The organism is Mesorhizobium amorphae CCNWGS0123 (assembly GCF_001686985.1).
GTDB lineage: Bacteria > Pseudomonadota > Alphaproteobacteria > Rhizobiales > Rhizobiaceae > Mesorhizobium > Mesorhizobium amorphae.
The window spans coordinates 1,803,594-1,915,323 of sequence record NZ_CP015318.1; the positions used below are offsets into that span (position 1 = coordinate 1,803,594).

Here is a 111,730-nt window from a genome sequence, read left to right on the forward strand (position 1 = left end):
ACGGGGCTTGGCTCGCCACTTGCTGCAGCAAGCGCGGTGGTCGAACTCACCAGGGAAGGCAAGATAGGCCAAAAACCGGTCCTGGCCTGCTGGCTCGGGGAGCATACGGCGCGCGCCGGACGGCTAATCCTGCAGGACGCTGGCATTGCCAGTTTCGAGACGCCCGCTGATGCGGCAAAGGCAGTCTCCTACCTGAGCGTATGGTCGCGAGCCCAACGCGCGCTGATGCGCACGCCCTCGAGCAGCAGCGAGGATATCATCAGCGACCGTGAAGCCGTGCTTGCCATATTCAGGCAGGTCGTGAAGGAAGGCCGGCGAATGCTGACCGAGCCGGAAGCCAAGGCGGCGATTTCCGCCTACGGTATTCCGGTGCCCGAGACGATCGTCGCAAAATCTCCTGCCGAAGCGGAGATTGCGGCCGACCGGCTCCTCAAGACGTCCGAGCACGTCGTGGTCAAGCTGCTGTCCAAGGCGATCTCGCACAAGTCGGACATTGGTGCGGTGGTACTCAACATTGCCACCGCCGCGGCCGTCGGGGAGGCCGCACGCTCGATCGAGGCGCGGGTGCGCAAGAGTGCGCCGGAAGCCGACATTGAAGGCTACGCCGTTCAGCCGATGGTGGTGCGAAAACAGGCGCTGGAACTCATCCTCGGCATGAACCGAGATCCGATCTTCGGCCCCACAATCATGTTCGGCGCCGGCGGCGTTGCGGTCGAGGTGATGGACGATACGGCGATCGCGTTGCCGCCTCTCGACGACGTTCTCGCCGGTGACCTGATCGGGCAAACGCGGATCGGCCGCCTGCTCGCCGGGTTCCGCGACCGCCAGCCGGCCGATCGTGGGGCAATCACTGCTGCGCTCAACGGCCTGTCGCAGCTGATCGTCGACTTTCCCTGCCTCGTCTCCATGGACATCAATCCACTGCTCGCCAACACCGATGGCGTGATCGCGCTCGATGCCCGCATCGAGATCGAGCCGGAACGCGTGGAAGAGCCGGGGCCGAATCCGGCGCTCGCCATCAGGCCCTACCCCTCGGGCTGGGACAGGGACTTTGCAGCGGGCGGCACGCGCTATCACATCCGGCCGATCAAGCCAGCCGACATCGCGCTCTATCCGGAATTTCTCGCCGTGATTTCGCCGGACGATCTGCGCCTGCGGTTTCTGTCGCCGCGCAAAAGCTTCTCCGACCAGATGCTGAAGCGGCTCACCCAGCTCGACTACGACCGCAACATGGCTTTTGTCGCTTTGGGGACAAGCACTGGCGCGCTGGCGGGCATCAGCCGGCTTTCCTGCGATCCGGACCGCTTCGCTGCCGAATACGCCTTGCTGGTGCGCACGGATCTGCAGGGTCATGGTCTCGGTTGGGAATTGCTCAGACAGATCGTCGATTATGCAAAGGCCGATGGGATCGGTCGGATCGAAGGCATCGTGCTCAGCGAGAACAGCAAGATGCTGACCATGTGCCGCGAATTTGGCTTCAAGGTAGTGCATCATCCGAGCGAACCCGGCCTCCTCCAGGCAAGGCTCGACCTCCGTTGAGGTCGATCACCCTGCCGCCGTCACGAGGCTGAGCGAAGGGGGTAGCCCCGGTTCCGAAGCATCTCCTTCGGAGAACCCTCGCAATTCCGCGACGATGTCGGCGAGCTTCCGATCGGCGGTGATCTTGCGCCAGCTGGACTGCGTGGCATTTCGCTGCAATTGCTGCGAAAGGATATCGATGGTGGCATCCGAGGGACCGCCCTTGCGCTCGCTGACGCGTTGCCAAAGGACAAGCGGATCCGCCTGCAACCAGAACCCGGAGAATGCGACGCCCCTGTCACTTGCCGCCGTCTCCATCCGGCTTCGATCGGCTGGCCTGTCGAACACGGCATCGGCGACCACCGACCCGCCTTCGGAAAGGATCAAACCGGCCCGCCATGCCATTTGACGATAGACGCGTTCCGATACTCCCGGTCGATAGGCCTTGTCGGGAAGCCTCGTTTCTGCAGGCACGCCATACATCGCTTTGCGAATGCGGTCGCTTTCGACAATGCGCGCGCCGGGCGGCGCACCGATGCGGGGGGCGAGTGCCTCCGCAACGGTCGTCTTGCCGGAACCACTCAGGCCACCGATGGCAATCAGGCAAGGGGGCTTTTCACGGAGAAGCTCTTGGGCGAGCTCGAAATACGATCTGGCCTCTGCAATCAACTTGTCGGTATAGGCACTACCCTCTTCGACCTGCGTTGCGGTGACATGAGCGCGCACAGCTGCCCGGATCCCCATGAAAAAGGGCAGAAGGACAAAGCCATCCTCATCGTCGGCTTCGTCGAGATAGCGATTCATCACGAGATTGGCGAGTTCCGGAAAACCGCGATGCCAGAGGTCCATCAACAGGAAGGCAAGGTCGTAGAGCACGTCCACGGTCGCGATCTGGTCGTTGAATTCGATGCAGTCGAAAAGCCGGGGCTCGCCGTCAAAGAGACAGATATTGCGCAGATGCAGATCGCCATGGCACCGGCGGATCTTGCCAGCGGCTCCGCGACGATCGAGCAATCCGGAATGCCGGGCAAGCGCGACACGGAAGGCCTCGGCAAAGGTCTCGACCTCGGCCTTGCCGAAGACATGGCTGGTGGCAAAGCCGGCCTCGTTGATGTCGAGCACGCCAGCAAGGTTAGAGGCGCCACTGCCATCGCGGATTTCCGGTACGCCGCGATGATAGTGCACGATCATGCGCGCGGTCGACGTCATTAGCGCAGGCGTCAGTTCTCTGCCGACTGCCATCCGATCGAGGAGCTTCGATTGATCGAAGCGAACCATCTCGATCACTGCATCGACCAGCGCCCCTGATCCGTCCAGGGTAAGCCTGCCTGCGGCCTCTCGTGTGATGCGCCGTACGCCCAGATAAAGGCCAGGTGCGGTCTTCGAGTTGAGTTCAACCTCCTTCTCACAAGCGGCGAGCCTGAGTGCCGGTGTCGAGAAATCGACATAGGGCAACTTGACCGCTCGCTTCATCTTGTAGGCGTGTTCGCCAACCAGGTAGATACGCGAAATATGGGTCTCGATCGCCTCTACCGGTCCACTCTCGCCATGCGTGGCGGGATCGAGCAGTAGCGCGACCACGGCTTCCTGGTTTTCAACGATCATGGTTCGGCCTCCTTGAAGCCCGCGATGCGAAAATCTTGCCGCGCCCGATGCCTACCGCTGCAGTGTCTGGACATAACCAGCCAGGTTGTGGATCCGCTCCGTCGTGACGATTTCTCCGGCATTCGGACCATAGTTCTTGACGTCATCGGGGAGAAATTGGCGGCCCCAGACCGGCATGTCGCGTTCGCCATGCTCCGGCACCATGGTGCGACCGTCGATCATGGCAAAGACACGCCAATACGGAAATTGGCCACCATTGTTTTTCGAGAGACGCGTCAGGTCGGCCGGACGCTTCACCAACTCGTCACCCAAAGGCCCGTCGCCTTTGCCGTCGAGGCCATGGCAGACCGCGCAGGAGTTCAGGTATTCCGCCTGACCGTAGGTCATTTCCTGCGCCGTTGACGCATTGAAGGCCAGGCTTGTGAAAACTGTCGCGACTAGGAGCTTCATCTTCGTGTCCAGCGATTGATCGGCTGAAGCTTACTGCCTCCGCGCGCACCGCAGTTGATCCGGATCAATTGGGGCGTCGCAGATGATCTTTGATTCAGCGCAATGATCGCAGCGACCCGTCTCGTTACGGTGCTTGCACGATCGAAGCCAAACTCAAGAGTCAGGAGTAGCTGGGATGTCATTCAAGACGATACTCACGGTCACAGAACCAGGCATGAGTGACGATGATCTGCAACTCGCCGCCGGCCTGTGCGAGGAGGTCAGCGCGCACCTCGCAGTTCTCGTGGTGGCGCTCGCCGCGCCGCCACCTGTTGGAGAGTTTGCCGCGATCGTCTCAGAAGATTGGCTGAAGGAGCGCCAGGCAGACGAGAAGCTCCTGAAGAAAAGAACAGCGGTCGTGTCGGCCTTCTTTGCTGGCCGAGCGCTTTCCGCCGATACTGTCAGCGCATATCCGGAAGCCGACTGGGCCGACGAAACCATCGGTCGCCGCGCCCGGTATGCCGATATCACAATTGTGGGACCGGAAGTGCTTGCCGGCGAGACGCTGAAAAGCAAAGTGGTTGAAGGCGCGCTATTTTCATCCGGAAAGCCTTTGCTGCTCATCCCCAAGGGTTCGCGGCCGACGCTGAAGCCGAAATGCGTGCTGGTTGGATGGGATACCCGTCTGGAGTCATCGCGCGCCGTTCGCGAGTCGCTCGACATGCTGATCGGCGCCGACGAGGTGCATCTAGCCCTGGTCGATCCAATCGAGGGGGAAACCCATCACGGGGCGGAACCTGGTGCCGATGCCGCAGCCTATCTTGCCCGGCACGGCGTCAAAGTCACGGTCGACCGTCTGCCGAGTGCGAACCACTCCGTCGCTGACGTTCTTCGCCAGCACGCGGTCGATTGTGGTGCCGAGCTATTGGTGATGGGCGCCTATGGTCATTCGCGGTTGCGTGAACGCATCTTCGGCGGCGTCACCAAATCGATGCTCGAAGGCCCGTCACTGCCAACCCTTCTGGCGCGCTGATCAACGAAAACAACTTGGGCCGGCGCTTTCCGCGGCCGGCCGGAGTCATTGACGCCTCTCCACCGGGCCACTATCGACAAGGGTGTCGGACGGGTGAACAACAACGGCAGCGCCGGGCTTCAGACCAGTCAGCACCTCGGCGACATCGTCATTCATGTGCCCGACCTGCACTTCCACTTGCCTGGCGCGACCACCGTCAGCAACAAAGACGTTCCACCGGTCGCTGTTTCTGAACAGCGCGCCGATCGGCACCTGCAAGCATTGGGAGCACTCCCAGACAGTCATTTCGACAAAGACCCGATAGCCATGGCCGAGTCGGACGTCGGTGTCTTCCAGATCCAGAACGACCGTAACCCTCTGTTCCTCGATGCCGAGTGCGGAAACCTTGGTGAATGCCGCTGGATCGACGCGTCTCACCGTCGCACGCAACCCATGATCGCCGCCCCAGTCGCTGATTTTGGCCTTTGTTCCAGGGGCAATGCGAACGGCATCACTTGAAAGCAGGTCGACAGCGATTTCCAGATCGCGGACGTTGCCGATCTCGGCGATCTTGGCGCCGGCCGCTACGGCCTGTTCGCTCCTTGCCATGACGGCAAGAACCGTTCCGTCAATGGGAGCCAGAAGATTGACGCAGCAGCTGTCACCGGTCGGGTCTGATGGATCGGGCTGCAGCAGGCGGGCCTCGGCGTTCGCAAGTTCCGCGTTTCTGAGCCGGATGACTGCTTTCGCCGCATCGACCGCGGCCTTCTGCAGGTCGACTTCGTTGGTGAGCTTCTGCAAAGCGCTCTCCGAGACAAAGCCGGATCCGAACAGTTTGAGTGCGCGTACCAATTCGTCCTCGGCAAGCTTCAAGGCCGATTGCGCGCGCTGCGATTCGACCTCGGCAACGCCGACACCAGCGCGCGCCGCATCGCGGTTGGCAAGCAATTCGGCTTCCGCGCGCCGGTCGATCAGTGGCGGGTCGAGCGGATGGATGGCAGCGACAACCGTACTGTTCACCTTCACCACATCACCCTCGTTCACCACGGTGCGCGTCAGATGACCCGCAATAGGCGCCGATACCGTGTAGACGTCGCGCACCCGCGTCATTCCTTCCTCTCGGACAGTGACTCGCATCGGCGCTGCGGTGACTTCAGCCAAATCCACCAGCGCCGGCTGCTCGCGCAAAGCCCAGCCGAAACCTGCAACCAGCGCAAGTGCGAGAAGCACGAGTCCGACGCGTTTCATCCAGATCGACCTCATCGGACTAATCCCTTGTCTTGAGGACACGCACGAGATCCAGTCGGTCGATGCGACGCCGCACAACCAGTGCCGAAAGCGTGGCCACTGCAAGCACGACCAGGCTGGCAAGCGCGAAAGTGGAACGATTGACCACGAACGGTATGCGGAAGAGATCGCTTTCGAAGCCCCTGACGACGGACCACGAGAAAAGATAGCCGAGCGTCCAGCCAAGAGGCTGCGCCAGCGCCACGATGGTGGCCAGTTCGATGAGCAGGACGCTCGAAACCTCGCTCCTGGTGAAGCCGAGCACGCGCAAGCCGGCGAGTTCTCGGGCGCGCTCGGAAAGCTGAATGCGGGCCGAGTTGTAGACAACGCCGAAGGCAATGATGACGGCAAGCGCCGTGTAGACGCTGGTCATGATTGTGATGTTCTCTCCAATCGTCTCACGGAAGCGCTGACGCGATATGCCCTGCAGCGCGATCGAGGCGATAGCCGGCGTCTGTTTGATGGCGCCGTAGAGGTCGCCGAGGCGGGCTGGATCGACAGCTACCCTGACCCCGGAAACGCGTGGTCCGCCGCCAACCAGCCGGTCGAGCGCCTCGGTCCGCATGTAGACGGCGAGCCCGACATAGCTCTGGACAATGCTGGTCACGGGGACGCGGACCATTTTATGCGCCTTTTCGAGCTGTTCGACCTCTGCCAAATCTCCGATACGCAGGTCGAGTAGCGAAGCGACCCTTTCGGATAGCATGAGGCCGGCCGGTGGCGGATCGATCGGAGCGAGATCGAGATCGAGAACCCGGGCGAGGTCGGCCTTTTGCGGAACACTCGAGATCACCAGCCGGCGCTCGCGATGGCCGTGGCGCAGGACCACAGCTGTTGCCCGGAACGCCTCGGCGCGCAGCACGCCTCGTATGGCGGCAACCGACTGCAGGGCGCGTGGTGATTGCTCGACCCCGAATGACAAGGTCGCATCCTGCCGCTCGGCACGGAAGAAAACCGTGTCGACCATGAACGCTATGGAATCGAAGGAGAACAGCGCAGTGACAAGCAGAGCGACGGCGAGGGAGGTCCCCAACGCCGTCAACAAAGAGCGCAAAGGCCAGCGCAGCAGATGTCTGAACGCCATGATGGTCAATTGCGAAAACGCTGAAAGGAGACGGCGATCGCCCGTGAGGAAGCTCCGGTATCGAGCCGGTGCCGGTGGTTGCATGGCAACCGCCGGCGGAAGCGTGACAACGCTCCAGATCGCCCGCGCCGCACCCAACAGCGCCGCCAGTGCGCTTATGGCGGCGGCAATGGCATAGAGGTCGAGACTTTGCTGGAAGATGAGGAAGGGAAAGGAGAAGAACCTCGCATAGAGGGTGGTGAGGCCGCGGCCTAGCCAGTTGCCGGCACCAGCGCCGACGGCGATGCCGATCAATGCGATCACCAGTGTCAGTTTGGCATAATGCCAGCCAATTGCCCCCGATCCGTACCCAACGGCCTTCATCAACCCGATCTGTTCGCGCTCGAGCACGATCAACCGTGACAGGATCATGTTGACCAGGAAGGCAGACACAAAGAGGAACACCGGGGGGATGACGGTGGCCATTGCACGGAGCTGGATCAGCTCATTGTCGAGAAATGCATGGGATACCTGGTCGGTACGCCCATGCGTCCCGGTTCCTCCGTACGGCCTCAGGATACGATCAACTGCGTCCTCGATCGCCTTGATGTCGGCACTGCGCTGGGTGCGCATGGCGACATCGTTGAATGCGCCATCCATGTCGAAGATACCGGCAAGCACGGTTCGGGGCATGAAGAAGACGCCGAAGCGCCGCGGGTCTGGCACCATGTCGCCAGGGCCGAGCGCGTAGATGTATTCGGGCGTAAGTGCGATGCCCGTGACGGTAAGCGTCCGCTTGCGACCATTCAGGACGGCATCGAACGTGCTTCCGGGCGCCATGCGGTGCGCTGTCGCGAAACGTTCGGTCACCGCTACCTCACCGGGCCGTCCGGATTCAGGCAGCCGGCCGATGCGTAAGTAAAGTCTGTTGACAGCAGGCTCGCTGCGATCGGGGATCGAGACGGCAATGGCGGTTGCCGGCTCGGCCATGCCAGGCATGTCCAGCAAAACCGGCTCGACGATACGCAATTCGATGCCGCTTATCCCCGCGATCGATGCCATGCGCTCGCGAAGTTGCAGCGGCGCGCGCGTCAGCCCGGAGAAGACGGTGGCAAACCTGTAGCGATCGTAGAATGCGGTGCGCGTTTGCTCCAGCGATCGATAGCCGCCGACGGCGATAATGATCGTCGCGACGCCGCAGGCCATCACGAGCGCGATGGCGAGGACCTGCGCCCACATCCGCAGGAGATCGCGCAGAAGCTTGCGATCGAGAACCGACATGGCTCTACCAGCTTACTTCGGCGGGCCGTGCCCGCTGGTCGTTGACGGCGACATCGGCAATGCGGCCGTCCTTGAATGTGAAGACGCGATGCGCGATCTGCCGGATGCCGGCATTGTGCGTGATGATCGCCATGGTCGTCTTCATCTCCTCGTTGATCCGCGACAGCGCTTCGAGGACCAGAACGCCTGTCTTCGAATCAAGGGCGCCGGTGGGCTCGTCGCACAGCATCACTTCCGGGCGCTTGGCGATTGCCCGGGCAATCGCCACCCTTTGCTGCTCTCCGCCGGAGAGCTGGGCGGGGAAATGCGTTATGCGGTCCTTGAGCCCGACCATCTCCAGCGCCTCCTCGGGCTTCATCGGATTGGACGAAATCTCTGTGACCAGCGCGACGTTTTCCCAAGCGGTCAGGCTCGGGATCAGATTGTAGAACTGGAACACGAAGCCGACATGATCGCGCCGAAAGCGGGTGAACTGCCTCTCTGAGAAGGTTGTCAGATCTTGGTCGCGAAAGTGCACCTCACCTGCGGTCGCGCGATCAAGCCCGCCCATGATGTTGAGGAGGGTCGACTTTCCGCTGCCCGATGGCCCAAGCAGGACGGCGATCTCTCCCTCATAGAGCTCGAGATCGACACCGCGCAGGGCGAACACCTCGATCTCGCCGGCGTGGTAGACCTTGGTCACCCCATGGGCAGAAAAAGTCGGTTTTTGCATTCCTTGCAGCCCTGTGGAACGCTTCGACTGTCGCAGCATTCGCGGCCGGGCACCTTGACGCTCATCAAACAGTGCCTTCTCGGGGCGGTTTACTCGCTCGCCGCCCGGCCTGACACCTGCTCGATGAGGATCCGGAAGAAAACGTGCGGCGCGCTGTCGGAGGCGGGGGGAATGACCGGTTTGAGAGCACCCGGTTCCCACCAATCGGGGTGCTTGCTCAACACGGACCATGCATGATCGCGCTGAAGCTGGTCAGGCAATTCTTCATAACGGCCGTCGACAATTACGCTTCTCCATCCTCGACCTTGGCCGCGTTCGTCGACCTGGACCGACACAAGCGGGTTGGTTCGCATCCAGTCGATCTTCTTGCCGGGCATGGAAAACGCATAGAGATGATTGTCCGCATGTAGTAGAACGGTACGACGTAGGGCTGTCCGTCCTTTGCGCAAGCCAAGTGGCCGACACGATTGGCCGTGAGCAATTTCGTGCATTCCAGGGTAGAGAGTGTGCGGACCAGCATGGACCGACCTCCTACTTTTCTGCGCCTGTTTCGTGCCGCTGTTTCTTTGTCGCGATGATATGTTCTCGCTTCCGGCGCTGGCCGGCATTTTGCCACCTGGCAGCCTCATCCATCGTGCTGGTCACGTCCTCATCGGTGAGCTGCGGGAAGCTGCGGAAGTGGTATCCGAGGGCGCGGAAATGCGCCGGCTGATTGAGGCAAACGATCCAATCCGCTTCACAGGCAAGCTCAGCCAAAGTGTCCGGGGGCGCCACGGGAACGGCCACGACAACCTCTCGAGCCGAGCGTCTTTTGAGGGCACGGATTGCTACCTTCATCGTCGTGCCGGTAGCGACGCCGTCGTCGACGATGATTGCGGTCTTTCCGGTGAGTGATAAGGGCGGATGCTTTCCACGATACGCAAGGCGACGACGTTCCAGCTCGGGGCGCTCTCTGGCGATCAATACCCGAAGTTCGTCATCGTCGAGCGAGTAGGCTTCGACGATGTCTCGATTGAGCACGACATCCGGAGGATCGCCGTCGACGATCGCCGCAACAGCCAGTTCGGGATTTCCCGGTGCGCCGACCTTGCGCACGATAATCAGATCGAGCGGGGCCTTCAGTGCCTTGGCCACTTCAGCCGCGACAGGAACGCCGCCCCGCGGCAACGCGAGAACGATGGGCTGATGCAGCCGGAGCTTCTCCAGCTCGATGCCGAGCTTTTGTCCGGCTTCCTGACGGTCACGAAACATCGATCAACCTTCCGGCCACAGATGACGGAGCGATTTCTTCATCGAATTGCGGACCTGGACGATCTCGCCATGCGAAATGTGTCGGTCGAGGAGCTTGAAGACCGCTTTGATCGCCGTATCGATATCGACGTCCGGTTCGTAGCCAAAGCGCGTCCGACGGTTTCCAGCCTTCGAAATAGATACCCCTGACAAGCGTCGGCAGCTGAGCGGAAAGGTCGGCCATTTCCTCCGGCGACAGCCAGTCCCGCAAGGTATGCAGAACTGATTTCATGAACCGGTATGCGCTCTGCTCGCTCCAGTCCAAATCCTTGGCCAACTCGTTCACCCATTGCTGGGCCTGCTCGGCTGCGTGAGTAAAACCTATAACCGACGTGTGGGTCATCAGAGTACTCCTTCACGCGTGGCATCATATCGGACGGGAAGACCATCGCATTGAGCCGCGTCAAATTGCCGGCGCGAGATCCAAAAAGTTGAGCATGCCCCTTTCTTACTTGTGGGTTGCCCATGTCCTCCCCTGACCTGGGTGAACGATGGGTCGACCTCCCTGATCCATCGTGATGCCCGGCCTGTTGCCATTTCCCGCCGGCAGCGGGCTTCTCTTTGTCGATACTGATGATCGAACCTGCTGAGACTCCATCGCCAAATCATCCATGCAGCGAATGAAGTTGCTCGCCACGGCCTCAGACGGAGCAGGTAGGATCTTGTAGGTCCGCATTCCGGCACCCGATTCCAAGCGGGAGAAACCCAACTCGTAGTTTCCGGCAAGCACGGCGTTGATGAAGGGGGCGGCGAACTCGGCGTTCTCCGTCGTCGCCATCACCGTACCGTCATCATAGGTTTCGTAGTTCAACTGGCCCAGCGAACTGAAGGTCGCGGCATTGAAGGTTGCGTCCGTAATCTGCACGATGTCGGCCCGTTCGACTGCTACGATGTCGGCTACACCCATGAGAAAGCCGGCTAGCACCGCCCCGTCGGCCTTGGTGTATCCGCCAAGCGTGATGAACTTGACGAGTTCGCGCGATGGCGGGTTGCTGACATCGAGGATGATCTCACAAACCCTGGCTTCTTCGGTCTCTTCGGTCCTGTTGCTGTAGACAACTCCCATTGGAACGATCGTCGAGCCGTCTGCATGGGTCGTACCGAACGCAGACAGTGCCGCCAGGCCCAGCACCCGAAACACGACGAACATGTGCACCGTTCCTCCGCAGATTATCCGCATCGGCGCATGTTCGTACGATAGACGTCGTACTCCGGTCTCCAAGGACATGTCTCCTTCAGCGAATGGAGACTACCTGAGCATCATTCCAGGCCCGAAGCTGCCTGAGCGCCCCATGCCCATGCCCATCATCGGCAGGACGATCTCGTCAGCTGCCTTCTTCTGCTCATCGCTCAGCTTTGCGTATAGTTTTTCGACTGCTGCCCTGACAGTCTTTACCTGTTCCAGACGTGCTTCGAGATGGGTCTGTTGGTAGGCCAGTCGCTCGGGCAAGGGCTTCTTCAGGAACTCACCATCCTGGAATTCCTTGAGCATGCCCTGCATCAACGCGTTGTGAGACTTGGCCGTGCTGCGGATGACGGCGGCAAGCTCATCCCAAGACGGCGCCTGTTCGTCGGTGATTTTCAGTTCCGTCTTGAGAAAGGCGAGCCGTCCATCAATTCGATCGAGTATCTCGTCTGAGTCATAGCCACCCATCGGGCCACCCCATTGGCCCATCATCATTCGGCCCATCCCCCACCGGGGCCACCAACCGGAATCGTTGTCTTCTGCCCCTGCAACAACAGGCATTGCGACAACGGTGATCATCAGTCCCGCTACGAAAACACGGCGTGAATTGAACATCGGACTTCTCCATTCAGAGCGACGGCCGAGTAGCCAAAAATCACATTATTGCGTTAGTGGCCTTGACCTGCATCAACGAGCGCCGGCCGGCCCTTCGAGACGGCACAGTGGTGCGGCCTCGCTCGTGGAGGAATCGAAGAGGGAGTGGTTTCGACAGCCATGCGATCCCGAAGCATGCCGGCAGTGAGACTGACGCATCTGGCCGGATTTGCGCCGAGCTTACGAACCGTCAGATGCAGGCACTGGGGCAAGATCGAACTCGCGACTGAATCTTGTCGCGATACCTGCCGAACCGCCTATGCTAAGTTGGCGCGCAGATACACAGGGAAGCCGCTGCGGCTGCTTTTGTGACGAGTGTGGATAAGCGGATTGCTCGCCTCAATATCGAACATTTTCGACAACGCTTGATCGAAGAGCTTGATGAGGTCAAGCGCAAGACCTTGCTCGATCTAATGGCGAAAGAACAGGAAAAACTCAAGAAAATCGAAGAAGCTGAAAAAGGAAAAGAGTCAGGCTAGTATAAACGCAGGGGATGAACGGCGTCGCCGCTAGGCATCATTAATGTCTTGCTCCCATATCCGCCAATGAGTGGGTGATATATCTATCCATTCCTTCGCTGTCGACTTAATCCAGCCAGTCAGTACGCGTCTGCAGGGAAAAACGAGCGCATGGGGGCCGTCCTTGTCTATAACAGCCAGTTCCAGATCTCGATCGAAAGGGGCCGTCGATATTGGTTCCCACATCGATTCATTTTTGAGCGAAATGGCGAAGGCATCTTTGACGCAAGTCAAATCCAACGCCTGGTTGTCATCTCTGGTGCCGGGCAGCGGAATGCCTTCCGAACGACGGTCGCCAGTTGAGTTCGCGGCTGCCATGCCGCCAAGGTCTGCAATGTTTGTCATTTGACGATCTCGACGCTTCGCAGCCAGGCATCCTGATTTTGCCTTCTGTCTAGGGTTTGAGCACGGGAACAGGATCGATGATGAGACGAATGTCACCAAAGTCGAACTGACATTCTTCCGGTGCTGGCGGCGATCTATGACGCAGTATCTGCGACCGCGAAATCCGGTCTGATCCGTAGGGGATTCCACCTAGGTGCGTCAGAAGGCCTGCCAGGGCTGTCGGTATGCCTTTCGATTGCGTTTGGACAGGTCGGGCGATTGATACCCACCAATCAACCTGGGTCGGCCGGTTTTCCCTTGTCCGCCAACTCCAGTGCCATCGCAATCCGAACCAGTTCGGGCAAGCTGCTTGCTTGCATTTTGAACATGACATTCGCGCGATGCACTTCTACGGTCCGCGAACTGATGTTCAGGTCGTCAGCGATCGCCTTATTGGACAGTCCGGCAATAACGGCCGATAGAACCTCGCGCTCCCGCGCCGAAAGTCGATCGAGCCGCGATCGCATCGCCGGCACGTCGTTGACGATCTCAGCGTTGGGATCGAGAAGCCTCGCCGCTCGTTTGATAGCCTCGATCAGAACGTCGTCCTCGAAAGGCTTTTCGATGAAATCGCTCGCGCCTGCCCTCATGGCGGCAACAGCCATCGGAATATCGCCGTCACCGGTGATGACGACCACAGGCACAGCCGCTTCGATTTGGTTGAGCTTCTCCAGCAGTTCCACGCCACTCATGTCGGGCATCCTCAGGTCCGTGACGAGACAGGCTTTGCCAATTCCCGGCGCGGCGGCAAGGAAGCTGGTTGCCGACTCATGAACTCGCACGATGAAGCCTGCCGTCGCCAGAAGGAAGGCCAGCGACCTGCGGACTGCCTCTTCGTCATCGACAATGTGAACGACGTATTCGTCAATCTTCATCTGCATTCTCTTCGGCGGCTGTGGGCAATGAGAACCGGAATGTAGCCCCGCCGTGGCTGTTGCGGCTAACTGATATGCTGCCGCCATGCGCCTCAACGATACGCCTGCAGATTGAAAGGCCAATGCCCATACCGCTTGCCTTGCTGGTGACGAACGGTTGGAACAGGCGAGACGCGATCTCTTCGGAAACTCCAGGCCCGGTATCGGCGACTTCCACAGCCACAAATCCATCAAACTCTGGCGCAGTGCGTACAGTCAGTTCTCGTCGCTTGCTGTCACGCATGGCTTCCATGGCGTTGCGCATCAGGTTGATCAAGACCTGCTGCATCTGAACCCGGTCCACAAGGACGTCATCCCTATCTGAAGAGAATTCGAATACCGATCGCACGCCCTGTTCTCGCGAGCCGACGAGTGCCAGAGCTCCAGCCTCTTCAATCAGCTTGCGCATGGCTTCCCGCGACTTCTCGGTCTCGCCGCGTGTGACGAACTCGCGAAGATGGCGAATGATGCCGCCCGCGCGCAACGACTGCTTGGCCATCTCTTCGAGTGCTTCCTTGAGGGGCTCGGCTGCGGCGTCGTCAAGGCGGCCCAGGAGGCGCACGCAGCCTTGTGAATAGTTTGCGATTGTCGCAAGCGGCTGGTTAAGCTCATGGGCAAGGGTCGAGGCCATCTCGCCAAGCTCATTCAGCCGAGCGAGCCGCGCCAGTTCGCCCTGGACCTCCTGCAAACGAGCCTCCGACTCTTCACGCTCTGTCAGGTCCCGGATGAAGCCCGTAAAATACCTCTGGTCTGCCGATATCATTTCGCCGACCGAGAGCTTCATGGGAAAGGTCGAGCCATCCCTTCTGCGGCCGACGACCACGCGGTCGATCCCGATGATTCGCCTGTCGCCAGTGTTAAGGTAGCGCTGGATGTAGCCGTCATGTTCGCGATGATAAGGCTCGGGCATCAAGAGACGGACGTTCTGGCCCACAGCCTCTGCTTCCGTATAGCCGAACTGGCGGACAGCTGCCGCGCTGAAAGAATTTATGATCCCGGCTTCGTCGATCACCACCGTTGCATCCGGAACAGTATCGAGAATGGAGCGCACATGCGCTTCGCGCGCCTTGAGAGCGGCCTCGGTTCGGTCAATGGCCCGGCGGGCATGATGCAGCATCTCGCCCATCCATGCGATCATCAGCCCCACCAGCGTGAAGACGATCACCTGGATCAATGTCGCCTCTGCATATCCAACGATGTAGACGGCGCCCACGAGCGAAAGGACGAACGCTACGAGGCCAGGGCCTATGCCACCTGCGATGGCCGAGATGAGGATAACCGGAACGAACAGGATGAAGACCGCGCTGTTTCCAAGGGCGGCTTGCAGCATAAGTCTGACGAAGAAGACGACCGCGACCGCCGCAACAGCGAGCAGATATCCTTCTAACCCTTCAAAGCGGGGAGAAAAGAGAACTTGCAGGGCGTGCCCTCGAAATCCTGGTAGATCTCTTGCAGGCACGGCTTCACCCATCGAGCGAGGTTGCCCAAGCAGCCACAATTGCGTGGGGTCACCCATTTCTAACGATTTGCTCGCAATTTGCTAGGCTGTTGGCGATAGGACGCAGCCAGCCAGGACCATTCCGGATGATGTCTTGTCTGGCCGCCCCGGAAGCGAAATCGATACGCAATACGACGTTTGCAGCGCGCATTGTGTGCCAACGCCGCTATCTTCAGGATTTGCTCGCACGCGACCAGGACGGAACTTCAGACAGCTGGAACGGGCGATGGAAGGCCATCACTCCATGTCCGTAACACTTAGGGGGACGAATCCGGCATCATATCGGCAACAGCACCCAACATGCCTTGTACAGAATCGTCCTCTTTTGTGCCCCTCATCCTATCGGGCGGGGGGAGCCCGTTTCATATGCCATGAGCGTTGTGTGCCCAGACACCCGCTCATCAACGGCGGGAGGTCGCGTTGCGCTGGTTGAGCCATCGCTCGGTAGAACAGCAGCCGGCAACTCCCGTTTCCTCGATGCGCAGCTTCTCCGGCCTCATGGCCTCTTACTGGCAATCGAAGAGATGGCTGGGGGCATGGGGGGCTGACATCGGTCATCATCATACTTACAGCTTTGTCGGCTTTGGCCAGTGTCTGGTTTGCAGAAGTGTCGGGCCAGCTCGTCAGTGCGATCGCTCTTCTTCACCGTCCTGAAGATCCGCGACGCTAAGGACTATCTTGGAAAGCGCCGTAACACTTGCCGCGATTTTCTCGGAAATGACCACGGCGCGGCTGATCCAGGCGGCGCTGACATCGGCGGCGCCAACATTCTTCGGGCAACGCTGCGCGTCACGTTCCAGCCCGACGCTCGAATGGACGAGCATGCATTTGATCGAGGAATCGGCGTCAGCGGGCCTTACGCCCCCATGCTTGCCATCCTCTCGATAGGAGACACTTATGAGCACGGACGCGTCACAAAGTATTCCGCCTGACGTGCGCGCTGCCTTCAGCGCCGACATTGCAGCCTCAGAAGCTCTCGGCCAGATACGGCGCATCTTCCCGTGATGGGCCTGCATCCGCGCTCCCGAACTGCCATATAAATTCGGATCGTCAGGCCACCTTCGGCTTGCCGCCAGCAAGGAGGGCCTTCACAAATCGACCGATCAAGAGCGCCGTCGGGTAGGAGACTTCTTCTTCCGCGCGTGCATGCGATATGAGCTTTTTGGCAAAGCGGACATGGTGCGGTTTGTTTTCAGCCTTTGCCGCGTCAACCAGAGCTTCGAGCGCGGCCACTATATGCCTGTGCTCAGCGAGCATGCCCGGCAACTCGGCCTCGAGCTGGTCCGTCATCTTGACGACATCTGCCATGCCGTCTTCGATCTGGCCGCGAGAAAGGGCCGCGAGCAGACCCAGGGGCGGCAAGGCAAATTCCTCCTCCTTAACGAAGTGTGGGTGCATTAGCTTGGCAACAGCCGCCGCCGCCTCGCCCGTGCGACCACCGGCCTTGATGGCTTGAGCCAGTTCGGCGTGCAACTCTTCGTGCTCGGCTTTCAAGGAAGATGGGATTGCGAACTTCATGACGCGCTCCTACTGGTGGAGGGTTGAAGAGCCGAGACCGTTCGATCCAAGGCGCTATCTAGTCAGCGTGATGTTCGGCGCCCCTTCCGAGAGCCGCCTGTCGAATGCTCTCGGCGAAAGTAACAAAGCCAAGCTCGGCGCTAACACGCTCCCGCGCGGCAGGCACTTCGGCGGCGGTCTTGGGCTCGGGCGGCGCCTTCTGCAGCTCGCGCACGTGCCCGAGCCGCTCGCGAAGCGAATGGTCGATCTCTTCCAAGAATACTGCCTTGAGTTTCGTCAGATCGCCAGTCTCGATCGCAACGTCTGCGGCGGGGATCACTGGCCCATAGTCGATGCCGGCAGGCTTTAGTCCAGTGTAGGGTGCGCCCTCGCCGGCACGATGCAGCCGTATGACCGTCTCCATGAAGGCCCGGTCAGCCAACATCCGCGCATCAGGTCCGAGTCCGCGGACTTTTCGCGACTGGTCAAAGGCCGCGCTTATCTCCACTTCGGCGGCGACCGGAGCATAGGCTAAGACTGGGTTGACGTTGCCGCTCTCTAGAGCCCTCTCCACGGCCTTTGCCACCGGGCCGTCGAGCGAATCGCAATGAGCTTGCGCACCATGTGAACCGATTGCCAGTGCAGCGCCAATAGCCGCTGCCATCATTGATAGCTCTCATGATTTCGACTCCTTTTGCGCGAGCCCTAAACTTACACGCCTGTCTCCGATGAGCTTTGATCTGGATCAACAGCTAGGGCCGTCCCGGAGTGGGTCCGGCCTTCCAGTTTCTGGTGCTCGCTGCCAATCTGCAGCTTCGTCGCACCTGTCGCCCTGTCAGAGCGCGAGGAGTCCGAGGCCCGGCAAGGAGGCCCAGGGCGAACTGGCGCGGCGCCCGATTGAATGAGCGGCGAGATGGCCTCGACTCTTAACTAAGGCGATCGGCGATAGGATGTCGCCCAGCGCAAGACCAACCCTGTAGACACGGCCGAGCTTGCCGATTCGAGGAGGACCAAGTGATCGAGGCCGAGGGGGCGACCGAAACCGAGTCGCAGCATCAAAATAGCTTTGGGCGGCCCGAGCTTGGGTGTAGGATGCTGCTGTTCTGGTCTTGAGGTATGTCATGGACCGGTTCATTGCGCGTGCCAACATCGCCCATTTTCGGGATCTGCTCGCCTCCAAGACCGATCCAGAATAACGGCGCGTCATCGAAGGCTTGTTGGCGTTGGAGCAAAAGAAGCTCGAGATAGCCGAAAGCCAAGCACGAGATCAGTCCCGCGAGCCTGGCAGCCAAGGAAGTATTGCCAAAGCATCGCGTTGATATGGCGCGGGGCAACACTCCTTACATCGAAATGTTACCGTTTCGGGACCGGCTCATGTCCCAACTGGCGCAGTTCGGCAAATTGTCTCACTTAGCAGGTCTCAGCGCGCCAAACAGACGCGCTGAGACGATCAGCGGCCACGGCCTATTACGCGGCCTTGACCGTGATCTTCTTCTCGGCCTTCTGCGCTTCAGCGGTCTTGGGCAGCTTCACCGTCAACACACCCTTGGCGAAGGTTGCCTCGATCTTGTCGGCGTCGACGCCGTCAGGCAGCTGGAACGATCGCTGGAAGGAACCGTAGCGGCGCTCGGACAGATAGTAGTCCTTGTCCATCTCTTCCTTTTCCTCCTTCTTCTCGCCCTTGATCGTCAGCATGCGGTTGGCGAGCTTGATCTCGACGTTCTTCTCGTCGATGCCGGGCAATTCGGCCGTGATCTCGTATTCCTTGTCCTTCTCGACAAGATCCATCGCCGGTGCGACCGGCCAGTCCGCATTGCGCAGCGACGGAAGTTCACGTCCGAACAGGGAACGCGTCGAGGGCAGGCGAAAGTCGAACGGGTGGAAATCGTCGAACAGCCGGTCGATTTCACGCCGCAGGCTTTCGAACGGACCGGTCCAGTTGCCGGCTGGCGCCGGCGCAGTGCTCTTTTCTGTTTTGACAGGCAATTTGGTGGCAGCTTCGGCCATGGTTTTTCTCCTCGGAAGCGAGTTAATCGACAGGTACCGCCGCCTCAGCCCCTCCACCTTCAGGTTTCCCAGAGGCGCCAGAGCCCGAGGTCGGCGGGCCTGCTTACCAGGCGTCCTTGCCGAGTAGGTTCATCACTTCGCGAATCCGCGCCTTTTTTGCGCGATCCTTCGCGCCCGCTTCGCCAAATTCGGCTCAGCCTGACGAGGGTTGCATCAAAGCACCTGGCTGTCCGGACCATATTGATCTGAGTCAAGGAATCCTTTGCAGAAGCGTCCGAGCACTGCGGCAAAGGTCGTACATTGATCTCGATCAACGACGGTCCGTCAGCTCTGGGTAGCCTCATTGCGCAAATGCCAATGACGAAACGGAACGAACCCAATGACGATGGCAAATGGCCAGAAGTTCCTCGTTGCCGCGACCGACCTTCAGGCGACTGCTCTAAAGGCTGCTATACGTTGCCAGATCGAGACGCTTTCCTTCTGGAAACATCGCTGCGAGCAAAACATCAAACTGATCGATGATCTCTTCGCTGGCGGCGAATTCGCGGACGTTTTCGATGTCTCCAGCAATTTCCTGCAGAACGCGACTTCTGACTATGCGATCGAGGCCAGCAATCTCGCCCGCGTTGGGTCTCGGCTGACCTCGGACATGGCCAGGCGCGTGCGCAGGGAAGCCGAGAGCGCGATCGAAGACATGGCGGCGAGCACGGTAGCGTGATCGGCTCTCACGGAAGTACAACTGTGGACAAAACCACCGGATGGGCATTGCGATGAACTCGCCACGGCTGGGCCGGTTTTCGGCATGTGCCCTGCATGTGGTGGCCCTTGCTGCGGCGCTTGGCCTGTCCGGCGGTTGGGCAAGCGCCGATCCGGTATCGCACGGGAAGGCGCTGGTCGAAGCCAATTGCGCGCGATGCCACGCCATCGGAAGAACGGATAAGAGCAGCCACCCTGACGCGCCTGCATTTCGCGTCTTGTCGCAGCGCTATCCGATTGCCGATCTTGAAGAGGCGTTGGCCGAGGGCCTTTCGACTGGGCACCCCGATATGCCGGAATGGGTTGCCAGCCCCGATCAAATCGACGCTATCCTTGCCTATATCGAAACCCTGCAGCAGCCGTGATTGCCGCGTCTTGATCCGATCTGCGGTTCGATGCCTTCAGGAGGACTACGGGAGCATTCGGTCGGCGGCGCGGAAGAACTTTCGTGCGTGCGCCACGATCTGCGGTTCCGTCGGATGATCTGCTGGCTCGACGCCAACGATGCGCTCTTCTAGTCGTGGATGGTGGCTGCGGATATGCTTGACCAACTCTTCCTTAGCCGATCCCGGCCCCACGATCAGCCACTCCTTTGCCGGCTGCAAGGCACCGACAATGTCATTGTAGAAGGCTTGGTTTTCCTGGGCACGCTTCCCGTCGATGGTTCCTGCCTTGTTGTGGGTCTGGTGGTGAGTAAGCGCGGTTGCAAGTCTCACACCTTCGGTCTGTTCGCGATCGAAGAAGAACACTTTGGCTTCGCGATGGTCCAGCCAGGCGACGGCGTGTTGGGTCTGCATGGGCTACGTCCTTGAGACTGTTGGTTGAGTGGGGCACAATTGTCGCCGTGAAGTGTCGAATGCCTCACGCGGATCAGGACTCCAGCGTTGCAAGGATCGAGCCGGGTTCGATGACGGCATTCGCCGTGGCGACAATCGTCGCGCGGCCTGCTGCAGGCGAGACAATCTCATGCAGCGCATCCTCGACGCGAACTTCTGCTATCCGATCGCCAGCCCTTACTGCGTCACCGCTGGCAATGAACCAACGCTCCAGGATACCCTCGGGCAACATACTGGACGCCCATAGCGCCTCATCAGCCTTGATATATTGCATCGCAATTCTCCTTTGCGGCTGCATGATATTCCCTTCACCAAGGTGGGCCTTGATCACGATCAAAGGACAGATCGTGACGCAAGTGATCGCGGCGGGTGGCCTGCCTTGCAGAGGTTCTTGACCTCGCCCCGGAAGCTAATCGAAAGGCGTTGTGTTTTGACCCGCGTCAAGGCGACGAGGGCTGGCGGATGCACTTCATCGGACGTCGACATCTTCACCGAAAGGCGCCCGCAATGTCCTACAAGTCAATCATCGTTAACCTCGCCGTGGATGCATCTCCTGCACCCATTGTGAAGCTGGGGGTCGAACTGGCAGAGCGCTTCGGAGCACACCTTATCGGCCTGGCGGCAGCGGATGTTCCGCCTCTCGTCGCCACCGGCAACGGCATGGTCTACGAAGGCGAGATCATGCAGATCCAGCGAACCGAGATCGAGAAGCGGCTTGCGGAACTGCGGGCCGAATTCGAGCGACTGGTACCGGCATCGGTGAGCAGCGAATGGGGGCAGGCGGTCAGTAGTCCCACCCGCTTCCTCAGCGTTTCCGCCCGAGCCGCCGACCTCATCGTTACCGGCGGTGGGGATGGCGAAGATGTCTACCGTGCCGTGGATGTCGGGAGCCTTGCGCTGGGAACAGGCCGGCCGGTCCTCGTCACCGCAAGCAATGTCGAACATGTCATGGCAAAGACCGTGCTGGTCGCCTGGAAGGACACCAGGGAGGCGCGACGGGCGATAGCGGACGCATTGCCTTTCCTGGCTGGGGCAAGAGAGGTCATCGTCGCCACCATCGATACCGACCGCAGCGAAAGCGCCCGATACAGCCTCGCCGATGTCGCGGCTTATCTCGAAAACCATGGCATCATGCCACAAACCGAACTGCTGACCGGCGAGGCAGATGGCGACCGGCTGGTGGCGTTTGCGCGTTCGATCCACGCCGACCTGATCGTCTCCGGCGCTTACGGCCATAGCCGCCTGCGGGAATGGGCCTTCGGCGGCGTCACCCGCACGCTGATCGAAGACAACGGCATCAATCGCTTCATGTCATACTGATGGTTTCTGGTATCGTACCCAGCGAAGTTGACCAACAACCCGCCCCTGCACCGACGGGCATAGTCGACGAAGACGCCTTTTGGTCGATCGATGCCAATGACCTTCTGCGACGCCTCAAGACGTCAAAATCTGGGCTTGGCACCTCCGAGGCCGCGTCAAGGCTGGCGAAATTCGGCGCAAACACACCGGCATCGCAGTCCGGCACCTCGGCATTTGCAGTGTTTGTCCGCCAGTTCCGTAGCCCCCTTGTCCTAATCCTCATTTTCGCGGCCGTCGTGTCGGCCTTCGTTGGTGAGGTTCAGGAGGCTCTGATCATCGGCGCGATTGTGCTGGCAAGCTGTGTCCTCAGCTTCACCCAGGAGTACGGGGCGTCTCGTGCGACAGAGGCGCTGAAACGGCGCATTTCGCGCAAAGCCCTCATCCTGCGAAATGGCGTCGAGTGCTCGATCGGAGCCGAAGAGATCGTGCCCGGTGATGTGGTTCGGCTTTCGGCCGGAAATCTCATTCCCGCAGACGGTGTCATTCTGGATGCGCGCGATTTCAATGTCAGCGAGGCTGTGCTGACTGGCGAGACCTTCCCGGTCGTGAAAGCACCGGGCCGGTCGGCGCCAGGAGCTTCCGTCGCACAGCGCAGCAACGCTGTCTTCACCGGCACATCGGTCCGCAGCGGCACCGCGACTGTGCTTGCGGCAGCGACCGGCGACCGCACCGAGTTCGCATCAATCGCCGCGGCTTTGGAACGACGTATTCCGGAAACGGATTTTGCCCGGGGTATCAGGCTTTTTGGTTATCTGATGACGGAGATCATGCTGGCGATCGTCATCGTCGTGTTCTTCGCCAATCTTCTGCTCCATCGACCGCTCATTGAATCGCTGCTCTTTTCGCTAGCGCTGGCGGTTGGCCTCACACCTGAACTTCTTCCGGCGATCATCAGCGTGACCCTGGCTCGAGGTGCCCGCGCAATGGCGGCCAACGGCGTCATTGTGCGGCGTCTCGATGCGATCGAGAATTTGGGTAGCATGGACCTGCTCTGCACCGATAAGACCGGAACGCTGACGGAAGGCGTCATCCAGCTGGATGGATGGCTCGATGTCGAAGGCAATCCATCGACGGATATCCTCCTTTGGGCGCGTCTCAACGCGACCATGCAGGCTGGATTGAAGAACCCGCTGGACGAAGCGATAGCCGGTGCGCAAGGGGAGGGCGCGTCATTGGCCGCCTTCACGAAGGTCGATGAGGTCCCCTACGATTTCATCCGCAAGCGGCTGTCCGTTGTTGTCCGAACCAAGGACGCCGAAAATCTTCTGATCACAAAGGGCGCAGTGCAAAATGTTCTTGAGGCCTGTGGGTTCGTTCGAACTGCAAATGGGCAGGAACCCTTGAATGACATGTATCGCGCCGCGATCGACGAGAAATTCCGACGCTGGAGTGCGGACGGCTTTCGCGTCCTGGGTGTGGCAATCCGCCGTTTCGAAAGCCGGGACGCCTTTTCGAGGAAGGACGAAACCGATCTCGCCTTCGCGGGCTTCCTGCTCTTCCTCGATCCGCCAAAGGAAGGCGTCAGAGAGACGCTTGCGGCACTCGCCCAGCGTGGCATCGCGGTAAAGGTCATTTCGGGAGACAACCGTTATGTCGCCGCACATCTCGCTGACGCACTCGGCTTGCGGGCCGACAGGATCATGACTGGTGAGGACCTGTCGAAACTGACCAAGAGCGGGCTCTTCGCAGGCGTGCAGAACACTGATCTCTTCGTCGAGATCGACCCCAACCAGAAGGAGCGGATCGTTCAGGCACTCCGCAGCCGTGGGCATGTCGTCGGCTACCTCGGCGATGGCATCAACGATGCACCTGCTTTGCACGAGGCAGATATCGGCATTTCCGTCGACACGGCGGTCGATGTCGCCCGCGAGGCTGCCGACATCATCCTTCTCAAACAGGATCTGGGCGTCCTCGTGCGCGGCGTTGACGACGGCCGCAAGACTTTCGCCAACACGATGAAATACATCTCCATCACGACCAGTGCCAACTTCGGCAACATGATCAGCATGGCCGTTGCGTCGCTGTTCCTGCCATTCCTGCCGCTGCTGGCTGCGCAGATTCTGCTCAACAATTTCCTGTCGGACATTCCCTCGCTGGCCATCGCCAGCGATAATGTCGATCCAGGCCAATTGCGCCGACCGCGTCGCTGGGACATCGGCTTCGTTAGGCGATTCATGATCGGCTTTGGCCTGGTCAGCTCGCTATTCGATTTCGCCACCTTCGCCTTTCTGCTGCTTTTTGCACATGCGACCGCGGCCACCTTTCAAACAGCGTGGTTCGTCGAGTCACTGCTGACGGAGCTTGCCATTGTGCTGATCGTGCGCACGCACAAGGCGTTCTGGAAGAGCCGTCCAAGCCTCTTGCTTGCATGGCTTACGTTGGCTGTCGCGGTTGTTGCGATCGCTATACCCTACGTGCCTTTCGCCGGACGCTTCGGCTTTGTGCCGCTGCCGCTGCCCGTGCTTGTCGGGCTCGTCGCCATCACCGCACTCTATCTGTTGGCTTCGGAGACAACCAAGCGCTGGTTCTTCGATCGTGAAAGTAGACACCCGCCTCGATCGAGGGCAGGGCGTGCCATCGGCGGGGGCCATGCCCCATTCAGTCCACATCCAATGAGATAGTGCATGACTGAGGCCGGTGGGATCGGTATCACGCCGTTCCGCTCGATGCTGCAATTTCTGCTCGACCGCAAAGAGCGGCGACCGATCGTCATTTTGTACGGCATAGAGGGGCAGCAGGTCGTCGCCTATCGCGACGTGCATCTACGGTTTCCGGCTTCGGTGTGGGCGCCCCGGTGGCGGCCGTTGTCTCCTCGCTGATCGCAGGCGGAGCGCTGAGCCGGGGAGGAGCGAGCTGGACGTTCTGCTGGCGAATCTCGGGCATGGCCGGACCCGGCGGAGGGGCGTTCTCGACCGGCGCTGCGGGGATGACCGGTTGCGCGGAATCTCTTTCCGCGGCGTCGGCCGGCAACGCTGAACCAAGCATGTCGTCGGCGGGAGCCTTGCTGGCCTGTTCCCACACATAGGTGCCGGAGGCGGCGATCACGAAAAGTGACAGGGCAATCTGTTTCATCGGAATTGTGCTTCCACGTTGAGACTTGCAAGGCGATCCGTCTGGTCCGCTTCGGATGCAATATCCCACGGCTAAGCTGACAACTGGCTGTCAGCCGAGTTCAAGCTACGAGGCCCTCGGGGAGGACAAATTGATTTGCCCTAGATCAAGATTGTCGCATAAGCGGCCAGATAGGAAGGGCTACTTAAGCGAGGTATGCTGCCTATGACTGTTGCCAACGAGCCGGCCGGATACACCAGAACCCAGATACTGCTGCATTGGACAATCGCGGTGCTGATCGTCCTGCAGCTCGTAATCGGTGAGGACATCAAGCCGGCTTACCGGGCGTTCTCGCGCGGCACCGAGCCGGCAACTGCCGACATCTTCAACGCGAATATTCACGTCTATGTCGGTTTGGCCGTTCTGGCGCTGGCGATCTGGCGGTTTGCGGTCCGTCTATTGCGTGGTGTGCCGGCGGCGCCGCCCGAAGAGAGCGTCCTGCTGAAGCGGATTGCCGCTGCCACCCATTTCCTGCTCTACCTGTTCATTTTCGGCATGCCTATCACCGGGGCGCTGGCATGGTACTTCAGCTTTCGAGCGATGGGTGAGATCCATGAGCTCGGCAAGCCGGTGATCATCATTGTCGTCGGCCTTCATACGGCAGCGGCGCTTTGGCATCATTTCTTTGTAAAATCGGATGTGCTCGTCAGGATGCTGCGGCCTTCGGCTCGGCGTGCGCCGTGATGTCAAACTTGGAGTGCGTAGCGCGTATGCCTACGCTCCCCGGTTTTGGTTAGCGCACCTTTGGCAACCAAATCCTGCAAGTCCCTTGTCGCGGTCGCGCGTGACGCCTGTGTGATAGCGATGTAATTCTCGGCGCTGAGCCCGCCCTTGAAGCCGTCGATACCTTCGCGGAACATCCGGGCGATGACCTTTTCCTGCCGCTCGTTGAACTGATCCCGGTAGCGTTCGTAAAACTTGGCCTTGGCGACAGAGAATTCGACACGGGCGAGCGTTACGCGCTGCGCTTCAAGAATCGTGTTGGCGAAGTAGAGCAGCCAATCCGTAACCGCATTACTCTTGTTGCTGGCCTCCAGGCTGTCGTAATAGGCTTTGCGGTGGCGTTCGATTGTGTAGGCCAACGCGATGAGGCTGGGCTCGCCCAGGTTTTGCGCTAGCGCCTTTTCGCAAAGGGCACGCCCTATGCGACCGTTGCCATCCTCGAACGGGTGAATGCTCTCGAAATAAAGGTGAGCGATACCGGCACGCGTCAACGCCGGGAGCGGTGTCTTGCCTTTGGGTGAGGTATCGTTGAACCAGGCGGCGAAGGCGTCCATTTCGGTTTTTACCCGCGCCGAGGGCGGCGCTTCGAAATGCACTTTGGGCTTATCCAGCCGATTGGAAACGATCTGCATGGCATCGGCATGCAGGCGATAATTGCCGATGGTCTCGATACGCCGTTCACCCGACATCACCATCTTGTGCCAAGCGTAGAGAGTGCGATGCGAGAGTGCATCGGCAAAATGCAAGTAAACATCGGCCATCATTTCAGCGATGCCGCGCTCGGCCGGCGGAATGCGCCTGGTCTCGCTGCCCAGCCCAAGTTGCTGGCGCAAGGATGATTGCAGGCTCTCGCGGTTGAGGTACTCCCCCTCGATTGCGGATGTCTTCAAGGCCTCTTCGCTGATAAGATCGATGCGGATCTGATCGCGATCGTCGGAACCGACATGACGAAAGACGCCCAAGAGTTCGCCTGATCGCAACAGGAACTCGCTTTCCAGCGGTTCCAATACCTTCTTGTCGTAGGTAAAATCCGGCCAATCAGCCTGCTCCCAATTCCATGCCATGAGCTATAGAGCACCTTTCTATAACTCATAATGTCATGAATGGTGAGCTATAGCAATCTTCGCTATGCCTCAGAAATCGGGGCGTTACCCCGGCGCGATCCCACGACTAACCATCCAGGTCAATTTCTTCAGATGGTTCCGAGATAGCGCTGACCAGGCAGTATCGGGCTTGCTGCAGCGATAGGCTAACATTGGCAACAGCGCAGGCTGTTACACAATCGCGGAAGCCAACTGGCCAGACCCATCGCACCCCGACACATTCTGGAATCGGCGATAATGGCCTGTAGTTCCAAGCAGGCGCCTGCTTTCTGCCTTGATGGGCGGGAAGGACTAGCGGATTGAACGAAATCGACCACTCGCCCTTCGACGGCAGAGTGACAAATTCGCGTCCGGTCGGGTGCGCCAGCCATTCGCAAAGTGTCCGGGGGTTCGAGTCGGTAGAGCGCTACCGCCTTTCCCCACGTTCAGATGATCTGCGTTATCTTCTTCGTTGCTGGGGCAAGCGCTCAGTCGTTGCCGATCTCAGGGGGCCGCTGAGACGATCAATGCGTTCGTCCCGTTAGGCCAACAGGGTGCGCAAAGCGTACTCCCTTGCCGCCGCCGTCACTGCGTTCATGATCTCCAATCACCTCGACCCCCGCCGCCCTGAATGCGCTGATGACTTTCATCAGCGTGTCAGCGACATCCCGCACGTCACCCACACAGGCTTCCATGCGTTGAATGGTCGACAACGAAACTCCTGCACGTTCAGCCAGGGTCTTCTGGTCAATTCCAAGCAGCGCTCGGGCTGCGCGCATCTGCGAGGCGGTAATCATCCTTGAATCTCCGGGTCTGCGAACTTTTCCTTGCGCAAGCATTGATCGATAGACGGTCAGTGTCCGATGCATGGATGGAAGGCTGGCCCAAGAAGCGACAGCATCGACATTCAACCAAGGAGCACCAGTCGTTGCATTCACTCCTCAATCAAGGCGAGCAGACCCTTCAGAATTTCGATTGGGGGCGGCGGGCAGCCTGGAATATGCAGATCGACAGGCAGCACCTCCGACACCCCGCCCACGACAGCATAGCTGCCGGCGAAACAGCCGCCGTTCCTGGCGCAGTCGCCGAGTGCGACTACCCATTTGGGGTTGGGTGTCGCATCCCAGGTCCTCTTCAATGCCTCGCGCATGTTCTTTGTGACCGGCCCTGTGACAAGCAGCACATCGGCATGGCGCGGCGACGCGACGAAACGGAATCCAAAGCGTTCGATGTCGTAGAAAGCATTGTTGAGCGCGTGCATTTCGAGTTCACAACCGTTGCAGGAACCGGTGTCAACCGCCCGGATCGACAGGCTACGTCCCAGCCGTTTGCGAGCGGCACCATCAAGGGCGTGGGCGAGCTCGTCGATCGCGGCTTCGCGTGCCAAGGGTGGGCGCTCGGTGAGCGGGGGTCGTATCAGGCTTTCGAGGAGAAGCTTGCGCATGATGGCGTGCCTTTAAAGATCATGGCCGGAATAGGAGCAGTTGAACGACTTGTTGCAGAGCGGAAAGTCGGCAACGATGTTGCCTTCGATCGCTGCTTCAAGAAGCGGCCATTGAAACCATGACGGGTCACGCAAGTGGCAGCGCTCGACCAGGCCGCCTTCGCCGATGCGCAGCCAGGCCAGTATATCGCCGCGAAAACCCTCGACCAGCGCCAGGCCCTCGCGCGGCCCGTCCGGCTGGGTGACATCGACACGGATCGGACCGTCGGGCAGCCGATCCAAGATCTGCTCGACAAGCGACAGGCTCTGCTCGACCTCGCGGATGCGGATCCAGACGCGGGCGTTCACGTCGCCCTCCTGCAGGGCAGGAACCTCGAAGGCGAGCTCATCGTAAGGAGCGTAGCCTGGCGTGCGCCGCGCATCGAAATCGCGGCCGGAGGCGCGGCCGACATAGCCGCCGGCGGCATATTGCCGGGCGAGCTCGACACCGAGCCGGCCGGTGGCGACGGTCCGATCCTGCAGCGACGCGGTGTTGTCGTAGAGTTCGACAAGGTGCGGAAAGCGTTGCCTGATCTCCACGATCACCGACCGAACCGCGTGCTCCCCCTCTTCGCGTAGGTCGCTTGCCACCCCTCCAGGCACGATGCAATCGCGCATCAAGCGATGGCCGAAGGCGGCATCGCTGGCGCGCAAAACGCGTTCGCGCAGCACGCCGCAATGGGCATGCATGATCGCGAAGGCAGCGTCGTTGCAGATGGCGCCGATATCGCCGAGATGATTGGCAACACGTTCCAGCTCGGCCATCAGCGCCCGCAGCCAGAGGGCACGCGGCGGGACCTCGACACCGAGCGCTGCTTCGACCGCACGGGCAAAGGCAAGCGAATATGCCACGGTGCTGTCGCCGGAGGTCCTGCCGGCCAGTCTGGCGGCGCGATCGATGGGCGAACCCGCCATCAGACCTTCTATGCCCTTGTGCACATAGCCGAGACGCTCTTCCAGCCGCACCACCGTTTCGCCGCTAGCGGTGAATCGAAAATGCCCAGGCTCGATGATGCCGGCATGCACGGGCCCGACCGGAATCTGGTGGAGGCTGTCGCCTTCCGCGGCAAGGAAGCGGTAGGAGGACGCCGCGACTGGAGGCTGTGGCCGCGTCGCCAGGGGATGGCTGACCCCCCAATGGCTATGGTCAAGCCAGCGACGGGTATCGGGAAGCCCTTGCGGCAGCAGCCCGAACAGGTCCGCAGCGGCGCGCTCGAGCCGCAAAGCGGGCGGATGCCGCCGGCCGACCGATGGGTAGCGGCCGCCAGGGCTTTTCAGGCTGATGACACCAATGCCGCGAGCGGCATCGAGAAGCGCCATGTGGACGGTCTCCGGTTCCCCCCAAAGACCGAGCAGGCTCCAGCGGCCCTCGGCGAGTTGCTCGACTGCAAGGTTCCAGATTCTCGGCGTCACCACGGCGCGTCGCCAGGGTGTATGGTGTTCGACAGGGCGGCCCGCCTCGATGATGTCGATCAGCGCGGGCATGCTTCTTTTGCTCATCCGCTTCATCCCAGAATGGCCGCGACATGCTGGAACCAGGTGACCAGCGGCGGCGGCAGGTAGATGCCGGCGGCAAACACCAATGCTAGGTGGGAATATAAGGGCACATAGGATGCTTCGACGGGCGCGGTGCTGCCGTGCGGCTCGCCGAAGGCGACGCCGGTCAGCCGAAACAGCAGGGCGCCAAAGGCGAGCAGAAGTCCGAAGACCAGCGGGATTGCCAGAAGCGGCTGTCTTGCAAAGGTCGAGCTCACGACCAGGAACTCGCTCATGAAGATGCCGAGCGGAGGCAGGCCGGCAATGGCAACAACGCCGATGACGAGCGCCCAGCCAAGCCCAGGGTGCGTCTCCGTCAACCCTTTGATGTCGGCGATCTTTTGCGTGCCCTTGACCTGGGCGATGTGACCGACCGCGAAGAAGATCGCCGACTTGGTCAGGCTGTGCATGACCATGTGCAGCAAGCCGGCAAAGTTCGCCAGCGGGCCACCCATGCCGAAGGCAAAGACGATGATGCCCATGTGCTCGATCGAGGAGTATGCGAACAAGCGTTTGATGTCGCGGCGGCGGTAGAGCATGAAGGCCGCGAAGATGAGCGAGGTGAGCCCCATCGTGACCATCAATGGTCCCGGGGGTATCGCCTGCGGGCTGGCTGCGAGCAACAGCTTGAAGCGTAGCACGGCATAGAGCGCGACGTTCAACAGCAACCCTGACAGCACCGCCGAAATCGGTGTCGGGCCTTCCGCATGCGCGTCAGGCAGCCAGGCATGCAAGGGGGCAAGGCCAACCTTGGTGCCGTAGCCGAGCAGCAGGAAGACGAAGGCGACGTTGAGCAAAGCCGGATCGAAACGCGCCGCCTGTTGGATAAGCACGGTCCACACCATGGCGTTCGTCCCTTCGCCGACGACCGGTTGCGCGGCCATGTAGACGAGGATGGTGCCGAAGAGGGCAAGCGCAATACCGACGCTTCCCAGGATGAAATATTTCCAGGCGGCTTCCAGCGCTTCATGCGTGCGATAGATGCCAACCATGAGCACGGTGGTCAGCGTGGCAAGCTCCACGGCCACCCACATCAGGCCGATATTGTTCGACACGAATGCGAGGTTCATGCCGAACATCATGATCTGGTACATGGCGTGGTAGAACCGCAAGTTCGTTGCGGTCAGCCGGCCGGTGTCCAGCTCGTGCGCAATGTAGGAGGCACTGAACACACTTGTCGTGAAGCCGACGAAGGTGTTGAGCACGATGAAGACGATGTTGAGATCGTCGACGAGCAGATACTGCCCCGGCAGCGGCCGGTCGATGACAAGAAGCGACAGTGCGGCGAGCATGGTCAGGAAGCTGGCGACGACATTCAAGCGTGCCGTCACCCGGTAGTTCGGCAGCGCGGCCATGAGTGCGGCAGCCGAGGGTGGTATCAGCAAGATGGCGGCCACCGCGTCGAAGGAAAACGTGGTCAACGGCGTTCTCCCCTGTAGTCGTCGAGCGCACCGACATCGACTGAATCGAACCGCTCGCGAATGCGGAACAGGAAGACGCCGATGACGATGAAGGCGATCAGGATCGAGAAAGCGACACTGATCTCGACGACCAGCGGCATCCCCTTGGCGCCGGTGGCGGCAAGCACCAGACCATTCTCGAGCGACATGAAGCCGACAACCTGGCTGACGGCATTTCGGCGGGTGACCATCACCAGTAGCCCGAGCAGGATGATGGACAGCGCGAAGGCCAGATCCTCGCGGGCGAGCGGATCGGCCTCGGGGGTGACCCGCAGCATCAGGACCATGGACAGGGTGACCAGGCCTATTCCGGCAAGCATGGTCGGACCGATGCCGACGGCCGTCTCGATGTCGCGATGGATGCCGAGCCGCTGAATGATGCGATGCAGACCGACGGGAATGACGATCGCCTTGAAGACGAGGGCGATCGCCGCGGTGACGTAAAGGTGATGGGCGTCCTGGATGTATGCCTGCCAGGCCACGGACAAAGCAAGCACCACCGCATGCAGCGCAAAAACGTTGATCAGCGCAAAAAGGCGATCCTGATACAACATCATGAAGCTGACCAGCACCAGGCCGCCGGCGAGCAGATGCGCGATGTCGAAGGTGAGACCGTTCATCAAAGGCTCCGCGAGACGAACAGCAAGAGCGTGCCGAGCAGTGCCAGCATGAGTGCGGCGCCGAGGAAATCCGGAGCGCGGAAGACGCGCATCTTGGCAATAGCGGTCTCGAACACCGCAAGCAGAATGCCGCAGACGGCAAGCTTGCCGACATAAGTGACGACACCCAGAGCCAGGGATTGCGGTCCCGCCGCGGCGGTCACCAGTCCCCAGGGGATGAAGACGCAGGAAATCAGCGACACATAGAGCAGAAGCTTGAGGAAGGCGGCGAACTCGATCATCGCCAGATGACGACCGGAATATTCCAGGATCATCGCCTCATGAACCATGGTGAGCTCCAGATGCGTCGCAGGATTGTCGACCGGTATTCGGGCGTTCTCGGCAATGGCCACGATCACCAAGGCGATGAGCGACATGCCGAGCGATACCCGCAGACCGACATCCGGCGAAGCCATGAAGGCGGCGACCGTGGAGAGTTGCGTCGCTCCGGCGACAAGCGCCAGGCTGAACACGATCAGCAGCATGGCGGGCTCGGCCAGCGAGGCGATCATGACCTCGCGGCTTGCACCTATGCCGCCAAAACTCGTGCCGACATCCATCCCTGCCAGAGCCAGGAAGAAGCGTGCGCTGCCAAGCAGGGCGACGATGGCTATGAGATCGGCGGTCCAACTGAATTTGAGGCCGGTGGCGAATGTCGGGACGAGTGCGGCGGCAACCCAGGTGGCGGCAAAGATCAGGTAGGGCGTGACGCGAAACAGCCAGGATGCATTGTCCGCCAGGACGACCTCCTTGCGCATCAGCCGCAGGAGATCGCGATAGGGCTGGATCAGGGGAGGCCCCTGCCGCCGCAGCAGCCTTGCCTTCACCTTGCGCACGAAGCCGACCAGCAGCGGCGCCAGCAACAGCACCAGCATCATCTGCGCGCCCTGGATGGTCAGCTCGAAGATCAGGGCCATAGCGCGAGCACCAGAAGCAAGGTGACGAGATAGAGGAAGACAAGCGTCAGATAGCGCCGGATCGTCAGAAACTGCAGATGGTTCAGTTTTTCGGTCGCAAACTCGATTGCCCCGGCGATCGGCTGGTAAAAAATCTCCCAGATCACATCGTGGACTTCGACAGTCAGGCGTGCCGGACTGGTAGCGCCCGGCGGCGGCATCTCCACCATTTCCCGGGCGCGGAATGCGAATGTGCCGAAGACGCGGCGAATGGGCTGCGCGAAGCTGACAGCTGTGTATTGCGCCGCCGGAGTGACGTCCGGGAAGCCGCAACCCCATGCGGGGCTCCGACGCAGCGCATGCGAGGCAAAGCGGTGAATGAAGAACGCGGCGAGCGATGCCGAAATTGCAATGAACGCGAACACCAGCAGGCCATTGTAGGAACTGCGGCTTTCGCCGATGGGCACGATCGACAGCCAAGGCTGCGCCATCTGCACCGGCATGCGGTTGCCGATCAGCGAAAGCGTCACCGGCGAAAGGCTGTCTATCACGAGGCCCGGCATGATGCCGGCAAGCAGACAGAGGGCCGCGAGGGTAAACATTGCCGCCAGCGAGTAGCGGTCGACCTCATGCGCAAGCTCCACCGCTGCGGAGCGCGGGCGGCCGAGAAACGCAATTCCGAACGCCTTTACGAAACAGGCCGCGGCCAGCGCCGCCGACAGCGCCAGCAGGCCACCAACAGCGGGCACCATGACCTTCAAACCCCATTGCGGCAGATCCGGACTCTGCAGGATGGCCTGGAAGGCCAGCCATTCGGAAACGAAGCCGTTGAAGGGCGGAAGCGCAGAGATCGAAACGCAGCCGACCAAAAAGACAAAGCTGGTCAGCGGCATGCGATGGATCAGGCCGCCCAGCTTCTCCATGTTGCGTTCGCCGGTCGCCGTGAGCATGGCGCCCGCACCGAAAAACAGCAGGCTCTTGAAGAAAGAATGGTTGAGAACGTGGAAGAGCGCGGCGGTGAGTGCCAGCGCTGCGGCCGACGGCATCGCGTTCGCCTTGAAAGCAAGCGCGAGGCCGAGGCTTACGAAGATGACGCCGATGTTTTCTATGGTGCTGTAGGCAAGCAGCCGCTTGAGATCCTTTTCCAGCAACGCGTAGAGGATGCCGAGGACCGCCGTCAGGCCGCCAAGGAAAAGCACGACAACGCCCGACCACCATGCCGGTTCGCTGAGCAGGTCGAAAATGACGCGAATGAAGCCGTAGATGGCGACTTTGGTCATGACGCCGCTCATCAGCGCCGAGACGTGGCTTGGCGCCGCCGGATGGGCAAGCGGCAGCCAGACATGGAGAGGGACGAGGCCGGCCTTGGAGCCGGCGCCGAGCAGCATGAGAGCCAGGACGGTGGCAGCGACGAACCGGCCTGGCTCGGCGGCCCGCATCGCGTCGAACGTATAGGTTCCATCGGGTCCGGCCAGCAGACCGAAAGCCAGCAGCAGCGCCAGCGTGCCGAAGCTCGCCATCACCAGATAGATGTAACCGGCCTGCGTGTTGTCCTGTTCGCGATGGTGCGCCATGACGAGTGCCCACGAGGCGAGCGACATGAACTCCCAGGACAGCAAGAACATGAAGGCATCGTCCGCCAGCACGACAAGGTTCATGCCGGCAAGGAACGCCGGAAAGAACGGCAGCACCCGGTGCGGTGCGGTCTCATGACGGCCGTAGCCCAGTCCGTAGAGGCTGGCGAGCGCACCGCCAAGGTTGACGACGACGAGAAAAAAAGATGAGAGCGCGTCGAGACGGAAGTGAGCACCGATCCATGGCAGTCCGAGCGGCAGCGTAACGGCGGAGACGCCGGCAGGATCGCCTGCCAGCGCGCTTGCGACGATCACGAACAGGGCGGCCGAGATGCCAAGAGTTGCGCCATAGACCAGGCGCGTCGCCGAAGCACGCCGGCTGACAGCGACAGCTAGTATGGCGGTTCCCAAGAGCGCGGCGACGCCCCACAAAGCAAGGGCAACGATCGGCGTCACGGCGGGCTCCCGCCGGAGCCGGTCTCCACCTCGTCGGCGCCCGAAGCCCTGGCTGGATTGAAGCCCACCTTGAGCCGCACCCCACGCCCGCCAGCTTGGCTGGTAGCGCCTTCCCCGATCAACTCGATGCCGGCCGCTTCAAGCGCTGCAATCAATTTCATCAGGGAATCGACATTGCCCCGGATCATCCACTCGCTGGCTTCCATGCGCTGAATCGTCGGCACCGAAAGGCCGGACAATTCGGCAAGCCTGCGCTGATCGATGCTGAGCAGCGCCCTGGCTGCACGCAACTGCGGAGCAGTTATCACAAATCGTCCCTTTTTGTCAGCTTTGAGACATGATCCCTACGCGTTGCAGCATACATTAAAATGTTCTACAGTCAATAAGTGATATATGAGACATCTTTTTCGATGGTAGCCGGCCAAGGCTGCCCGCAGTGGGCAGATTGTGCGCAAGATGGAGCGTCCCTTGAAGGAATTTCCTCTCCAAAGGTTATCTTCAAGATAAAGGCCATGGCTGATGCAATCACAGGATTTAGAGCCTTGGCTACGGTGACTAAATCATGATCCGAATTGCAAAATACCATAGCGATTTTGGCAATATTGAAGTCCTTCGTGCGAAGGACACAGGCGCGTTTATCTACCGTCAGGGTGGCTGCTATCAAAGTGAATGCGACCCGGATGGCGTGAGTGTCGTACCCTATATACACGCGATCTTCGGTCTTCTTGCGCAGATGCAAGCGTCCGACATCCTGATGATCGGCTGCGGCGGCGGCAGCTTGGGCACCATGCTGCACAGAGCCGGTGCACGCGTTACGATAGTCGACATCAATTCAAGCGCCTTCCAGATCGCCCACAAGTATTTCGGGCTTCCGCGCGAGATCGATTGTCATGTCGCCGACGGGCGGGATTTCCTGCGTGCCGACCGGCATCGCTACGACGCAATCGTGCTGGATGCCTACTCCGGGAGGCGTATCCCAGACCATCTGTGCGCCGAGACATTTTTCGGCCTTGTTCAGACACGCCTAAGAAACTCCTCCGGCTGCTTGCTTGCCAATGTTCATGCCCGTCACGACCTGGACATGATGCCGGATCGCGTCGCTGCTAAATTGAACAGGGTCTGGGCCGACGTGAGACTACTCGATACTCGCGGGCTGCCAGATCGCAACGCGCTTGCTATGGCAGGCAAGGTGCGCGATCTCGTGCAACCAGCCTTGCTCATGCCACCGTCGGTCGGAGCGGACGAGATCGAGCGAGATCTTAGTCTGTTGGCGTTCAGGCCCCGGCGCCTATACCGCTGAAAAGCATGAGGGCTCCGGATCATCTGACGCGAGGGGGATATCAAACCCCCGCCGAACATCACCATATTGCCGCCCGCAACAATTTTACAAAATGCCTCGTAAAGTATTGATTTTATTTAAGTATCGCAGAGCTCGATCCTCTATCGTCTGTGGACGGGTTGTTGCCTTTGCCCTGTTGCACGGTCAGATGACTAAGACGGGAGCAAATCCGCCGCCGGGTGTCCGAAAATTCGTGGTCTGGCCCTGGTAGAGGCGCGCGGCTGCGAGCAGCATCTGGCCGTCATAGGTATAAAGCCGAACGTCCATCTTGCGCGGTGCTGGTGTGCCATCGATCTCGATCATACGCTGCCCCGGCGCGGCAAATGATTGGGCCACATAGCCACCACGGGCGATCTCGGCCCACACCCCCTTCGTCACCTTGTCGCCTCGGTAGACAGCCTTGCTGCCGTGGCCGGAGAGCGGCTTGAAGAACATGTCTTTGCGGGATTGCCAGGCGGCATCCGAATTGTCGGGCGTGACCAGCGTGGTCCGCGGAACGCCGGCGAGCCGCGAGCGCATCTCCGGTGGAAGGCCGATTGCCTCCAGCGCATCCGGGTCGGACAGCAATGTCAGATTGCGCTTGCTTGCAAAGAGCGCGTGATTGTGCGGATTGGGCGTGAGCACCACGGCGCCGTCCTGATAAGCCGTTCTGAGTGCGGCATGTTCCGGGCGATCGAGTGTGAAATCGACCAGGCGATTGTAGACCAGGTCAATCTCTTGTCCGTCGAGCCGAAGCCCTCCGCCATCATATTTCAGCTCACTCGCGTCCCCGATCGTCGCCTCGATGCCGTGCCTCAGCAGCAACTGCCTGGCGAACACGAATTCGGGATAGAGATACTGCTCCTCAGGCCGATCATCGACGATCGCGATCCTTCGCGGCGAACCGGCTCCGCGCTGGCTGCGCCATTCGTTCTCGAACATCGCGACGACGCTGGTTTCGAAGTGATCGTCCCTAGCGCCGATCAACGCCCGATCGACCTCGGAACAGCAGGCTTTCTGTGCCCTGGCCAGCAAGGCATTGAGGAAAGCCCCGCCGGCGTTGGTGTTGACCTCAATCAGCTTGGGACCTTCATCGTCGAGGTGGAAGTCGTAGCCCATCAGAGCTCCAACGGGTCCAAAATCCCTCTGCGCAATTTCGGGAGCCCAGGAGAGGACGGCATCGCGGTAACCCTCTAGCCCGGCTGCCGCTTCGACGGCAACGACGATTGCCTGCATCTCATCGAGGGCGGACGCGGCGAGGAAGACCGGGACATTGGAAAACAGATGCGGCCGCGACGCCATCAAGGTTTCGCAAAAGCCGGGCTCTCCGGCTTCGCGATCCAGCGCGGCCCAAAGCGCTGTCCGGTCGAGCGTTATGCAGAAGCATTTGCGGTTAAGCCGCGTCGACAGGGACGTGCTCAGGTCCACCACGCCGGGGATCTTAAGCATGAGAGTATCTCCTCATTGCCGGCTGCCGTTTTGGCCCCAAAGTCGAACGGCCAGCCAAAGGGATCTGATCCGGATCCCATGAGACCTGACCTCACCGGTTTGTGGACATTGATTTGCGTCAAAGTGCTGGCGGGAAGTTGGGTTATGATGAGACCATGAAAGTCGCGTTGGCTCAACTTCGGTTATTGCTGTCCGTGATCCTCCTGATCGTGGGCGGTGCCGTTGCTGGTGTCATCGAGCAGGCCTCTGCAACAGGCTCTGTTGCCGACGTTGCAACGCTCTGGGCGAGCACCTCGCACAAGGTGACCTCGCACACGGTGATAGGTCACGTCGCGTCCACAGACCAGGACAAGCATTGCGCCTCATGCGATGGCTGCCTGGATTGCGTGCACTCGACCGGCTTCGGCTGTTGTGCTGCAGACATTTCCGCCAGCGAATGCGGCGTTCTTGATGATGCGCTGGTTGCAATCCGCTTCATGGCGGGCAAGGCGCTCCTGGCAACGGGCATCGACCCCGAGGCCCTCCTGCAACCTCCCAAGATTCGAGCCTGATATCGCGCAGTCGCAGCCCTAGGGACTGTTGAATCCAGCAGTGCCTGTCAAGGCTCCATAACGCGCGACCGATCCGCGAAACCATAACCAGCAGCGGCGATCTGGGCTGCCTTGCTTACCCGTTCAGAGCTCGTTTGTCGGTTAACACCAACGACAAGGAACCAGTCATGAAAACCCACCTTCGATTGATCACGCTTGCCGCATTCGCAACTCTGTCGGGTGCGGCTTTTGCTCAGACGGATCCTCACCATCCTGCGGCCGAGACACCACAAACTACGACAACGGCACCGGCCGCGGAGGCGATGCTCGGCGGGTCGCCCGAGCAGTGCACGACGATGATGTCCAAGATGCAGAAGATGATGCCCATGATGCAACAGATGATGCTGATGCACCAGATGATGCAGATGCAGCAGATGATGCAGAGCGGCGAAATGCCAGCCGGCCAGGGCGGCATGATGCCAGGCGGCCAGGGCGGCATGATGAACATGCCAATGGACACTGCCAATATGTCCGAGTCCTCCAAGGCCTACATGGATGCCATGAAGCAGATGGACGGGCCGATGATGCAGGGCATCAAGGCCGGCGATCCCGATGTCGCTTTCGTCCAGGCGATGATCCCGCACCATCAGGCGGCGATCGACATGGCCCGTGCGGTTCTGCAATTCGGCAAGGATGATCAAGTCAAGGTCTGGGCCAATCAGATCATCGCGGCTCAGCAAGCCGAAATCGCCGCCATGCAGGAATGGCTCAAGCAGCACGCGAAATGACGGGAGGAATCCATGAACAAACTCAGCATTCTGTCCGTCGGCATTGCGCTGGGCGCGACGCTGGGCCTGATGAGCATGTTCTGTGCCCTGGCTTTCGCCATCTGGGCCGACGCAACACTCGATTTCTTCGGTGCCTTCATGCACGGACTCGACCTCAGCGCGGTCAAGTCTACAGCGCCCATGAGGCCGGGCCGCGCTCTCTACGGTGTCGTCGGCCTTGGCATCGTTGGGCTGTTGGCGGGTGTCGTTTACGCCTCGATCTACAACGTCGTCGCCACCGGGCGCCGGTAGGCTTGCCGAGGATCCGGTTATGAATCCTGCAGTCAACCGTTGGCCCCTGTCGTCCGCAGCACTTGCTCTGACGGGAATGATCATCGCCGGGATCGGTATGTATTTCATCGCCCTCAGGCCACCGCTGCTTCCCGAGGATGTCCGCTACATGCACCTCTCGACCGCCGAACTCGAAGTCATCGGTCCGCGGCTTGCGATGTGGCTCACGCAGGTCTTCAGGGTCCTTGGCGGCTACGCCTTCGCCACCGGCGTTCTCCTAATCGTGCTGGCACTCACCGCGTTCCGCAGCCGTCATTCGGTCGCGGTGGCCGGCGTTCTGGTCGGAGGAGCGTCATCCATCGGGCTGATGTCGGTGGTCAACTTTACCATTGGCTCCGACTTCAAGTGGCCCCTGTTCGTCTTCGCGACGATCTGGGCCCTGAGCATCATCTCGTTCGCCTTCGAAGGTTACGCCTCGTCCGCGGTGTCCAGCAAAGACAAACGCTAAGAATTAAGGAACCCAATCATGAACTCCAACACTCACGACATGTCCGATCCCCCGATCGGCTCCGAACCGGAGCCACAGGTCGAAGTAGGATCGAATGGATTTTGGGTATCGAACACCGGGATGGTCACGATCGCTTTCCTGCTGATCGCAGCGTTCTTCCTGCTCACTGAGCATCGGGCCCATACCCTTGGTGCGCTTCCCTTGTTGCTACTGCTTGCCTGCCCTCTGCTCCACATCTTCATGCATCGCGGCCACCACGGGCATGGAGGTCACGGGGGACATTCCAGTCACCAGGAAACCAGGCCGGGCGCACAAGGGGGCACCGCCCACAAGAAAGGAACATGACCATGGTCGAGCAATCTCCCACCTACGGCCTCTGGGGCCTGGCTATAATCAACTCGGCGGTTTTCATCTTGTTCGCATTCAGCTTCTTCAAGCCGCGAACCGGCCGTGAATGGCGCTCCTTCGGTGCATTCAGCGCCTTCCTGGTGGCGCTGTTCGCCGAGATGTATGGCTTTCCCCTGACGATTTACTTGTTATCGGGGTGGTTGCAGTCACGATACCCCGGCATCGACTGGTTCTCGCATGATGCCGGTCACCTCTCGGAGATGATGTTCGGCTGGCGTCTCAATCCGCATTTCGGCCCGTTTCACGTTCTCAGCTTCTTCCTGATCGGTGGCGGATTCATGCTGATCTCGACTGCTTGGCCGGTGCTCTACGAAGCACAGCGTCACAATCGCCTCGCAACGAGCGGCCCATATGCCTCCATCCGGCACCCGCAATATGTCGGCTTCGTCCTCGTCATGGCGGGCTTCCTCGTGCAATGGCCGACGCTGCTGACGCTGGCGATGTTTCCCATTCTGGTCGGCATGTATGTGCGGCTTTCCTTCATCGAGGAGCGTGAAGCGAGAAAGGAATTTGGCGACGCATACGACCGTTATGCGGCCCGTGTGCCCGCCTATTTTCCGCATCTGGCTAGGCTGTTCGGCTCTGGCGGCGAGCGCCGTGCACCTTGAGGGCAGGGCCTTGCGTGCTGAACCAAACAACAAAGTTCTGAAATCTGAGCCCGAAACCGAAGGAACCATCATGAAGCGCCGAGATATTCTGAAGGGAGCACTTGCGGGCGCAGCGGCCTTCGCGATCCCATCGCCCTTGTTCGCGGCAGTCTCCGCCATTCAGTCAGGCGGCCAGACGATTGGCATCTCCCGCCGCACGATCGAAGTGAACGGCAAAGCTGCAAGCGTCTTCGGCCTGCGAGGGGCCGACGGCGTGCCTGGCCTGCGCTTGCGGGGGGGCGATGCCTTCAACGTCCTGCTTCGAAACGAGACTGCCGAGCCGACGATCATCCATTGGCATGGGCTGACGCCGCCGTGGCCGAGCGACGGCGTCGCCGACGCGCCGCTGCCGCTGATCGGCGCTCGAGCCGACCGCAGTTTCAATTTTCCGGTCGGCGAGCCCGGCACCTTTTGGATGCACGCCCATACCCTGCAGGAACAGTTGCTGCTCGCTGCTCCGCTCATCGTCGCCGATCCCGCCGATGACGCAAAAGACGAGCAGGAGGTTGTCGTCCTGCTCCACGATTTCTCGTTCTCGTCGCCGGAGGAAATGCTGGCCGGGCTGCTGACTAAGAATACCGGCGGCTCCATGCCGATGGACGGTATGGACATGTCGGGAGCGCAAACCGACGCCATGGCAGGGATGAACCATGGCGGCATGGCGGCCGATATCAACGACATCGACTATGACGCCTATCTGGCCAATGACCGGTCCCTGAACGACCCTGAGATCGTGCCGGTCGAACGAGGCGGACGCGTGCGGGTGCGGATCATCAATGGCGCCACGGCAACCGCTTTCACAATGGACTTCGGCGAGCTTGAAGGCGAGCTGATCGCGGTTGACGGTCAGCCCGTCGAGCCGATCCGGGTTCGGCGGTTTCCGCTCACAATGGGACAGCGCATCGATGTGCGCCTGCAGTTGCCGCGCGACCTCAGCTCTTCCTTTCCGATCCTGGCGCTGCGCGAGGGAAGCAAGGAACGGACCGGAATTGTCCTGCGTCCGACGGGGGCGGCGGTGGCCAAGCTCGGGGCGGCTGCCGATGTCGATGCTCCGGTTCTCGATCTGGCCCTCGAGGCGCAACTTCGGGCGAAGGCGCCACTTGCATCACGCCTTGCTCACAAGACGTTCGAAATGGCGCTGACCGGCGACATGGCCGCCTATCGCTGGGGTCTCGAAACCAGCGCGCCCATCCTCGTGGACAAGGGCGATCGCGTTGAGATCACGATGCGCAACGACACGATGATGGCTCACCCGATGCACCTTCACGGCCACCGTTTCCAGGTGGTCGCGATTGACAGGCAGCGCTTGCAGGGTGCGGTTCGCGACACCGTGCTGGTGCCGCCTATGCACTCGATCACCATTGCCGTGGATGCCGTCAATCCCGGCAAATGGGCATTCCACTGTCACCATCTCTACCACATGGCGAGCGGCATGATGTCGACCTTTGCCTACCGAAGCTGAGACACCGCAGTCAGAGCGATTGGTGCCACGAACAGCGGCACGGAGAATGTCGATGAAGAAGATCAATCTTGAAGTGCGCGACCTTGTCGGGATGATGGATTTCGCAGCGGTCGAAAAACGTCTCGCCGCTTTGCCGGGTGTTGCTGGTGTGGCGATGAACGCCGGCTCGACAACCGCGAGCGTCGAATTCGACGATGGGCGGACGAACCCGGAGATCCTCGCCCACGAAATCGAGGCATGCGGCTTTCATTGCCGCGGCGAGATTGTGCCCCGGCACCTGTGCATTCCCGACAGCACGACGATCCCGCCGGGGCATCCGCACGCGACCTTCGGGCATGCCGGGCATAATCATGCCGGGCACGCCGCCATGATCGAACCGGCTCCAGCGGGTGAGGGGCCAATTGCCGCCAAGGCGTCGCACGACGCCATGGCCCATGAGATGGGACACGGCGCAGGCATGGACATGCAGGGCATGGTCAAGGACATGCGCAACCGGTTCTTGATCAGCCTGGTCTTCGCGCTGCCGATCTTCGCCATGGAGCCGATGGGCCTGGGTGAGCCCTGGCTGCGTCCACCTTTCGGGACGAGCGAGGATTTGGCGATGTTTTTCCTCGCCAGCGCCGCGATCCTCTATCCTGCCTGGCCCTTCCTGGTTGCCGCCTGCCGGGCCCTGCGCAACGGCGTCCTCAACATGGCCGTGCTTGTGGTGCTGAGCGTCGGCACCGGCTACCTGTTCAGCGTCGGGTCGACCTTCTTCTTCGAGGGGCAGCAGTTCTACGAGGCGGCGAGCGTGCTCCTCGTGTTCATCCTGCTCGGCCACTGGCTGGAGATGCGCGCCCGCGCCGGGGCTTCGGCCGCGATCAGGGCACTGCTCGACCTCGCCCCGCCGAGGGCCTCCGTTTTCCGTGACGGCAAGGAAATCGAAGTTGCGACCGCGGACGTCGTGCTCGGCGACATCGTGATCCTGCGGCCCGGCAACAAGCTCCCCGTCGACGGCGAAGTGATCGAGGGCAATTCGACCATCGACGAATCGATGCTGACTGGCGAGTCGATGCCGGTGACCAAGAAGGTCGGGGATAAGGTCATCGGAGCGACGATCAACAAGAGCGGCACGCTGCGCTATCGCTCCACCAAGGTTGGCGCCGATACCGCTCTCGCCCAGATCGTAAAGCTGGTCCAAGAGGCACAGAATTCGAAGGCGCCGGCGCAACTGCTCGCCGACCGCGCCTCGCAATGGCTGGTGCTCGCCGCGATCGTCATTGGGCTTGCGACCTTCGCTGTCTGGTTCTGGTGGCTCGGCCAGCCCCTGCTTTTCGCGATGACGTTGACCATCACCGTCTTCGTCATCGCTTGTCCCGATGCACTTGGCCTCGCAACGCCCATGGCCGTCATGGTCGGCACCGGCCTTGGCGCTTCAAACGGGATCCTGTTCAAGAACGCCGCCGCTCTCGAGGAGGCAACCAAGCTCAACGTGATCGTGTTCGACAAGACCGGCACGCTCACGATGGGTCAGCCGAAGGTCGTCGAAATCGTTCCCGCCGCCGCCGCTTCTCCCGACGAGGTTCTGCAGATCGCGGCTGCCGTGGATCAGGGGTCGGATCACCCGCTGGCCGTCGCCATCGTCGAGCGGGCCAAAGACCTGAAGCTTCCCAAGATTTCTGGCTTTCTGAACATCGAAGGCAAGGGGGCCAGTGCCGCCATTGAAGGAGGTCAGGTGTTCCTCGGCAACCGGCGCCTCATGGACGAGCATGAGATCGATCTTCTGGCGCTCGGCGAAACGGCCGAGAGGCTCAAGGGTGAAGGCCGCACCGTTATTCATGTGGCGCGGTCCGGCAAGCTGCTCGGGCTCATCGCGATCGCCGATACGCCACGTCCAACCGCAATCGCAACGATTGCCAAACTGCACGAGCAGGGCGTGCGCGTGGCGATGCTCACGGGCGACAATGCCGGCACCGCCAAGCGCATCGCCGGCGCTCTCGGTATCGACATCGTTCTGGCCGACGTGCTGCCTGGGCAGAAGGCCGAGAAGATCAAGGAGTTGCAAGGGCAAGGCCTGAAGGTCGGCATGGTCGGCGATGGCGTCAACGACGCGCCGGCCCTGACACAAGCCGATGTCGGGTTCGCCATCGGTGCAGGCACAGATGTTGCTATCGAAAGCGCCGACATCGTGCTGATGAAGAGCGATCCCTACGATGTGGTCGGCGCGATGACGCTCTCGCGCGCCACGCTGCGCAAGATGCACCAGAACCTATGGTGGGCGGTCGGATACAATCTCATCGCCTTCCCGATCGCACCGGGCGTCTTCTACCCGTTCCTGCTGAGCCCCGAGATTGCCGCGCTGGCCATGTCGGGCAGCTCGGCTCTGGTGGCCATCAACGCCCTGCTGCTCAAGCGAACCAGGCTCGAAGGCATTAGGCCTGCCGCCGCATCAATGACCGAAGCCGTCGCCCACCAGCACCCGACCGGCGCTCAGGTATGAGCGTGTCGATGCAAGCTCGCCAGCCGACGTTGCGATGGGCCCTGGGCGCACTTCTCGCCTCGGCCTTTGTCGTTGCGCTTGGCTACGGAATTGTCTTGCCGGTCCTGCCGACGATGGTCGAGCGGCTTGGCGGTTCCACAGACCCGACATTCAATGCGCGACAGATTGGCTTCTTGACCGCTGCCTATGTCGCCGCGCCGGTGGGCGCCGCTTTCCTGTGGGGGAAGTGGTCGGATTTGATCGGGCGCCGACCTGTCCTTGTCGTCGGTCTGATCGGCTTTGCCGTCACCCTGGTCGCTTCGGCGCTGGCCCCAAGTCTGCTCGTTCTTTATGCCGGGCGGATCTTGAATGGCGGCTTCGCGGCTGCCGTGGGGCCAACGGCTCTTGCGTTCATTGCCGACGCCAAAGGCGAGGACGATCGCCGCACAAGGGCGTTCGGCTGGATGAGCATGGCATCAATCGCAGGCTTCCTGATCGGACCGATGCTCGGTGGCCTCGCTTCGGAACTGAATTTTGACTTTGGGGTGGCGGTTGCCCCGTCGCAGGCAGCTCCTTTCCTCCTTGCATCCGGCCTCGCTGTAGCGGCGGCCCTCGGCGTGTGGTTTGCACTGCCTCGAAAGCTGTTGCCAGGGCCTAGTGCCGAGGCGAGCAAGCGCGGCTCCTCAATGTTCGTGCCCGGAGAGATACGGCTGCTCGCTCTTGCCGCCGTGGCCGCGGCAGGGCTTGGTGCATTCGAGGTCGGGCTCACCCTGCGAAACGTCGAACTCGCCATGGGGCCTGCTGCGCTCGGCCTCATGTTCGCGACATGCAGCGTTGTCATGTTTGCGGTCCAGGGCCTGGTCTTTTCGCCGCTCGTCAAACCGGCAGCGGCAAGGTTGCTTGTGGCTCCTGCCTTCCTGGTGATGGCGATCGGTCTGGCGGTTATTCCGACAATCGCCGGCTTCAGCGAAATGCTGTTCGCCGTTTCCATTGTCGCTGCTTCGGCCGGGGTGATCAGCCCGCTGCTCGCCTACTGGGTGTCGCGCATCAGCACACGAAACCAGGGCGTGGAACTTGGCATCCAGTCGGCGGCAGTCAGTCTCGGGTTGTCGGTCGGCTCTGCGGCCTCCGGCCTGCTATTCGGCTTCCCCGGCCTGGAAGGCGCCGCCTTCTTCGCCGCTGCCGCCGTCATGGGGCTCGCCGTAATCGCTAGCCTGAAACTGCCGCTGCCGCCGTCACACAAGGCCGAGTCCTTTGTCGTTTCCAGAAGGAGTGCTTCCAAATGAATGTTTCAGAGGCCTTCAAATCAGATGTGCGCAGGAAGCAGAGCATGCTGCGTAGCCGTATCAATCGCCAGCCGCGATTGCAGGCCCGTGTCCCCAAGGACTCGAGCGGATTGAGCCGGAGCATGCGGCATGAGTGACGCCCACGGCCGGCTACGCCTCGTCCGAGCGGGCATCGACACTTATCAACAACCCGTCGTCTATATGCATCGCGATTGCGATGTCTGTCGGTCGGAAGGTTTTACCGCCCTGACCAGAGTTCTGGCGCGCAGCGGCGACCGCGAGGTGGTCGCCACGCTTAACGTGGTTGTCGACGATCATCTCGAACTGGATGTCGCGGCGCTGTCCGAGGCGGCCTGGACTCTTCTCCAACCGGGAGCCGACGCAGTCGCCGTATTCAGCCACCCAGAGCCGCCGGTCTCGGCACCGGCGTTAAGGGCGAAAGTCTTCGGCCAACGACTCTCCGAGACGGACTTCCTCGCCCTCATGCGCGACACCGTCAGCAACCGCCTCTCAGACATGGAATTGACAGCATTCGTCACGGCCTGCGCCGGCGACCGGCTCGACAATGAAGAGACGATTGCTCTGACCAAGGCAATGTTGGCGGTCGGAGAGTGCATGGATTGGGGCGCTGGCGCGATTTTGGACAAGCATTGTGTCGGCGGCCTCCCGGGGAACCGCACCACGCCCATTGTCGTTGCGATTGTCGCTGCCGCTGGTCACCGGATCCCAAAGACGTCCTCTCGCGCCATAACATCCCCGGCCGGCACGGCCGACGCGATGGAGGTTATGGCGCCGGTGGCGCTGGACCTCGAAGCCATGCGAAACGTGGTCGAGCGCGAAGGAGGCTGCATCGTCTGGGGCGGAAATGTCCGGCTGAGCCCAGCCGACGACATTCTGATCCGCATCGAGCGCCCGCTTGACTTCGACAGCGACGGCCAACTGGTCGCAAGCGTGCTTTCCAAGAAGGCCGCAGCCGGCGCCACCCATGTGGTCATAGACGTTCCCATCGGACCGACCGCCAAGGTGCGTTCCTTCGCAGCCGCCGCTTCCCTCGAGGCAAAGCTCATTGCCGCGGCGCAAGCTCTTGGGCTCAACATCACTGTCCTCCGCACCGATGGTCTCCAGCCCGTTGGCTACGGCATCGGTCCGGCTCTTGAGGCGCGGGACGTGCTGAGCGTCCTGCGCAACGCAAGGCAGCGCCCCGCGATCTCCGCAGCCGTGCGCTCGATATTGCTGGCATCTTGCTCGATTCCGCACCCGGGGAGGTGCAAGGAAACGGCCGCGCCGTGGCGTCCACGCTGCTCGACAGTGGCGCGGCTCTCCGCAAGTTTATGGCAATCTGCCAGGCACAGGGCGGCTTTACCGAGCCGGGAGTGGCCCCATACATCAGCCCAGTTTTCGCCAACCGCAACGGCCAGATTCAGGCGGTCGACAATCGTCGGCTTGCAAGGATCGCCAAGCTCGCCGGCGCGCCAGGCAGCCCACTGGCCGGAACCGATTCCCGGGTTCGGATCGGCGATAGTGTCCAGGCTGGTGAGCCTCTGTTTCATGTCCATGCCCGGTCACCAGGAGAACTGGAATACGCACTTGAATATGCTTCGGCTCATCCGGACATATTCCAGATCGGGGTCTGACGATGACCCGCCTGCTGCTTCCTTTCCCATTGCAGCGACCCTTGGCCGACTCAGTAGCCCCCTTGCTGGGTGCGCGAGCCGGGCGCCTGGAGTGGCGTCACTTTCCTGATGGTGAGTCCCTGGTGACGATTGAGGAAGACTTGCACGGTGTCGACGTCGCCCTCGTCGCCAGTCTGTGTAAGCCGGACGAGTTAGCCCTGCCGCTGCGGTTCGCGGCGGCGACGGCGCGCGATCCGTTGGTATTATTGCGCCATATTTGGCCTACATGCGCCAGGATAAGCGGTTCAATTCTGGTGAAGCTGTAAACGCACCATTGTTCGCACGATTTCTGGAAGAGAGCTTCGATTGGCTGGTGACAGCAGATCCCCATCTACACAGAATTCCCGAGCTTTCTGACCTGTTTCGCATACCGGTTCATGGGGTGACCACGGCTCCCCTGATCGCTGAATGGATTCGAGACAACGTATCCAACGCGATCCTGATAGGGCCTGACAGTGAAAGTGGCCAGTGGGTATCCGACATCGCTCACCGCGCCGGTGTCGCCTATCAGGTCTTGACGAAAACCCGCCGAGGCGACCGCGACGTCGAGGTAAGCCTTCCTTCGATCGATGCAGCTCGCAACCGAACCCCGATGATCGTCGATGACATCGCCTCGTCGGGGCGAACCATGATCGAAACCCTGGATCATTTGCGGCAGCTCGGTCTGCCTCCCGCAGTCTGCATCGTCATTCATCCGGTGTTCGCTCAAGGCGCCTACGCGCAACTATTGGCGGCCGGGGCCGACAAGGTCGTGAGCACGGACTCGATTCCACATCCGACGAATGCGATTTCTATTGCCAGCTTGCTGGCCGAGGCCAGCGCCGAATTATTCAGGAACACTTCGCCAAAGGAGAGGGCGTGACTACGACGCTCCCCTGTCTCACGGTCTTTGCTAACATCTTCCGCGGATCCAAGCCGATCAAGCAGCTGGCGTTGACCCTGGTTCAAACTCCTTCAACCAGCCACCTTCGAATCCTGCCCGTTGCAGGCCGCTTCGGATGTAGGGACACGAGCGCATCAACCGCCACACGAGGCCGCTGAGTTCGTTCTCGATCATCAGGACGACTGGGCCTTCATTGATGCCGAAATGCCAAGGCGAAATCCACCATCCGAAAGCGCTGTCGGGCGTCCCCGGATGGGTTGGATTGAAGGCCGCCTTGAAGCCATACGCGTTGGCGGCCTTGAGCTTGGCTTGATGGATGCAGAAGCTGATCGCCGGCCGGACGATTTCCGGTGCAAACGGCAAAGAAGCGGCGACGGCCCACGGAGCGAGCGTGCCATCGTCAGGACCATAGGGGACACCGCGCGCGACATAGCCCTCGAACCGGTGTTCGATGCCGTTCACCTCGAGCGTGGAAGGACCAGGCCCCTCGCTTGCAGTAATTCCCCAGCAGTGTTCACCGTAGCCTTCAAAACCGCACGGATTGTCGATAGCGTAACGTTGCTGGACGCAGGTTGCGCGTCGGCTGTTCTCGAAGTAGTCGCTTCCCTTGCTGCGCATGAAGGTATCTTGCACGCCGCGAAGATCGATCCAAACATGCGAGAGCTGGTGGATGAACAGAGGTCCCGCATAGAGGTAGTCGTAGCCGTAACATTGCTCCCATCGAAATGTCGCGGTCCAGGCCGTGTAGCTGCTCTCGGGCAGGGGGTATGTCGGCGAACCGAGCCCCAGGACATAGAGCAAGAGCGCCTCGTCATAGCCTTCCCAGCGATACTTCAGGAATCCGTGCTCCGGTGTCCAACCATGGGTGACGGTTACTCCCCCGTCCTGCGCCCAACACCAATCGGCTCGGTGATAGAGCGCCTCCGCCAAGGTGCGGATCTCGGCTTCGGCCGCGGTGTCGGCGTCGAAATACTGCCCTGCAGCCAACGCGCCCGCCAGCAGGAGCGTGCTGTCGATGGTGGACAGCTCGCATTGCCAGGCCCTCCGGCCGGTCTGCATGTCCAGGAAGTGGTAATAGAAGCCGCGATATCCCGTGGCGTCCGGCTCCGGGCCTTGTGTGCTATCCCAGAAGAAGCGCAGCGTAGTCAGAGTGCGTTCGACAGCCGCGCTCCGACTCATGAATCCGCGCTCGACTCCCACTGGATAGCAAGACAGCGCAAGGCCAGTGGCCGCGATGCTTGCGGGCCAATTCGCTTCGGTCTTGTCCAGAATGAGGCCGTTGGCAGGGTTCACCTCGTGGAGGAAGTAGTCGAATGTCTCCCGCTGCAATATCGCCAGATCGTTTTGTATGGCAGAGGCGGTCGCCGGATCGTCGGTTTCCGGAACATGCGATCGCATCTCTTTATGCTCCCGGACCGCCTTCAGGGATGTGCCACGTTCAGATGGTCGAACACCCCTTTGACGCCCCTGACGCCCTCGGCAACCACGCGGAGGGCATCCCGCTCAGTCTGCGATCCGACGGTGCCCGAAAAGTGCACCAGGCCATCGCTGACCGTGAGGGTTAGCGCGTCTCCTCTGACGCCTACGTCTTCTCGCAGCCGGGTGAGGATGCTGCGTCGGATCGCGTCGTCACCTGCCGCCGTGGCGTCGTCGAACTTTGCCGCAACGAAGACGCGCAAAAGATCAGCACGGCTGACGACACCGACCAGACGCTGTCTCCTTAAGACCGGTATGCGCTTGATGCCGTGCTCCTGCATCAGCGCAGCAATTCGCGCAATCGTGGTGTCCTCGTCGGCCACTATGACATCCGAGGTCATCAGATCCGATACTTTCCAGCTGTGGCCCTTCACATAGCTGCGCGCCTCATTCGGCAACAATGCCGGGACGCCGAGTTCCGACCTGCGCAGGAAATCGCCTTCGCTCACAACCCCAACCAGGCGCCCATCGTTGTCGACGACCGGCAGGCCACTGATGCGATGATCCAGCATGATCCGCGCTGCATGTCTTACACCGTGGTCAGGCGAGACCGTAACCACATTTACGGTCATCACGTCCTTGGCTTTCATCTGCATTCAACCCTAGGTCAGTTCAAGTGAACAGCCACCAATTGGCGACATCGTAGCGCAGACGTGCCCGGCCTCCTTTGAGGCAAATCAATACCGGCGAACCACCGATGCGGGCGACTTGGACGGTCGCTCCCACTGCTTGCCGACTGCGGATGCCGGAACACGTGACCGCCTCGATAAGGTTTTGATTTGCATCAATGTCGCGCTCACCTCGACAGGTGACTGTGGCATGCGACGCAACAGATGTCTCGAATACCGATCCCAAGCGGCCATGGCTGAAACCGTCTTCACCGCAAGAGCGCTGACCAAAACCTACACGTCAGGTGAGACGCAAGTGCTTGCGTTGCGTAATCTGGATCTTGAGATCTCGGCGGGAGAGATGGTCGTTCTGCTTGGACCATCGGGCAGCGGGAAGTCGACCCTGCTCAACATCATGGGCGGGCTTGACCATGCCACGAGCGGCCAGTTGTTCTTCAGGGATCAGGAACTGACCAACCTCGACGATCGGGGGTTGACCGCCTACCGACGGCAGCACGTCGGCTTCGTCTTCCAATTCTACAATCTCATCCCCAGCCTGACGGCTTATGAAAATGTCGCCCTGGTCACGGAGATTTCCGACCATCCAATGCGCCCGGAGGAGGCTTTGGCGCTGGTTGGACTTGAACCGAGGATGCACCATTTCCCGGCTCAACTTTCCGGTGGCGAGCAGCAGCGTGTGGCCATTGCCCGCGCGATCGCCAAGCGCCCGGATGTGTTGCTTTGCGACGAGCCGACCGGCGCTCTCGATTCCAAGACAGGCATTCGGGTAATCGAGGCGCTGCTCAGCATCAATGCCCAACTGGGCACCACGACACTTATCATCACGCATAACGCCAGCATCCAGGATGTCGCCGACCGCGTCCTGTTTTTCGCCGACGGGCAGATCTCCAGAATTCACAAGAGCGAGGTTCGTCGGACGGCCGCTGAACTTGTCTGGTGATCGGGATGCGCGCGCTGGACATCAAGCTCCTTCGCGACTTCGGGCGGCTCTGGGCGCAGGCGCTCGCCATCGCCCTGGTCATAGCCGGAGGAGTGGCGACGCTTATCCTCGCCGTCGGATCCTACCGTTCCCTCGACGAGACGCGCACCGCGTACTACGAACGCTACCGGTTTGCCGACGTCTTTGCCTCGGTAAGCCGCGCGCCAAAAACGCTTGCCGACCGGATTGCAGAGATTCCCGGTGTTGCTTCGGTCGACACCCGAATTGCCAAGCTCGTGCTGCTCGACATACCAGACTATCTGGAGCCGGCCACGGGCGAAGTCATCTCCCTGCCCGAGATCGGTGAGGCTTCGCTCAACCTGCTCTACATGCGGGTTGGTCGCATGCCGGAGCCTGGACGAGCCGAAGAGGTCGTGGTGAACGAGGGCTTTGCCCAGTCCCACGGATTTCAGCCCGGAGCCCGCTTCTCGGCATTATTGAACGGCCGAAAACGCGAGTTGACAATTGTCGGGATCGCGCTGTCTCCCGAGTTCATCTATGCGGTCGGGCCTGGCGATATCATGCCGGACGATCGCCGTTTCGGCCTCATCTGGATGTCGGAAAAAGCGCTTGCCAGCGCCTATGACCTCAATGACGCGTTTTCGTCCGTTTCGTTGAAGTTGCTGCGTGGCGCGTCAGAGAGCGAGGTCATGATGCGCCTCGACGCGATGCTCGAGCGCTACGGTGGGCGAGCGGCCTATGGCCGGAAGGACCAGCCTTCGCATGCCTGGCTGAATCACGAACTCGACATGCTCAACAATATGAGCCGGACGTTGCCACCGATCTTCCTTCTCGTGTCGGCATTCTTGGTCAATCTCACGCTCAGCCGGCTCGTCGCTCTGGAGCGCGAACAGATCGGGCTTATGAAGGCGCTGGGATACCGCAACGCCAGCATCGTCGCGCACTACCTCAAATTTGTCGTTGTCATCGTTGCGATCGGGATTGTGATCGGCAGTGCAGCGGGCACGTGGCTAGGGATGCGCATCACCAATCTCTTCGGCGATTTCTTCCACTTTCCGTTCCTCGTCTTCACCAGGAGCCAGGACCTCTATGTCATCGCCGCCGCGCTTAGTCTCGTCGCTGCAATCATAGGGGGAGTCCGCGCACTTCGGGATGTCGTGCGACTGCCGCCTGCGGTCGCGATGCAGGCGCCTGCGCCAGCGCGCTATCGGCGACTGCTGCCTGCGAGCTTCACACTCGACTACTTTATTTCGCAACCGACCACGATGATGTTGCGCAACATCACTCGCCATCCATTCAGGTCGTTGTTTACGACGCTTGGAATTGCACTGGCGACGGCCATCTTGATCGTTTCACTTTTCACCGGCGATGCGATGGAGCAGCTCATCGACGTGACGTATTTCCTGGCTGACCGCCAGGACGCCACAGTGAGTTTCGTGGAAAAACGCCCGCGGGACGCCGTCCTGCAGATCGCGCGGTTTCCGGGCGTTCTCGCCGCTGAGCCTTACCGCGAGGTGCCTGTCCGCATCAGGAGCGGAAACGTCGAGCGCCGGATCATGATCAGCGGGAGGCCGCGCGACGCCGATCTCAACCGCATCATCGACGTCCACCTACGACCGGTCGTGCTACCCGAAGCTGGCCTGGCGATTTCCAGCATGCTTGCCAAGATTCTCGGGGTGCGGGTCGGCGATTCCGTCGAGGTCGATTTGCTCGAAGGAACGCGCCGGACCGCTGTCGTCCCTGTGGCGGCGCTGGTCGAAGATTACTTCGGCATCCGCGGGATGATGGATTCGGAGACGCTCGCACGCCTGATGCGCGAAGCGCCGTCACTCAACAGCATCAACGTCAGCCTGGATCAGAACAGCGGGGAGGCGTTCTATGCGGCCATCAAGGGCATGCCTATCGTCAGCGGTCTGGCTCTGCAGCGCGTGTCGCTGGCGAATTTCCGCAAGCTGGTCGCCTTGCTCATCACGACAATGGCAAGCATCTACACCGCGTTGGCTGCTGTCATCGCGTTTGGTGTCGTCTACAACAGCGCCCGCATCTCGCTTTCCGAACGTGCGCGGGAACTGGCCAGCTTGCGCGTCCTCGGCTTCACTCGGGGTGAAGTGTTGCGCATCCTCCTCCTCGAACTCACCCTGCTCACGTTGATCGCACAGCCGCCTGGATGGGTCATTGGCTATGGACTGGCCTGGATCATGCAGAAGAACCTGGCCGGCGAATTGATGCGGGTGCGTCTGATCGTCGAGCAATCCACCTACGTCCTTGCCAGTGCGATCGTAATAGCTGCGGCCGTGCTGTCGGCACTCGTTGTTCGTCGAAGGCTCAACGAACTCGACCTCGTCACCGTTCTAAAAACACGGGATTGAACCATGCGAACGATCTGGATCAAGCGAACATTGGGTATTGTGGTCTTGATGATTTTGGCCGCCGCCGCCGTCTGGTTCGCGTGGCCGCGGCCGATTGCAGTGGATCTGGCGACACTGACGAAAGGGCCTATGGAAGTCACGATCGACGACGAGGCGAAAACGCGCGTGCGTCACGTCTATGCAGTGTCCGCCCCCATCGCTGGCAAGGTCCTGCGCATTTCTCCGCCTCTCCACATTGGGGACCAGGTCACAAAGGACGAAACTGTCGTGGCGGTGATGCAACCGACGCTCCCGAGCTTTCACGATGCGCGCACCCATGAGGAGCTGCGGGCGGCGCTGGCTGCTGCCGATGCGGCGGTAAGCCTTGCGGCAACCGAAATGCGCCGTATCGAGGCCGCGCTTGCATTTTCGCGAACGGAGTTGAGGCGGGCCGAAGCGCTTGCGCGCACTGAGGCGATCTCTCTGAAGGTCCTCGACGGAGCCAGGTTCGACGTCGAGACCAATGAAGCGGCCTTGGCAAGTGCGAAGGCTCAGCTGGAGGTTCGCCGAAACGAGCGCGACAGCGTTGCAGCACGGCTAGGTGAACAGTCGGGGGCCGTCCCGGATCCAGATCCGGCCTGCTGCATACAGTTGCGCGCTCCCGTGACAGGCAGCGTCCTGAACATCATTCAGGAGAGCGAAGGTGTGGTTCAGGCCGGTGCACCGCTGATCGAAATCGGTGACCCGCTCGATCTCGAAATCGTCGCGGACCTCCTGTCGACCGACGCTGTCCTGATCAAGCCAGGCGCGCCTGTCTGGATCGACAACTGGGGTGGATCGCCGGTCCAGGGCCGCGTCGAACGCGTCGATCCGGCGGGCTTCACCAAGATTTCCGCACTCGGCATCGAGGAACAACGCGTCCGCACGACCGTCGACTTCACCGACCCTCCCGCAAAATGGTCGGCACTGGGACACGATTATCGGGTGATCGTGCATGTCACGATCTGGAAGGCCGTAGACGTCCTGACCGTGCCGGTGGGCGCCCTGTTCCGACAAGGGGACGACTGGGCGGTATTCGCGGTCAGGGATGGCCGTGCACGGGCAACGATCATAAAGGTCGGTCAGCGAAACAATCGGACGGCGGAGGTTCTGTCAGGCCTTGCCGCAGGCGATCGCGTGGTCCTGCACCCAAGCGACAGAGTCACGGGCGGCGTGGCCGTAGCGGAGCGAGATGTCCAATAGGCTGAGCGGCAGCATGGCGCACTCTCAGGCCTTATCTTCAGCCAGTTTTTCGCAAGCCGTCCAGACTAAATCTTCCGCCGACTGCGGCAGGAGTTCGTTCTTTCCGCCAAGCCTTGGGTGTCGCGCTTCATCCTGAGCGCTTCGCTTTTCGTCAGCCAAAGCCTTTAGGCCCCCAAATGCATGATCAATTGCCCGCCGAGCGGGTTGCGGGTTCACTGTGACGGCCTACCCGAACACGAAGACTCACGAAATTCGCCGTACTTATTTCGCAAAAATCTCGCAAAAAAGTACGGTGGCTGGCTCGCTAAGCACTTGAAAAGCATGGTGAACCGAGCAGTCACTGGCGAACCAGTCTCCGTTTGATATTCCCTGACAACAGGCAAAAAGCAGGGAATTTGCGCGAAGCGCAGCGCCTTGGCAGGCGGACGATCAATATCTTGCAGTAATTTCAGTTGCTTAGCGGGAGGTCTCTGCCCCAGCCTAGCAGCGAAGTTCGACCAGATATCAGCGGAAATTCGCGGTTGCCCGTGAATTAACAGGGAAATCCGTTGCCGTTATATGGGATGCGATTGCCGTTAGCTGGGATCGAATTGTCGATATCCGGGAATGCGCTGGCGTTCTATGGGACCCGAATGCGCGCTCGCGATTTCGGGTTGAGCTTGAGCAGGAATGAAATGCCCTTACCCGGAAAAGCATACTGCCGGCACTTATTAGCGCTACAGGCGCTCGAATTTTGGGCCCGTGGCGACGAGCGCCAGAGCCTCACATCGATCCCCCATGAAGCTGGTCATTGCGATGAGTTCGATCCATTCGGTCCGCACATACTGATCAAATAGACATTGACCTTCCAGTCACTGGAAGGAATAGCGATACCGGAATACAAGGAGACAACGCGTATGAACATCGGAACCGCCTCCGAAAAGTCCGGCCTACCGCCCAAGACCATCCGTTATTACGAGGAAATCGGTCTCCTCAAGGCGGATCGAGCGGAAAACGGATACCGCGACTATTCAATGTTAGACGTGCATCGGTTGCGCTTCCTGCAGCGGTCTCGCAGTCTGGGCTTCTCGGTCGAGGAATGCCGCCAGCTCCTGTCGCTCTATGGCGACAAGGAGCGCGAGAGCGCCGATGTGAAGGCGATCGCCCAGATCAAACTCTCCGAGATCGACCGCAAGATCACGGAGTTGGCGACCCTGCGCGACACGCTCAGCCATCTGTCCACCACTGCAGCGGCGACGAGCGCCCGGATTGCCCGATCATCGACGGCCTTGCGGGAAGCGGCATGGTCCAGTGAGGCACATCGTTGTCATCGCCGCGATCCTATTGGTGACCGGCATCGCTGGAACAGCGTTGTCGGGAACAGCCGTCACCCCGATTGTCGCCGAACGCCAGGCTTCGATGAAGGCGATGGCGGACGCCGCTAAAACCATCTCCGGGGTTTTCGACGGGAAGCTGGCCTATGACGCGGCGGCGTTCAAGGCGGCGGCCGAAACCATCCGCCACCGGTCGGGAAAGGCGATGGTTGAGAGTTTTCCAGCGGGATCGTTTGGCGCACCGTCTGCTGCGAAGGTCGAGATCGACCAGTCCCGCGGGGAGTTCGCAGCCCTTGCCCGCCACCTCGAAAGCCTGGCGGCTGCGCTATCATTGGCTGCTGACAACGCACCAGACGGCATCACGGAATCGATGAGGATGGCGCCGGGGATGGCCATGGGCAGCAGCAGCCTTCTCGGAAAGCGGGCGGGTAGCGCGACCGACGCCGATCCTTCAAAAATGCCTGCCGAACATGTGTTCCACCTGATCTTGCAGGACTGCACGAACTGTCACGCGAAGTTCAGGGAAAAGCGACAGTAGAGAAGGCATCGGCTCAGCCGATGCCGAACTAGGTGACGTGGACGACAGACCGACAGGAATCCTGCCATGTTCGTACAGCCCATCGACTACTTCCTCGCAGCTTGGTTCCTTCTTGCGGGTCTAAGCACGGCCTACGTGGCCTGGGACCAGTTTCGAACCAACCCGGAGCCGGCGGTGATCCTGGTGACGCTCTATCTCGGCCCCGTTGGGCTTCTACTTTACGTTCTCGCCGATAAGGAGCCACGCCCCGGCACGCACGAAGAGACACGTCGCTCAGCGCCCACGACGTGGGCGACGTGATCGTGGCGCCTGGAATGATCATGGACTTCGACACGCCGGGCGCTTCGATGCGCGACATGGCCGCCGTCGATCCTCGGCTGACCGTTTTTGAGGCCAAGCCTGATGCGCCCGGCGCGCAGGTTCTTGAGGCTCGGCTTGAAAACGGCGTCAAGGTCTTCGATCTCGAGGCATCGGTCATCAGATGGTCCATCCTGCCCGGAGAGACGGTCGAGGCATATGCCTACAACGGCCAGGTTCCAGGCCCGACGCTGCGCGTGACCGAAGGTGATCGGGTCCGCATCAACGTGACGAACCGCCTGCCGGAAAGTACGACGGTGCACTGGCATGGCCTGATCCTGCCCAATGACATGGACGGTCCGGCGGAAATCACGCAAGCGCCGATCGAACCTGGTGGCACCTATGCCTATGAGTATACCGTCGGGCAGCACGGCACCTATTTCTACCACACGCACGACCATGTCGACCGCCAGCAATCGCTCGGTCTCTACGGTGCTCTGATTATCGATCCGAAGGATCCCGCGAACGAAATCCCCGCGGATCTGGAATACACGGTCCAGCTCCAGGAATGGCTGAAGCGGGAACGGCTGACCTATCCATCGATGCCGATGGAAGGCGGGTTCCCAAACTTCTTCACCATCAACGGCAAGGCATATCCTTCGACCGAGACGATCCGGATGAAGCTTGGCCAGACGCTCAAGGTTCGTTTCGTCTGCTCGCACACCACCGCGATCCATCCGATGCATATCCATGGCGGCCCCTTCCAGGTCGCCGCCGTCGACGGCGAGACGCTCGCTGAAAGCGCGCGGTACCTCGCCGACACCGTCAACGTCGGCCCTGGGCAACGGTTCGATGTCCTGTGGCAGGCGCAGCGGCCCGGCAAATGGCTGTTGCATTGTCATATTCCGCACCACACGACCAACAACAAACGTCGAGATGGAAGGGGGTGGCGGGCTGATGCTGGTAATCGAGGTCGAGTCCTGAGCGACTTGGGCGCCGGCAATGGATGAACTTGCCGCCTATGGCGGGCTGTTTGCCGTGGCGTTCGCCGCGGCCACCATCCTGCCGATGCAGTCGGAGGCGGCGCTTGCAGCGCTGCTGATAAACGGCTCCTTCCCGACGGCAAATCTGATCGCGGTCGCCAGCCTGGGGAACGTGCTGGGTTCAGTCGTGAATTGGGTGATTGGGCGCGGCCTTGAGCGGTTCCGCGACCGCCCCCTGGTTCCCCGCTAGCCCGGCGAAACTCGACCGAGCCATGACATGGTACCGACGCTACGGGAGATGGTCGCTGCTGCTGAGTTGGGCGCCCTTTGTGGGCGATCCGCTGACGATCGTGGCAGGCACGCTCCGTGAGCCTCTGTGGAGCTTTGTTGCGATCGTCGCTGTCGCGAAAGTCGCGCGCTATCTGGCTGTCGCCGGGGCCACGCTGAACCTGATCTAACCGACCCATGCAGCAAATAACAGCAGTTCCGTTCACTTTTGGTTGCATTGCAACAAACTGTCCGCAGGCGACCTTGACAAATCACTCGAACAATTGTCCGAAGGGCACAATGAGGAATCTCGGTCGAATCTCGATCTTAGGGAACATACCGCTCCGAGCAGTGCTGGCGGTCGTGTTCTTGGCCATGACGGCTCTTCAACCTGGTCTGTTTGCCACGGCCAATGCCACGGGTTTTCACAGCGACGCGGGGATGATTCTCCCTGCCGAAGAACACTCCCACGAGGCGGGTGGTCACGACCACGGCGCCACTGCCGACGACGTGGACACGTCAGAGCACGATCACGATACCAAGCATTCCAGCGACAAAAGCTGCGAAGTCCATTGCGCGCCTGCGCATGCCGTGCCGGTCGATTGTCCCCATCTGGAGCGGGTTGTTTCTCGCTGCTTTGCGGCCGTCGCTACCGAAACCTCGGCAGGCGGCGAGTATACGGCCCATATAAGACCTCCCAGACACCTGAGCTGACGCGCCTCTCTGGGGCGTTCGCGCGCAGCGTCCGGATTCCGTTCCGGCGCGGCCAAACGCATACGTAGAGCTTCAGGTCCACAATGAAAATCGCAAGTCTCGCGATCCTCGCATCGCTGTTCGTTTCCGGATGCGCGGGAACCATGCCGCCGGACGTCCTTCCTGCCTTCAATCCGGCCGATCCTGTGATGGGCATCCGTGATGTGCACTACCACCCGGTCATCGCCGACTATCACCACCGGGAACCGGTCGATCCGCAGAACTGGCGGCGTCTCAATGAAGAGCGCTCCCCTTCGGGAGCCGGATCATGACGCGCCGGTTCCTGACCATAGCTACCCTCGTAGCCATCCCGCTGATCGCTGCCGGATGCACGACCAACGGGGCCATTGATAGCATTTCCGATCCCATGGCCGGCTTTACGACGGTCGTGGCGCGAGCCGAATCTGTAACCGGCAAGAGAACGGTGTGGGTGCAGTCCAGCGAGGAGGCGAGGGGGATCTCACAGCGCGTGAAAAGCCTCGTCCAGAGGAAGACGATCGGTCCGGACGTCGCGGTGCAGGTCGCTCTGCTCAACAACAAGGGCCTGCAGGCCGCCTATGCCGAGATCGGCCTGGCGGCTGCAGATGTCTGGCAGGAAACGATGCTCGTCAACCCGACGATCTCGGTCGGGATGATCGGCGTCGATCCGGTGCGGACGATTGAAGGCGCGGTGGTAAGCAACATCCTCGCGCTGGCGACCCGTGAACGGCGCGTCGCAGTCGCGGATGCGCGCTTCCGTCAAGCGCAACTCCGCGCCGCTGAGGAAACGCTACGGCTCGCCGCAGACACGCGGCGGGCCTGGATCAACGCGGTATCGGCTTGGGAAAGCGTTTCCTACTTGAATCAGGCGCAGGCCGCCGCGGACGCTGCCTCGGAACTCGCCCAAAAACTTGGCGAGACAGGCGCTTTCACAAAAACCGGCCAGGCCCGCGAACATGTCTTCTATGCCGAGATCGTCGGCCAGGCGGCGGAGGCGCGTCTCGCGGCCCGGACCGCGAAGGAAGAGCTCACCCGCCTCATGGGGCTTTGGGGGCCGGACGTCGATTACTCAGTCCCCAACACGCTTCCAGCCCTGCCGAAGGGCGCCAAGGCCAAACGCGCCATCGAGGCGGAGGCGCTCAAAAATCGCGTCGACCTCGAGATTGCGAAACTTGAGCTGGAAGCGTTGGCGAAATCCTACGGCCTGACCGACGCGACCCGCTACGTCAGCGACCTGGAACTCCTGTCCGGCGTGGAGGTGGAACGCGAAGAGTCCGAGGAGGGCGGGACGGAGACGAGTGTCGCACCCACCCTGGAGTTGGAGTTCGTCATCCCGATCTTCGATACCGGCAAGGCCCGCATGCGCAAGGCCGAGCTTGCCTACATGCAAGCCGCCAATCAGATGGCGGAAAAGGCGGTCAACATCCGGTCCGAGGCCAGATCCGCCTATGACGCCTATCGCTCGACCTATGACATTGCTCGGCACTATCGGAACAGTGTTGTGCCGCTGCGCACGAAGATCGAGGCGGAGTCGCTCCTGACCTACAACGGCATGATCACCAACACGTTCGAGCTTCTGGCGGACACCCGCGCGAAAATCAGCTCGATCATGCTTTCCCTCAACGCCAAGCGCAATTTCTGGCTGGCTGACGTCAACCTCGGAACCGCCATCCACGGTGGCGGCGGAAGCTCGTCCGGGGGCGGCGAAGCACCGGCGGCAGCCGAAGCGGGCGCCGAAGGCCACTGAACTCAAGGAGAAGAAAATGCTTTCAAGACGTCAGTTGCTAGGTGCGGGAGCCCTGCTTGCCGGCGCCACAGCATGGACCAAGACTTCGGCGATGGGCTTGCCGGACGCGGCCGTCATGGAATCGCCGGACATGCAGCCACCGATATTTCCGACGAGCGGCCCGGACTACCAGCCGGTGGTGACGCTCAACGGTTGGACGCTGCCCCACCGCATGAACAATGGTGTGAAGGAATTCCATCTCGTGGCCGAGGCGGTCGAGCGGGAGTTGGCTCCAGGCTCGACTGCTTATCTGTGGGGATACAACGGGCAGTCGCCGGGCCCGACGATCGAAGCGGTCGAAGGCGACCGTGTCCGCATCTTCGTGACCAACAAGCTTCCCGAGCACACCACCATCCACTGGCACGGCATGATCCTGCCAAACGGCATGGACGGCGTGACCGGTCTTACCCAGCCCGGAATCCCACCCGGCAAGACCTTCGTCTACGAGTTCGACCTCGTGAAGAGCGGCACATTCATGTACCATCCGCACGCCGACGAAATGGTCCAGATGGCCATGGGCATGATGGGCTTCTTCGTCATTCATCCCAAAGATCCGAAATTCATGCGAGTGGACCGCGATTTCGTGTTCCTGCTGAACGCCTTCGACATCGAACCGGGGTCGTACGTCCCGCGCATCATGGAGATGACGGATTTCAATCTCTGGGGCTGGAACAGCCGCGTCTTTCCGGGGATCAGTCATCTTCCAGTGGCGAAAAACGACCGGGTCAGGGTCCGCGTGGGCAACCTGACCATGACCAATCATCCGATCCACATGCATGGCTACGACTTCGAGGTGACCTGCACCGATGGGGGCTGGGTCCGACCGGAGGCGCGGTGGCCGGAGGTGTCGATCGACATTCCTGTCGGCGCCATGCGGGCATATGAGTTCGAGGCCAAATACGAGGGCGACTGGGCGATCCATTGTCATAAATCGCACCACACAATGAACGCCATGGGCCACGACGTGCCCACGTTCATCGGCGTCGATAACTCGAAGGTCACCGACAAGATCCGTCGGGTTCAGCCCGAATACATGGCCATGGGAGACCGCGGCATGGCCGACATGGGCGAGATGGAGATGCCACTTCCCGACAACACGATCCCGATGATGACCGGCTGGGGCCAATTCGGCGCGATCGAAATGGGTGGGATGTTCTCGGTCGTGAAGGTTCGCGAGGGCCTAGCCTCGAACGATTACGCCGATCCCGGCTGGTACCAGCACCCGGAGGGAACCGTGGCTTACGAGTGGAAGGGAGATGTCCCCGCTCCGTCGAAATCAGGCGACGCAAAAACGATGGCCCCGGCAACGCACGGCGGTCACGGCAAACAGGGATCAGAAACCGAAACCCCTCAACCTCAACAATGAGAGAGTGTGCAGCATGAAACATATAATCGCAGCAGCCGTTTTGATGGCGGTCAGTTCCGGAGCAGCTCTTGCCGGTGGAACCCACGCCGGAGGCCATGGCGACAAGGCCGCCACGATGCCGATCGGCAACCCTGGTGAGGCTGGCAAGGCAAAGCGGACTGTCAACATCTCTATGTCGGAGAAGGATGACGGGACGATGTTGTTCCAACCGGCCGTGCTCAAGGTGAAGAAGGGCGAGACCGTCCGCCTGAAGTTCGTCAACAAAGGCAAAGTCGACCACGAATTCGTCATGGACGTCCATGAGGGGATCATGGAGCACAAGGTGCTGATGGAGAAGTTCCCCGAGATGGAGCACGCCGATCCCAACTCGATCCGGCTGGCGCCCGGCGCGAGAGGCGAGATCATCTGGACCTTCGCCAATGCCGGCGAATTCGGTTTCGCCTGCTTGGTCCCGGGTCACTACGATTCCGGCATGAAGGGCGATATCACCGTCGCCAACTGAGTTCGAAAAACGCAAAGGAAGCAATCATGACACTATTGGTAAAGACACTCTCGACGTTCGCGCTCGTGCTCGCCATCGGCGGAAGCGCGCTCGCGCAGGAATACGTGAAAGGCGAAGTCACCAAGGTCGACGTCAAGCAGAAAAAGCTGACGATTAAACATGAACCGCTGACAAATCTCGATATGCCCGCGATGACGATGGTGTTCGTCGTCTCGGAGCCGAGCTTGCTCGAGAAGGTCAAATCGGGTCAGGCGATCGAGTTTACAGCCGACCGCGTCAACGGACGCATCACGGTCACCGGTATCAAGTGATCCGGGACTAGCGCCGCGGGCTGAAAATCAACCCGCGGCCGCTGTCCTATCGGGCAATGCGCGTGTCACGACGAGGGGGCCGCGCAGAATGCTATCCAGAGGTTCTCTTTCCAATCGTCATGTGGGGAGCGGCTCAGAGGCATCTCTATAGGATATCTTCGCGTGCCCACGCCTACATACGCCGGATAACTACAGCGAACGCGTGCACGATGCCTTCCGCTATCTTCATACCTGATAGCGCCACTCGCGTCTGTCTCGACTAGGCCAATAGCGACGTCAAAGTCATAGTCCCCATCTCGCGAGACGCTATTGTTCAGGACGCTGAGTTGGACCGAGGTCGCATCTGGAAAATTGGCAGTGTAAAAGATCAGTTGCTCCGCTGCCAACGAGGGCGTAGCCACCAACACGCCGGCAAAAAATGCAATGGCGCGCATCTCCTCCTCCCGAGGATCCAAGACGAGACTATCATCTCTCGCATCGATATTCGAATCGAATCTCTTTTCGGCAGTGGGCCGAGAAATCGGATAGGTCAGATGTTTCCGGGAAGCGCACGCATCGCTTTAAGCGGTCGACAAGCCAATGTCGTCCGCGTGGCGAGTAGCCTAGTGAGAAACATTGCTGTTCTTCTTTGCAGGCGCGGAAAAGTGACAGAGTACGAGTAGCGGCGTCGGCGACGACTTTTTCGCGGTTTCACAAGAAGGTCACAAATCCCGAAGACACTATCGCGCGGTGGCTGCCTATGCCAAAATGTGGTCGATGACTAATTCGTTCGGTTTCGGAAGAGTGCTCTTATTGCTGGCCGTCTTTGGGCTGGCCTTTGCACCTTTGGGAGCTTCGACTTCGAGCGCCGCTGTTGCCGGGTCGACGTTATCCATCATGCAGGACGACATGCCCTGCTGCCCGGACGGCAAGCCAATGGTGCCGGACTGCGGCAAGGTTTGCCCGCTCGCGGTCCTGTGCGTGTCGGGCCTCGTCAGCGTTCCACTTCCCGAAACGCCGACGTTCCTCGTCCAAGCCCCGATCGGAGAGGAGTTTCTCGACGGCAGGGAAGCGGTCCTTTCGTCGCTTGTCGGGAAACCCCCGCCCAGACCACCCAAAGCCTGACTGTCACAGGCGCTTCCAGCGCCGGAATCCGTGCGGCCGAATGCTGCGCGGGCGAAATCGCATGGTGTCTCCCATGCCAAGGCCGTGCTCACGCGGTTCAATGACAGTCGGAATTTTGAAAACATGAAATCGAAATTTTTCCCACGCGCCGCGATGCTGGCGCTCGCATTCGTTGTCGTTGTTTCCCACGCAGCCAATGCTGCTTCTGAGGACTACGAATTCCAGCTCGTTAAGAACGAGATCAAGGAAGGGAACGGTGCCGTCGTTGCCGTCAGGCTCCTCGACAAGAGGACAGGCGCTCCGGTGAACAACGCCGTCGTGTTCGCCACCAGAATGGACATGGCTCCGGACGGAATGGAGGCGATGACCACGCCCGTCGAGGCGCTGCCGCCCGAGGAGCCCGGCATCTATCGATTCAAGACCAACCTGATCATGGCGGGAGGCTGGCGCTTCTCGATCGCGGCGAAGGTCCAGGGCGAGGGCGACACAGTCGAGAGCCGTCTGGAATTCAAGGCGGTCCAATGAATAGGCTCGGCTCATTCCTGGCCCTCTCCGTAATGGCGGCGGGGGCGGGAGCGGGCGGATACTGGGCCGGACAGCGCGATCTGTCCGCCCCGATCGCTGTGCAATGGATCAAGGCGCCATTCGAGGGTGTGTTCGGCAAACCAGCGAAAGCGCCGGCCAGGGCTACGGGTACTGTCGCTTCAGGCCGCGTAGTCTATTACCGCCATCCGGACGGAGATCCGGTCTATTCGGCAATACCGAAAAAGACCGAGGATGGCCGCGATTTCGTGGGGGTGCGCGCCAGCGAGGACGTGAGCTTTGACGACCGTTCCGCGGGCGAGATGACGGAGGCGGGCACCGGAGCCGCAGAATCGGCCGACCGGGCGGCCATCCTTTACTACCGCAATCCCATGGGCCTACCAGACACGTCTCCGGTGCCGAAGAAGGATTCGATGGGGATGGACTACATCCCCGTCTTCGAAGGTGAGGCGGATGACAGCTCGACGGTCAAGGTTTCGACAGGAAGGCTGCAACGGACAGGCGTGAAGACCGTGCTCGCCACGAAGGGCGCGATCACGCGCCATGTCCGGGTTCCTGGAACCGTCACACTGGACGAGCGCCGCGTCAGCGTCGTGTCGACACGCACCGAGGCGTTTCTAGAGGAAGTAGCCGACGTCACCACCGGAGAGGCTATCGAGAAGGGCCGGCCGCTTGTGCGCTTCTACTCCAGGGAAATTGCCCAGGCGGGTGCGCTATATGCCGCGGATCTGAAGGGTGGGTCAGGTCGCGATGCTGCGGGAGGCAGCCTGCAACGTCTCGAAAATCTCGGCGTCCCCGCCGAGGCTATCGCCGCAATCGAGAAGACGAAAAAGGTGCCGATCTCGGTGACGCTGATGGCGCCCCGCAACGGCGTGGTCCTGGAGCGCATGGCCGTCGACGGCATGATGGCGGAGGCGGGACAAACCCTGTTCCGGATCGCCGACATTTCCGTCGTCTGGGTGATGGCCGACGTATCGGAATACGAGCTGAGCTCCGTTCGTGCCGGGGACAGGGTGGCTGTGCGCATCCGCAGCCTTCCGGGCGAGGTGTTCGAGGGCAAGGTCGGGCTGATCTATCCCGAAATCCAAGGCCAGACGCGGACCGCGAGGCTTCGCATCGAACTCCCCAACCCAGACGGCCTGCTGCTCGCCAACATGTACGCAGAGGTGGAGATCGTGACAGGAGGCACCGCGCCGGCCGTGACCGTGCCCGACAGCGCGGTCATCGACACTGGCGACCGCCAGGTCGTGATCGTCGACAAGGGCGAAGGCAGCTTTGAGCCGCGCGACGTGAAAATCGGCATGCGAGGTGACGATATGGTCGAGATCATGGAAGGCCTCGCCGAAGGCGAAAAGGTCGTCGTCTCGGCCAACTTCCTGATCGATGCCGAAAGCAACCTGAAGGCCGCGCTCAGCGCGCTGACGCCTGCGGAGGCCCAGCCATGATCGCCAACCTCATTGCCTGGTCGGCACGCAACCTCGTCCTCGTCTTTGTTGCGACCGCTCTGGCTGCAGCCGCAGGGGTCTACTCGATCAGGACCTTGCCGCTCGATGCCATACCGGATCTCTCTGACGTCCAGGTCATCGTCTTCACCGATTACCCTGGCCAAGCTCCGCAGGTGGTCGAGGATCAGGTCACCTATCCGTTGACGACCTCAATGCTCACCGTTCCAAGATCGAAGGTGGTCAGGGGCTTCTCCTTCTTCGGGGTATCCTTCGTCTACGTGATCTTCGAAGACGGCACCGATCCCTATTGGGCACGGAGCCGGGTGCTCGAGTATCTGAATGCGGCCGCCAGCCGTCTGCCCGACGGCGTCTCCCCTGCGCTCGGACCGGACGCAACAGGCGTCGGCTGGGTTTACCAGTACGCGGTCGTTGCCAAGGAATTGTCCCTCGCGGAACTCCGATCCTTGCAGGACTGGGTCGTTCGCTTCGCAGTCTCGAAGGCGGAAGGCGTGTCCGAGGTCGCGAGCGTCGGCGGCTTCGTCAAGCAATACTCGATAGTGGTCGATCCGTCGCGGATGCGCGCCCAGGGCGTGACGCTTTCGGAAATCGGCGAAGCTGTTCGCGTCAGCAACATGGACACGGGCGGGCGCACCGTCGAAATCTCTGAGTTTGAGTTCATGGTGCGCGGGCGCGGCTATCTGAAGAGTGTTTCCGACATCGAGAGCATCGCGCTCAAGTCGGTCAGCGGCGTACCGCTCCGGCTCGGCGACGTGGCGAAGGTCGAGATCGTCCCCGATGAGCGCCGCGGCATTGCTGAACTGAACGGCGAGGGCGAGGTCGCGAGCGGCATCGTGCTGCAACGTGTCGGCGCGAATGCGCTGACCGTCATCGAGAACGCCAAGGAAAGCCTCGCCGAGATCGAAAAAAGTCTGCCGGGCGGCGCGAAGATCATCCCCGTCTACGACAGGTCGGAACTCATCGACTCAGCGATCGAGACGCTGAAGTCGACGCTGGTCGAGGAGAGCATCGTCGTGGCCCTCGTCACGATCGTGTTCCTGCTTCACGTCAGGAGCGCGCTGGTCGCGATCATCATGCTGCCTGTCGGCATCCTGATGGCCTTCGCGGCGATGAAGCTGCTTGGTCTTGGCTCCAACATCATGAGCCTCGGCGGCATTGCCATCGCCATCGGCGCGATGATCGACGCGGCGATCGTCATGATCGAGAACGCCCATAAGCACCTGGAACGGGCACCGCCGGAAAAGCCCCGCATCGAGGTGCTGGTCAAGGCGGCGGCCGAGGTCGGGCCCGCCCTGTTTTTCAGCCTGCTCATCATCACCGTCTCGTTCCTGCCGATCTTCACGCTGGAAAGCCAGGAAGGCCGTCTGTTCGGCCCGCTCGCCTTCACCAAGACCTTCGCCATGGCCGCGGCCGCACTGCTCTCGGTAACACTAGTGCCGGCGCTGATGGTCGTCTTCGTCCGTGGCCGGATCGTCCCAGAACACAAGAACCCGCTCAACAGGCTGCTTATCGGCCTCTATCGGCCCGTCATCGCCGGGGTGCTGAAGGCGAAGACTTTCACGATCTTGCTCGCGATCGCCGCTCTAGCCGTCACGGTCTGGCCAGCGCGCCAGCTCGGCAGCGAATTCATGCCGAATCTCGACGAAGGAACGCTGATGTACATGCCGACGACCTTGCCCGGGATTTCGGTCACCAAGGCCGCGGAACTGGTGCAGATGCAGGACCGGATCATAAAGTCTTTCCCGGAGGTCGAATCCGTCTTCGGCAAGGCGGGCCGGGCGCAGACCGCGACCGATCCGGCGCCGACCGAAATGTTCGAGACGATCATCAACCTCAAGCCGAAATCCCAATGGCGCCCCGGGGTCACGTCGGAAAGCCTCAAGACGGAGATGGACGCGGCTCTGCAGTTTCCGGGCGTTTCGAATGCCTGGACCATGCCGATCCGGGCCCGCATTGATATGCTGTCGACGGGCATCCGCACGCCCGTTGGGGTCAAGGTCTACGGCACGGACCTCGCCGAAATGGAAAATGTCGCGCGCCAGATCGAGGCGGTGCTCAGGGCCGTTCCAGGAACGTCGAGCGCCTATGCCGAGCGGGTGATCGGCGGCTACTATCTCGACATCGTGCCCAACCGGGCCGCCCTCGGCCGCTATGGCCTGTCGGTCGGCGACGTGCAGGACGTGATCTCCATGGCGCTCGGCGCAAAGGTCATTACTTCCACGGTCGAGGGCCGTGAGCGCTATGGTGTCGCCATCCGCTATCCGCGAGCGCTCAGGAGCGATCCCGGCGCGATTGCCCGGGACGTGCAGATCGCGCTGCCTGGTGGCGGCTCCGTCCCGTTGGGCGAGGTCGCCAAGGTCGAACTCACGCGCGGAGCGACCTCGATCCGCACCGAGAACGGACAACTCGCCGTCTACATCTTCGTCGATATCGCGGGGCGCGATCTCGGCGGCTTTGTCAGCGAGGCGCAGCAGGCGGTCGCCGCCGAGGTGAAGCTCCCGCCGGGCTATTCGGTCGCTTGGAGCGGACAGTTCGAATATCTTGAACGTGCCCAGGCGCGGCTGAAGATCGTCGTGCCGCTAACGCTCGCGCTCATCTTCCTGCTGCTCTACCTCAACTTCCGGGCGCTAACCGAGACGCTGATTGTCATGCTGTCGCTGCCATTCGCAATCGTCGGCGGCATCTGGATGATGTGGTGGCTGGGCTTCAACATGTCAGTTGCGGTCGCGGTGGGCTTCATTGCGCTCGCTGGCGTGGCCGCCGAAACCGGGGTCATCATGCTGATCTATCTCGACAACGCGTGGAGCGAAGCGAGGGCCAGATGTGCGGCCGAGAAGCGGAGTTTGACCAGGATGGACCTTAACGAGGCGATCATGTTCGGTGCCGTCGAGCGCGTACGCCCGAAGATGATGACCGTCGTCGCCATCATGGCAGGCCTGATGCCAATCATGTGGAGCACAGGCACTGGATCGGAGGTCATGCAGCGCATCGCGGTCCCCATGATCGGCGGCATGATCTCGTCGACCATCCTGACGCTCGTCGTGATCCCCGCAGTCTACGGCATCGTCAAGGGCTGGCGGTTGCCGAGCCAGAGTGCGGTCGAGGAGCCAAGAGCAGACGGTCGGCTGAAGTTGGCCGCGGAGTAGGAGCGAAAAGTAATGGACCAGATGATGTCGGGCGGCATGTGGGGCATGGGTGTGGCAGGTTCATCCTTCTCGCCCTGGTCGTGCTGGTGATTGCTGCCTTGGTTCTTCAGATGACAATGGCGATCATATCGTTGACAAACCCAAGGCGAGGCTTGGAATATAAGAGATCTCTAAAATTGTCCTGGAATCGGCGTGCGTATGATGTATAAATCCCTAGCGGTCGATTTCTCAGGAATGTAGCCGCTCCAATTGAGAGCCCGCCCGTGGTCCCGCCGCTGGCGGGCTTTTCATTGGGCAGGCTTCACAGGCCCCGTCCCGTTCCGGGATCGAATTTGGGTTTGGCCTTCCTGCGACTGGAAGCAGCATGTTGATGGTTGGCGACATGCCATTTAACGTGCCTGATATGACCTGCAGCCACTGCGTGGGAACGGTGACAAAGGCGGTGCGGAGCATCGATGGCCAGGCGGTCGTTACCGTGGACCTCCCAACTAAAATCGTATCGATCCAGACCGGCGTCGATGCTGCAAGAATTTCGCACGCGGTCGAGGATGCCGGATATCCGAACAAGTCGGCCTGACATCGGCGGCGCAATAGCGTGGCTCGCTCCGCGTCGGTCAAAAAGGGGGTCGGGCTGCGCAGACGCGTCCGATGCACTGCAATCCCGGTCCTGATATCATGCCCACGAGGCTAGGGCCCGACGCTGGAGGTGATCAGATGAGACAATCTTTGGGGATGATCGCCGCAAGCCTGATGTCGGCCTTTGCGCTTGCGGCGGCCACAGGATCGGCGGTGGGAGCCGAGGCAGTCTCGGTTTCGCAGCTGAAAGAACGCACTCACATCCATGGGCTGGCCATCGACAGGGAAGATTCGCAAAAACTCCTGATCGCGACCCACCACGGACTCTTTCGCGCTGCGTCGGACGGAAAGGCAGAGCTCATTTCGCCAGTGCGGGATTTTATGGGGTTCACGCCGGACCCATCCGACCCGAGGTCGCTCTACGCCAGCGGGCACCCAGCGGGTGGGGGCAATCTCGGGTTCATTGCCTCAGCCGACAACGGCGTTACCTGGAATCAGGTTTCGCCGGGAGCAGATGGCCCGGTCGACTTTCACCAGATGACGGTCAGCTCGGCGGATCCTCAGGTTCTCTACGGCGCCTACGGCGCGCTACAAGTGAGCCGCGATGCCGGGAAGACATGGTCGGTGGTTGGACCGCTGCCCGAAAAGCTGATCGACCTTGCGGCATCGGCAAAGGACGCCGACACGATTTACGCTGCGACTGAAGGAGGCCTGTCGGTCAGTAGGAACGGAGGCCTGACCTGGGAAACGGTCGTCGATGGCGCGCCCGTCAGTCTCGTCGAGGTGACGGCCGACGGTTCCGTCTACGCGTTCGTGGTGGGACGAGGACTTGTCCGGTCCGCGGAGGCTGCTCTGGACTTCGCGCTCCTTTCCAGCGGCTTGAGTGACCGAATCCTGCTGCATCTCGCGGTCGATCCGGCCGACAAGGGTCGGATATTCGTGGCGTCTCACCAAGGCGACATCCTGGCCAGCACCCACGGCGGCGCCAACTGGACCGAACTCGGTCGTTGATGCGGTGACACAGTGGATCGTAGAGTGATTGGAAAGCTGGCGATTTGTGCTTGCTCTCGCCGCCTTGGTGGCGGTCTGCGTGGTTCTTGTTTTCGGCGGCAAGTCGGGCGGGATCCTCAAGCCCGACGATGTCCGTGTCATCGCGCGCGGCGAGGCCGTTTACGTGGCGCATTGCGCCTCTTGCCATGGCAAGAACCTCGAAGGTCAACCGAACTGGAAAGCGCAGGACAAGGATGGATTCCTTCCGGCGCCGCCGCACGACGAAAGCGGTCACACCTGGCACCACCGGGACACGCTGCTGTTCAGGATAACGAAACTCGGCGTCGCCGAAGCCGCCAGCCTCAAGGATTACAAAACGCGGATGCCAGCTTTCGGGGGAATCCTGACCGACGCCGATATCATCGCGGCCTTGTCCTATATCAAGTCGCGCTGGCCGGACGACATGCGCCACCGCCACGACGAACTGAACCGCGTCTTCGCGCGGCGGGAACCCTCCGCACGATGAGTCGCATCATGGCCGGCAGATCATCGCCGGCGGGCAAGTTCCCGATAAAACGCCTCAGGCGTAACGCCGATTTCCGACGCGACATTATGCCAGCGTCCCTTCGGCGGCAAGGCGCCGCCGCTTGGGCGCGATGATCAACTGGTTCCTGGGCCGTCAGGTCCTTGGCCCGGATCTGGAAAGTCCTGAACAGCTCAGACGTTCGCCTTCGGGATCGTCTTGGGTTATCCTACGCCCGAGGGACCGGGTTCTTGGCAAATGGACTTGGAATTTGGGAACTATCGCCTGAAACGCGCCGAACGGCTGCTGCTGGGGCCCAAGGGGCCGATGGACCTTTCGGCACGATCCTTCGACATTCTGGCCACGTTGCTGGGGAGGCCGGACGAGGTGATCGGCAAGACCGAACTCTTGGATGCAGTCTGGCCCGGCGTGGTGGTGGAGGAGAACACGCTGCAGGTCCACATTTCGGCGCTGCGAAAACAGTTGCCAGCCGAGATGATCGTAACCGTGCATGGTCGCGGGTACAAATATGCCGGCCCGAGGCCCTTCGAGACCTCCGCGGAGGCTCCGGCGCCGCTCAGGCCGTCCATCGCAGTTCTTCCCTTCGACAACGTGAGCGGCGACCCGGAACAGCATATTTTCTGCGAAGGATTGGCGCTCAACATCGTCGCCAGCCTCGGGCGCTTTCACGAGTTGTTCGTGATCGACCGGTTTTCGACCCTGGCCTACCGGAACCGGCCGGTTACATCGGCTGAGGCTGCGCGTGAACTGTCGGTTCGCTACATTCTGGAGGGGAGTGTTCAGAAGGCTGGGGATCGCATCCGAGTCTCGGTCCAACTTGTCGACGGAGCCGATAGCCGGCAGCTTTGGACCGAAACCTACGATCGGCAATTGACGGATATCTTCTCGGTCCAGGACGAAATCACCGGGACGATCATCGGTACCCTAGCGTCCGGCTATGGCGGCAGGCTCGGCAGGGCTTGGCGTGACCGAAGCAGGTCCGCCGGACTCGAGAGTTTCGTCGCCCTGGACCATGTCCAGCGCGCCATCGATGCCTGTCGTTTCAGCAAGGAAGGAGAGAGCCTTGCCAGGGAGCATCTGACAAAGGCAATCGAATGTGATCCGAGACTTGCCAAGGCCTATAGCAAAATGGCGTTGAGTCACATGGCCGACGCCTGCTGCGGCTGGGCCGACGACCATCACGCCTCGATGGGTCTGGCCCGCCGATGGGCAGTGGAGGCGATTGCCTGCGACGACGGCGATTCTTGGTCCTATTGGGCTTTCGCCAACTATCATTTGTATACGTTGAATCATGGCGTGGCACTTGAGGCCTTCCGGAAAGCCCTCGAATGCAATCCCAACGACGCCGACGTGAAGACCGACTATGCACTTTGCCTAAGCTATGCGGGCAGGCCTGAAGAGGGCATCGAGCAAGCACGAAAGGCCATGCGCCTCAATCCCTTTCACTACGAATGGTACACTTCCCAACTGGGCCAGATCTATTTCGATGCCCGCCAATATGACAAGGCCATCGCTACCTTCGCCAGCCTGCGCTCGCTTGATAGCGCCATCATGCGAATCTATCAGGCCGCCAGCTTCGCTGCCGAGGGGAATCAGCAGCAGGCCCAGAAATCGATGAAACGCGCTCTCGAACTCGATGCCGGCGCCACGCTGGAAAAATGGACTGATCCGAAGCTCGCCCCCTATGGTGATGCCGCGTACTTTGAGCATTTTCGCAAGAATCTCCGCAAGGCCGGCCTGCCGGAGCGGGCCACGTAGATGCGTTGCGTCGCTAGAGCGCCACCGGCAACGTTTCAGTGACGGCCGTAGCCGCGGCTAGGTACGGCGCGTCTTTGAGGATTGAAGGCGTCCTATGGGGCGGCCTTTCCGGCATCGGCGTTGACGAGCGGGGCGCCGGCGGGCCGCTCGTTCATCAGCGCGGCGACGATCACGCCCGACACGAAGGTCAGGCCCGCAATCGCAGCGATCGCCGAGGCTAGGCCGAAGAAATCGGCTATGAGGCCGGCCGAGAGAGCGCCGATTGCGTAGCCAAGATCGCGCCAGAAGCGGTAGACGCTCAGCGACCGGGCGCGCCACGAGGGATGAGAAGCGTCCGACACGGCGGCGATCAGGCTCGGATAAACCATGGCAGTGCCGAGCCCGAGCAGAACGCTCGCCAGCAGCCACCAGCGAAAGTCACGGGTCAAGGCGGTCAGGAGCAGCGCTGCCGCTTGCACCCACATGCCTGACGCGATCAGGCCCTTGCGCCCCCAGCGATCACTTAAAGGGCCTGTGGCGACCTGCAACAGTCCCCACACCCCGGGATAGACGGCCTTCAGGATGCCGATGCGCTCGATGCCTAGGCCGTTGGCGGCGAAGAACAGCGGGAAGATGCCCCAGCTCATGCCGTCATTGAGATTGTTGATCAGCCCGGCCTGCGAGGCGGCGAACAGATTGCGGTCGCGGAAGGTGGTGAGGACGAAGACCTCGCGGAAGGAAATCGGCGAGGCTTGTTTGACGTGACCGGCCATCTCCGCCCGAACATGGTCCCGCGTGTCGCGCACCAGTACGAGCGAGAGGATGGTTCCAAGCAGGGCGTATGCCACGCCGAGATAGATCGGCACCGGACGTAGGCCGTATTGCCCAGCGAGATACCCGGTGAGAAAGGCCGTGACGCCGACTGCGAAATAGCCGGCGAACTCGTTGAGTCCGACCGCCATGCCCCGTCCTTTGGGGCCGACAAGGTCGACCTTCATGATCACAGTCATCGACCAGGCAAACCCCTGGCTGATGCCAAGCAAGGCGTTTGCGGCGATGATCCAGCCCCAGCTCGGCGCCCAGATAATGATGAACGGCACCGGCAGCCCGAACAGCCAGCCAAGAATGAGCACGCGCTTGCGGCCCCATGTATCGGCGAGTTGCCCGGAGATGAGATTGGCGAAGGCCTTCACCACGCCAAAGCTGACGATGAAGGAGACGACCAGCGTCGTCGAAGCGACCCCGAACTCTTCAGAGCCAATGAGCGGCACAACGGTGCGCTCGATGCCCACCATGCCGCCGACAAAAGCGTTGATCAGCACCAGGAGCGAAAACTGCTGCCAGTTGGCTTTAAGCCCGAGGGCAACACGCGGCGCAACGCCGTCTTCACTCACTGCGCGGCTCCGGCATTCAGCGCGCGGGTACGTGCCGCCTCCGGTGGTGGCGGAGGAATATCAGCCACCATGGCCGCGACGAATTCGTCCTCATCAGCGATGCGAAAAGCCTTGTTGAAGCGCTTCTCAAAACCGATGGTCGATGTCGGCTTGCCGCTGAGCGAACGGCCACATACCGACCCGGAAAAGGCGCCGGGCAATACCTCGACGTGGTCGGGCAGGTCCTTGAGGCGCTGGGCGCTGGCAAACAGGCGACGCGCGCCATCCTCTGCGCTCGAGGCAAGCTCGGTGCGCCCAAGATCGCCGACCATTAGCGTATGGCCGGTCAGCACGAACCAGGGTTCGACGGTGCGTGTGCGGTCGGTCACCAGCAATGCAATGTGCTCAGGCGTATGGCCGGGCGTGTGCATGATCTGCGCGGTGACATTGCCAAGTTCGAGCACCTCGCCGTCCTTGACCCGGTGGAACGCAAAGTCGGCAGCTGCACTCTCATGCAGCACGTATTCCGCGCCGGCGGCCTGCGCGAGAGCGCGGCCGGCCGAGACATGATCTGCATGAATATGCGTGTCGATGACGTAGAGGATGCGCATGCCGGTGGCTTTGGCCGCATCGAGATAGGGTTGAACATCGCCAACGGGATCAACGACCGCAGCGGACGCCTTGCCGCCGCAGCCAAAGAGGTAGGATACGGCGACGGGGTCGGAATGAAGAAACTGGCGCAGGATCATCGGGATGTGTCCTTCATGGGCCGCCATCATCGGCCCAGCGAAATGCTCCGAACCTTGACAGCCCGGTCGATGCGTGTCATTCAAAAATTATGTTGAATGATGTAACGTCGGTTCGAAGCTGATGTCAATCCGCAAACCGAAGCAGGCACTCTATGAGCAGTTCGCGATTGTAGCGAAGGCGCTCGGCAACCCTCAGCGGCTAGAGCTGATCGAACATCTGGCGCAGGGTGCTCGCAGCGTCGACCTGCTGGCTACCAAGGCCGGGCTTCCAATCGCCAACGTCTCTCAGCACCTGCAGACCCTGCGCCGAGCTGGGCTGGTCCAGGCCGAACGCGAGGGGAAATTCGTGAACTACCGGCTCACCGACGACACCGTACTGTCGCTGTTTGCGTCGGTCCGCTCCGTCGCGGAGCGCCACCTCGCCGAGGTCGACCGTATCGTGCAGGGCTATTTCGAAACTCGCGACAGCATGGAGCCAGTAACCCGAGAGACGCTGGCAGCTCGGATGCGCGACGGGCTAGTTACCGTGATTGACGTCCGCCCACCGGACGAGTTCGCACTTGGCCACGTGCCGGGCGCGATCAACGTGCCGCTCGCCGATCTTCAAGCGCGTCTGCCGGAAATCGACCCGGATCGCGAAATCGTTGCCTACTGCCGCGGACCTTGGTGCGTGATGTCATTTGAAGCTGTTGCGGCGCTTCGCGAATGCGGCTTCCAGGCTCGTCGCTTGGAAGACGGACTGCCGGAATGGAAAGCAGCGGGACTGCCTGTTGAGGTGACGATGTAGCCACCGCCCTGGGGGGCTGAACATGACAGTTGATGAAATGCTCTGTGAAGCTCGCGCCATGCTGACACCGCGCCTCTCGCCGGCTGCGGCCTACAGGGAGATGCAGCAAGGTGCACTGCTTGTCGACATCCGCTACCTCGAGCAACGAGCCCGCGACGGCGAGATTCCCAACGCGGCGATTATCAGCCGCAACGAATTTGAGTGGCGCTGCGATCCTAGCACTCCGTGGCGCCACGAAATGATCAACAAAGACGACTACAAACAGCGCATTATAGTGCTCTGCAACCAAGGCTATCAGTCGAGTTTTGCTGCTGCGAACCTGGTGCGCATTGGTCTAAGCAATGTTACCGACATCGAGGGTGGCATGCAGGGCTGGCTTTCAAGCGGCCTCCCGGTCGTGCCCTTCGAGACCTCCAGGATACGTGCACTCTTGGTGGCATCGGGCACTTAGCCCGCAGTGTCGTCGGCTGCCGTCCTTGCAAGGAAGCTGTCGCAACCAGTGAGCGCGTCGCTAGGCGGATTGCGCCCATTCTCTAGGCGTCGCCTAAAGTCCCAGAAACGTAAAGGACGAGACCCTAGCTTCCAGGACTAGGAACTTGATGACATCAGCGTTCGCAGTGCCGGCGAAAGCGGGCCTAGCTAGCGACAATCAGGTTTTGGACTTGCTCCCGGTCACCTTGCGACCACTGTTTCGGGTCTTCACCGTGGGCGACTTCAGCGTGAAGTTCGACGTGCTTCATTACCTCTGACGCGCTCTCTGCCGTGAAGCTCGCCGGGCACGCTTCCATCCCCGGATAGTCCCTGCACCGATACGTGTACGGCATCGCTGCCTCCGTATATTAGAGAACGCTTTAGGAGAGAGAGCGAACGCGAGTTTTGTCAATACGCCTTTCGATGCCGTAGCAGTTTTGCTCGCAGGGGGTTGCAGTGCGGCGGCTGGAAGAATCGCTGGTCGCATAGAGCTATACGGGAAGCTCAGCGGTATTGGCTGACTTCGTGGCCAGGAGCAGCATCGGCCCTCGGCCGCGCTCACCCGTGTGATCCAAAGTAAAGCCAGCCACGAGCGCCGCCGTCACATCTGCCAATGCCGGGAAGCGGTACACGTCGGCCTGAAACGCCCCGCACGGCAGTTTCGTCCTCATTCGTTCTAAACACCAGCGCCAGGCGTATCATGGCCACTGCTCTCGGCCGAGATCGCCGAGACGCAGGCCCGCTCCATCAAGTACCAGCTAACCGTCGCCAAGCTGCCGCTGGCCAAGGACATTGAGGACTTCGACTTCACCGACACGCCCGTCAACGAGGCGCTGGTCCGCGACCTCGCTACCGGCAGCTTCATCGCCGACAGCGCAACGCCGTCCTCATCGGCGGCACCGGAACGGGCAAGTCGCATCTCGCCATCGCGATTGCCCGAGCGCTCATCCGTAACGGAGCGCGCGGCCGCTTCTTCAACGTCGTCGATCTCGTCAACCGGCTCGAGACCGAGCACCGCGCCGGAAAGCGGGCGCGCATCGCCGACTACCTGACCCGGCTCGACCTCGTCGTGCTCGATGAGCTCGGCTATCTGCCCTTCGCACAAGCTGGTGGCCAATTGCTCTTCCACCTGATCAGCCGGCTCTACGAGCGCACCTCTATCATCGTCACCACCAACCTGGCCTTCGGCGAGTGGCCGGCCGTCTTCGGCGACGCCAAGATGACGACGGGGTTGCTCGACCGGCTCACCCATCACTGCGAGATCGTCGAGACCGGCAACGAGTCCTGGCGCTTCAAGAACCGCGCCTGATCAACCCGACGCTGCCAAGCTCATCCGCGCTCGCCGGGCTGCGCAACCCTGACCAGCTCCGCCCGGCGAGCGCTGACCCTTGTGCCCTACGAAGGGGTCCCCTTTTGCGCGCCGATCCAGGGTCCCCCTCCGTGCTGATTGACAGCCGGGACGCTCACACGGGCCTGGAACGCCGATTTCGACCTGGATGGCCGTGCCGATGGCGGCACCCGGCTGCAGGATCTTGCGACGGTCGAAAGGCGTGTCAATGCGAATCTGCCGTGGGCGTGATTGCACCGCGGGACCTGCGCGATGCGGCCGTCGAGCGCTTGACTGAGCGACACAAGCGCCGCTTTGATGGACAGACGACGTCGAGCAGGTGTGATGCCTCACGGCAGCATCAGGAGGACGATTGAGCCATGACCGACCGCGAGGACTTCCTTGCCTGGGTCAAGACCGCGCTGTATGAGGCGGAGCTCGCGCTGCACAATGGCGACCCAGCCCCCAGGCGGGCTCTCTGGTCCCGCAACGAGCCCGTGAGCGTCCTGGGTGCGTGGCGCAACGCCCACGGCCAGCGAGAACTGGAGGAACTCTTCGCCGCTCTCGGCACGAGCTTCTCCGACTGCACGTCGTATGCATTCGAGCTGCTGTCCTACGACGTGGTGGGCGACATGGCCTATACCGAAGGCTTCGAGCACACCTCAGCCTCTGTCGATGGTCGGCCCCGCACCTACACGTTGCGCGTCACCCAGGTGTACCGACGCGAAGGTGGCGAATGGCGCGTGGTCCATCGCCACGGTGACACCGTGACTGAGTGACACAAGCGCCGCCGCAAAAACGACTTGTTGGACGTCCTCTGCGGCGGGCCAGCCCGGGGGCAAATCTGGGCGCGCATCCGCGGCTCATGAGACATCTCTTCTTCTGGCGACCGCTGACCATTGTGCCCTACGAAGGGGTCCCTTTTGCGCGCTGATCCAGGGTCCCCATTCCGTGCTGATTGACAACGAAGCACACCAACTGGCTTCGGAGTGCCTAGTTCGGCTCAGCCAGGGGCGCCAGAGCGCGCCAGACGCTTCGGGCCTGACGACAAGCGGCTCAGCCGGAACGCGCGCTGGCGGGGCTCTAAGAGTGGAGGGACGGGCATGTAAACGAGCGAGTGCTGGCATTGGCCGGCAGGAGTTTATCGAGCCGTTGATGCCAACCCTGTTGATGCTTCCGATTTCAGAAGGCGCTCCGCCAACTTCTTCAACACACCCGATCAACCTTATCCGTGGCGCTGAGGGGCATCTCATCCAGCAAAAAAACGCTCTCCGGTGCCTTATAGCCAACGCTGGCGCGAGCGAAATGGATAAGCTCCTGCGGGGCTGGCTGCGCGGCGCCTGGCTTGAAAGTTACGAACGCGTGGACATTTTCGCCATGGACGGTGTCAGGGACCCCGACAACTCCGGCGATTGCCACTGCGGGATGCCGCATCAGGGCTTCCTCGACGTCCTGCGGGCTGATGTTCGAGCCATCGTGTACAATGATCTGTTTTCGCCGCCCGCAGAACCAAAGGTATCCGTCCTCGTCTATCTTCATCACATCGCCGGTGTCCAGCCAGCCATCCCTGATGGTGGCACGCGTTGCATCTGCATCACCCCAATAGCCGACCATGTTGCAAGGCGAGTTGATCCAGAGGCGCCCCTGAGCGCCGGGAGGCAGTTCATTGCCGTTATCGTCGCGGATGGATATCTCGTAGCCGACAATCTGACGCCCGATCGAACCCGCTTTGTTGAGCCCGTCAGGAGGATTGATCGTGGCAACTCCAATTTCAGACATGCCGTACAGCTCATTGACGGACAAGCCGCTGAGCGCAGTAACTTCGAGCGCCAGCTCGAGCGGCACTTTATCGCCGCCGGCACAGAGCAGTCTGAATGACGAAAAGTCTTCGCGCCTGGCATTCTTCGCCCGAACCAACCCGAAGAGGACCGAGGGCAAAGCGATGAGTATGGTTGGGCGATGCTCGCGCAGCATCAACAGGAGCCCGGGTCCATCGCAGCTTGGCGGTACGACGACACGAGCGCCGGCTGCGAGTCCCATGAGAGCGTCCAGGAGCGCTCCGATGTGCGACATGGATCCGCTCAGCAGAACGATGTCGTCCGCCGCAGTTTGGCAGCCCTGTGCGAAGCTGGCAATCATATTGCCCAGACTTTCGAAACTATGGGCTACGCCCTTTGCCAGGCCGGTACTGCCCGAAGTGAAAAAGATAACCGCAGGATCAGTAGGCGCAGGCATCAGCGAAATTTCGGACGCGATCGGGCTCTCCAAGAGCGTCGCGAAGTTTGAATGGCGATCGTGCTCGGAGCCGTAGTTGATGACCCCAAGTGGCAAGTCACGCGCGACACTGGAAGCGATGTCTTCCTGACGGTCAACATGGGCCAATAGCGCCCGAGCGCCGCTCGTCTTGAGTCCATGATCGATCTCGGGAGGCGTGTATCGGTAGTTCAAGGGTACTGCCACGATCCCCGATTTGAGGCAGCCCAGGTAGTGAATCATCAGCGCAGCGCTATTGGGCATGAGCGACGCAATTCTATCGCCCGGCTTCAGCCCATAGGCCAGCAAGCCAGCGGAATAGCGTTTGCTGGCGCGCTCGAGTTCTTGCCAGCTCAAGCTGCCCTCGGGGCCAACAAGTGCCAGATCATCTGGCTTGCGTCTTAGCCCAACGTCGAGCAGACGTGGTACCCAGATTGGCTCGTCGTGCTTGGCTCGTGACTGAGGCACTTCGTTCCCGCCGCTTGGATTGACGACCGTCGATGGTCCTGACTTGCGAAGGCCTGGTTCACTCGACCTAACCGGAAAAACGGATGTGGGGCCCCTAGGGCGGCCAGGCAAGCGGCCATCCCGATCATGTCGCGCAGCCTGTGTCGCCAGAGCGCGCCAGACGCTTCGACGGCGTAGGAGAGCGGCAGCGCTGGCAGGGCTCTAAGTGTGGAGGGGAAGGGCACCGAACTTGCGACTGCATCATCATATCAGGAAGAGGAGCCAAATGATGCGTCAAGATGGAACAACAGCGCGAAATACAGCAACACGGTACGTGCCGGAATGGCGCCTCAACAAGAGAACGTTTGAGGTTCCGTACCTCATGAAGCTCGGCAACATTGGCCGCCAGGAAGCGTTGGCTTTGATCGCCAGGCATAGTGGGGACAGAGACAAAATCACTGCCGAGCTGTTTTTGCGGAGAGGTCGATCACAATAGGCTTTGACGCGCTAGCCACCTTTGTACGCTGGTGGGCTCTGATGGCCCTCACATCATATACGGTGGATAATACCAATGGAGAGCTTTGGCTTCCTCTCGGGCGTCATCGGGCAAATCTCCCGTGAGTCCGTTCTCGCGATGTAGCGTCGCCAAACGGGCATGCGCGCGGGTTCGATGGTCTCGCACAAGTCGCTGACGGCAGCCGTGATCGACAGCCGCGACTTCCTGACCGCGAAGCGGCGGGCCGAGACGGAAATCATGATGCCCGAAGGCACCAAGATCGCCTTCGCGGGCGGCCTCGCCGACAAGGCGCGGCGGCTCGGCATCCTGATCTGGTGATTCAGCTGCGCTTCCTAGCGCCGCCCTTCCTTGCTAAGATGAGGCGTCGCGGTGCAAAACGATCTGATGAACACTTTACCCTCACGAATTGGCGAGGACTGACGATACACGGCCATGTGGGAAGAGGAGTTAGTACCGCTTGGAGGGGCAGCCTGCGCAATTGCGGTTAGATGCCTGAGAGGATCGGCTGCGGGGGTTTAGCTGCGGGGTAACGCGGTCATGGCGACGATGCGAGCGGAGCGGCGGCTGGCAGCCATAATGGCCGCAGATATCGTCGGCTACTCGCGCCTCATGGAAAGCGATGAGGCGGCCACGCTTGCAGCAATCAAGTCGCTACGGGCGGAAGTCATCGATCCGCTGCTCACACAGCATAAAGGCCGGATCGTCAAGCTGATGGGCGACGGGCTGCTCGTGGAGTTCAGCTCCGTCGTCGATGCCGTCACCTGTGCCGTGGCAATGCAGACAGGCGTCGCCAAGCATCAGCCGGAGACCTCTCCCGATCGGCGCATAACCTTTCGCATTGGCGTCAATCTCGGCGACGTCGTTGTCGAAGGCGACGACCTGCTCGGTGACGGCGTGATTGTGGCCGCCCGCCTTGAGCAACTTTGCCCACCGGGCGGCGTGCTGGTCTCGGGCACCGCCTATGATCACATGAAGGGCAAACTCAACCTGCCGCTCGACTATGCGGGCGCGCAGCAGGTCAAGAACATCTCGTCGCCCGTCCGCACCTACAGCGTCAGGATGGAAGGGGTGAAGCCGGGCTGGCGTTTGCGCACACGCCGTTATCGCCGTTACCTGCCCACGGCGGCGGCCATCCTTATCTCGCTCGTCATTGCCGCAGCCGGATTCATGTGGCTGCGGCCGGTGGACACTGCCGCGGCCAAGGCCTCGATTGCCGTGCTTCCCTTCAACAATATCGGCGGCGATGAGACGACCGGGCGGTTTGCCGATGGGATAACGGAGGACATCATCATCGACCTCTCTCGCTACCGGGAAGTCGATGTGATCGCCCGCAACTCAACGGCCGTTTACAAGGGCAAGCCCGCGGATATCCGAAAGATCGGCGAGGAGCTGAACGTCCGCTACGTGCTTGAGGGCTCGGTGCAGCGGCAAGCCGAGCAAATTCGTGTGACGGCGCAGCTCGTGGAAGCGGAAACTGCCGCACAGATCTGGTCCGACCGTTGGGATCGCCCGGTCGAGGATCTGTTCGCGGTGCAGACCGAAATCTCGGAACAGGTCACCCGCCGTCTGCTTGACTCCAAGGGCGCTATCCTGACCTCAGAGCGCGCAGCCGCACACAGGTCGAGCCCCCAGAACCTTAGCGCCTACGAGCTTTATGTGCGCGGGCGCGAAGCCATGCACAAATTCACGAAAGAGAGCGTCACCGAAGCGATCTCCCTCCTCAAACAAGCAGTAGAAAAGGACCCGACGCTTGCGAGAGCGTGGGTCGAACTTTCTGCTGCCTATTATTCCTCGGTCGACTTTGGCGCGGAAGCTGGCATAGCGAAGGCCGATGCCCTGAGCGCGGCAGAACGCGCGGTCAGCCTCGATCCCTGGACGCAAACGCCCATGCTCAACTCGCTCACCTCGTTGGAAGTCAGGGTGAATTCGAGCGCTCAAGAACGGAGTTCGATACAGCGTTGCGCCTCAATCCGGGCTCGGCCGACATCATGACGACCTATATCAGCTGGGCGAGCACCTTCGGCCAGCCTGAGCGGGGCGCGGACCTTGTCGACCAAGTAATCCGACTCAACCCCGACTATCCGGCCTGGGCGACTGGCCCCTTCAGCTACGCCTATGTGATGGCCGGTCGGTACGAGGATGCGCTGCGCATCCTCGAGCAGCAATCACCTGAGAACTACAACAGGTTCTCGTGGGTTTACCGGGCTGTCAGCAACGCGGCGCTCGGCAGGCAGGAAGAGGCGAAGGCTCTCGTCGCGAAGACGCTGGAGCGGCACCCCGACCTTACCATCGAAACCTTCACCGGCGGGGCCGGATGGAGCGACAAGGAAAGGGAGCTGCTGCTCGGGGCGATGCGGCAGGCAGGTTTCCCGGCATGCGCCAAACCCGAGCAGCTGGAGGACATCGAAACCGGGATCCGCCTGCCGGAGTGCACGGCTGCCGCTGCAGAATAGAGCACTTTGCAATCTGGAACGCCTGCTCGGGGTATTCCTGCGATTCGAACTCGATCCCAAATATAAGAGATTGATCAGCCCCATGATCGCGACGATGCGGCGGAGGGCGTCGGCGGGCCTTGTCTGCATTTCGTATCTCCACCGCGAACAAGACCAGACAAGATCGTTAGAAGGGGTTTCATCGGCGGCTCCAACGTGCGTACTGGCTTTCAGCAGGGTCCTGCGTGGCATACGGTCCCTTTCGCGCCTTCGCTCCCGGTGGCCGATCCGGCCCGAACTTGATTCGCATGGGTGGGGTTGGTCACGCGCAAAAGAGTTGCGCCAGACTTGACCAGGGGGGCGGCAGCTCCATCACCGTGAGCGATCTGGCCGAGAGGTCGATCGGCTAGCTGCCAGTCAGGATCACATCCATGATCGATGTCGAGGAATGCCAGCGGCAGCAGACGACAAAATTAACGTCTGCTCGATGCATACCGACGTCATTTGCGACTTGCGACGTCAGCGATCTCGGTCCTGTTGCGTTGGTCAGATGGGCGCTGCGCTTCGGCGACGACGACATCATGCAGTCCAGCGTTCGAAGAGTCCGTAATGCGTTGGCGCTGATGCTCAGGCCGGCGCGAGCGGCTTCAGCTCGTCAGCCTTTTCGTAGATCTCGATGTCCCAGGCGAGAAGCCGCAGGGCTTTGCGACCGCAAGTCCGGCGATTCCTGCACCGATAATGACTGTCTGCCCTGATGCGTGCACGTGGGAAAGCGGCTACTTGCCAAGGACATTGAGGACTTCGACTTCACCGACACGCCCATCAACGAGGCGCTGATCCGCGAGCTTGCCAATGGCACCTTCATTGCCGACCAGCGCAACGCCGTCCTCATCGGCGGCGCCGGAACGGGCAAATCGCATCTCGCCATCGCGATTGCCCGGGCGCTCATCCGTAACGGAGCGCGCGGCCGCTTCTTCAACGTCGTCGATCTCGTCAACCGGCTCCGCACAAGTGGCCAATTGCTCTTCCACCTGATCAGCCGGCTCTACCATTCGCCGAAGGCCAGGTTGGTGGTGACGATGACAGCTCGTTATCGCTCGGGGAGCGTCGCGTGACAGACGCAAAGTCTCGTAACCCTCATCATTCACAGATGATAGTGCTGCCTGAAGCCAAAGAATTCGTGGAGGCCGGCTGTCTTCGGCGACGCCAAGATGACGACGGCGTTGCTCGACCGAAATGCTCGCGAACCGCTTCAGCCGTTTCCTGCAAGGGACATTCGATCCCGTAGTGACTCGCCACTGAGCATCATGGCCGCACGTGGCTGCCTGCATTCGTGACGAGAATGCGCCACGAGCGGCAACCCTCGATCAATTGGCTGCCACGACTATTCACGTTGGAGTTGCCGGCCTGCAGCTCTCTCGGAGTCGCCAACGCGTTGCAGTTGATGACCACTTTGAGGTCGGGGGAGCGGAATGCCAGCTTTGCAGCCTCTCCGAAGTGGACCCGTCAGGTTCCGGCCAACTGCGGCCATTCGTGAACTAGCGGCCGATGGCCGCTTCTGGGGCTAGGCGGTCAGAGAGATATTCCTTATTGCGGTGGACTTCGTTGGAGCGGCAAGCATTGCTGTCGGGACCGGGCGACTACCCGGCCTCGGCCCGCCCAGTGCGGGCTCCACTCAGTACAGGCATTGAACGATCCGATGTCGGTATTGATGGAGAAAAGCAATGCGCATTATCGAAACTGACCAAAGCGAAAGCATCGGCGCTGGCGAACCCGAGAACATTTCACTTCGAGTGGAAGGGACGTCGCGGAAGCGCCTTCGGAAGCTGCCTGCCACGCCGGTAGATGTCGCGCGCAAAAGTAAGGACCCCAAATCTGCGGATACGAAGACGGACACCGTCTTGAAGAAGCTTCGATTGGCCAAGGGTGCTACCGTCGTGCCGGGCGAACCAATCGAGGCTGCGCATCAGGCCGGCCAATTTCCGCTACTCGCACGGCGGCGCGGGTCTTTTTTTGAGATCGGTGATGAAGGCACTGCCTTCCACTTTCTAATTGGCGACCGACTTCTCGAAATCGAGGCCGTAAGCGATTTTCGCCATCTCGGCGTTCAACCGCTCCAGCTTAAACCCGCTACCGTATCGCCCCGACATGCCCCGCTCGGCGTGCCCTTGCAACGCATTCATCACCGCCGTATCGACTTCGGCATCCCGGCAAGCATCTTCGAAAGTGTGCCGGAAGCTATGGAAATTGTTCTTATCTCGCTTCACACCAGCCGCTTTGATGAGGCGTGCGAAGAGCTTTGAAGCTGGCCCCGAGCGGTTCTTGGCATGACCGATCTCGATGTCCGGGAATATGCGATGATCAAGGTTCTTGACCCGCGCCACGAACTCCAAGAACCCTGCTTTGACTAGTGTAGGATGCACCGGAATTCGGCGATTTGAGCTACGCGTTTTCACCCGGTTCTCTCCATCACCTTTGACGTCGAAAAACGTCACATCGCCGAGCGTCTGGATGTCGCCGCGACGGAGTTGCACGATCTCCATCAGCCGCGCGCCAGTGTAGAGTGCAACCAACGGGACCCAGAACTTCCCGGATAATTCCAGAGTTTGAGAGCCAGGCTGTAGCCAATGGTGTTCAGATTTCGCGCCTTTGAAGGGTGGCGCGCGGAATATCCGCTTCAATTCGTCTAGACTGAACGGATCACGTTCTTCGCGAGCGACGGTGTCAACTCGCGGCTTCAGTCCTTCAAACGGGTTGGTCTGGACCTCATCGAAGTTCTTTTTCGCCCAGATGAAGAGCGATGACACCGCGTCCATTTTCAGGGCGACGTTCTTTGCAGTCGGCTTCAACGTGCCTTCGGCCTCTGCCTTCTCAGCGATAGCAACCAAACCGAGATTCTTGAAGGCCATCTTCTTGTGGGCGTTCGGTGGAATGTTGAAGAGGACATCCTTGAAGCGCTTCGCGTCGGCCTTGGCGTAGACCCCAACTGGGTGATCGCCGCATATTTCGATAAACGCCTGCACAGATGCTTTCCGTTCATCGCGGGTCTTTTCGACCCATGAATTGGTGCGCGCCTTTTCGGCAATCCAGTCAGCCAAAACGAGCGACAGGCGGGGTCCCCCTGAGCCACGGTTGGCGCTGGTCGGCACCTGTGCACTCGTTCGTCCGTCGCCGCGCTCTGCGGGCGTACTAGGCGCTACTGCGGCACTCTCGATACCGGCATCTGGTTCGCCCGCGATGATGGCTCCCAAAGCGTCAATCTCGGCACGGGCAAGAAGCCGCGCGAGGACAAGCTTGCGGGCCGGATCAATGCCGGGGGAACGCTCTTCAGCAATCACCGCCAGTTCACTCAGTTTACCAATCGCCAGCATGCGGCGAAGTTCGGCAATGCGACCCGTGGCACGGGAGCGAACGATGTAACCCATGATCTTATCAAGGTCGCCGTCCTCAACCAGATGATCGAAGTACCGTGACTCCGGCAGCGCGACCAGTTCGCCTTTCCAAAGCAGTGACGGCTCCGCATAGGCGGCTTCGAAGAGTCGAGCGCGATCGGCAAATTCCTTATCGCTGACGTCGCTAGCATGCCGCCGGGCTATCTCTGCGAAGCTGAGCGATGGTTGTGGAGTGGCAGGCTGGGTTTGTCGCGCGATCTTAGCTCTGTGATCATCAAACCGCCGATTGATCGCGGACACCTCGTCATGGAGCTTCCGCCGTGCCTCCTTGAAATCCCTAGTGCGCAATGACTTCGTTTCGAACCGCTTGCCATAGGTCTCAACGATGTTCGTAGGCACGCGAACATGCACATAGAACATGTCGTTCCGCTTGATCAGGCTGCTTGGCATCTCCATGTCGTCCATTCCTCTCTTGTATCACAGACTGTATGACAGTCGAGGGGAAGAAACCCTTGAAAACCAGCACTTTGAGAAGAATCAATCGCTTAGGAAAGAATGGTGCCCAGAGGCGGATTCGAACCACCGACACGCGGATTTTCAGTCCGCTGCTCTACCAACTGAGCTATCTGGGCCTCGCCGGCAACGAGATATCGTTGACCGGATTTCAGGAAAGCGCCGTGGGCGCCCCTTGAAAGCGCGTGGGTTATAGCACGGGAATTCCGCCTGTCCAGCGCCTAAGCGTTGATTTCAGGTGGGAAACGCCAAGCGTTCTGGAACACCGATCATCTGCCGTGGCGGCAGCGAGGTAGCCGCCGCAAACGGGCCTATTTCGGCCCGTCCGCATCAGGCTCTTCCTCGTCGTCGCGGGCGGTAATCACATAAGCGCCCTTCAGCCAGCGATTGAGGTCGATGTCCTTGCAGCGCGTCGAGCAGAACGGATAGGTCTCGCGCGCCGATGGCTTGCCGCATTCGGGGCAGGGGCGCTTCGGGCGCAGCGGCGTCACCTTGTCGTCCAGGCTCATGGCCGCGCGGCGAGCCAGCTGGTGTGGACTTTGAAGCCCTCGCCGGAAAGCAGCGCCACCGTCTCGTAGAGCGGCAGGCCGACAATGTTGGTGTAGGAGCCGACCAGCTTGACGACGAAGGAGCCGGCCAGGCCTTGCACGGCGTAGCCGCCGGCCTTGCCGCGCCATTCGCCGGAGGCGACATAGGCGTCGATCTCCTCGCGCGGCAGCCGCTTGAAACGCACCCTGGTCTCGACCAGCCGCAGGCGCTGCTTGCCGCCCGGCGTGATCAGGCAGATGCCGGAATAGACCCGGTGCGAACGGCCGGACAGCAGGCCGAGGCAATTCACGGCATCGTCGAGCGTCTCGGCCTTGGGCAGGATGCGCCGCCCGACGGCCACCACCGTGTCTGCGGCGAGCACGAAGGATGGCGCATGGTCGTCTTCGCTCTGCAGCGAGGCGAGCGCCTTTTCAGCCTTCTCCTTCGACAGCCGCTTGGCCAGCGAGCGCGGATGCTCGGCGCGCAGCGGCGTCTCGTCGACATCGGCCGGCAAAACGCGGTCCGGCTCGATGCCGGCCTGCTGCAAAAGCTCGATCCGGCGCGGCGAACCCGAAGCAAGCACCAGCTTCTGCAAAATGCTCATCGCGATTCCGGCAGGCTCTTGATCTTACTTGAAACGGTAGGTGATGCGGCCCTTGGTCAGGTCGTAGGGCGTCATCTCGACCAGGACCTTGTCGCCGGTCAGCACGCGGATGCGGTTCTTGCGCATGCGGCCGGCCGTATGGGCGATGATTTCGTGTTCGTTTTCGAGCTTCACCCGGAACATCGCGTTGGGCAGCAATTCCGTCACGACACCCGGAAACTCGAGGACTTCTTCCTTCGGCATTCGATACCTTTGCTTGGATGGCAGTTCCAGCGCCTAGAGCATGATGCCGAAAAGTGTGAAGCGGTTTTCGGACGACATCATGCTCTACTTCTTTGATTTAGAGGCGGATTCAGATTTCAGGTCGAACCGACCTGAAATCATCCGACTCTAGCCGGAATTTTGGCGGAACCTATATGATAATCGTCCGCTTGTGAACACGCTTAATCTGCGGCGTTTTTTGCCTGCGGCGGCAGAAAACGGCCGGATATCCGCGCCTTCAGCCGCTCGCGCACGTCGCGATAGGCGGCCATGATGTGCTCGCGCGTGCCGCCGGCGCCGGTCGGGTCCGGCATCGGCCAGTATTCGACGTCGACGGCGAGCGAGCGGGTGAGTTCGAGTGCGGCGTGATGGGCTTCCGGCGCCAGCGTCACGATCAGGTCGAAATAGTCGTCCTCGAGGTCGTCCATGGTCCTTGGGTGACGCTCACCGAGCGTGAGACCCTCCTCGGTAAGCACCGCGTCGACGAACGGATCGCGTTCACCACGGTGCACTCCAGCCGAGGCGACGAACGTGGCGGAAGGCAGCATGCGCCGCGCCAGCTGCTCGGCCATCGGCGAGCGCACGGCATTCATGCCGCACAGGAACAGGATCGAACGGGGCAGAGGGGCAGGCAGGTCAGCCTCGCCAGTGCAGCACGCAGACCAGCGTGAACAGCCGACGCGCCGTGTCGAAATCGATGTCGATCTTGCCGGCAAGCCGGTCCATCAGCGTTTGCGAGCCCTCATTGTGCAGGCCGCGCCGGCCCATGTCGATCGCCTCGATATGGCTGGGCGTCGAGGAGCGGATGGCGTCGTAGTAGCTTTCGCAGATCAGGTAGTAATCCCTGACGATGCGCCGCAGCGGTGTCAGCGACAGGATGTGGGTGACCACGGCAGCACCATCCTCGCGCGCCACCGCAAACACCAGGCGCGACTCGGCCAGCGACAGCTTCAGCCGGTAGGGCCCGGCGCCATCGTCGTTGATCGGCTGAAAGCTGTTTTCCTCGATCAGGTCGAAGATCGCTACCGCGCGCTCATGCTCGACGTCGGGCGTCGAACGGCCGATCGATTCGTCGAGTTCGACGTCGATCAGCCTGGCGCGGGTTCGATCGTAGTCAGACATGGCTCTACATGTTCAGCCTGATGGCGACGGAACGTCCATGCGCATCCAGCCCTTCCGCTTTGGCCAGCGCGATCGCCGCCGGCGCCAGCGCCCGGAGCTGCTCCGGCCCGAGCTTCAGGGTCGAGGTGCGCTTGACGAAGTCGAGCACCGAAAGGCCCGAAGAAAAGCGCGCCGATCGCGCCGTCGGCAGCACATGGTTGGAGCCGCCGACATAGTCGCCGATGACTTCGGGCGTATGACGGCCGAGAAACACCGCACCAGCATTGCACATCCTGGACAGGAAGGCTTCCGGATCGTCGATGGCGAGCTCGACATGTTCGGCCGCGATACGGTCGACCAGCGGCAAAGAGGCTTCAATCGTCGGTACCTGGATAACCGCGCCGAAATCGCGCCAGCTTGCCGCTGCCGTCTCGGCGCGCGGCAGGCTCTGGAGCTGGCGTTCGACCGCCTGTTCGACCGCCTTGCCGAAGGCCGGGTCGTCGGTGATCAGGATCGACTGTGCCGACACGTCATGCTCGGCCTGGGCCAAAAGGTCGGCGGCGATCCAGTCCGGGTCATTGCTGGCGTCGGCCACGACCAGAACTTCCGACGGTCCGGCGATCATGTCTATGCCGACGGTGCCGAACACCTGGCGCTTGGCGGCCGCGACATAGGCATTGCCGGGCCCGACGATCTTGGCCACCGGCCCGATCGTCTCGGTGCCATAGGCGAGTGCCGCGATCGCCTGCGCGCCGCCGACACGGTAGATCTCGGACACGCCGGCAATATCGGCCGCCACCAGCACCAGCGGATTGATGATGCCGTGGGGCGCCGGCACCACCATGACGATGCGCTCGACGCCGGCCACCTTGGCCGGCACGGCGTTCATCAGCACCGAGCTTGGATAGCTCGCGGTGCCGCCCGGCACATACAGGCCGACGGCCTCGATCGCCGTCCAGCGCGAACCGAGCTCGACGCCGGCGGCATCGGTATAGAGGTCGTCCTTCGGCTTCTGCCGCTCGTGATGGGAGCGGATGCGGTCGCGCGCGAAGCTCAGCGCCTCGATCGTCGCCGGATCGGCGTCGTCGTAAGCTTTGGCGATGTCGTCCCTGGAGACGGCAATGCCAAGCTTGTTCAGGTCGGCCTTGTCGAATTTCAGCGTGTAGTCGATCAGTGCCGCATCGCCCTCGGCGCGCACGCGTGCGATGATGGCGCGCACGGCGGCATCGACGTCCTCCGACACCTCCCGCTTGGTCAACAGGAAGGCGGCGAAACGCTGTTCGAAATCGGCATCGGACTGGCGGAGCGTGATGGCCATCTTGTGCGCTCAGGCCCTGTGCACGGGGCGCGAGGTGGCTTCCCAGGCGCCGCCAATGTCGGCAAGCCGGGCCTCGATGCACTCGACATCGAGCATGATCGTGCCGCCGCCTGCAAAGATCAGCTCGACGATGCCGGCGGGCTTGCTGATCTCGACGAAGCTGATCGCCAGCAGCGACAGCACCTCGGCCGGCTTGTTTCGGGCAATGCCGTTGGTCTTGGCGCCGAGCACGCGGTCGAAATGCAGCACGGCCTGCCGCCGCTCATTGTGCTGGCGGAACAGGCCGGACTTCGCCTCCCAGACGAAGCGGTTCATGGTCAGCACGAAACGCTTGGCCGCCGGCAGGAATTCAAGGTCGCCAACCTTCATCACGGCGTCCTGGACATGGGCCGAGACGATGCTCAGATCCTGATCGTCGAGGGCGACAAGCTTGAGGGCCATGCGGAATTTGTACCCAAAGTTGGTTTCAGCCTTCTGTTAGAGCATGATCCCGAAAAGTGGAAACCGGTTTTCGGCAAAGATCATGCTCAAAACAAAAAACTGGAGCCTGTTTCGTCTCGATAGTCGAGATGAAACAGGCTCTAGGCGGTCTTTCCGGTCCGTGCAACCGCGACACGGATACTGCCCAAGGCAATCATCTCAGCTTTGCGCTGCCCGCGGCGCCGACTTTCGACAGTTGGTCGTTCCAACACGAGTTGGAGCGTCTTTCGTCGGAAGCGCCGACCTTTCGATCGTCTAGCCGGAAATCCGCTCGATCACCGCGCCGCAGCCGGAGAGCTTCTCCTCCAGCCGCTCGAAGCCGCGGTCGAGGTGATAGACGCGGTTGACCGTGGTCTCGCCTTCGGCCGCCAGGCCGGCAATGACCAGCGACACCGAGGCGCGCAAGTCGGTCGCCATCACCGGCGCACCCTTCAGCTTCGAAACGCCGTCGACGATCGCCGTCTGGCCGGACAGCGTGATGTGGGCGCCGAGCCGAGCGAGTTCCTGCACATGCATGAAGCGGTTTTCGAAGATCGTCTCGGTGATGCGCGACTTGCCCTTGGCCATCGTCATCAGGCCCATGAACTGCGCCTGCAGATCGGTCGGGAATGCCGGGAAGGGCGCTGTCGTCACGTCGACCGGCGCAATGCCGGCGCCGTTGCGCCGCACGCGGATGCCGGAATTGGTCGGCGTGATCTCGGCTCCGGTCTGGGCGATCACGTCAAGCGCGGTCTGCAACAGCTCGGGACGGGCGCCTTCCAGCACGACGTCGCCGCCGGTCATCGCCACGGCCATGGCATAGGTGCCGGTCTCTATGCGGTCCGGAATGACCCGGACGCGGGCGCCGGACAGCGCCTCGACGCCGTCGATGGTGATGGTTGGCGTGCCGGCGCCGGAGATTTTCGCGCCCATGGCGTTGAGGCAGTCGGCGAGATTGACGATCTCGGGCTCGCAAGCGGCGTTCTCGAGGACCGTTTCCCCCTTGGCCAGCGATGCCGCCATCATCAGCACATGGGTGGCGCCGACCGACACTTTCGGAAACACGTAGCGGTTGCCGACAAGGCGGCCGTTCTTGGTCTTGGCGATGACATAGCCGGTGTCGACGTCAAGATCGGCACCCAGCGCCTGCAGGCCTTCGAGGAACAGATCGACCGGACGCGTGCCGATGGCGCAGCCGCCGGGCAGCGACACTTTCGCCTCGCCCATGCGGGCAAGCAGCGGCCCGACGACCCAGAAGGACGCGCGCATCTTCGACACCAGCTCATAGGGCGCGGTGGTGTCGACGATGTTGCGGGCGGAGAAATTGATGGTGCGCGAATAGCCTTCCTGCTGCTTCTCGCGGCGGCCGTTGACCGAATAGTCGACGCCGTGATTGCCGAGGATGCGGATCAGCTGCTCGACATCGGCCAGATGCGGCACGTTCTCCAGCGTCAGCGTGTCGTCGGTCAAGAGCGAGGCGATCATCAGCGGAAGGGCGGCGTTTTTGGCGCCCGAAATCGGAATGCTTCCGGCAAGCTTGTTGCCGCCGACAATTCTGATGCGATCCATGGAAGAACGTCCCCTCGGCCGAATGGCCGGTTTCAATCGTTTGAGTATCGGCCCGTCTAGACCATTGGCCGGCTTGGTTCAAGAAATAGGATTTCCACAGGACCAAGTGTGGCCGGCCAGTGTGGCTGATTTGAGTTAATCTTTTCCCGTTTTGCCCGACGCCTGCAGCCCTTCAGGCCGCTCGTCGGCCGCGCCGGTGCGTCGCGAGCGCGACTGTGCCTTGCGTTTCTGCAGATTGGCGCGCAACTGCTCGGCAAGCCTGTCCTTGCGGCTCGCGCTACTCTTTTTCGCTGGAATTGTCTTGTCGTCCATCGTCCCGTCCTGGCCGGCGACCCGCCAGCCCGGCATTCAGGGATAGCCAACATTGTGGCGCCGCCATGTCATCAAAAGCTATCCGGCCAAGGCTTTCACAGATGCGTTGCGCTTGGCCTTGCGCTTGCCGGTTCTATATGGCAGAAGCCCCGCCATCGGCGGCTGCGGTAGCTCAGTGGTAGAGCACTCCCTTGGTAAGGGAGAGGTCGAGAGTTCAATCCTCTCTCGCAGCACCAGTCTCATCGATCATTCGACCAGATTTGGCGTTTCAGCTGCGGTCGTCGCCTATATGCGACAATTCCAGTCCGTCCCGGGATTGCGACAAACGCTCTTCCGCCGACCGGAACATGTCCTCGAAGGCGAGTTCGTGCTCGAACACGACACCGCCGACGCTGATGGCCAGCACGGCCTCCGCGCCCTTCGGCGCGAAATAGACCTCTGCGACTCGCGCCCGGATGCGTTCGCCGATTTCCTTCGCATCCTGTTCGGTCGCGCCGGGCAGAAAGACGCCGAACATCGACGTGCCGATGCGACCGACCAGATCTTCCTTGCGCACCGACGATTGTATGGTCGAGGCAATGAGCCGCAGGGCTTCGTCGCCCCATTCCAGGCCGAAGCGCAGATTGAGCGACCTGAGATGCTCCGGATGGATCACCAGGAAGGCGCCGGAACGCGGGCCGGTCTGAGCCGGCCTCGATGCCCGTCTTTCGACCAGCGAAGTGAAGACAGGCCCGTTCAGGCAGCCCGTCAGCCTGTCATAGGTCGCCGAACGGTTGAGCTCCTGCCGGTAGCGGCGAAGCTCGATCTGCTTCCAGCCGATCACCAGGAAAAGCGGCAGGCCGATCGCCAGCGGCAGAATCGCTGCCGTGATCATGCTGCGCGCGAACGGCGTCAGCCCCTCGCTGAACAGAAGCAGATAGTTGAGGCTCAGCGAAAGGCCAAGACAGCCGGCGGTCCCCAGAAGGGTCAACCAAGCGACTTCTTTCCACGCATGGGCAGCGCTGGTCGTCATTGTTCTCGTCACCGGCCAATCTCCTGTCGGATGCGCTTGCATAAGGCCTGTGTGTTGCAATTTCGGTTTCGAGGAACCGTACAATTTGATGAATGGGCCAAATGACGTCCCTGCTCGAGCCAAAACATCAAGCCGCGCTTACTCCAGGGGAAAGCTGCGCCGCAACGGTTAACAAAAGAAATATCCGGGGCTTCGCGGCCGGCCGACTATTGCGGCGGTCCGAATATGCCCATGCCGGCAGTCCTGGCCGTAGCCTCTGCCTTGCTGTAGATGCCGCCGGGCGCCGCCATGGCCCAGCCATTGGCCACCAGCCAGGCGCCGACATCCTGCTTGCCGAGCTTGCAGGGCGCGGCAATGGCGAAACGGTCGGTCTCCGGCGGCACGAAGCATTTCAGCGCCCGCCCGCGCAGCCAGGCATTGAAGGCTGCGCGGGCTCGCTGACCGCAAAGCCAGGCCGCCTCGCCAAACGAACAGCTTTGGTCCGGATCGACGCCGAGCGTGCCGCTGATGGCCACCGTCCTGCCCATCGCCTCGAAAGCGGCCGACGAGGTGGCGATCGGACGGTAGAGCAGGGTCTCCCGCCAGTCGTCCGGCATCGGCGTTTCCGGCCATGACGCCAGACCGAGTTCGCCAAGCGGCAGGCGCGGCTCGATCCGCTCGATTGCCGATACTTCGAGCGGCGGCGGTGCAATGAGGTCCTGGGCGATCTTGCGTGCCGGCTGTTGTGGTCCTGTCTCCGGAGGAGATGCAACTGCTGGGATCGGCTGCTCGCCGTCGACAGCCTGTACCGGCGCAAGATTGGGCCGGTCGACCGCGAGCAAGGCACCCGCCCAGATGATCAGCAAGGCCCCGGCCAGCAGTTCGAGGGCTCCGAACGCGATCGCCAGGCCGGGCCTTTGCGCCAGACCCGCGCCGCTCATCGGCCTGCTCGCCTGGCTTCCCGCCGAAGCCGATATCGCCTGGGAAAACGGCATCGATCGTTCGCTGAATCCGTCCGCGCCGGCGATCCTCGCCGTCGGCACAACCATATCACAGGCTTCGGGGAACTACCGCCGTTAAGCCTTGTGCAATCAATGCCACCTAATCTGCGCCTCGGATCGTCGAGGATGACATGAAGCGCAAACCGGTACTGCTCTTTGCCTTCCCAGCCATCATGCTGCTCATTCTGGCGGCCGAGCGAACGGCGACGTTCCTGCTCGGAACCTATCCGTCGAGTCCCGCAATGTGGCGGATCTGGCTTGAACTGCGTCCATTGGCGACGATGTTCTGGCAGCAGGTCGATCTATACCTGGGTGGCTCGATCGTGCTTGACGCCGCCATGCTGGCCACTGCGTCCATTCTCTGCTGGATGGCCTGCCGGGCGAGGGCATCGGCCGCCTTCTTCCTGGCCAACCATGTCGCCCTGCTTTTTGCCGGCCTGATGATCGCCGTCAGCAGTCATTCGGAAACGGCGAGCACCATTGCCTCATTCACGGCGCCGAGAGGCCTTCAGTTCTCGCTGATGGTCGACTTCACCCTGAAGAACAGCCTGGTGCTGGCTCTCGGCGCTGCCGCATGCGCCTATTGCCATATTGCCTTCCTCAGCGAGGCCCGGCAGCGCACCGAAGCACGCGCGATCCGCATCCTGGCCCTGCAGCGAGATCTTTAGCGCTCTGCGCCAACCAGGCCGGGTGATCTAGTTGATCTTCCGATAGTAGACCTTGCCGTCCGCCTGCTGGATGCGCTGGTAGGCGGGGTTTGGTGGGGGTGCAACAGCCGGGGTCCGCTTTCTCGGCGGGCGCGGCATCTCGATCGCGTCCGGCTCTGCCATGTTTTCGGCAACGGCAGGGGCTTCCGTGCTTGTCGTGACCACCGTCGGCTCGGCGGCGTTCATGCCTTCGTCGCTAGCGCCAACGGGCGGGTTCTGCTCGAGCCGGGCAACGTTGCGGTCGATTTCGTTGAAATCCGCTTGCAGCTGGCTGTCCAGTTTTTCGAACCGGCTCTGGAAGCCGTTGTTGATCGTATCGAGGCGGGCGCCGATGCGCTGTTCGAACTGGCCGAGCTGCTCCAGCCGGGCTTCGACGACGCGCAAATCGTTCATGCCGCGGTAGAGATAGACCGCGGCCGTCAGGTTCACGATGGTGACTAAAGCAGCGCCCGCGACGACGACACCGATGGTGCCTTTAGGGCTTGGCTTGCCGGCGACGACTTCCTGCGCGCCGAGTTCGATGGCCGGCATGTCCGGGTCGCTGATCATAGTCATTCTACCACCACCTTTGCGCCCACCGCGACGCGCTTGAAGAGATCGATCACATCGGTGTTGGTAAGGCGAAAACAGCCCGATGTTCCGTCGAAGCCGACCCCTTTGGGATCGTTGGTGCCATGGATGCGGTAGAGCGTGTCGCGCCCGTCCCGGGAGAGGTAAAGCGCCCTTGCGCCAAGCGGGTTGTAGGGACCGGCCGGCACCATGGCCGGCAGCTCCGGCTGGCGGGCGCGCATTTCCTTGGGCGGCCGCCATTCGGGCCATTCCGTCTTCGCGCCGACCTTGACGGTACCGGTCCAGCCGAAGCCGTCGCGGCCGACGCTGATCTGATAGCGCAATGCCTGCCCCTGGCTGGTCACCAGGTAAAGCGCCTTCTCGTCCTTGCGGATGATGATCGTGCCGGCTTGCTCGCTGGTAGCGAAGGCGACCGTCTTGCGCAGGCTGGGGCCCATGGCCGGCAGCGGCGGGCGGTCCAGCAGAGCGGAGCGGGCCTCGGCGAGACCGCCGGCCGACGCCAGTGCCAGGCCCATCATGCAGGCGCCGGTGAGCCCCTGGGTGAAGCGGTGGCTAGCGAGCGGCATCGTCCAGCCGTTCCTTGAACATCAGCTTCAGATCCTTGTTGAAGCGTGCCCGCCCGTCCACCTCCAGAGGCAGGATGGCGCGATTCAGGGCGTCAGTCAAAAGCGCATTGTCGAGCGCCACCGATTTGATGTGCGGCGCCTTGAAGATCTTTTCCAGCTCGCTGCGCGAGAAGTGGTTTCCGAACCATTTGCGCTTGTGCTTGTTGGCGACCAGCGTGATGCTGACCTTGTTGCCGCGCAATTCGCGGATCTTCTTGTAGAGCCGCTTGCCCTGGCGCAGCGAGGCGACGTTGAGCTCGAAGACGATGAAGATCTCGTCGCTCGTCGACAGCACCGAATTGTGCCAGGGCGTCTCGATGTTCGGCAGGTCGATGACGATGTCGTCGAACCGGTAGGCGACGAGGTCGAGCAGCCGGAACACGAAGTCCGCGCCCTGCGGCTCGAACGGCAGCTGAGGCCGCTCGAAGGAATAGAGCGTCAGGCCGGACGGGCGCGACAGCTTGATGACGTCCATCAGCTCGACATCGAGCCTTTCCGGCATGCCGATGATGCCGGACAGGTCGAACTGGTTGAACTGGTTGAGATAGGCGCCGCAATTGGCGCTCTGGAAATCGAGATCGACCAGGCAGGTCGACGCTGCGCGCTCGGACGATTTCGACGCCAGGAATTCCGCCGCCGACAGGGCTAGCGTCGTGGCGCCGGCGCCGCCGCTGGCGCTGATGAAGGTGATGATGCGGCTCTTGGTTCCCTGGTTGCCGGTGTCGTGGAAGGTGACGGCGTTGAGCAGTTCCTTGGCGTCGAGCGGCTTGTGCAGCCAGTCCGAAGCGTTCATGCGCACCAGCGCCCGCGTCTGCTCCGACGTCAGTTCGTCGGAGACCGCGATCAGCGGCACCGATGCCCATTTGGCGCGCGCCTCGACGATGCCCGGCTGGCCGAGCAGCTCGCCATGTCCAAAGTCGAGAATGACGATGCCCGGCCGCGTATCGGCAGGCGGCCCCTTGAGGAAGTCGCCCGTATCGGAAATCCTGACGTCGTAGATCGCCAGCGCCTCGAGCCGGGCGGCGACATCGCGCTTGAAATTCGGATCGGACGAGAACAGGGCCACCTGCTTGCGTTTGGTCGGAAGGACCTTGGTGTTGATGGCATTCATGACGCGGTACTCTTCAAATCTTCGCCCGTGACCGTGCTCAGCATGGAGGGCATTGGGAGGTTTCCGTATCCGAGCAGTCCGCCCAGAAAGAAGAACTGGAAGGTGACATTCTGGAGGTTGACTGTGATTGTCGGCACCGGCCCGTCCTGCCGGGTCTGGTAGCCGAGACCGGTGGCGGAGTAAGTGATGACAACATTGTCGCGCCGCAGGCCCGAAAAGAAATGGCACATACCAGGCCGCTGATCTGCAGCCAGTGCTGGACAGGCATCGTCATTGGTGTTTGCGGTGTCGCCGCGAAAGATACGGCTGAAGTTGGCGGCGTTGAATACGCCGCTATTGCTGCAAGCCCCCGTGCCGGCGGTATATCTGCAGACGAAGGGTCCATAGGCTGCTGCAACCACCGGCGCGCCCGGTGTGGTAGTTGGCGCGGCGGTGGTAAGCGCGGTTGCCACCGGGTCGGAAATGGACGCCAGCCGCGCACCAAGCTGGACTGCCTTGGTCGCGGCATTCCATTGGTAGAGCGCGTAGCCGAAATCGACAAAGCCTAGCGTCAGCGTAAACAGAAGCGTCGAGACAATGGCCATTTCCACTGTCGCTCCGCCGTCCTCCGATTTTGTGAAACGCCTGATCATGATCAAAACCGGATCAACCGCTCCTCATGGAGGGCATTCAGCGTCATTGGGCCGATCCTGACCAGAGACAACATCCCGATACCGGTATACGCCAAGGTGCCGGCGGCCCTGACGATGCAGACCTGTGCGGTGGTGGAGCGATACTGGGTGACGCCGGCGACAACGGAATCATGGCAAGCGGTGCCAATGGTCACAGTCACATCCGCCTTCCGCCAGCCGACGATGCGCGCACTGCCTGTGCCAGCTGCATTGCCGAACACCGTGATGTTTGTGGCGACATCGGCGCAATTGATCGCCAGCCCCGCACTGGTGTACAGTTGGCTGTTGCAGCGCGCCGCAAAGCGCGCCCCATCTGAAAGCCCGGCTTCCATCAGCAGCTTTTCGTGGATCATATTCCCGAATTCGAACACACCTGCCGACAAGATCAGCATCAGTGGCGCGATCAGCGCCATCTCGACAAGCGCCGTCCCGCGCGAGTCGCGTCGAAATCGATCGAGGTGGCGGAACAGGGTTTTGATCATCGCCGTCACCGATAGAGCTGGACTTCGTCGCGCAGGAAATTGTCAAGCGTCCCTTGACCGCCGCGCCCGGTGATGTCGACCAATTCAACCATGACGGACCCATCGTCCGCCGGCGAGGCTACCGGCTCAGTAAGGAAGAAACTGGCGAATGCCTCGACCGGCAGACCGGTGCTGTGGCCCGACAGATCGTTTGTTTGTTCGAGCGCGTTGCAGTTCAGGATCGCGCCATAAATCAGGCGCCGATCCACCGACGTGACCGGCGGCTGGCAAGAGTTCGGGGGCGTTCCCACCTCGCCACCTGTCGAAGCTGTTCCCACCAGCCCGGCCGATATCTCGTACCTGTAGACTTCGTAGCGGGTCGGCTTTGTCGTGTTCCACGAGGATGGATGGCTGGCGGAGCCGAAATTGGTGCTCCAATAGCCGGAGAGATTCCAATTTCCATCGCCCATTCGTCCGCCCATGTATGGCGTGGTGGCATCCCTGGGCAGGCCCATGTTGCCCGTTTCGTTGAAGGTCAACTGGTTATATTGAGGGCATTGGTTGCCGTTGCCGCCCCCTCCCGCCGTCGCACCCTTTCGGACGTTGGCGGCGGGTCCATAGTCAGGGCTATTGAAATGGTTGCCGCTCGCTCGGATGCCAAAGCGGACATTGAATGCGTCCTGGACCGGCCCGGCATTCTGACCTGTCTTGGTATCGACCCCGTCCGCGGAGTAGCAACCGATTGGTCTGGATGTGGCAATGGTCTGCGCAAGCGCCTGCGCCCCATTACCAACGCCTGCCGGCGGCTCCAGAAAACCAAAGTTGCCAGGACCAGCGGCTGCACCGTTGCCTACCTTGCGCAGTTCTATGAGTCTCCGGTGTAGAGCGGGGTCGGCGACAGCTTCTTCGAGTGTGTGTCCGTCAGGATCATCCTCATACGGATTGCAGATGAAGACGGGGGTGAAATCGCAAACACCGGATGTGAACCCGGCCACCGCCACCCCGCCGACGTTGAAATCGCCGCCGGCGCCGGGCGTCACGAAGGCGACGGGGAAAATCGCCGAAAAGCCTACCGGCGTAACTCTCACCTCGACGAAGCGAGCCCTCGGGGCATCGGCAACCTCGTCCGCAATGACATTCGCGGAAGCGACCGGAAGGTTGTCCGTCGCCGGAAGAGATCTGAGATAGCGCCTGGTCACGCCGGCGACGAGCAAGGCCTGCGGGCCTGTGCCTGTTGTTGAAAAGTTGTATCTATTCGAGACTAGGTTTGCTAGCGCACGATCAGCTCTACGGATGCTATCAGTTTTGCCGTCGAGTTCTGCAGCGGCCGCGAGCGCCATGGCATCCGCGCCCTTTTGCAGGTCGTTGTGCAGGTTGTTGAAGCGGCTCATGTCTATCGCCAACAGCGAGAAGCCGATGATCGCCGGCAGCATGACGCTGACCAGAATCAGCGCAAATCCCCTCTGATCGTGCCAGAACGCGCGAACAATTCGCAACATGGCCTTCTCTTTGCTCCCCTAGCGCAAGGTTCCCTCGTTACCTGGCGCGCTAACCCCGCATCCTTCTGTTCAATTCGTGGTGTTGCCTACATTGACCGTGATGCTCGGCGCCGGAGGTGGCGGAGGCGGAATCCTGTACCTCTGCGCAGCACCGGCGGCGCGCACACCGTCGCCCTCTATTTTGGTGTTCTTCGAGTTCGGATTGAGCGGCTCGACCGTCTGCAGAAGCGAATTGAATTTCTGCGTATCGCCGGCTGCCAGCGTCACCGTGTCGTAATTGTTCAGATAGTCGGCGGCGCAGCCCGTCAGCGCGCCGGCGCTCAAGAGGAGGATCAGGACGCTATTTCTTGACATAGAGCATCTTGTCCTTCGATTTGAGGTCCAGCATGTGGCCGTAAGGGCCGGTCACGCCTTCGCCGAGTTCATATTTGCGAACCATGTCCTTGGTCACTTCCAACTGGCCGAGGATGAAGAACTCCGGGTCGTTGGCCGGCCGCGTCTTGTCGAATGGCGTCGCCAACTGTTCGCCGGGCTTCACCGGCCGCACGAGGTGCGGAGTGACGACGACGACCAACTCCGTCTCTTCCTTCTGGTTGCTGGAATTGCGGAATAGCGTACCAATGACCGGCACCTGGCCAAGCCATGGCACCTGTCTCTGGAGCTTCGTGGTCTTGCTCGACAGAAGCCCGCCGACGGCGAAACTCTGGCCGTCGCGCAGTTCGACGGTGGTCGACAGCTTGCGGTTGGTGAAGATCGGGTCGCCGGCATTGGTGAAGCTGGTTAGGTCGCTCACTTCGGGCGCCAGCTTCATATGGATCTTGTCGTCCTCCAGCACCACTGGTGTGAATAGCAGATTGACGCCGAACTGCTTGAATTCGACCTGGACCTCGCCATCAGCGCCGATGCTGCGGATAGGAATTTCGCCGCCGGCGTTGAAGCTGGCCGTCTCGCCTGAAAGTGTGGTCAGATTGGGTTCGGCCAGCGTGCGCACCACGCCCTTGGCCTCAAGCGCCTCGATGATCAGATCGACCTTGATGTTGCTGTCGATGACGCGGGTGATGAGAGCGGCGAAGGGATTGGTGTTCGACAGCAGGCCGGAGACCAAGTCTCCCGGTCCCAGCACCACATTGTCTTCGTCGACGGCGGCGATGCCGGTTGCGCCTCTAGTCGTGCCGCTTCCGTTCCTGCCCCTGATCGAAACGCCGAGGTCGCGGCCGGCATTGCGCTTGGCTTCGAGAATGCGCACTTCCAGGTTCACCTGCTGGCTGTCATCAACGATGACAGAGTTGATGATCGCGTCGGGCCCATACTGCTGCGCCACCTCCACGATGGCTGCCAGCGTCGCGCCGTCCTTGACGTGGCCGGCAAGCCTGACCTTCCCGTTGATCGAACCGATCTCGATCCGTGATTTGGGCGCCACCTGGCGGATCGCCTGGGCCATGTCGCTGACGTCGACGCCGACCTCGACCTGGATCACGCCAAGCGAACGTTTGTCCTCGGAAAACAGGTTGACGGTCGTAGTGCCGGCGGCCTTGCCTATGACATAGAGCGTGCGGTCGGTCATCGGCTGGGCGTCGGCGATCTTCTCGTCGCCGACGACGATGTCGCCCAGTGTCGCGTTCACCTGGATCGTCACCGATTGCGACGTGGGTATGAAGACACGGTGAACGGTGGGGTTGGACACGTCGATGTTGCGATCGGCGGCGTTAGCCATATGGCTCAGTGACAGCAACGCGCAGGACAAAACCAAAGCGGCGGCGGCCAGTGGTCTCCGGAACACACGCATTTACGCTAACCCCCCTGCCGGCTGATTCGGACTCCACCTATCCTAATATGCCGGTGTTATTTCTGTCGCGGCACATCGTAAGTTTCGAGCTTTATACCTCGAAAGACACCGACTGTCGCACGTGCCGGCGGTTCAGGCTGTACATATTTGACCACTTCCTTGACGATTTCCTTCACTTGCGGCGCAGATGCCACAGCCGGGGCCGGCTTGACCTTGCTCAGATCGTCGAGCTTGCTTCCCACCCGATCGACCGCCTGGGTCAGTCCGGCCAACTTGTCGTCGGCGCGTTTGCGCTCGGCTGCTGCCTCGGCTTCCGCGGCTGCCTGCCTGTCGAGCTCTGCCTGCCTTTTGGCGACATCCGCGGGCGTCTCGCCGATCAGGTCCGACAACGTCACGCGTTCGGTCGATTCGCCCTGGCTGGCCGCAGCCTGGCGAAGCGCCAGCGACAACTGGCCCGCATCGGCAGCCAGCGTCAGCTTCTGCGCGTCCTTGGTGCTGGCCTCCAGCGTCACGGACTTCACCACCGTCGGGCTGTCCTTGCTTTCATCCGCCACCTGGTCGACGGCGAGCACCTTCATGCTCTGCAGCAGCACGTCGACAAAACTCTGGTCCACGCCGCCATCGCCGCGCGCCGTGCGCGTCAGCAGCACATCGACACGATCGCCCGGGAACACAAATCCGGCGACGCCGAGCACGTCGTTGACCCTGATGGAAACGGCTTTCATGCCTTCGCCGAGCACTGCCGAAAGCGTGGCGCGCTGGCCGGGGCCGGTAATCTTCGTAGTAAGTATGGGCTCGTTGGCGCCGATCGCTTGCAGCGCCTGCTTCGTACCTTCGCCGGCGAGCGCCTCTTTCGTCGTCTTGAAAGCGCCGGTCGGCACTGCACCTGCCGGCCATGCGATCTCACGCAATTTGTCGGCCGATAAGGTGTCGCCGAACTTCAGGGCTACTGCCGCCACCACGACCGTGTCGCGCTGGACACCGTTTGCCTCCGCCATCGCGCTGCGCTGGCCGGCCAGCCAGATGTTGGCAAGCACCACCGCCAGGACGCCGAACACGCCGGCGAGGATAATCATGATCAAAGTGTTCGCACGCATGAGCCCAAACCCCAAAAAGGCAGCAGAAACGGCCGCATTTGCCCCGAGCGACCAATTGTCAGGCCCGGGTCACGTGACCCGGGCCTGAGCTAAATCAGGCGATCAGGTGCCGACGCCCGTTCCCACGTTACAAGTGCCGAGCGGCGAGGCTTCCAGCGCGGCGCACAGGCCGGTGAAACGCCCGGTGACCCAGCCGCCGATCGCCAGGATCGCAAGGATCGCGGCTGCCGCGATGATACCGACAAGTATGGAATACTCGACCATAGCAGCGCCGTTATCGTCGTCGCGGAACTGCCGGGCCATCGTCATGAGCTTCTTCATGCCAATTTCTCCCTTTGGAGGTTGAACCCGACGAGACAGAGCTAAGGATGAACCCCATACCCAGCATCCCCCGTCGACTCGATCTAAGTCCCACAAAAAAGCGAAGTCAAACGGGATTAACAGTTCCTTAACCTTCGAATACCTGATCTGAAGCCAGTTCAATTTCCACAAGGGATTGATTCGATTTGGTTTTCAAGCGCCTTTAACCATTCGTTCACAATTTCGCCCCACCTGTGGCGGAGGCGCCATCATATTAGGGTATGTGCATAGTCCTTTATATGTAAGGGTTTACAGAGACTCACGGCGGCGCATTCGCATGTTGCAGGGCGACACGTTTCGTGAGGTTGGAGTTAAGGTGCGCTCCTGGACGCGCCGTCCAAAAATAAAACGATTTTTTTGGAGTCTCGTCTTAACTAACTCATAAGTATTCGGCCCTCCAGGCTACGCTAGGCGCCTTGTGCCAAGCGTAGTCAATGCCGGCTTCTCGGCCTTTGGGATTCTCATGGGATTCCGGCTACAGTTCAGGTGGCCTCATCAAAGGGGCCATATGGGCGTCAGGTCGAGCAATCGTCATGGCGCTGCTGTAGCGGTTGCAGTGCCTGCAGCGGATGTTGCGGCGAACGGCGGAACGTGCAGCTTAACGCCAATGAGCCCACTCGCTGGCATGATCGCCGGACGAGGCGGACTGGGCCGGTCAGACGGCTGCTGAAGACGATTCGATTGCCGGAACCCTCGCCAACGTCTATAGGCGCGGAGATCGATCCTGGTTTCGAATGTTACGGCAGTGGGGAGGCGGCATTGCTCAACGCGCAGTCGAGCTAATTTCCGGCCATAAGGCGCCTGATCGCCATTGAGGGCGCAGCGGAGATCCAACCGCGCGGACTGTGCGTCAGAATTGGCAGGATGTATCGGTCGATCGTCGGGTGGGACCCGGGCCAGAGCGACCCGGGTCTGAGTGTGATCAGGCGATCAGGTTCCGACGCCCGTCGTAACGTCGCAAGCGCCGATCGGCGAGGCTTCCAGCGCGGCGCATAGGCCGGTGAAACGCCCGGTGACCCAGCCGCCGATCGCCAGGATCGCAAGGATCGCGGCTGCCGCGATGATACCGACAAGTATGGAATATTCGACCATAGCAGCGCCGTTATCGTCGTCGCGGAACTGCCGGGCCATCGTCATGAGCTTCTTCATGCCAATTTCTCCCTTTGGAGTGAACCCGACGAGACGAGCCAAGGATGAACCCCATACCCAGCATCCCCCGTCACCTCGATTCTAGGTCCCGAAAAAAAGCAGTGTCAAACAAATTAACGGATCCTTAACCTTCCAATACATGACCGCCTGCGCTCAGATCCGGAAAAAATTTCAACAACATCTTGATTCAACTAATTTTTCGAGGGTCTTTAACCATCGATTCACAATTTTGCCACGATCGTAGCGCGGCCGCCTATGACATTAGAGGTAGCGCATATTCTTTTATATCTAAAGGGTTGTGGGCATTCCCAGCGCCGCATCGATTGGTTGTGATGCGAAAGCGCTTCGTGAGGTTGGAGCCAAGGTGTGCTCTAGGATCCACAGTCCCGAAATAAAACGATTTTTTTGGGGTCTCGTCTTAACTATGTTGCAAGTATTCGACCCTTTCAGCCACGCCCGGCGCTTGTGCCCCCCGTGGTTAACGCTTAGTTTCGACGGTGGGGATTAAAAGGGGGAAGACGCAGCATGTTGGGCCGCTTCACCAAGGGACCGGGCGAGACGCGGGCTGAGCAGCCAGCTCCGGTGATTGTATCGCAATCCACTGCGCCGGCGTCAGTTCCGGCAGTTCCGGCCTCGGAGGCCGTAGCGCATGGTGACGATTTCCTGACGCTCAAGGTCGAACTCCACCGCCATCTCATCGATCGCTTCAATCTGACCGCCCTTGAAAACGCGTCCAAGGATGAAATCCTGAACGAGATCCGGCCGATCGTGCGGGAATTTGTCCGCGCTCGAAACGTGCCGTTGAACGCTCGTGAACTCGACCAGCTGACCAGCGATACCGCCGACGAGATGCTTGGATTGGGGCCGATCGAACCGCTGCTCAAGGATGATTCCATCGCCGACATCCTGATCAACACCCACAAGCATGTCTTCATCGAGCGCCGCGGCGTGCTCGAGGAAACCCCGATCCGCTTCCGCGACGAGGCGCACCTGCTGCGCATCGTCAACAAAATTGTCTCGGCCATCGGAAGGCGCGTGGACGAATCGTCGCCAATGGTGGATGCGCGCCTGGAAGACGGTTCGCGCGTCAACATCGCGGTGCGGCCGATCTCGGTCGACGGCCCACTGGTGTCGATCCGCAAATTCTCAAGAAACCCTTATTCGCTCGAACGCCTGATGGTGTTCAACTCGATCCGTCAGCCGATGATCGATCTGTTGCGGATCGCCGTGCAGGCGCGCAAATCGATCCTGGTTTCGGGCGGCACCGGTAGCGGCAAGACGACCTTGCTCAACGCCCTGTCGAGCTACATTCCATCCGCCGAGAGACTGATCACCATCGAGGACGCGGCGGAGCTGCAACTGCAGCAGCCGCATGTCGGCCGGCTGGAGACACGCCCGCCCAATGTCGAGGGCAAGGGCGAGGTTCGACAGCGCGAACTGGTCAAGAATGCACTGCGCATGAGGCCCGACCGCATCATCGTCGGCGAGGTTCGCGGCGAAGAAGCTTTCGACATGCTGCAGGCGATGAACACCGGCCATGAAGGCTCGATGACCACGATCCATGCCAACACGCCGCGCGATGCACTGTCGCGCCTGGAACAGATGGTCGGCATGGCCGGCATGCCGATGACACACGAGTCAATCCGGGCGCAGATCGCCTCGGCCATCGACATCATCGTGCAGACGCAACGCCTCTCCGATGGTGGCAGACGGGTCATCTCCATATCGGAACTGACCGGCATGGAAGGCAACGTCGTCCAGCTTCAGGAGCTTTACCACTTTGTTCGCCGCGAAGTGACGCCGGAAGGCAAGATCGTCGGCGATTTTCGCGCCACTGGTGTACGACCGCGCTTTGCACAGGAAGCCGCAACGCTTGGCCACCATTTCGCCAAGGATGCCTTCAACCCGCAGGTTCCACTCTAGATGCCTACCGGTCAGACGCTGCTCTATTTCATCTATGTGCTGGCGGCCGCGTCGGTCATCCTTGCCGCTGAATCCCTCTATTTGTCCTATGCCGGACGGCGCTACCGAATTGGCACGATAAATCGGCGGCTCAAGCGCCTGGCAGAAGAAGCCCCGGCTGAGAAAACCCTGCAAGGTCTGTTGCTCGAACGCGGATTGACGGCCACGGGTGACTTCGTTTTCAGCGCGATCGGGCTGAACCGGCTCTATACGCAATCCGGCATTACCGGGAATCCGCTGGCCTTCGCCGCGACGTTCGTCCTTGCCGGGCTGACGTTGGGGCTGGTGTTTGCCTTTCTGCTGCACTTCTCGGGCATTGTAGGGCTTGGTATCTTTTTGCTGGTCGGATTTGTCCTGCCGCTTCTGGTTCTACGCCGCGCGCGCAACAAGCGAATCCAGAAATTCGCCAAGCAACTCCCCGACGCACTCGACATGATCGTGCGTTCGCTGCGCGCCGGACATCCGGCTTCCGTCGCAATCGGCCTTGTGGCCCGCGAGATGCCTGATCCGCTCGGCACCGAATTCGGCATCGTTTCCGACGAGATAACGTTCGGCCTAAGTCTTGAAAATGCGGTGCGCAAACTTTCGCAACGCGTGGGGTTTGAGGGGCTGCATCTGCTTTCGGTGTCGCTTTCCATTCAGTCCAAGACGGGCGGCAATCTTACCGAGATTCTACACAATCTGTCGTCGGTGCTGCGCGAGAGGCAGAAGCTGCGCCTGAAGATCAGGGCGCTTTCAGCCGAGGGTCGGATGTCGGCCTGGATCATCTCTCTGTTCCCGGTCGCGATGTTCCTGATACTTCAGCTCGCTGCCCCGGCCTACTACGGCACCGTTTGGAACAACCCGGTCATCTTGCCCGTGTTCACGCTTTTCGGGATATGGGCGCTTTTGGGCGACTTCATCATGTACCGGATGGTCAATTTCGATTTCTGACTGGAGCGAAGCAAAAAAGTGTTCTCGAACTTTCAGGATATCAGCGTCCTGGTTTCCATCACCGTCTTCCTGGCGGCGGTGGCGCTTTTCCTGTTCGGCGCGCTTGTCTTCTTGCCTGCGCTGCAGACGCGAAAACTGGTCGCACAAAGCCTGTTGGCCGAGGGAATTGCGGATCGTCGTTCGCTCGCGGGTCAGGAGCAGCTCGCCAAGATCGCGGCACAGAAGCCGATCGACGCTTATTTCCGCTCAGTCGAGAAGGAGCGTGGCGAGCCCAACGCGCTTGAGGCCAAACTGTTTCGCGCCGGATTCTATCATTCAAGCGCGCCCCTTATTTATACCTTGTCGCGCATGGCCGCCGTCGGCTTTGGCTTTCTGGCTGCCTACGCGCTCCTTTCCCGGGTGCTGCCTCCGGAGTTACCCGGCTTCATTGCATTCACCGGCGCCGCCTTGTTCGGACTGGGATGTCTTGTTGTTCCGAGCATCGCGCTTGACCGCTTCGAGAAGGCCCAGATGCAGACCTATCGTCGCGGCTTTCCCGACTTCATGGACATGATGATCACCTGCGCCGACGCAGGGATGAGCCTGGAAGCGGCGGTCGAGCGTGTCAGCGGCGAACTGGCCGGTACCCACAAATGGCTCGGGATCCAGCTTTCGATCATGGTTCTGCAGTTGCGGGCCGGCAAGCCGCTGCGGGAAGGGCTACGCGAACTCGCTGACCGTGTCGGACTAGACGAGGCGCGGGCCCTGGCGGTTCTGTTTCGGCAATCGGAAGAACTTGGCACCAGTCTCACGGAGGCGCTGCGCGTCTACAGCGACGAGATGCGAAGCCAGCGAATTCTTCGCGCCGAGGAGCGCGCCAACGCTTTGCCGGTCAAGATGATGATCCCATTGGGGCTGTGCATATTTCCTGTAGTGTTGATGGTTATCATGTTACCGGTAGTCATCCGGATGAGGGGCATTTTCTTCTAGTTATGCGTAAGCTTTGATTCTAATGTGAGTCGGGGTCAACCCTCGGGGACATATATATATGAGATGGCAAAATGCGGCCGCAGCCGGCCTGTTGATCCTTGCGATTGCCGGCTGCCAGACGGACGCCACCGACGGTGTCGTTCGCACCAACGAACCCTCAAAGGGCGACGTCACTGCATTTGGCGATGCGTTCGACGGGCTGAAGACGGTCAGCGATGTCGAATACTATGCCTCGGACCTGGCTGTCGCCGAAGCCAAGAACCAGTTCCGCGCGGAAAATTACGGCAATGCCGGCGCTCTCTTCTACAAGGCGACGCAGCTGGCTCCAAATGACGGCGTTGCCTGGCTGGGCCTCGCCGCCTGCAGCGACCGCATCCACCGCTTCGACCTTGCCGACCGGGCCTATGGCCGGGCGTTCAAGCTGATTGGCGGGACACCCGAATATTACAACAATGTCGGCTATTCCTATCTGCTGCGCGGCAAGCTGCAGGACGCGCGCACCAACTTCCTCAAGGCCTATGAGCTGGCGCCCAAGGATCCGACCGTCGCCAACAATCTGAAGCTCCTGGCCTCCAGCGTGCAGAACGTCGAGCGGTAGAGCGCCTCTATGCTGCTCGCCGCATCGCTGCTGCTGAAGGCGTTGGCGATCCCTCTGCTTGCGAGGATCGCCTGGCTCGACTTCACCACCCAGAAGATATCCAACAGCAACGTGCTGTTGCTGCTTTGCCTGGGTGCGGGCTCGCTGCTGTTGGTGGCCGTTCAGTCCGGATCCTGGTGGGACATGGGGCTGAGCGCGCTTGCCGGCCTGCTGCTGTTTGTCGTGCTCTTCCCGTTCTGGGTCTTGCGCAAGGTCGGCGCCGGCGATGTCAAACTGCTGGCCGTCATCCCGTTCCTGATCGGCGGCACCGGCCTGGTCGTGTTTTCTCTGTTGCTGCTGGTCTTCGCCGTGGCCACGGCCGTGATGGTGAAAAACCCGTTCATGCTGCCCGAGGGGGCCTTTCGCCTCCTCGTCCAGCATCTGGACCGCAAGGGCGTCGTGCCCTTCGGCGTGCCGATTGCGCTCGCGGCGATCTGCTCGATCGTATTCCTGATCTATGGCAGCGTGATGCTGCTCACCAGCTCCGGGGTATTGCAGCAGCTTAGCTGAATCGACAGCCCTCAAAACCCCGACGTCGACTTCTCGACCAGCTTCAGCGCGCCCTTCTCGACCCGGTAGAACGGCATCGAGCGCTGGCTGGATCCGTCCGCCCGGAAGCGGAACAGGCCGGTCGACCCGCGGAACCCGCTCGGATTTTCCAGCACCTGCTTGCTGAAGCCGTCGGGGCCGACGGCGCTGGCGATGCCGGCGGTGAGCGCGACCATGTCATAGGCGTAGGCGACGTTGACGTCGGGCTGGTAGTTGTACGTCGTCTTGAAGCGGTCGGCGATCGGCCCGGTCTCGCCCTGGTCGAGTGTCGCGATATAGGCGCCTTCGAACAGCGGATCCATCGGGTGCTCCAGCCAGCGGTCGGTCCCGATGAGCTTCGTCGTCTTGCTTGGAATGCCTTTCGATTTCAGCGCGGCAAGCAGCTGTGACGGGCTGGCGTCTCCGCTGGCGACGATGACGGCATCCGGGGCTTCCACCAGCGAGCCCATGTCTGCGATCGCCTTGGCGCCGCCGTCGGCCGGCGAATAGGGCAGGGTGACGGCGAGCGACGCGCCATAGATGCTGAGGCCGTTGGCGACCCGCTTTTCAACAGCGCCGGCATTGGCACCCGACGCAACCAGCAGCACGAATTTCTTGGCGCCCTTGGTGGCGATGGCCGCGGCACCCGCCGCGGCGCTGTCGGCTTCGCTGAGCCGCACCGCGTAGACGCCGGGGCCGCCGGCGAAATTGTCGGCCAGCGCCAGCACCGGCGGCCGGTTCGAGCCCGACAGCTTGGCGATATTCTGCGCGGCCGGCAGTTCGCTCGGACCGATGACGACCTTCGATCCTGTCGTGATCGCCTTGACCGCCAGGTCCTTGGCGTAGCCCGCATCGCCGCGCGTGTCCTCGACGGTCAGCGTGATGAGGTTGTTGCCGAGGTCGGTCATCGCCAGCCTGGCGGCGTCGAACATCTTGCGGCCGCCCTCGCCCGCGGTCCCCGGGGCCGACAGCGGTAGAAGC

Annotated in this window: 112 protein-coding genes, 2 tRNA genes and 6 pseudogenes (2 of these 120 only partly in view); 60 read left to right on the forward strand and 60 right to left on the reverse strand. The window is 61.1% G+C overall.

What is annotated here, in order from left to right; translation table 11 throughout:
• Nucleotides 1-1,539, forward strand: the 3' portion of a protein-coding gene (locus A6B35_RS08425; RefSeq protein ID WP_006201030.1) for a bifunctional acetate--CoA ligase family protein/GNAT family N-acetyltransferase. Its footprint begins 1,143 nt before the window's first position; 1,539 of the gene's 2,682 nt are visible here — the last part of the coding sequence; its start codon lies beyond the left edge, outside the window; it ends in the stop codon at nucleotides 1,537-1,539.
• A 6-nt stretch (nucleotides 1,540-1,545) separates the two neighbouring features.
• On the opposite strand, the gene A6B35_RS08430 is transcribed toward A6B35_RS08425, so the two are convergent.
• Entirely contained in the window at nucleotides 1,546-3,123 is a 1,578-nt protein-coding gene (locus tag A6B35_RS08430) for a bifunctional aminoglycoside phosphotransferase/ATP-binding protein (RefSeq protein ID WP_006201029.1), read from the reverse strand.
• A 51-nt stretch (nucleotides 3,124-3,174) separates the two neighbouring features.
• Complete coding sequence (locus tag A6B35_RS08435) at nucleotides 3,175-3,510, reverse strand: c-type cytochrome (protein WP_244425892.1); 336 nt, start codon at nucleotides 3,508-3,510, stop codon at nucleotides 3,175-3,177.
• Between the two features lie 238 nt (nucleotides 3,511-3,748).
• Here A6B35_RS08435 and A6B35_RS08440 point away from each other — a divergent pair, with 238 nt between their 5' ends.
• Entirely contained in the window at nucleotides 3,749-4,585 is an 837-nt protein-coding gene (locus tag A6B35_RS08440; protein ID WP_006201027.1) for a universal stress protein, read from the forward strand.
• Between the two features lie 45 nt (nucleotides 4,586-4,630).
• Here A6B35_RS08440 and A6B35_RS08445 read toward each other — a convergent pair whose 3' ends face one another.
• The 8 genes and pseudogenes from A6B35_RS08445 to A6B35_RS08480 all read right to left on the reverse strand — a co-directional run bounded on the left by A6B35_RS08445 (nucleotide 4,631) and on the right by A6B35_RS08480 (nucleotide 11,998).
• The gene (locus A6B35_RS08445) at nucleotides 4,631-5,731 is read right to left on the reverse strand and encodes an efflux RND transporter periplasmic adaptor subunit (RefSeq protein ID WP_244897075.1); all 1,101 of its coding nucleotides are present in this window, start codon (nucleotides 5,729-5,731) and stop codon (nucleotides 4,631-4,633) included.
• A gap of 100 nt (nucleotides 5,732-5,831) precedes the next feature.
• A complete protein-coding gene (locus A6B35_RS08450) occupies nucleotides 5,832-8,195 on the reverse strand; it encodes an ABC transporter permease (protein ID WP_006201025.1) in 2,364 nt (787 codons plus the stop codon).
• A gap of 4 nt (nucleotides 8,196-8,199) precedes the next feature.
• A complete protein-coding gene (locus A6B35_RS08455) occupies nucleotides 8,200-8,907 on the reverse strand; it encodes an ABC transporter ATP-binding protein (protein ID WP_040582354.1) in 708 nt (235 codons plus the stop codon).
• Nucleotides 8,908-8,996: 89 nt separating this feature from the next.
• Nucleotides 8,997-9,427, reverse strand: a pseudogene (locus A6B35_RS08460) (pyridoxamine 5'-phosphate oxidase family protein).
• An 11-nt stretch (nucleotides 9,428-9,438) separates the two neighbouring features.
• On the reverse strand, nucleotides 9,439-10,158 hold the full coding sequence (locus A6B35_RS08465) for a phosphoribosyltransferase (protein ID WP_006201020.1): 720 nt from the start codon (nucleotides 10,156-10,158) through the stop codon (nucleotides 9,439-9,441).
• The gene (locus A6B35_RS08470) at nucleotides 10,148-10,540 is read right to left on the reverse strand and encodes a DUF2267 domain-containing protein (protein ID WP_006201019.1); all 393 of its coding nucleotides are present in this window, start codon (nucleotides 10,538-10,540) and stop codon (nucleotides 10,148-10,150) included. Before A6B35_RS08470 ends, A6B35_RS08465 begins: the two co-directional genes overlap by 11 nt.
• A 105-nt stretch (nucleotides 10,541-10,645) precedes the next feature.
• Nucleotides 10,646-11,347: a hypothetical protein gene (locus A6B35_RS08475; protein WP_006201018.1), complete on the reverse strand. Its 702-nt coding sequence runs from the start codon at nucleotides 11,345-11,347 to the stop codon at nucleotides 10,646-10,648.
• A gap of 99 nt (nucleotides 11,348-11,446) precedes the next feature.
• Nucleotides 11,447-11,998 carry a Spy/CpxP family protein refolding chaperone gene (locus tag A6B35_RS08480; RefSeq protein ID WP_006201017.1) on the reverse strand — a complete coding sequence of 184 codons (552 nt, stop codon included), beginning with the start codon at nucleotides 11,996-11,998 and terminating at the stop codon, nucleotides 11,447-11,449.
• A 347-nt stretch (nucleotides 11,999-12,345) separates the two neighbouring features.
• Here A6B35_RS08480 and A6B35_RS35470 point away from each other — a divergent pair, with 347 nt between their 5' ends.
• Nucleotides 12,346-12,516: a hypothetical protein gene (locus A6B35_RS35470; RefSeq protein ID WP_156788608.1), complete on the forward strand. Its 171-nt coding sequence runs from the start codon at nucleotides 12,346-12,348 to the stop codon at nucleotides 12,514-12,516.
• A gap of 30 nt (nucleotides 12,517-12,546) precedes the next feature.
• Here the strand turns inward: A6B35_RS35470 and A6B35_RS36550 are convergent, their stop codons facing one another.
• The 7 genes from A6B35_RS36550 to A6B35_RS08520 all read right to left on the reverse strand — a co-directional run bounded on the left by A6B35_RS36550 (nucleotide 12,547) and on the right by A6B35_RS08520 (nucleotide 18,855).
• Nucleotides 12,547-12,900, reverse strand: coding sequence for a hypothetical protein (locus A6B35_RS36550; protein ID WP_244425890.1), 354 nt, complete (start codon nucleotides 12,898-12,900; stop codon nucleotides 12,547-12,549).
• 272 nt (nucleotides 12,901-13,172) lie between these two features.
• Entirely contained in the window at nucleotides 13,173-13,808 is a 636-nt protein-coding gene (gene fixJ / locus A6B35_RS08490; protein ID WP_050900717.1) for a response regulator FixJ, read from the reverse strand.
• Nucleotides 13,804-15,369, reverse strand: coding sequence for a PAS domain S-box protein (locus tag A6B35_RS08495; RefSeq protein WP_006201013.1), 1,566 nt, complete (start codon nucleotides 15,367-15,369; stop codon nucleotides 13,804-13,806). Before A6B35_RS08495 ends, fixJ begins: the two co-directional genes overlap by 5 nt.
• Before the next feature lie 605 nt (nucleotides 15,370-15,974).
• A complete protein-coding gene (locus A6B35_RS08500; RefSeq protein WP_040582353.1) occupies nucleotides 15,975-16,310 on the reverse strand; it encodes a hypothetical protein in 336 nt (111 codons plus the stop codon).
• Nucleotides 16,311-16,401: 91 nt separating this feature from the next.
• Nucleotides 16,402-16,869: a hypothetical protein gene (locus A6B35_RS34315; protein ID WP_006201010.1), complete on the reverse strand. Its 468-nt coding sequence runs from the start codon at nucleotides 16,867-16,869 to the stop codon at nucleotides 16,402-16,404.
• A 58-nt stretch (nucleotides 16,870-16,927) separates the two neighbouring features.
• On the reverse strand, nucleotides 16,928-17,515 hold the full coding sequence (locus A6B35_RS08510) for a DUF6448 family protein (protein WP_006201009.1): 588 nt from the start codon (nucleotides 17,513-17,515) through the stop codon (nucleotides 16,928-16,930).
• 800 nt (nucleotides 17,516-18,315) lie between these two features.
• Entirely contained in the window at nucleotides 18,316-18,855 is a 540-nt protein-coding gene (locus A6B35_RS08520) for an Hsp20/alpha crystallin family protein (protein WP_006201008.1), read from the reverse strand.
• A gap of 379 nt (nucleotides 18,856-19,234) precedes the next feature.
• Between A6B35_RS08520 and A6B35_RS08525 the strand changes: the two genes are divergently transcribed.
• Nucleotides 19,235-19,573, forward strand: a complete 339-nt coding sequence (locus tag A6B35_RS08525; protein ID WP_006201007.1) for a phasin family protein — start codon at nucleotides 19,235-19,237, stop codon at nucleotides 19,571-19,573.
• Nucleotides 19,574-19,613: 40 nt separating this feature from the next.
• Nucleotides 19,614-19,976, forward strand: a complete 363-nt coding sequence (locus A6B35_RS08530; protein ID WP_006201006.1) for a c-type cytochrome — start codon at nucleotides 19,614-19,616, stop codon at nucleotides 19,974-19,976.
• A 45-nt stretch (nucleotides 19,977-20,021) separates the two neighbouring features.
• Here the strand turns inward: A6B35_RS08530 and A6B35_RS08535 are convergent, their stop codons facing one another.
• Both A6B35_RS08535 and A6B35_RS08540 read right to left on the reverse strand, forming a co-directional pair.
• Nucleotides 20,022-20,408, reverse strand: coding sequence for a hypothetical protein (locus tag A6B35_RS08535; protein WP_006201005.1), 387 nt, complete (start codon nucleotides 20,406-20,408; stop codon nucleotides 20,022-20,024).
• Nucleotides 20,409-20,481: 73 nt separating this feature from the next.
• Nucleotides 20,482-20,778: a lipoyl domain-containing protein gene (locus A6B35_RS08540; RefSeq protein ID WP_244425899.1), complete on the reverse strand. Its 297-nt coding sequence runs from the start codon at nucleotides 20,776-20,778 to the stop codon at nucleotides 20,482-20,484.
• A 176-nt stretch (nucleotides 20,779-20,954) separates the two neighbouring features.
• On the opposite strand from A6B35_RS08540, the gene A6B35_RS08545 reads away from it, so the two are divergent.
• The 4 genes from A6B35_RS08545 (at nucleotide 20,955) to A6B35_RS08560 (ending at nucleotide 25,601) form a co-directional block, all read left to right on the forward strand.
• Nucleotides 20,955-21,767: a universal stress protein gene (locus A6B35_RS08545; protein ID WP_006201003.1), complete on the forward strand. Its 813-nt coding sequence runs from the start codon at nucleotides 20,955-20,957 to the stop codon at nucleotides 21,765-21,767.
• Complete coding sequence (gene mgtA, locus A6B35_RS08550) at nucleotides 21,767-24,427, forward strand: magnesium-translocating P-type ATPase (protein WP_006201002.1); 2,661 nt, start codon at nucleotides 21,767-21,769, stop codon at nucleotides 24,425-24,427. Before A6B35_RS08545 ends, mgtA begins: the two co-directional genes overlap by 1 nt.
• Before the next feature lie 3 nt (nucleotides 24,428-24,430).
• Entirely contained in the window at nucleotides 24,431-24,625 is a 195-nt protein-coding gene (locus A6B35_RS36555; protein WP_040582350.1) for a hypothetical protein, read from the forward strand.
• A 523-nt stretch (nucleotides 24,626-25,148) separates the two neighbouring features.
• Entirely contained in the window at nucleotides 25,149-25,601 is a 453-nt protein-coding gene (locus tag A6B35_RS08560; protein WP_244425889.1) for a cytochrome b, read from the forward strand.
• Nucleotides 25,602-25,603: 2 nt separating this feature from the next.
• Here the strand turns inward: A6B35_RS08560 and A6B35_RS08565 are convergent, their stop codons facing one another.
• From A6B35_RS08565 to A6B35_RS08605, 9 genes are all read right to left on the reverse strand, one after another.
• Entirely contained in the window at nucleotides 25,604-26,704 is a 1,101-nt protein-coding gene (locus tag A6B35_RS08565) for a Fic family protein (RefSeq protein WP_006200998.1), read from the reverse strand.
• Between the two features lie 542 nt (nucleotides 26,705-27,246).
• Nucleotides 27,247-27,519, reverse strand: a complete 273-nt coding sequence (locus A6B35_RS08570; RefSeq protein WP_006200997.1) for a helix-turn-helix domain-containing protein — start codon at nucleotides 27,517-27,519, stop codon at nucleotides 27,247-27,249.
• A gap of 137 nt (nucleotides 27,520-27,656) precedes the next feature.
• Entirely contained in the window at nucleotides 27,657-28,166 is a 510-nt protein-coding gene (locus A6B35_RS08575; RefSeq protein ID WP_006200996.1) for an NADH-quinone oxidoreductase subunit B family protein, read from the reverse strand.
• Nucleotides 28,167-28,178: 12 nt separating this feature from the next.
• Nucleotides 28,179-29,690: a hydrogenase large subunit gene (locus A6B35_RS08580; protein WP_006200995.1), complete on the reverse strand. Its 1,512-nt coding sequence runs from the start codon at nucleotides 29,688-29,690 to the stop codon at nucleotides 28,179-28,181.
• 20 nt (nucleotides 29,691-29,710) lie between these two features.
• Nucleotides 29,711-31,162, reverse strand: a complete 1,452-nt coding sequence (locus A6B35_RS08585) for a hydrogenase 4 subunit F (protein ID WP_006200994.1) — start codon at nucleotides 31,160-31,162, stop codon at nucleotides 29,711-29,713.
• Nucleotides 31,159-31,821 (reverse strand): hypothetical protein, encoded by a 663-nt coding sequence (locus A6B35_RS08590; protein WP_006200993.1) that lies wholly within the window; start codon nucleotides 31,819-31,821, stop codon nucleotides 31,159-31,161. The genes A6B35_RS08585 and A6B35_RS08590 overlap by 4 nt, the downstream gene beginning before the upstream one ends.
• A complete protein-coding gene (locus A6B35_RS08595; protein WP_006200992.1) occupies nucleotides 31,821-32,777 on the reverse strand; it encodes a respiratory chain complex I subunit 1 family protein in 957 nt (318 codons plus the stop codon). Before A6B35_RS08595 ends, A6B35_RS08590 begins: the two co-directional genes overlap by 1 nt.
• The gene (gene hyfB, locus A6B35_RS08600) at nucleotides 32,768-34,786 is read right to left on the reverse strand and encodes a hydrogenase 4 subunit B (protein WP_006200991.1); all 2,019 of its coding nucleotides are present in this window, start codon (nucleotides 34,784-34,786) and stop codon (nucleotides 32,768-32,770) included. Before hyfB ends, A6B35_RS08595 begins: the two co-directional genes overlap by 10 nt.
• Nucleotides 34,783-35,094, reverse strand: coding sequence for a helix-turn-helix domain-containing protein (locus A6B35_RS08605; RefSeq protein WP_040582349.1), 312 nt, complete (start codon nucleotides 35,092-35,094; stop codon nucleotides 34,783-34,785). Before A6B35_RS08605 ends, hyfB begins: the two co-directional genes overlap by 4 nt.
• Before the next feature lie 254 nt (nucleotides 35,095-35,348).
• Between A6B35_RS08605 and A6B35_RS08610 the strand changes: the two genes are divergently transcribed.
• Nucleotides 35,349-36,086: a spermidine synthase gene (locus A6B35_RS08610; protein WP_006200989.1), complete on the forward strand. Its 738-nt coding sequence runs from the start codon at nucleotides 35,349-35,351 to the stop codon at nucleotides 36,084-36,086.
• Between the two features lie 183 nt (nucleotides 36,087-36,269).
• Here A6B35_RS08610 and A6B35_RS08615 read toward each other — a convergent pair whose 3' ends face one another.
• Nucleotides 36,270-37,553, reverse strand: a complete 1,284-nt coding sequence (locus A6B35_RS08615) for an ATP-grasp domain-containing protein (protein ID WP_006200988.1) — start codon at nucleotides 37,551-37,553, stop codon at nucleotides 36,270-36,272.
• 155 nt (nucleotides 37,554-37,708) lie between these two features.
• Between A6B35_RS08615 and A6B35_RS08620 the strand changes: the two genes are divergently transcribed.
• The 13 genes and pseudogenes from A6B35_RS08620 to prs all read left to right on the forward strand — a co-directional run bounded on the left by A6B35_RS08620 (nucleotide 37,709) and on the right by prs (nucleotide 48,445).
• Complete coding sequence (locus tag A6B35_RS08620) at nucleotides 37,709-38,104, forward strand: hypothetical protein (RefSeq protein WP_139032188.1); 396 nt, start codon at nucleotides 37,709-37,711, stop codon at nucleotides 38,102-38,104.
• A 185-nt stretch (nucleotides 38,105-38,289) separates the two neighbouring features.
• A complete protein-coding gene (gene copM / locus A6B35_RS08625; protein WP_244425888.1) occupies nucleotides 38,290-38,871 on the forward strand; it encodes a CopM family metallochaperone in 582 nt (193 codons plus the stop codon).
• 12 nt (nucleotides 38,872-38,883) lie between these two features.
• Entirely contained in the window at nucleotides 38,884-39,162 is a 279-nt protein-coding gene (locus tag A6B35_RS08630; RefSeq protein WP_006200984.1) for a DUF5676 family membrane protein, read from the forward strand.
• 19 nt (nucleotides 39,163-39,181) lie between these two features.
• On the forward strand, nucleotides 39,182-39,649 hold the full coding sequence (locus tag A6B35_RS08635) for a hypothetical protein (RefSeq protein WP_006200983.1): 468 nt from the start codon (nucleotides 39,182-39,184) through the stop codon (nucleotides 39,647-39,649).
• Between the two features lie 18 nt (nucleotides 39,650-39,667).
• Complete coding sequence (locus tag A6B35_RS08640; RefSeq protein ID WP_006200982.1) at nucleotides 39,668-39,994, forward strand: DUF2933 domain-containing protein; 327 nt, start codon at nucleotides 39,668-39,670, stop codon at nucleotides 39,992-39,994.
• A 2-nt stretch (nucleotides 39,995-39,996) separates the two neighbouring features.
• A complete protein-coding gene (locus tag A6B35_RS08645) occupies nucleotides 39,997-40,665 on the forward strand; it encodes a methyltransferase family protein (protein ID WP_006200981.1) in 669 nt (222 codons plus the stop codon).
• 70 nt (nucleotides 40,666-40,735) lie between these two features.
• Entirely contained in the window at nucleotides 40,736-42,166 is a 1,431-nt protein-coding gene (locus tag A6B35_RS08650) for a multicopper oxidase family protein (protein WP_006200980.1), read from the forward strand.
• A 52-nt stretch (nucleotides 42,167-42,218) separates the two neighbouring features.
• Nucleotides 42,219-44,645, forward strand: a complete 2,427-nt coding sequence (locus A6B35_RS08655) for a heavy metal translocating P-type ATPase (protein ID WP_006200979.1) — start codon at nucleotides 42,219-42,221, stop codon at nucleotides 44,643-44,645.
• An 8-nt stretch (nucleotides 44,646-44,653) separates the two neighbouring features.
• The gene (locus tag A6B35_RS08660; RefSeq protein ID WP_100084758.1) at nucleotides 44,654-45,910 is read left to right on the forward strand and encodes an MFS transporter; all 1,257 of its coding nucleotides are present in this window, start codon (nucleotides 44,654-44,656) and stop codon (nucleotides 45,908-45,910) included.
• 201 nt (nucleotides 45,911-46,111) lie between these two features.
• Nucleotides 46,112-47,101 (forward strand): annotated as a pseudogene (locus A6B35_RS08665) (thymidine phosphorylase); the annotation flags it as partial.
• Between the two features lie 140 nt (nucleotides 47,102-47,241).
• A complete protein-coding gene (locus tag A6B35_RS36560) occupies nucleotides 47,242-47,544 on the forward strand; it encodes a hypothetical protein (RefSeq protein WP_244425898.1) in 303 nt (100 codons plus the stop codon).
• Nucleotides 47,545-47,546: 2 nt separating this feature from the next.
• Complete coding sequence (locus tag A6B35_RS36565; RefSeq protein ID WP_244425887.1) at nucleotides 47,547-47,849, forward strand: ribose-phosphate pyrophosphokinase-like domain-containing protein; 303 nt, start codon at nucleotides 47,547-47,549, stop codon at nucleotides 47,847-47,849.
• Nucleotides 47,810-48,445 (forward strand): ribose-phosphate diphosphokinase, encoded by a 636-nt coding sequence (gene prs, locus A6B35_RS08670; protein WP_244425897.1) that lies wholly within the window; start codon nucleotides 47,810-47,812, stop codon nucleotides 48,443-48,445. Before A6B35_RS36565 ends, prs begins: the two co-directional genes overlap by 40 nt.
• Before the next feature lie 57 nt (nucleotides 48,446-48,502).
• On the opposite strand, the gene A6B35_RS08675 is transcribed toward prs, so the two are convergent.
• Together A6B35_RS08675 and A6B35_RS08680 are read right to left on the reverse strand one after the other, a co-directional pair.
• Nucleotides 48,503-49,864 carry a glucoamylase family protein gene (locus A6B35_RS08675; RefSeq protein WP_006200974.1) on the reverse strand — a complete coding sequence of 454 codons (1,362 nt, stop codon included), beginning with the start codon at nucleotides 49,862-49,864 and terminating at the stop codon, nucleotides 48,503-48,505.
• A 23-nt stretch (nucleotides 49,865-49,887) separates the two neighbouring features.
• Entirely contained in the window at nucleotides 49,888-50,532 is a 645-nt protein-coding gene (locus tag A6B35_RS08680; RefSeq protein ID WP_006200973.1) for a CBS domain-containing protein, read from the reverse strand.
• Nucleotides 50,533-50,803: 271 nt separating this feature from the next.
• Here A6B35_RS08680 and A6B35_RS08685 point away from each other — a divergent pair, with 271 nt between their 5' ends.
• From A6B35_RS08685 to A6B35_RS08795, 22 genes and pseudogenes are all read left to right on the forward strand, one after another.
• Nucleotides 50,804-51,511 carry an ABC transporter ATP-binding protein gene (locus A6B35_RS08685; protein ID WP_006200972.1) on the forward strand — a complete coding sequence of 236 codons (708 nt, stop codon included), beginning with the start codon at nucleotides 50,804-50,806 and terminating at the stop codon, nucleotides 51,509-51,511.
• A gap of 5 nt (nucleotides 51,512-51,516) precedes the next feature.
• On the forward strand, nucleotides 51,517-53,880 hold the full coding sequence (locus tag A6B35_RS08690; protein ID WP_040582374.1) for an ABC transporter permease: 2,364 nt from the start codon (nucleotides 51,517-51,519) through the stop codon (nucleotides 53,878-53,880).
• 3 nt (nucleotides 53,881-53,883) lie between these two features.
• On the forward strand, nucleotides 53,884-55,101 hold the full coding sequence (locus A6B35_RS08695) for an efflux RND transporter periplasmic adaptor subunit (protein ID WP_040582346.1): 1,218 nt from the start codon (nucleotides 53,884-53,886) through the stop codon (nucleotides 55,099-55,101).
• Nucleotides 55,102-55,997: 896 nt separating this feature from the next.
• A pseudogene (gene cueR / locus A6B35_RS08705) lies at nucleotides 55,998-56,395 on the forward strand (Cu(I)-responsive transcriptional regulator).
• 104 nt (nucleotides 56,396-56,499) lie between these two features.
• Entirely contained in the window at nucleotides 56,500-56,952 is a 453-nt protein-coding gene (locus tag A6B35_RS08710) for a cytochrome c (protein WP_244897098.1), read from the forward strand.
• Nucleotides 56,953-57,018: 66 nt separating this feature from the next.
• Nucleotides 57,019-57,252 (forward strand): hypothetical protein, encoded by a 234-nt coding sequence (locus A6B35_RS37505; RefSeq protein WP_006200967.1) that lies wholly within the window; start codon nucleotides 57,019-57,021, stop codon nucleotides 57,250-57,252.
• Nucleotides 57,253-57,299: 47 nt separating this feature from the next.
• Nucleotides 57,300-58,259, forward strand: coding sequence for a multicopper oxidase family protein (locus tag A6B35_RS08715; protein ID WP_425312829.1), 960 nt, complete (start codon nucleotides 57,300-57,302; stop codon nucleotides 58,257-58,259).
• Nucleotides 58,252-58,690: pseudogene (locus A6B35_RS08720) on the forward strand (YqaA family protein). The gene A6B35_RS08715 and the pseudogene A6B35_RS08720 overlap by 8 nt, the downstream one beginning before the upstream one ends.
• A 109-nt stretch (nucleotides 58,691-58,799) precedes the next feature.
• On the forward strand, nucleotides 58,800-59,213 hold the full coding sequence (locus tag A6B35_RS08725) for a hypothetical protein (protein WP_065518170.1): 414 nt from the start codon (nucleotides 58,800-58,802) through the stop codon (nucleotides 59,211-59,213).
• A gap of 83 nt (nucleotides 59,214-59,296) precedes the next feature.
• Nucleotides 59,297-59,524, forward strand: a complete 228-nt coding sequence (locus A6B35_RS08730; RefSeq protein WP_006200959.1) for a hypothetical protein — start codon at nucleotides 59,297-59,299, stop codon at nucleotides 59,522-59,524.
• Nucleotides 59,521-60,978 carry a TolC family protein gene (locus A6B35_RS08735; RefSeq protein WP_006200958.1) on the forward strand — a complete coding sequence of 486 codons (1,458 nt, stop codon included), beginning with the start codon at nucleotides 59,521-59,523 and terminating at the stop codon, nucleotides 60,976-60,978. Before A6B35_RS08730 ends, A6B35_RS08735 begins: the two co-directional genes overlap by 4 nt.
• A gap of 16 nt (nucleotides 60,979-60,994) precedes the next feature.
• Nucleotides 60,995-62,383, forward strand: a complete 1,389-nt coding sequence (locus A6B35_RS08740; protein ID WP_006200957.1) for a multicopper oxidase family protein — start codon at nucleotides 60,995-60,997, stop codon at nucleotides 62,381-62,383.
• 13 nt (nucleotides 62,384-62,396) lie between these two features.
• Complete coding sequence (locus A6B35_RS08745) at nucleotides 62,397-62,885, forward strand: cupredoxin domain-containing protein (RefSeq protein ID WP_006200956.1); 489 nt, start codon at nucleotides 62,397-62,399, stop codon at nucleotides 62,883-62,885.
• A gap of 26 nt (nucleotides 62,886-62,911) precedes the next feature.
• A complete protein-coding gene (locus A6B35_RS08750) occupies nucleotides 62,912-63,196 on the forward strand; it encodes a copper-binding protein (protein WP_040582343.1) in 285 nt (94 codons plus the stop codon).
• A gap of 729 nt (nucleotides 63,197-63,925) precedes the next feature.
• The gene (locus A6B35_RS08760; protein WP_006200953.1) at nucleotides 63,926-64,300 is read left to right on the forward strand and encodes a hypothetical protein; all 375 of its coding nucleotides are present in this window, start codon (nucleotides 63,926-63,928) and stop codon (nucleotides 64,298-64,300) included.
• Nucleotides 64,301-64,330: 30 nt separating this feature from the next.
• Nucleotides 64,331-64,825, forward strand: coding sequence for a FixH family protein (locus A6B35_RS08765; RefSeq protein WP_006200952.1), 495 nt, complete (start codon nucleotides 64,331-64,333; stop codon nucleotides 64,823-64,825).
• Nucleotides 64,822-66,288 carry an efflux RND transporter periplasmic adaptor subunit gene (locus A6B35_RS08770; RefSeq protein ID WP_006200951.1) on the forward strand — a complete coding sequence of 489 codons (1,467 nt, stop codon included), beginning with the start codon at nucleotides 64,822-64,824 and terminating at the stop codon, nucleotides 66,286-66,288. The genes A6B35_RS08765 and A6B35_RS08770 overlap by 4 nt, the downstream gene beginning before the upstream one ends.
• Nucleotides 66,285-69,452, forward strand: a complete 3,168-nt coding sequence (locus A6B35_RS08775; RefSeq protein WP_006200950.1) for an efflux RND transporter permease subunit — start codon at nucleotides 66,285-66,287, stop codon at nucleotides 69,450-69,452. The genes A6B35_RS08770 and A6B35_RS08775 overlap by 4 nt, the downstream gene beginning before the upstream one ends.
• A 364-nt stretch (nucleotides 69,453-69,816) precedes the next feature.
• A complete protein-coding gene (locus A6B35_RS08780; RefSeq protein ID WP_006200949.1) occupies nucleotides 69,817-70,029 on the forward strand; it encodes a heavy-metal-associated domain-containing protein in 213 nt (70 codons plus the stop codon).
• A gap of 137 nt (nucleotides 70,030-70,166) precedes the next feature.
• Nucleotides 70,167-71,039 (forward strand): WD40/YVTN/BNR-like repeat-containing protein, encoded by an 873-nt coding sequence (locus tag A6B35_RS08785; protein WP_006200948.1) that lies wholly within the window; start codon nucleotides 70,167-70,169, stop codon nucleotides 71,037-71,039.
• A gap of 67 nt (nucleotides 71,040-71,106) precedes the next feature.
• Nucleotides 71,107-71,544: a c-type cytochrome gene (locus tag A6B35_RS08790; RefSeq protein ID WP_244425886.1), complete on the forward strand. Its 438-nt coding sequence runs from the start codon at nucleotides 71,107-71,109 to the stop codon at nucleotides 71,542-71,544.
• A 255-nt stretch (nucleotides 71,545-71,799) separates the two neighbouring features.
• On the forward strand, nucleotides 71,800-73,320 hold the full coding sequence (locus A6B35_RS08795) for a winged helix-turn-helix domain-containing protein (protein ID WP_006200946.1): 1,521 nt from the start codon (nucleotides 71,800-71,802) through the stop codon (nucleotides 73,318-73,320).
• Between the two features lie 92 nt (nucleotides 73,321-73,412).
• On the opposite strand, the gene A6B35_RS08800 is transcribed toward A6B35_RS08795, so the two are convergent.
• Entirely contained in the window at nucleotides 73,413-74,693 is a 1,281-nt protein-coding gene (locus tag A6B35_RS08800) for an MFS transporter (protein ID WP_006200945.1), read from the reverse strand.
• Nucleotides 74,690-75,421 carry an MBL fold metallo-hydrolase gene (locus tag A6B35_RS08805; RefSeq protein ID WP_040582370.1) on the reverse strand — a complete coding sequence of 244 codons (732 nt, stop codon included), beginning with the start codon at nucleotides 75,419-75,421 and terminating at the stop codon, nucleotides 74,690-74,692. The genes A6B35_RS08800 and A6B35_RS08805 overlap by 4 nt, the downstream gene beginning before the upstream one ends.
• 121 nt (nucleotides 75,422-75,542) lie before the next feature.
• Here A6B35_RS08805 and A6B35_RS08810 point away from each other — a divergent pair, with 121 nt between their 5' ends.
• Nucleotides 75,543-76,208, forward strand: a complete 666-nt coding sequence (locus A6B35_RS08810; RefSeq protein WP_006200941.1) for an ArsR/SmtB family transcription factor — start codon at nucleotides 75,543-75,545, stop codon at nucleotides 76,206-76,208.
• 22 nt (nucleotides 76,209-76,230) lie between these two features.
• A complete protein-coding gene (locus A6B35_RS08815; RefSeq protein WP_050900710.1) occupies nucleotides 76,231-76,659 on the forward strand; it encodes a rhodanese-like domain-containing protein in 429 nt (142 codons plus the stop codon).
• A gap of 184 nt (nucleotides 76,660-76,843) precedes the next feature.
• Here the strand turns inward: A6B35_RS08815 and A6B35_RS34325 are convergent, their stop codons facing one another.
• Nucleotides 76,844-77,032: a DUF1059 domain-containing protein gene (locus A6B35_RS34325; RefSeq protein WP_006200939.1), complete on the reverse strand. Its 189-nt coding sequence runs from the start codon at nucleotides 77,030-77,032 to the stop codon at nucleotides 76,844-76,846.
• Nucleotides 77,033-77,386: 354 nt separating this feature from the next.
• On the opposite strand from A6B35_RS34325, the pseudogene istB reads away from it, so the two are divergent.
• Together istB and A6B35_RS08830 are read left to right on the forward strand one after the other, a co-directional pair.
• Nucleotides 77,387-77,988: pseudogene (istB, locus tag A6B35_RS08825) on the forward strand (IS21-like element helper ATPase IstB); the annotation flags it as partial.
• A gap of 398 nt (nucleotides 77,989-78,386) precedes the next feature.
• A complete protein-coding gene (locus A6B35_RS08830) occupies nucleotides 78,387-78,785 on the forward strand; it encodes a nuclear transport factor 2 family protein (protein WP_006200934.1) in 399 nt (132 codons plus the stop codon).
• Between the two features lie 427 nt (nucleotides 78,786-79,212).
• Here A6B35_RS08830 and A6B35_RS08835 read toward each other — a convergent pair whose 3' ends face one another.
• Nucleotides 79,213-80,616, reverse strand: a complete 1,404-nt coding sequence (locus A6B35_RS08835; protein WP_006200933.1) for a class I adenylate-forming enzyme family protein — start codon at nucleotides 80,614-80,616, stop codon at nucleotides 79,213-79,215.
• Between the two features lie 745 nt (nucleotides 80,617-81,361).
• Here A6B35_RS08835 and A6B35_RS08840 point away from each other — a divergent pair.
• The 4 genes and pseudogenes from A6B35_RS08840 to A6B35_RS34330 all read left to right on the forward strand — a co-directional run.
• Nucleotides 81,362-81,541 (forward strand): hypothetical protein, encoded by a 180-nt coding sequence (locus A6B35_RS08840; protein WP_006200932.1) that lies wholly within the window; start codon nucleotides 81,362-81,364, stop codon nucleotides 81,539-81,541.
• 219 nt (nucleotides 81,542-81,760) lie between these two features.
• On the forward strand, nucleotides 81,761-83,215 hold the full coding sequence (locus A6B35_RS08845; protein ID WP_341872619.1) for an adenylate/guanylate cyclase domain-containing protein: 1,455 nt from the start codon (nucleotides 81,761-81,763) through the stop codon (nucleotides 83,213-83,215).
• The gene (locus tag A6B35_RS37340) at nucleotides 83,212-83,676 is read left to right on the forward strand and encodes a tetratricopeptide repeat protein (protein WP_341872618.1); all 465 of its coding nucleotides are present in this window, start codon (nucleotides 83,212-83,214) and stop codon (nucleotides 83,674-83,676) included. The genes A6B35_RS08845 and A6B35_RS37340 overlap by 4 nt, the downstream gene beginning before the upstream one ends.
• Nucleotides 83,677-84,419: 743 nt before the next feature.
• Nucleotides 84,420-84,890, forward strand: a pseudogene (locus A6B35_RS34330) (ATP-binding protein); the annotation flags it as partial.
• Nucleotides 84,891-85,703: 813 nt separating this feature from the next.
• Here the strand turns inward: A6B35_RS34330 and A6B35_RS08855 are convergent.
• From A6B35_RS08855 to A6B35_RS08905, 11 genes are all read right to left on the reverse strand, one after another.
• Nucleotides 85,704-87,512, reverse strand: a complete 1,809-nt coding sequence (locus A6B35_RS08855) for a site-specific integrase (protein ID WP_006200930.1) — start codon at nucleotides 87,510-87,512, stop codon at nucleotides 85,704-85,706.
• A gap of 91 nt (nucleotides 87,513-87,603) precedes the next feature.
• Nucleotides 87,604-87,679 (reverse strand) — tRNA-Phe (locus A6B35_RS08860).
• 192 nt (nucleotides 87,680-87,871) lie between these two features.
• Complete coding sequence (gene yacG, locus A6B35_RS08865; RefSeq protein ID WP_006200929.1) at nucleotides 87,872-88,069, reverse strand: DNA gyrase inhibitor YacG; 198 nt, start codon at nucleotides 88,067-88,069, stop codon at nucleotides 87,872-87,874.
• On the reverse strand, nucleotides 88,066-88,692 hold the full coding sequence (locus A6B35_RS08870; RefSeq protein ID WP_006200928.1) for a Maf-like protein: 627 nt from the start codon (nucleotides 88,690-88,692) through the stop codon (nucleotides 88,066-88,068). Before A6B35_RS08870 ends, yacG begins: the two co-directional genes overlap by 4 nt.
• 24 nt (nucleotides 88,693-88,716) lie before the next feature.
• Entirely contained in the window at nucleotides 88,717-88,935 is a 219-nt protein-coding gene (infA, locus tag A6B35_RS08875) for a translation initiation factor IF-1 (protein WP_006200926.1), read from the reverse strand.
• A gap of 200 nt (nucleotides 88,936-89,135) precedes the next feature.
• A complete protein-coding gene (locus tag A6B35_RS08880) occupies nucleotides 89,136-89,546 on the reverse strand; it encodes an arsenate-mycothiol transferase ArsC (RefSeq protein ID WP_006200923.1) in 411 nt (136 codons plus the stop codon).
• A gap of 43 nt (nucleotides 89,547-89,589) precedes the next feature.
• Nucleotides 89,590-90,075, reverse strand: coding sequence for a UPF0262 family protein (locus A6B35_RS08885; protein ID WP_006200922.1), 486 nt, complete (start codon nucleotides 90,073-90,075; stop codon nucleotides 89,590-89,592).
• 4 nt (nucleotides 90,076-90,079) lie between these two features.
• Nucleotides 90,080-91,372, reverse strand: coding sequence for a histidinol dehydrogenase (gene hisD, locus A6B35_RS08890; protein WP_006200921.1), 1,293 nt, complete (start codon nucleotides 91,370-91,372; stop codon nucleotides 90,080-90,082).
• A gap of 9 nt (nucleotides 91,373-91,381) precedes the next feature.
• Nucleotides 91,382-91,813, reverse strand: coding sequence for a DUF2948 family protein (locus tag A6B35_RS08895; protein WP_006200920.1), 432 nt, complete (start codon nucleotides 91,811-91,813; stop codon nucleotides 91,382-91,384).
• A gap of 294 nt (nucleotides 91,814-92,107) precedes the next feature.
• Complete coding sequence (gene murA, locus A6B35_RS08900; RefSeq protein ID WP_006200919.1) at nucleotides 92,108-93,400, reverse strand: UDP-N-acetylglucosamine 1-carboxyvinyltransferase; 1,293 nt, start codon at nucleotides 93,398-93,400, stop codon at nucleotides 92,108-92,110.
• A 135-nt stretch (nucleotides 93,401-93,535) separates the two neighbouring features.
• Nucleotides 93,536-93,712, reverse strand: coding sequence for a hypothetical protein (locus A6B35_RS08905; protein ID WP_139032187.1), 177 nt, complete (start codon nucleotides 93,710-93,712; stop codon nucleotides 93,536-93,538).
• A gap of 161 nt (nucleotides 93,713-93,873) precedes the next feature.
• On the opposite strand from A6B35_RS08905, the gene A6B35_RS08910 reads away from it, so the two are divergent.
• Nucleotides 93,874-93,948: transfer RNA gene (locus tag A6B35_RS08910), tRNA-Thr, on the forward strand.
• A 32-nt stretch (nucleotides 93,949-93,980) separates the two neighbouring features.
• On the opposite strand, the gene A6B35_RS08915 is transcribed toward A6B35_RS08910, so the two are convergent.
• Complete coding sequence (locus A6B35_RS08915; RefSeq protein WP_244425885.1) at nucleotides 93,981-94,736, reverse strand: GGDEF domain-containing protein; 756 nt, start codon at nucleotides 94,734-94,736, stop codon at nucleotides 93,981-93,983.
• Between the two features lie 194 nt (nucleotides 94,737-94,930).
• Entirely contained in the window at nucleotides 94,931-95,644 is a 714-nt protein-coding gene (locus A6B35_RS08920) for a thermonuclease family protein (protein ID WP_100084756.1), read from the reverse strand.
• Between the two features lie 191 nt (nucleotides 95,645-95,835).
• Here A6B35_RS08920 and A6B35_RS08925 point away from each other — a divergent pair, with 191 nt between their 5' ends.
• The gene (locus tag A6B35_RS08925) at nucleotides 95,836-96,372 is read left to right on the forward strand and encodes a hypothetical protein (RefSeq protein WP_006200912.1); all 537 of its coding nucleotides are present in this window, start codon (nucleotides 95,836-95,838) and stop codon (nucleotides 96,370-96,372) included.
• 27 nt (nucleotides 96,373-96,399) lie between these two features.
• On the opposite strand, the gene A6B35_RS08930 is transcribed toward A6B35_RS08925, so the two are convergent.
• The 11 genes from A6B35_RS08930 to A6B35_RS08980 all read right to left on the reverse strand — a co-directional run bounded on the left by A6B35_RS08930 (nucleotide 96,400) and on the right by A6B35_RS08980 (nucleotide 105,720).
• On the reverse strand, nucleotides 96,400-96,966 hold the full coding sequence (locus tag A6B35_RS08930) for a hypothetical protein (protein ID WP_040582337.1): 567 nt from the start codon (nucleotides 96,964-96,966) through the stop codon (nucleotides 96,400-96,402).
• Nucleotides 96,963-97,547, reverse strand: coding sequence for a L,D-transpeptidase (locus A6B35_RS08935; RefSeq protein ID WP_006200910.1), 585 nt, complete (start codon nucleotides 97,545-97,547; stop codon nucleotides 96,963-96,965). The genes A6B35_RS08930 and A6B35_RS08935 overlap by 4 nt, the downstream gene beginning before the upstream one ends.
• Nucleotides 97,534-98,697, reverse strand: coding sequence for a CpaE/TadZ family protein (locus A6B35_RS08940; protein ID WP_006200909.1), 1,164 nt, complete (start codon nucleotides 98,695-98,697; stop codon nucleotides 97,534-97,536). Before A6B35_RS08940 ends, A6B35_RS08935 begins: the two co-directional genes overlap by 14 nt.
• Nucleotides 98,694-99,329 carry a TadE/TadG family type IV pilus assembly protein gene (locus tag A6B35_RS08945; protein WP_040582335.1) on the reverse strand — a complete coding sequence of 212 codons (636 nt, stop codon included), beginning with the start codon at nucleotides 99,327-99,329 and terminating at the stop codon, nucleotides 98,694-98,696. Before A6B35_RS08945 ends, A6B35_RS08940 begins: the two co-directional genes overlap by 4 nt.
• Before the next feature lie 2 nt (nucleotides 99,330-99,331).
• Nucleotides 99,332-99,850 carry a TadE/TadG family type IV pilus assembly protein gene (locus A6B35_RS08950; protein WP_085983146.1) on the reverse strand — a complete coding sequence of 173 codons (519 nt, stop codon included), beginning with the start codon at nucleotides 99,848-99,850 and terminating at the stop codon, nucleotides 99,332-99,334.
• Between the two features lie 5 nt (nucleotides 99,851-99,855).
• Nucleotides 99,856-101,328 carry a TadE/TadG family type IV pilus assembly protein gene (locus tag A6B35_RS08955; RefSeq protein ID WP_006200906.1) on the reverse strand — a complete coding sequence of 491 codons (1,473 nt, stop codon included), beginning with the start codon at nucleotides 101,326-101,328 and terminating at the stop codon, nucleotides 99,856-99,858.
• Nucleotides 101,329-101,397: 69 nt separating this feature from the next.
• Nucleotides 101,398-101,682: a hypothetical protein gene (locus tag A6B35_RS08960; protein ID WP_040582333.1), complete on the reverse strand. Its 285-nt coding sequence runs from the start codon at nucleotides 101,680-101,682 to the stop codon at nucleotides 101,398-101,400.
• The gene (locus A6B35_RS08965; RefSeq protein WP_040582332.1) at nucleotides 101,669-103,114 is read right to left on the reverse strand and encodes a type II and III secretion system protein family protein; all 1,446 of its coding nucleotides are present in this window, start codon (nucleotides 103,112-103,114) and stop codon (nucleotides 101,669-101,671) included. Before A6B35_RS08965 ends, A6B35_RS08960 begins: the two co-directional genes overlap by 14 nt.
• Nucleotides 103,115-103,170: 56 nt before the next feature.
• Nucleotides 103,171-104,211 carry a Flp pilus assembly protein CpaB gene (cpaB, locus tag A6B35_RS08970; protein ID WP_040582331.1) on the reverse strand — a complete coding sequence of 347 codons (1,041 nt, stop codon included), beginning with the start codon at nucleotides 104,209-104,211 and terminating at the stop codon, nucleotides 103,171-103,173.
• Between the two features lie 102 nt (nucleotides 104,212-104,313).
• Nucleotides 104,314-104,532: a Flp family type IVb pilin gene (locus A6B35_RS08975; RefSeq protein ID WP_006200902.1), complete on the reverse strand. Its 219-nt coding sequence runs from the start codon at nucleotides 104,530-104,532 to the stop codon at nucleotides 104,314-104,316.
• A 969-nt stretch (nucleotides 104,533-105,501) separates the two neighbouring features.
• Nucleotides 105,502-105,720 carry a Flp family type IVb pilin gene (locus A6B35_RS08980; protein WP_006200901.1) on the reverse strand — a complete coding sequence of 73 codons (219 nt, stop codon included), beginning with the start codon at nucleotides 105,718-105,720 and terminating at the stop codon, nucleotides 105,502-105,504.
• A 525-nt stretch (nucleotides 105,721-106,245) separates the two neighbouring features.
• On the opposite strand from A6B35_RS08980, the gene A6B35_RS08985 reads away from it, so the two are divergent.
• Genes A6B35_RS08985 through A6B35_RS09005 form a run of 5 tightly spaced genes read left to right on the forward strand, consistent with a single transcriptional unit; the run spans nucleotide 106,246 to nucleotide 110,731 of the window.
• Entirely contained in the window at nucleotides 106,246-107,643 is a 1,398-nt protein-coding gene (locus A6B35_RS08985; RefSeq protein ID WP_006200899.1) for a TadA family conjugal transfer-associated ATPase, read from the forward strand.
• Nucleotides 107,644-107,679: 36 nt separating this feature from the next.
• On the forward strand, nucleotides 107,680-108,615 hold the full coding sequence (locus tag A6B35_RS08990) for a type II secretion system F family protein (protein WP_244425883.1): 936 nt from the start codon (nucleotides 107,680-107,682) through the stop codon (nucleotides 108,613-108,615).
• 18 nt (nucleotides 108,616-108,633) lie between these two features.
• Nucleotides 108,634-109,584 (forward strand): type II secretion system F family protein, encoded by a 951-nt coding sequence (locus A6B35_RS08995; protein WP_006200896.1) that lies wholly within the window; start codon nucleotides 108,634-108,636, stop codon nucleotides 109,582-109,584.
• A gap of 58 nt (nucleotides 109,585-109,642) precedes the next feature.
• Nucleotides 109,643-110,182, forward strand: coding sequence for a tetratricopeptide repeat protein (locus A6B35_RS09000; RefSeq protein ID WP_006200895.1), 540 nt, complete (start codon nucleotides 109,643-109,645; stop codon nucleotides 110,180-110,182).
• 9 nt (nucleotides 110,183-110,191) lie between these two features.
• Nucleotides 110,192-110,731 carry a prepilin peptidase gene (locus A6B35_RS09005; protein WP_006200894.1) on the forward strand — a complete coding sequence of 180 codons (540 nt, stop codon included), beginning with the start codon at nucleotides 110,192-110,194 and terminating at the stop codon, nucleotides 110,729-110,731.
• 11 nt (nucleotides 110,732-110,742) lie between these two features.
• On the opposite strand, the gene A6B35_RS09010 is transcribed toward A6B35_RS09005, so the two are convergent.
• Nucleotides 110,743-111,730, reverse strand: the 3' portion of a protein-coding gene (locus A6B35_RS09010; RefSeq protein WP_006200892.1) for an ABC transporter substrate-binding protein. It continues 200 nt past the right edge of the window; 988 of the gene's 1,188 nt are visible here — the last part of the coding sequence; the start codon falls outside the window, past its right edge — the gene reads right to left on this strand; the stop codon is at nucleotides 110,743-110,745.

Excerpts from the sequence above, each read along its gene's own strand:
- A6B35_RS08545 (WP_006201003.1), top strand. The coding sequence starts at position 20,955 with ATGTCCTACAAGTCAATCATCGTTAACCTCGCCGTGGATGCATCTCCT.
- A6B35_RS08785 (WP_006200948.1), top strand. The coding sequence starts at position 70,167 with ATGAGACAATCTTTGGGGATGATCGCCGCAAGCCTGATGTCGGCCTTT.
- A6B35_RS08580 (WP_006200995.1), bottom strand. The coding sequence starts at position 29,690 with ATGCCCGCGCTGATCGACATCATCGAGGCGGGCCGCCCTGTCGAACAC.
- A6B35_RS34325 (WP_006200939.1), bottom strand. The coding sequence starts at position 77,032 with ATGCCGTACACGTATCGGTGCAGGGACTATCCGGGGATGGAAGCGTGC.
- A6B35_RS08920 (WP_100084756.1), bottom strand. The coding sequence starts at position 95,644 with ATGAGCGGCGCGGGTCTGGCGCAAAGGCCCGGCCTGGCGATCGCGTTC.
- A6B35_RS08715 (WP_425312829.1), top strand. The coding sequence starts at position 57,300 with ATGCGCGACATGGCCGCCGTCGATCCTCGGCTGACCGTTTTTGAGGCC.
- A6B35_RS08680 (WP_006200973.1), bottom strand. The coding sequence starts at position 50,532 with ATGAAAGCCAAGGACGTGATGACCGTAAATGTGGTTACGGTCTCGCCT.
- A6B35_RS36560 (WP_244425898.1), top strand. The coding sequence starts at position 47,242 with ATGGCAATCTGCCAGGCACAGGGCGGCTTTACCGAGCCGGGAGTGGCC.
- A6B35_RS08510 (WP_006201009.1), bottom strand. The coding sequence starts at position 17,515 with ATGATGGCAGCGGCTATTGGCGCTGCACTGGCAATCGGTTCACATGGT.
- A6B35_RS37505 (WP_006200967.1), top strand. The coding sequence starts at position 57,019 with ATGTTCGTACAGCCCATCGACTACTTCCTCGCAGCTTGGTTCCTTCTT.
- A6B35_RS08870 (WP_006200928.1), bottom strand. The coding sequence starts at position 88,692 with ATGAGCATTTTGCAGAAGCTGGTGCTTGCTTCGGGTTCGCCGCGCCGG.
- A6B35_RS08650 (WP_006200980.1), top strand. The coding sequence starts at position 40,736 with ATGAAGCGCCGAGATATTCTGAAGGGAGCACTTGCGGGCGCAGCGGCC.
- A6B35_RS08440 (WP_006201027.1), top strand. The coding sequence starts at position 3,749 with ATGTCATTCAAGACGATACTCACGGTCACAGAACCAGGCATGAGTGAC.
- A6B35_RS08695 (WP_040582346.1), top strand. The coding sequence starts at position 53,884 with ATGCGAACGATCTGGATCAAGCGAACATTGGGTATTGTGGTCTTGATG.
- A6B35_RS08675 (WP_006200974.1), bottom strand. The coding sequence starts at position 49,864 with ATGCGATCGCATGTTCCGGAAACCGACGATCCGGCGACCGCCTCTGCC.
- A6B35_RS36550 (WP_244425890.1), bottom strand. The coding sequence starts at position 12,900 with ATGACAAACATTGCAGACCTTGGCGGCATGGCAGCCGCGAACTCAACT.
- A6B35_RS08710 (WP_244897098.1), top strand. The coding sequence starts at position 56,500 with ATGAAGGCGATGGCGGACGCCGCTAAAACCATCTCCGGGGTTTTCGAC.
- A6B35_RS08570 (WP_006200997.1), bottom strand. The coding sequence starts at position 27,519 with ATGATTACCGCCTCGCAGATGCGCGCAGCCCGAGCGCTGCTTGGAATT.
- A6B35_RS08960 (WP_040582333.1), bottom strand. The coding sequence starts at position 101,682 with ATGTCAAGAAATAGCGTCCTGATCCTCCTCTTGAGCGCCGGCGCGCTG.
- A6B35_RS08965 (WP_040582332.1), bottom strand. The coding sequence starts at position 103,114 with ATGCGTGTGTTCCGGAGACCACTGGCCGCCGCCGCTTTGGTTTTGTCC.
- A6B35_RS08795 (WP_006200946.1), top strand. The coding sequence starts at position 71,800 with ATGGACTTGGAATTTGGGAACTATCGCCTGAAACGCGCCGAACGGCTG.
- infA (WP_006200926.1), bottom strand. The coding sequence starts at position 88,935 with ATGCCGAAGGAAGAAGTCCTCGAGTTTCCGGGTGTCGTGACGGAATTG.
- A6B35_RS08750 (WP_040582343.1), top strand. The coding sequence starts at position 62,912 with ATGACACTATTGGTAAAGACACTCTCGACGTTCGCGCTCGTGCTCGCC.
- A6B35_RS08895 (WP_006200920.1), bottom strand. The coding sequence starts at position 91,813 with ATGGCCCTCAAGCTTGTCGCCCTCGACGATCAGGATCTGAGCATCGTC.
- A6B35_RS36565 (WP_244425887.1), top strand. The coding sequence starts at position 47,547 with ATGACCCGCCTGCTGCTTCCTTTCCCATTGCAGCGACCCTTGGCCGAC.
- A6B35_RS08685 (WP_006200972.1), top strand. The coding sequence starts at position 50,804 with ATGGCTGAAACCGTCTTCACCGCAAGAGCGCTGACCAAAACCTACACG.
- mgtA (WP_006201002.1), top strand. The coding sequence starts at position 21,767 with ATGGTTTCTGGTATCGTACCCAGCGAAGTTGACCAACAACCCGCCCCT.
- A6B35_RS08855 (WP_006200930.1), bottom strand. The coding sequence starts at position 87,512 with ATGGACGACATGGAGATGCCAAGCAGCCTGATCAAGCGGAACGACATG.
- A6B35_RS08645 (WP_006200981.1), top strand. The coding sequence starts at position 39,997 with ATGGTCGAGCAATCTCCCACCTACGGCCTCTGGGGCCTGGCTATAATC.
- A6B35_RS08945 (WP_040582335.1), bottom strand. The coding sequence starts at position 99,329 with ATGATCAGGCGTTTCACAAAATCGGAGGACGGCGGAGCGACAGTGGAA.
- A6B35_RS08980 (WP_006200901.1), bottom strand. The coding sequence starts at position 105,720 with ATGAAGAAGCTCATGACGATGGCCCGGCAGTTCCGCGACGACGATAAC.
- A6B35_RS08885 (WP_006200922.1), bottom strand. The coding sequence starts at position 90,075 with ATGTCTGACTACGATCGAACCCGCGCCAGGCTGATCGACGTCGAACTC.
- A6B35_RS08725 (WP_065518170.1), top strand. The coding sequence starts at position 58,800 with ATGAGGAATCTCGGTCGAATCTCGATCTTAGGGAACATACCGCTCCGA.
- A6B35_RS08690 (WP_040582374.1), top strand. The coding sequence starts at position 51,517 with ATGCGCGCGCTGGACATCAAGCTCCTTCGCGACTTCGGGCGGCTCTGG.
- A6B35_RS08735 (WP_006200958.1), top strand. The coding sequence starts at position 59,521 with ATGACGCGCCGGTTCCTGACCATAGCTACCCTCGTAGCCATCCCGCTG.
- A6B35_RS08565 (WP_006200998.1), bottom strand. The coding sequence starts at position 26,704 with ATGGCATGGAATTGGGAGCAGGCTGATTGGCCGGATTTTACCTACGAC.
- A6B35_RS08845 (WP_341872619.1), top strand. The coding sequence starts at position 81,761 with ATGGCGACGATGCGAGCGGAGCGGCGGCTGGCAGCCATAATGGCCGCA.
- A6B35_RS34315 (WP_006201010.1), bottom strand. The coding sequence starts at position 16,869 with ATGAAGTTCGCAATCCCATCTTCCTTGAAAGCCGAGCACGAAGAGTTG.
- A6B35_RS08630 (WP_006200984.1), top strand. The coding sequence starts at position 38,884 with ATGAACAAACTCAGCATTCTGTCCGTCGGCATTGCGCTGGGCGCGACG.
- A6B35_RS08985 (WP_006200899.1), top strand. The coding sequence starts at position 106,246 with ATGTTGGGCCGCTTCACCAAGGGACCGGGCGAGACGCGGGCTGAGCAG.
- A6B35_RS08775 (WP_006200950.1), top strand. The coding sequence starts at position 66,285 with ATGATCGCCAACCTCATTGCCTGGTCGGCACGCAACCTCGTCCTCGTC.
- A6B35_RS08940 (WP_006200909.1), bottom strand. The coding sequence starts at position 98,697 with ATGAATGCCATCAACACCAAGGTCCTTCCGACCAAACGCAAGCAGGTG.
- A6B35_RS08770 (WP_006200951.1), top strand. The coding sequence starts at position 64,822 with ATGAATAGGCTCGGCTCATTCCTGGCCCTCTCCGTAATGGCGGCGGGG.
- A6B35_RS09005 (WP_006200894.1), top strand. The coding sequence starts at position 110,192 with ATGCTGCTCGCCGCATCGCTGCTGCTGAAGGCGTTGGCGATCCCTCTG.
- A6B35_RS08730 (WP_006200959.1), top strand. The coding sequence starts at position 59,297 with ATGAAAATCGCAAGTCTCGCGATCCTCGCATCGCTGTTCGTTTCCGGA.
- A6B35_RS08590 (WP_006200993.1), bottom strand. The coding sequence starts at position 31,821 with ATGAACGGTCTCACCTTCGACATCGCGCATCTGCTCGCCGGCGGCCTG.
- murA (WP_006200919.1), bottom strand. The coding sequence starts at position 93,400 with ATGGATCGCATCAGAATTGTCGGCGGCAACAAGCTTGCCGGAAGCATT.
- A6B35_RS09000 (WP_006200895.1), top strand. The coding sequence starts at position 109,643 with ATGAGATGGCAAAATGCGGCCGCAGCCGGCCTGTTGATCCTTGCGATT.
- A6B35_RS08815 (WP_050900710.1), top strand. The coding sequence starts at position 76,231 with ATGACAGTTGATGAAATGCTCTGTGAAGCTCGCGCCATGCTGACACCG.
- A6B35_RS08830 (WP_006200934.1), top strand. The coding sequence starts at position 78,387 with ATGACCGACCGCGAGGACTTCCTTGCCTGGGTCAAGACCGCGCTGTAT.
- A6B35_RS08805 (WP_040582370.1), bottom strand. The coding sequence starts at position 75,421 with ATGATCCTGCGCCAGTTTCTTCATTCCGACCCCGTCGCCGTATCCTAC.
- A6B35_RS08810 (WP_006200941.1), top strand. The coding sequence starts at position 75,543 with ATGTCAATCCGCAAACCGAAGCAGGCACTCTATGAGCAGTTCGCGATT.
- yacG (WP_006200929.1), bottom strand. The coding sequence starts at position 88,069 with ATGAGCCTGGACGACAAGGTGACGCCGCTGCGCCCGAAGCGCCCCTGC.
- A6B35_RS08905 (WP_139032187.1), bottom strand. The coding sequence starts at position 93,712 with ATGGACGACAAGACAATTCCAGCGAAAAAGAGTAGCGCGAGCCGCAAG.
- A6B35_RS08470 (WP_006201019.1), bottom strand. The coding sequence starts at position 10,540 with ATGACCCACACGTCGGTTATAGGTTTTACTCACGCAGCCGAGCAGGCC.
- A6B35_RS08935 (WP_006200910.1), bottom strand. The coding sequence starts at position 97,547 with ATGCCGCTCGCTAGCCACCGCTTCACCCAGGGGCTCACCGGCGCCTGC.
- A6B35_RS08615 (WP_006200988.1), bottom strand. The coding sequence starts at position 37,553 with ATGCTTAAGATCCCCGGCGTGGTGGACCTGAGCACGTCCCTGTCGACG.
- A6B35_RS08740 (WP_006200957.1), top strand. The coding sequence starts at position 60,995 with ATGCTTTCAAGACGTCAGTTGCTAGGTGCGGGAGCCCTGCTTGCCGGC.
- A6B35_RS08520 (WP_006201008.1), bottom strand. The coding sequence starts at position 18,855 with ATGGCCGAAGCTGCCACCAAATTGCCTGTCAAAACAGAAAAGAGCACT.
- A6B35_RS36555 (WP_040582350.1), top strand. The coding sequence starts at position 24,431 with ATGACTGAGGCCGGTGGGATCGGTATCACGCCGTTCCGCTCGATGCTG.
- A6B35_RS08780 (WP_006200949.1), top strand. The coding sequence starts at position 69,817 with ATGTTGATGGTTGGCGACATGCCATTTAACGTGCCTGATATGACCTGC.
- A6B35_RS08500 (WP_040582353.1), bottom strand. The coding sequence starts at position 16,310 with ATGTCGGCGCTGAAGGCAGCGCGCACGTCAGGCGGAATACTTTGTGAC.
- A6B35_RS08575 (WP_006200996.1), bottom strand. The coding sequence starts at position 28,166 with ATGCGCAAGCTTCTCCTCGAAAGCCTGATACGACCCCCGCTCACCGAG.
- A6B35_RS08480 (WP_006201017.1), bottom strand. The coding sequence starts at position 11,998 with ATGTTCAATTCACGCCGTGTTTTCGTAGCGGGACTGATGATCACCGTT.
- A6B35_RS08975 (WP_006200902.1), bottom strand. The coding sequence starts at position 104,532 with ATGAAGAAGCTCATGACGATGGCCCGGCAGTTCCGCGACGACGATAAC.
- A6B35_RS37340 (WP_341872618.1), top strand. The coding sequence starts at position 83,212 with ATGACGACCTATATCAGCTGGGCGAGCACCTTCGGCCAGCCTGAGCGG.
- A6B35_RS08660 (WP_100084758.1), top strand. The coding sequence starts at position 44,654 with ATGCAAGCTCGCCAGCCGACGTTGCGATGGGCCCTGGGCGCACTTCTC.
- A6B35_RS08745 (WP_006200956.1), top strand. The coding sequence starts at position 62,397 with ATGAAACATATAATCGCAGCAGCCGTTTTGATGGCGGTCAGTTCCGGA.
- A6B35_RS08620 (WP_139032188.1), top strand. The coding sequence starts at position 37,709 with ATGAAAGTCGCGTTGGCTCAACTTCGGTTATTGCTGTCCGTGATCCTC.
- A6B35_RS08535 (WP_006201005.1), bottom strand. The coding sequence starts at position 20,408 with ATGCAGACCCAACACGCCGTCGCCTGGCTGGACCATCGCGAAGCCAAA.
- A6B35_RS08950 (WP_085983146.1), bottom strand. The coding sequence starts at position 99,850 with ATGATCAAAACCCTGTTCCGCCACCTCGATCGATTTCGACGCGACTCG.
- A6B35_RS08530 (WP_006201006.1), top strand. The coding sequence starts at position 19,614 with ATGGGCATTGCGATGAACTCGCCACGGCTGGGCCGGTTTTCGGCATGT.
- hisD (WP_006200921.1), bottom strand. The coding sequence starts at position 91,372 with ATGGCCATCACGCTCCGCCAGTCCGATGCCGATTTCGAACAGCGTTTC.
- A6B35_RS08610 (WP_006200989.1), top strand. The coding sequence starts at position 35,349 with ATGATCCGAATTGCAAAATACCATAGCGATTTTGGCAATATTGAAGTC.
- cpaB (WP_040582331.1), bottom strand. The coding sequence starts at position 104,211 with ATGCGTGCGAACACTTTGATCATGATTATCCTCGCCGGCGTGTTCGGC.
- A6B35_RS08430 (WP_006201029.1), bottom strand. The coding sequence starts at position 3,123 with ATGATCGTTGAAAACCAGGAAGCCGTGGTCGCGCTACTGCTCGATCCC.
- A6B35_RS08840 (WP_006200932.1), top strand. The coding sequence starts at position 81,362 with ATGCGCGCGGGTTCGATGGTCTCGCACAAGTCGCTGACGGCAGCCGTG.
- A6B35_RS08450 (WP_006201025.1), bottom strand. The coding sequence starts at position 8,195 with ATGTCGGTTCTCGATCGCAAGCTTCTGCGCGATCTCCTGCGGATGTGG.
- A6B35_RS08635 (WP_006200983.1), top strand. The coding sequence starts at position 39,182 with ATGAATCCTGCAGTCAACCGTTGGCCCCTGTCGTCCGCAGCACTTGCT.
- A6B35_RS08595 (WP_006200992.1), bottom strand. The coding sequence starts at position 32,777 with ATGGCCCTGATCTTCGAGCTGACCATCCAGGGCGCGCAGATGATGCTG.
- A6B35_RS08465 (WP_006201020.1), bottom strand. The coding sequence starts at position 10,158 with ATGTTTCGTGACCGTCAGGAAGCCGGACAAAAGCTCGGCATCGAGCTG.
- A6B35_RS08525 (WP_006201007.1), top strand. The coding sequence starts at position 19,235 with ATGACGATGGCAAATGGCCAGAAGTTCCTCGTTGCCGCGACCGACCTT.
- A6B35_RS08640 (WP_006200982.1), top strand. The coding sequence starts at position 39,668 with ATGAACTCCAACACTCACGACATGTCCGATCCCCCGATCGGCTCCGAA.
- A6B35_RS08880 (WP_006200923.1), bottom strand. The coding sequence starts at position 89,546 with ATGAATGCCGTGCGCTCGCCGATGGCCGAGCAGCTGGCGCGGCGCATG.
- A6B35_RS08435 (WP_244425892.1), bottom strand. The coding sequence starts at position 3,510 with ATGACCTACGGTCAGGCGGAATACCTGAACTCCTGCGCGGTCTGCCAT.
- A6B35_RS08455 (WP_040582354.1), bottom strand. The coding sequence starts at position 8,907 with ATGCAAAAACCGACTTTTTCTGCCCATGGGGTGACCAAGGTCTACCAC.
- A6B35_RS08495 (WP_006201013.1), bottom strand. The coding sequence starts at position 15,369 with ATGGGTGACCCCACGCAATTGTGGCTGCTTGGGCAACCTCGCTCGATG.
- A6B35_RS08930 (WP_040582337.1), bottom strand. The coding sequence starts at position 96,966 with ATGACTATGATCAGCGACCCGGACATGCCGGCCATCGAACTCGGCGCG.
- A6B35_RS08475 (WP_006201018.1), bottom strand. The coding sequence starts at position 11,347 with ATGTTCGTCGTGTTTCGGGTGCTGGGCCTGGCGGCACTGTCTGCGTTC.
- A6B35_RS08655 (WP_006200979.1), top strand. The coding sequence starts at position 42,219 with ATGAAGAAGATCAATCTTGAAGTGCGCGACCTTGTCGGGATGATGGAT.
- prs (WP_244425897.1), top strand. The coding sequence starts at position 47,810 with ATGCGCCAGGATAAGCGGTTCAATTCTGGTGAAGCTGTAAACGCACCA.
- A6B35_RS08925 (WP_006200912.1), top strand. The coding sequence starts at position 95,836 with ATGAAGCGCAAACCGGTACTGCTCTTTGCCTTCCCAGCCATCATGCTG.
- A6B35_RS08955 (WP_006200906.1), bottom strand. The coding sequence starts at position 101,328 with ATGTTGCGAATTGTTCGCGCGTTCTGGCACGATCAGAGGGGATTTGCG.